This is a genomic window from Prosthecobacter fluviatilis (assembly GCF_042655725.1).
Taxonomy (GTDB): Bacteria; Verrucomicrobiota; Verrucomicrobiia; order Verrucomicrobiales; family Verrucomicrobiaceae; genus Prosthecobacter; species Prosthecobacter fluviatilis.
In genome coordinates, this window is the sequence record NZ_JBHSMQ010000002.1 from 401,729 (window position 1) to 517,071 (window position 115,343).

Annotated in this window: 90 protein-coding genes and 11 tRNA genes (2 of these 101 running past the window's edge); 55 read left to right on the forward strand and 46 right to left on the reverse strand. The window is 60.4% G+C overall.

Annotated features, from left to right (window positions below):
- The 3 genes from ACFQDI_RS06625 to ACFQDI_RS06635 form a co-directional block, all read right to left on the reverse strand.
- Positions 1-429 carry the 5' end (the start) of an aminotransferase class V-fold PLP-dependent enzyme gene (locus ACFQDI_RS06625; RefSeq protein WP_377164696.1) on the reverse strand. The gene continues 741 nt to the left of window position 1, outside the view, so 429 of the gene's 1,170 nt are visible here — the first part of the coding sequence; the start codon lies at positions 427-429; the stop codon falls past the left edge of the window.
- A 78-nt stretch (positions 430-507) separates the two neighbouring features.
- On the reverse strand, positions 508-879 hold the full coding sequence (locus ACFQDI_RS06630; RefSeq protein ID WP_377164698.1) for a type II toxin-antitoxin system RelE family toxin: 372 nt from the start codon (positions 877-879) through the stop codon (positions 508-510).
- Positions 876-1,886: a peptidylprolyl isomerase gene (locus ACFQDI_RS06635; protein WP_377164700.1), complete on the reverse strand. Its 1,011-nt coding sequence runs from the start codon at positions 1,884-1,886 to the stop codon at positions 876-878. The genes ACFQDI_RS06630 and ACFQDI_RS06635 overlap by 4 nt, the downstream gene beginning before the upstream one ends.
- Positions 1,887-2,031: 145 nt before the next feature.
- On the opposite strand from ACFQDI_RS06635, the gene acs reads away from it, so the two are divergent.
- The 8 genes from acs to ACFQDI_RS06675 all read left to right on the forward strand — a co-directional run bounded on the left by acs (position 2,032) and on the right by ACFQDI_RS06675 (position 12,539).
- Complete coding sequence (gene acs / locus ACFQDI_RS06640) at positions 2,032-4,044, forward strand: acetate--CoA ligase (RefSeq protein WP_377164702.1); 2,013 nt, start codon at positions 2,032-2,034, stop codon at positions 4,042-4,044.
- A gap of 113 nt (positions 4,045-4,157) precedes the next feature.
- Positions 4,158-6,026 (forward strand): HEAT repeat domain-containing protein, encoded by a 1,869-nt coding sequence (locus ACFQDI_RS06645; protein ID WP_377164704.1) that lies wholly within the window; start codon positions 4,158-4,160, stop codon positions 6,024-6,026.
- 38 nt (positions 6,027-6,064) lie between these two features.
- Complete coding sequence (locus ACFQDI_RS06650) at positions 6,065-7,306, forward strand: PQQ-binding-like beta-propeller repeat protein (protein WP_377164706.1); 1,242 nt, start codon at positions 6,065-6,067, stop codon at positions 7,304-7,306.
- Between the two features lie 92 nt (positions 7,307-7,398).
- Entirely contained in the window at positions 7,399-8,718 is a 1,320-nt protein-coding gene (locus tag ACFQDI_RS06655) for a bifunctional UDP-3-O-[3-hydroxymyristoyl] N-acetylglucosamine deacetylase/3-hydroxyacyl-ACP dehydratase (protein ID WP_377164708.1), read from the forward strand.
- Positions 8,719-8,734: 16 nt separating this feature from the next.
- On the forward strand, positions 8,735-9,538 hold the full coding sequence (lpxA, locus tag ACFQDI_RS06660) for an acyl-ACP--UDP-N-acetylglucosamine O-acyltransferase (protein WP_377164710.1): 804 nt from the start codon (positions 8,735-8,737) through the stop codon (positions 9,536-9,538).
- Between the two features lie 74 nt (positions 9,539-9,612).
- On the forward strand, positions 9,613-10,755 hold the full coding sequence (locus tag ACFQDI_RS06665) for a glycosyltransferase (RefSeq protein WP_377164712.1): 1,143 nt from the start codon (positions 9,613-9,615) through the stop codon (positions 10,753-10,755).
- Between the two features lie 39 nt (positions 10,756-10,794).
- Positions 10,795-11,505, forward strand: a complete 711-nt coding sequence (locus ACFQDI_RS06670) for a GDSL-type esterase/lipase family protein (protein WP_377164714.1) — start codon at positions 10,795-10,797, stop codon at positions 11,503-11,505.
- A complete protein-coding gene (locus ACFQDI_RS06675) occupies positions 11,502-12,539 on the forward strand; it encodes an acyltransferase family protein (protein ID WP_377164716.1) in 1,038 nt (345 codons plus the stop codon). Before ACFQDI_RS06670 ends, ACFQDI_RS06675 begins: the two co-directional genes overlap by 4 nt.
- 122 nt (positions 12,540-12,661) lie before the next feature.
- On the opposite strand, the gene asnB is transcribed toward ACFQDI_RS06675, so the two are convergent.
- From asnB to glgX, 5 genes are all read right to left on the reverse strand, one after another.
- Positions 12,662-14,614: an asparagine synthase (glutamine-hydrolyzing) gene (gene asnB / locus ACFQDI_RS06680; protein ID WP_377164717.1), complete on the reverse strand. Its 1,953-nt coding sequence runs from the start codon at positions 14,612-14,614 to the stop codon at positions 12,662-12,664.
- Positions 14,615-14,617: 3 nt separating this feature from the next.
- Positions 14,618-16,756: a glycosyltransferase gene (locus tag ACFQDI_RS06685; protein WP_377164718.1), complete on the reverse strand. Its 2,139-nt coding sequence runs from the start codon at positions 16,754-16,756 to the stop codon at positions 14,618-14,620.
- Positions 16,753-18,033 (reverse strand): O-antigen ligase family protein, encoded by a 1,281-nt coding sequence (locus ACFQDI_RS06690; protein ID WP_377164720.1) that lies wholly within the window; start codon positions 18,031-18,033, stop codon positions 16,753-16,755. The genes ACFQDI_RS06685 and ACFQDI_RS06690 overlap by 4 nt, the downstream gene beginning before the upstream one ends.
- The gene (gene murJ / locus ACFQDI_RS06695; RefSeq protein ID WP_377164722.1) at positions 18,030-19,409 is read right to left on the reverse strand and encodes a murein biosynthesis integral membrane protein MurJ; all 1,380 of its coding nucleotides are present in this window, start codon (positions 19,407-19,409) and stop codon (positions 18,030-18,032) included. Before murJ ends, ACFQDI_RS06690 begins: the two co-directional genes overlap by 4 nt.
- Positions 19,410-19,704: 295 nt before the next feature.
- Positions 19,705-21,927, reverse strand: a complete 2,223-nt coding sequence (gene glgX, locus ACFQDI_RS06700) for a glycogen debranching protein GlgX (protein WP_377164724.1) — start codon at positions 21,925-21,927, stop codon at positions 19,705-19,707.
- A 34-nt stretch (positions 21,928-21,961) separates the two neighbouring features.
- On the opposite strand from glgX, the gene ACFQDI_RS06705 reads away from it, so the two are divergent.
- A complete protein-coding gene (locus ACFQDI_RS06705; protein WP_377164726.1) occupies positions 21,962-23,185 on the forward strand; it encodes a GDSL-type esterase/lipase family protein in 1,224 nt (407 codons plus the stop codon).
- Between the two features lie 80 nt (positions 23,186-23,265).
- On the opposite strand, the gene ACFQDI_RS06710 is transcribed toward ACFQDI_RS06705, so the two are convergent.
- From ACFQDI_RS06710 to ACFQDI_RS06720, 3 genes are read right to left on the reverse strand one after another with little or no spacing between them, the layout of a single operon-like run.
- Complete coding sequence (locus ACFQDI_RS06710) at positions 23,266-23,910, reverse strand: response regulator (protein ID WP_377164728.1); 645 nt, start codon at positions 23,908-23,910, stop codon at positions 23,266-23,268.
- Positions 23,911-23,915: 5 nt separating this feature from the next.
- Positions 23,916-24,905: a DNA topoisomerase IV subunit B family protein gene (locus ACFQDI_RS06715; RefSeq protein ID WP_377164730.1), complete on the reverse strand. Its 990-nt coding sequence runs from the start codon at positions 24,903-24,905 to the stop codon at positions 23,916-23,918.
- A gap of 28 nt (positions 24,906-24,933) precedes the next feature.
- On the reverse strand, positions 24,934-26,904 hold the full coding sequence (locus ACFQDI_RS06720; RefSeq protein ID WP_377164732.1) for an ATP-binding protein: 1,971 nt from the start codon (positions 26,902-26,904) through the stop codon (positions 24,934-24,936).
- A gap of 120 nt (positions 26,905-27,024) precedes the next feature.
- On the opposite strand from ACFQDI_RS06720, the gene ACFQDI_RS06725 reads away from it, so the two are divergent.
- The 4 genes from ACFQDI_RS06725 to ACFQDI_RS06740 are packed head-to-tail and all read left to right on the forward strand — an operon-like array spanning position 27,025 to position 33,343.
- Positions 27,025-29,421, forward strand: coding sequence for a DUF1592 domain-containing protein (locus ACFQDI_RS06725; protein WP_377164734.1), 2,397 nt, complete (start codon positions 27,025-27,027; stop codon positions 29,419-29,421).
- 12 nt (positions 29,422-29,433) lie between these two features.
- Positions 29,434-30,831, forward strand: a complete 1,398-nt coding sequence (locus ACFQDI_RS06730) for a DUF1552 domain-containing protein (protein WP_377164736.1) — start codon at positions 29,434-29,436, stop codon at positions 30,829-30,831.
- A gap of 40 nt (positions 30,832-30,871) precedes the next feature.
- Positions 30,872-31,873, forward strand: coding sequence for a leucine-rich repeat domain-containing protein (locus tag ACFQDI_RS06735; protein WP_377164738.1), 1,002 nt, complete (start codon positions 30,872-30,874; stop codon positions 31,871-31,873).
- 21 nt (positions 31,874-31,894) lie between these two features.
- Positions 31,895-33,343, forward strand: coding sequence for a hypothetical protein (locus tag ACFQDI_RS06740; protein ID WP_377164740.1), 1,449 nt, complete (start codon positions 31,895-31,897; stop codon positions 33,341-33,343).
- A gap of 149 nt (positions 33,344-33,492) precedes the next feature.
- Here ACFQDI_RS06740 and ACFQDI_RS06745 read toward each other — a convergent pair whose 3' ends face one another.
- The 5 genes from ACFQDI_RS06745 to rnhC form a co-directional block, all read right to left on the reverse strand.
- Positions 33,493-34,257, reverse strand: a complete 765-nt coding sequence (locus tag ACFQDI_RS06745) for a 3-keto-disaccharide hydrolase (RefSeq protein WP_377164742.1) — start codon at positions 34,255-34,257, stop codon at positions 33,493-33,495.
- An 8-nt stretch (positions 34,258-34,265) separates the two neighbouring features.
- Positions 34,266-36,206 (reverse strand): DUF4261 domain-containing protein, encoded by a 1,941-nt coding sequence (locus ACFQDI_RS06750; protein WP_377164744.1) that lies wholly within the window; start codon positions 36,204-36,206, stop codon positions 34,266-34,268.
- 100 nt (positions 36,207-36,306) lie between these two features.
- Complete coding sequence (locus tag ACFQDI_RS06755; protein WP_377164746.1) at positions 36,307-39,417, reverse strand: c-type cytochrome; 3,111 nt, start codon at positions 39,415-39,417, stop codon at positions 36,307-36,309.
- Between the two features lie 96 nt (positions 39,418-39,513).
- The gene (locus tag ACFQDI_RS06760) at positions 39,514-39,888 is read right to left on the reverse strand and encodes an HU family DNA-binding protein (protein WP_377164748.1); all 375 of its coding nucleotides are present in this window, start codon (positions 39,886-39,888) and stop codon (positions 39,514-39,516) included.
- A 50-nt stretch (positions 39,889-39,938) separates the two neighbouring features.
- Positions 39,939-40,877: a ribonuclease HIII gene (gene rnhC / locus ACFQDI_RS06765; protein WP_377164750.1), complete on the reverse strand. Its 939-nt coding sequence runs from the start codon at positions 40,875-40,877 to the stop codon at positions 39,939-39,941.
- Positions 40,878-40,951: 74 nt separating this feature from the next.
- Here rnhC and ACFQDI_RS06770 point away from each other — a divergent pair, with 74 nt between their 5' ends.
- The 5 genes from ACFQDI_RS06770 (at position 40,952) to ACFQDI_RS06790 (ending at position 44,518) form a co-directional block, all read left to right on the forward strand.
- Positions 40,952-41,989, forward strand: coding sequence for an A/G-specific adenine glycosylase (locus ACFQDI_RS06770; protein ID WP_377164752.1), 1,038 nt, complete (start codon positions 40,952-40,954; stop codon positions 41,987-41,989).
- 52 nt (positions 41,990-42,041) lie between these two features.
- Positions 42,042-42,971, forward strand: coding sequence for a metal ABC transporter substrate-binding protein (locus tag ACFQDI_RS06775; protein ID WP_377164754.1), 930 nt, complete (start codon positions 42,042-42,044; stop codon positions 42,969-42,971).
- Positions 42,972-43,890: 919 nt separating this feature from the next.
- Positions 43,891-43,965: transfer RNA gene (locus ACFQDI_RS06780), tRNA-Trp, on the forward strand.
- Positions 43,966-44,355: 390 nt separating this feature from the next.
- A tRNA-Asp gene (locus ACFQDI_RS06785) sits at positions 44,356-44,433 on the forward strand.
- A 10-nt stretch (positions 44,434-44,443) separates the two neighbouring features.
- Positions 44,444-44,518: transfer RNA gene (locus ACFQDI_RS06790), tRNA-Ala, on the forward strand.
- A 274-nt stretch (positions 44,519-44,792) separates the two neighbouring features.
- Here the strand turns inward: ACFQDI_RS06790 and ACFQDI_RS06795 are convergent.
- Positions 44,793-45,977 carry an MFS transporter gene (locus tag ACFQDI_RS06795; RefSeq protein ID WP_377164756.1) on the reverse strand — a complete coding sequence of 395 codons (1,185 nt, stop codon included), beginning with the start codon at positions 45,975-45,977 and terminating at the stop codon, positions 44,793-44,795.
- A 332-nt stretch (positions 45,978-46,309) separates the two neighbouring features.
- On the opposite strand from ACFQDI_RS06795, the gene ACFQDI_RS06800 reads away from it, so the two are divergent.
- The 12 genes from ACFQDI_RS06800 to ACFQDI_RS06855 all read left to right on the forward strand — a co-directional run bounded on the left by ACFQDI_RS06800 (position 46,310) and on the right by ACFQDI_RS06855 (position 53,254).
- Positions 46,310-46,383 (forward strand) — tRNA-Gly (locus tag ACFQDI_RS06800).
- A 10-nt stretch (positions 46,384-46,393) separates the two neighbouring features.
- Positions 46,394-46,469: transfer RNA gene (locus ACFQDI_RS06805), tRNA-Thr, on the forward strand.
- A gap of 355 nt (positions 46,470-46,824) precedes the next feature.
- Positions 46,825-46,899: transfer RNA gene (locus tag ACFQDI_RS06810), tRNA-Ile, on the forward strand.
- A gap of 158 nt (positions 46,900-47,057) precedes the next feature.
- A tRNA-Leu gene (locus ACFQDI_RS06815) sits at positions 47,058-47,132 on the forward strand.
- An 11-nt stretch (positions 47,133-47,143) separates the two neighbouring features.
- Positions 47,144-47,210: transfer RNA gene (locus ACFQDI_RS06820), tRNA-Arg, on the forward strand.
- A gap of 73 nt (positions 47,211-47,283) precedes the next feature.
- Positions 47,284-47,359 (forward strand) — tRNA-Arg (locus tag ACFQDI_RS06825).
- A gap of 7 nt (positions 47,360-47,366) precedes the next feature.
- Positions 47,367-47,439: transfer RNA gene (locus ACFQDI_RS06830), tRNA-Leu, on the forward strand.
- A 1,102-nt stretch (positions 47,440-48,541) separates the two neighbouring features.
- Positions 48,542-48,617 (forward strand) — tRNA-Leu (locus ACFQDI_RS06835).
- An 867-nt stretch (positions 48,618-49,484) separates the two neighbouring features.
- Positions 49,485-50,912 carry a TROVE domain-containing protein gene (locus ACFQDI_RS06840; protein WP_377164758.1) on the forward strand — a complete coding sequence of 476 codons (1,428 nt, stop codon included), beginning with the start codon at positions 49,485-49,487 and terminating at the stop codon, positions 50,910-50,912.
- Between the two features lie 83 nt (positions 50,913-50,995).
- Positions 50,996-51,772, forward strand: a complete 777-nt coding sequence (locus tag ACFQDI_RS06845) for a nucleotidyltransferase domain-containing protein (RefSeq protein WP_377164760.1) — start codon at positions 50,996-50,998, stop codon at positions 51,770-51,772.
- Between the two features lie 118 nt (positions 51,773-51,890).
- Positions 51,891-52,475 (forward strand): HNH endonuclease, encoded by a 585-nt coding sequence (locus ACFQDI_RS06850; RefSeq protein WP_377164762.1) that lies wholly within the window; start codon positions 51,891-51,893, stop codon positions 52,473-52,475.
- 173 nt (positions 52,476-52,648) lie between these two features.
- Positions 52,649-53,254 carry an HNH endonuclease gene (locus ACFQDI_RS06855; RefSeq protein ID WP_377164764.1) on the forward strand — a complete coding sequence of 202 codons (606 nt, stop codon included), beginning with the start codon at positions 52,649-52,651 and terminating at the stop codon, positions 53,252-53,254.
- Between the two features lie 6 nt (positions 53,255-53,260).
- Here ACFQDI_RS06855 and ACFQDI_RS06860 read toward each other — a convergent pair whose 3' ends face one another.
- The gene (locus ACFQDI_RS06860) at positions 53,261-54,178 is read right to left on the reverse strand and encodes a sugar phosphate isomerase/epimerase family protein (protein WP_377164766.1); all 918 of its coding nucleotides are present in this window, start codon (positions 54,176-54,178) and stop codon (positions 53,261-53,263) included.
- 117 nt (positions 54,179-54,295) lie between these two features.
- Entirely contained in the window at positions 54,296-55,120 is an 825-nt protein-coding gene (locus ACFQDI_RS06865) for an amidohydrolase family protein (RefSeq protein ID WP_377164768.1), read from the reverse strand.
- A gap of 91 nt (positions 55,121-55,211) precedes the next feature.
- Between ACFQDI_RS06865 and ACFQDI_RS06870 the strand changes: the two genes are divergently transcribed.
- On the forward strand, positions 55,212-55,565 hold the full coding sequence (locus tag ACFQDI_RS06870; protein ID WP_377164771.1) for a DUF4339 domain-containing protein: 354 nt from the start codon (positions 55,212-55,214) through the stop codon (positions 55,563-55,565).
- 2 nt (positions 55,566-55,567) lie between these two features.
- Here ACFQDI_RS06870 and ACFQDI_RS06875 read toward each other — a convergent pair whose 3' ends face one another.
- Positions 55,568-56,353 (reverse strand): amidohydrolase family protein, encoded by a 786-nt coding sequence (locus ACFQDI_RS06875; protein ID WP_377164773.1) that lies wholly within the window; start codon positions 56,351-56,353, stop codon positions 55,568-55,570.
- Positions 56,354-56,513: 160 nt separating this feature from the next.
- Between ACFQDI_RS06875 and ACFQDI_RS06880 the strand changes: the two genes are divergently transcribed.
- The gene (locus ACFQDI_RS06880; protein ID WP_377164775.1) at positions 56,514-57,896 is read left to right on the forward strand and encodes an enolase C-terminal domain-like protein; all 1,383 of its coding nucleotides are present in this window, start codon (positions 56,514-56,516) and stop codon (positions 57,894-57,896) included.
- A 30-nt stretch (positions 57,897-57,926) separates the two neighbouring features.
- On the opposite strand, the gene ACFQDI_RS06885 is transcribed toward ACFQDI_RS06880, so the two are convergent.
- The 6 genes from ACFQDI_RS06885 to metX form a co-directional block, all read right to left on the reverse strand.
- Positions 57,927-58,706 (reverse strand): cyclic nucleotide-binding domain-containing protein, encoded by a 780-nt coding sequence (locus ACFQDI_RS06885; RefSeq protein WP_377164778.1) that lies wholly within the window; start codon positions 58,704-58,706, stop codon positions 57,927-57,929.
- A 56-nt stretch (positions 58,707-58,762) separates the two neighbouring features.
- Positions 58,763-59,206: a 3-keto-alpha-glucoside-1,2-lyase-like domain-containing protein gene (locus tag ACFQDI_RS06890; RefSeq protein WP_377164780.1), complete on the reverse strand. Its 444-nt coding sequence runs from the start codon at positions 59,204-59,206 to the stop codon at positions 58,763-58,765.
- Between the two features lie 203 nt (positions 59,207-59,409).
- The gene (locus ACFQDI_RS06895) at positions 59,410-60,825 is read right to left on the reverse strand and encodes an outer membrane protein assembly factor BamB family protein (RefSeq protein WP_377164782.1); all 1,416 of its coding nucleotides are present in this window, start codon (positions 60,823-60,825) and stop codon (positions 59,410-59,412) included.
- Positions 60,826-60,925: 100 nt separating this feature from the next.
- Positions 60,926-62,497, reverse strand: a complete 1,572-nt coding sequence (locus tag ACFQDI_RS06900; RefSeq protein ID WP_377164784.1) for a TIGR03790 family protein — start codon at positions 62,495-62,497, stop codon at positions 60,926-60,928.
- 80 nt (positions 62,498-62,577) lie between these two features.
- Complete coding sequence (locus ACFQDI_RS06905; RefSeq protein WP_377164786.1) at positions 62,578-63,354, reverse strand: MBL fold metallo-hydrolase; 777 nt, start codon at positions 63,352-63,354, stop codon at positions 62,578-62,580.
- An 11-nt stretch (positions 63,355-63,365) separates the two neighbouring features.
- Positions 63,366-64,571 (reverse strand): homoserine O-acetyltransferase MetX, encoded by a 1,206-nt coding sequence (metX, locus tag ACFQDI_RS06910; protein ID WP_377164788.1) that lies wholly within the window; start codon positions 64,569-64,571, stop codon positions 63,366-63,368.
- A gap of 160 nt (positions 64,572-64,731) precedes the next feature.
- Between metX and ACFQDI_RS06915 the strand changes: the two genes are divergently transcribed.
- Together ACFQDI_RS06915 and ACFQDI_RS06920 are read left to right on the forward strand one after the other, a co-directional pair.
- Positions 64,732-65,670 carry a polymer-forming cytoskeletal protein gene (locus ACFQDI_RS06915; protein WP_377164790.1) on the forward strand — a complete coding sequence of 313 codons (939 nt, stop codon included), beginning with the start codon at positions 64,732-64,734 and terminating at the stop codon, positions 65,668-65,670.
- 56 nt (positions 65,671-65,726) lie between these two features.
- Complete coding sequence (locus ACFQDI_RS06920; RefSeq protein ID WP_377164792.1) at positions 65,727-67,502, forward strand: hypothetical protein; 1,776 nt, start codon at positions 65,727-65,729, stop codon at positions 67,500-67,502.
- Between the two features lie 3 nt (positions 67,503-67,505).
- On the opposite strand, the gene ACFQDI_RS06925 is transcribed toward ACFQDI_RS06920, so the two are convergent.
- From ACFQDI_RS06925 to ACFQDI_RS06950, 6 genes are all read right to left on the reverse strand, one after another.
- Entirely contained in the window at positions 67,506-68,291 is a 786-nt protein-coding gene (locus ACFQDI_RS06925) for an alpha/beta hydrolase (RefSeq protein WP_377164794.1), read from the reverse strand.
- Between the two features lies 1 nt (position 68,292).
- Entirely contained in the window at positions 68,293-69,699 is a 1,407-nt protein-coding gene (locus ACFQDI_RS06930; protein WP_377164796.1) for a DUF1501 domain-containing protein, read from the reverse strand.
- 2 nt (positions 69,700-69,701) lie between these two features.
- Positions 69,702-72,248, reverse strand: coding sequence for a PVC-type heme-binding CxxCH protein (locus ACFQDI_RS06935; RefSeq protein WP_377164798.1), 2,547 nt, complete (start codon positions 72,246-72,248; stop codon positions 69,702-69,704).
- A 112-nt stretch (positions 72,249-72,360) separates the two neighbouring features.
- Entirely contained in the window at positions 72,361-73,299 is a 939-nt protein-coding gene (locus ACFQDI_RS06940) for a DUF6807 family protein (protein WP_377164800.1), read from the reverse strand.
- Positions 73,296-74,714 carry a DUF1501 domain-containing protein gene (locus ACFQDI_RS06945; protein WP_377164802.1) on the reverse strand — a complete coding sequence of 473 codons (1,419 nt, stop codon included), beginning with the start codon at positions 74,712-74,714 and terminating at the stop codon, positions 73,296-73,298. The genes ACFQDI_RS06940 and ACFQDI_RS06945 overlap by 4 nt, the downstream gene beginning before the upstream one ends.
- A 3-nt stretch (positions 74,715-74,717) precedes the next feature.
- Positions 74,718-77,768, reverse strand: coding sequence for a PSD1 and planctomycete cytochrome C domain-containing protein (locus ACFQDI_RS06950; RefSeq protein ID WP_377164804.1), 3,051 nt, complete (start codon positions 77,766-77,768; stop codon positions 74,718-74,720).
- 117 nt (positions 77,769-77,885) lie between these two features.
- Between ACFQDI_RS06950 and ACFQDI_RS06955 the strand changes: the two genes are divergently transcribed.
- On the forward strand, positions 77,886-78,449 hold the full coding sequence (locus ACFQDI_RS06955; RefSeq protein WP_377164807.1) for a sigma-70 family RNA polymerase sigma factor: 564 nt from the start codon (positions 77,886-77,888) through the stop codon (positions 78,447-78,449).
- Positions 78,442-80,031, forward strand: a complete 1,590-nt coding sequence (locus ACFQDI_RS06960) for a LamG-like jellyroll fold domain-containing protein (protein ID WP_377164809.1) — start codon at positions 78,442-78,444, stop codon at positions 80,029-80,031. The genes ACFQDI_RS06955 and ACFQDI_RS06960 overlap by 8 nt, the downstream gene beginning before the upstream one ends.
- Positions 80,032-80,035: 4 nt before the next feature.
- On the opposite strand, the gene ACFQDI_RS06965 is transcribed toward ACFQDI_RS06960, so the two are convergent.
- The 9 genes from ACFQDI_RS06965 to ACFQDI_RS07005 form a co-directional block, all read right to left on the reverse strand.
- Positions 80,036-81,127 carry a serine hydrolase domain-containing protein gene (locus ACFQDI_RS06965; protein ID WP_377164811.1) on the reverse strand — a complete coding sequence of 364 codons (1,092 nt, stop codon included), beginning with the start codon at positions 81,125-81,127 and terminating at the stop codon, positions 80,036-80,038.
- A gap of 24 nt (positions 81,128-81,151) precedes the next feature.
- On the reverse strand, positions 81,152-81,946 hold the full coding sequence (locus tag ACFQDI_RS06970; protein WP_377164813.1) for a 3-keto-disaccharide hydrolase: 795 nt from the start codon (positions 81,944-81,946) through the stop codon (positions 81,152-81,154).
- 130 nt (positions 81,947-82,076) lie between these two features.
- Positions 82,077-82,787 (reverse strand): SDR family oxidoreductase, encoded by a 711-nt coding sequence (locus ACFQDI_RS06975; protein ID WP_377164815.1) that lies wholly within the window; start codon positions 82,785-82,787, stop codon positions 82,077-82,079.
- On the reverse strand, positions 82,784-83,494 hold the full coding sequence (locus ACFQDI_RS06980) for a TrkA C-terminal domain-containing protein (RefSeq protein WP_377164817.1): 711 nt from the start codon (positions 83,492-83,494) through the stop codon (positions 82,784-82,786). The genes ACFQDI_RS06975 and ACFQDI_RS06980 overlap by 4 nt, the downstream gene beginning before the upstream one ends.
- A gap of 38 nt (positions 83,495-83,532) precedes the next feature.
- Complete coding sequence (locus ACFQDI_RS06985; RefSeq protein WP_377164819.1) at positions 83,533-83,916, reverse strand: toxin-antitoxin system YwqK family antitoxin; 384 nt, start codon at positions 83,914-83,916, stop codon at positions 83,533-83,535.
- Between the two features lie 48 nt (positions 83,917-83,964).
- Entirely contained in the window at positions 83,965-85,317 is a 1,353-nt protein-coding gene (locus ACFQDI_RS06990) for a hypothetical protein (protein WP_377164821.1), read from the reverse strand.
- Positions 85,318-85,336: 19 nt separating this feature from the next.
- Positions 85,337-85,777 (reverse strand): Rrf2 family transcriptional regulator, encoded by a 441-nt coding sequence (locus ACFQDI_RS06995; protein WP_377164823.1) that lies wholly within the window; start codon positions 85,775-85,777, stop codon positions 85,337-85,339.
- Between the two features lie 160 nt (positions 85,778-85,937).
- The gene (locus ACFQDI_RS07000; RefSeq protein ID WP_377164825.1) at positions 85,938-86,114 is read right to left on the reverse strand and encodes a hypothetical protein; all 177 of its coding nucleotides are present in this window, start codon (positions 86,112-86,114) and stop codon (positions 85,938-85,940) included.
- A 202-nt stretch (positions 86,115-86,316) separates the two neighbouring features.
- Positions 86,317-86,571: a hypothetical protein gene (locus ACFQDI_RS07005; RefSeq protein WP_377164827.1), complete on the reverse strand. Its 255-nt coding sequence runs from the start codon at positions 86,569-86,571 to the stop codon at positions 86,317-86,319.
- Between the two features lie 152 nt (positions 86,572-86,723).
- On the opposite strand from ACFQDI_RS07005, the gene ACFQDI_RS07010 reads away from it, so the two are divergent.
- The 9 genes from ACFQDI_RS07010 (at position 86,724) to ACFQDI_RS07050 (ending at position 103,200) form a co-directional block, all read left to right on the forward strand.
- Positions 86,724-87,464: a hypothetical protein gene (locus ACFQDI_RS07010; RefSeq protein ID WP_377164829.1), complete on the forward strand. Its 741-nt coding sequence runs from the start codon at positions 86,724-86,726 to the stop codon at positions 87,462-87,464.
- Between the two features lie 43 nt (positions 87,465-87,507).
- On the forward strand, positions 87,508-88,437 hold the full coding sequence (locus tag ACFQDI_RS07015) for a nucleotidyltransferase family protein (protein WP_377164831.1): 930 nt from the start codon (positions 87,508-87,510) through the stop codon (positions 88,435-88,437).
- A gap of 61 nt (positions 88,438-88,498) precedes the next feature.
- Entirely contained in the window at positions 88,499-89,488 is a 990-nt protein-coding gene (locus ACFQDI_RS07020; RefSeq protein ID WP_377164833.1) for an aminoglycoside phosphotransferase family protein, read from the forward strand.
- Between the two features lie 194 nt (positions 89,489-89,682).
- Positions 89,683-90,591: a phosphatidate cytidylyltransferase gene (locus ACFQDI_RS07025; protein ID WP_377164835.1), complete on the forward strand. Its 909-nt coding sequence runs from the start codon at positions 89,683-89,685 to the stop codon at positions 90,589-90,591.
- 19 nt (positions 90,592-90,610) lie between these two features.
- A complete protein-coding gene (locus ACFQDI_RS07030) occupies positions 90,611-91,753 on the forward strand; it encodes a 1-deoxy-D-xylulose-5-phosphate reductoisomerase (RefSeq protein ID WP_377164837.1) in 1,143 nt (380 codons plus the stop codon).
- A gap of 92 nt (positions 91,754-91,845) precedes the next feature.
- Entirely contained in the window at positions 91,846-97,812 is a 5,967-nt protein-coding gene (locus tag ACFQDI_RS07035; RefSeq protein WP_377164839.1) for an alpha-2-macroglobulin family protein, read from the forward strand.
- Between the two features lie 153 nt (positions 97,813-97,965).
- Positions 97,966-99,135: a hypothetical protein gene (locus tag ACFQDI_RS07040; protein WP_377164841.1), complete on the forward strand. Its 1,170-nt coding sequence runs from the start codon at positions 97,966-97,968 to the stop codon at positions 99,133-99,135.
- A 22-nt stretch (positions 99,136-99,157) separates the two neighbouring features.
- Positions 99,158-100,024 carry an alpha/beta hydrolase gene (locus ACFQDI_RS07045; RefSeq protein WP_377164843.1) on the forward strand — a complete coding sequence of 289 codons (867 nt, stop codon included), beginning with the start codon at positions 99,158-99,160 and terminating at the stop codon, positions 100,022-100,024.
- A gap of 59 nt (positions 100,025-100,083) precedes the next feature.
- Complete coding sequence (locus ACFQDI_RS07050; protein ID WP_377164845.1) at positions 100,084-103,200, forward strand: PAS domain S-box protein; 3,117 nt, start codon at positions 100,084-100,086, stop codon at positions 103,198-103,200.
- A 74-nt stretch (positions 103,201-103,274) separates the two neighbouring features.
- Here ACFQDI_RS07050 and ACFQDI_RS07055 read toward each other — a convergent pair whose 3' ends face one another.
- The gene (locus tag ACFQDI_RS07055; protein WP_377164847.1) at positions 103,275-104,078 is read right to left on the reverse strand and encodes an alpha/beta fold hydrolase; all 804 of its coding nucleotides are present in this window, start codon (positions 104,076-104,078) and stop codon (positions 103,275-103,277) included.
- Between the two features lie 138 nt (positions 104,079-104,216).
- Between ACFQDI_RS07055 and ACFQDI_RS07060 the strand changes: the two genes are divergently transcribed.
- On the forward strand, positions 104,217-105,491 hold the full coding sequence (locus ACFQDI_RS07060) for an efflux RND transporter periplasmic adaptor subunit (RefSeq protein ID WP_377164849.1): 1,275 nt from the start codon (positions 104,217-104,219) through the stop codon (positions 105,489-105,491).
- 48 nt (positions 105,492-105,539) lie between these two features.
- Here the strand turns inward: ACFQDI_RS07060 and ACFQDI_RS07065 are convergent, their stop codons facing one another.
- Positions 105,540-106,889 carry a Gfo/Idh/MocA family oxidoreductase gene (locus tag ACFQDI_RS07065; protein WP_377164851.1) on the reverse strand — a complete coding sequence of 450 codons (1,350 nt, stop codon included), beginning with the start codon at positions 106,887-106,889 and terminating at the stop codon, positions 105,540-105,542.
- Between the two features lie 90 nt (positions 106,890-106,979).
- Here ACFQDI_RS07065 and gmk point away from each other — a divergent pair, with 90 nt between their 5' ends.
- Complete coding sequence (gmk, locus tag ACFQDI_RS07070) at positions 106,980-107,582, forward strand: guanylate kinase (protein WP_377164853.1); 603 nt, start codon at positions 106,980-106,982, stop codon at positions 107,580-107,582.
- On the opposite strand, the gene ACFQDI_RS07075 is transcribed toward gmk, so the two are convergent.
- The 3 genes from ACFQDI_RS07075 to ACFQDI_RS07085 all read right to left on the reverse strand — a co-directional run bounded on the left by ACFQDI_RS07075 (position 107,583) and on the right by ACFQDI_RS07085 (position 109,944).
- Entirely contained in the window at positions 107,583-108,353 is a 771-nt protein-coding gene (locus ACFQDI_RS07075; RefSeq protein WP_377164855.1) for a carbon-nitrogen family hydrolase, read from the reverse strand.
- The gene (locus ACFQDI_RS07080) at positions 108,350-109,594 is read right to left on the reverse strand and encodes a hypothetical protein (protein ID WP_377164857.1); all 1,245 of its coding nucleotides are present in this window, start codon (positions 109,592-109,594) and stop codon (positions 108,350-108,352) included. The genes ACFQDI_RS07075 and ACFQDI_RS07080 overlap by 4 nt, the downstream gene beginning before the upstream one ends.
- 104 nt (positions 109,595-109,698) lie before the next feature.
- Positions 109,699-109,944 (reverse strand): hypothetical protein, encoded by a 246-nt coding sequence (locus ACFQDI_RS07085; protein WP_377164859.1) that lies wholly within the window; start codon positions 109,942-109,944, stop codon positions 109,699-109,701.
- A 425-nt stretch (positions 109,945-110,369) separates the two neighbouring features.
- On the opposite strand from ACFQDI_RS07085, the gene ACFQDI_RS07090 reads away from it, so the two are divergent.
- From ACFQDI_RS07090 to ACFQDI_RS07125, 8 genes are all read left to right on the forward strand, one after another.
- Positions 110,370-111,152 carry a hypothetical protein gene (locus ACFQDI_RS07090; protein ID WP_377164861.1) on the forward strand — a complete coding sequence of 261 codons (783 nt, stop codon included), beginning with the start codon at positions 110,370-110,372 and terminating at the stop codon, positions 111,150-111,152.
- A 47-nt stretch (positions 111,153-111,199) separates the two neighbouring features.
- Positions 111,200-111,769 carry a hypothetical protein gene (locus ACFQDI_RS07095; RefSeq protein ID WP_377164863.1) on the forward strand — a complete coding sequence of 190 codons (570 nt, stop codon included), beginning with the start codon at positions 111,200-111,202 and terminating at the stop codon, positions 111,767-111,769.
- Positions 111,770-111,780: 11 nt separating this feature from the next.
- Positions 111,781-112,515, forward strand: coding sequence for a TlyA family RNA methyltransferase (locus ACFQDI_RS07100; protein ID WP_377164865.1), 735 nt, complete (start codon positions 111,781-111,783; stop codon positions 112,513-112,515).
- Between the two features lie 135 nt (positions 112,516-112,650).
- Entirely contained in the window at positions 112,651-113,088 is a 438-nt protein-coding gene (locus ACFQDI_RS07105) for a type II secretion system protein (protein WP_377164867.1), read from the forward strand.
- 122 nt (positions 113,089-113,210) lie between these two features.
- The gene (locus tag ACFQDI_RS07110) at positions 113,211-113,618 is read left to right on the forward strand and encodes a hypothetical protein (protein ID WP_377164869.1); all 408 of its coding nucleotides are present in this window, start codon (positions 113,211-113,213) and stop codon (positions 113,616-113,618) included.
- 39 nt (positions 113,619-113,657) lie between these two features.
- Complete coding sequence (locus tag ACFQDI_RS07115) at positions 113,658-114,140, forward strand: LysM peptidoglycan-binding domain-containing protein (protein ID WP_377164871.1); 483 nt, start codon at positions 113,658-113,660, stop codon at positions 114,138-114,140.
- Positions 114,141-114,235: 95 nt separating this feature from the next.
- A complete protein-coding gene (locus ACFQDI_RS07120) occupies positions 114,236-114,751 on the forward strand; it encodes an N-acetylmuramoyl-L-alanine amidase family protein (protein ID WP_377164873.1) in 516 nt (171 codons plus the stop codon).
- Between the two features lie 107 nt (positions 114,752-114,858).
- Positions 114,859-115,343 carry the 5' end (the start) of a polyprenyl synthetase family protein gene (locus ACFQDI_RS07125; RefSeq protein WP_377164875.1) on the forward strand. 526 nt of this gene lie beyond the right edge of the window, so only the first 485 of its 1,011 coding nucleotides appear in the window; the start codon lies at positions 114,859-114,861; its stop codon lies off the right edge, out of view.

Sequence of the window (115,343 nt, forward strand, 5' to 3'; positions counted from 1 at the left end):
GGTGATCTCTCCGGGGGCGGAGGGTTTGAGGAGCTTGAGGACGACGCCGTGGCGCTCCAGGTCTGTCCAAGGATAGACGTTGGCGGGGTAGTCGTCGAGATAGCAGACGACTTCGTCTCCTGGCTGCCAGGGCAGGCCATTGGCGACGAGGCTGAGGCCGACGGAGGTGGGGCCGATGAGGGCGATCTCGCTGGCTTTGGCCCCGATGAGGCGGGCGGCGACGACGCGGGTCTCATTCACGGCGCGCCAGGCCTCTGGGTACTCCTGCATGCGCAGGCTGCACTGCTCCAGATAGTCCTGCATGGTGCGGGTGACGCGCCGTGGCAGGATGGTGACGCCGGCGTGGGCCAGGAAGAGGCTGTCTTTGATGACAGGAAACTCCTGCTGGCGCAGGGTTTCATCAGACAAGAGGGCGTCGAGCGTGAGCATGGCTGAAATAACGAACGGTCAGGGCGCGACGCGACGAAAAACCGTCTTCATCATTACGCATTCGTCACCCGGGCTGTCTCACGCGACTTTCAAGGTCTTGGCGCCTTCGTCGATGAGGTGCCAGAAGCTTTTGGACTGGCTGAGGGCCTCGTCTTCCCCGCCGCCGGGCAGATTGCTGCGGAAAAGGAAGTCTGTGAGGGTGTTCTTGTGAAGCACGCGGTGCACGCTGACGTTGCCATCGACGATGGCGAAATAGATGCGGTGGTCGCCCGCGCGGCAGCGGTAGAGCTTTTTGCTGCCGCGTTCGAGGACGCCGTAGCGCTTGGAGAGGATGGTCTCGTCGATGTCAGCGGGCTGAATGTTCAGGGCCTCCAGGAGATGAAACTGCACCTGGGTGGGCAGGTGGGAGAGCTCTGAGGCGCTGATGTCATTGAAAACGATCTGGATCATGGTGCTGAAGGAGTGGGGGGCAGCTGGGCGCGGGAGGTCTGGTAGCGCTTGATGACGTGCTTCTTGCGCACATTTTCCATCCACTTGTCGATGTTCGCCTTGGATTTTTCCTGGTTGATCATTTTTTCGATCTCCGGGCGCAGCTTTTCAATGTCCGGGGCGGCGCCGAGCTTCTTCGCGTCGCAGGAGACGATGATGAAGTTGGATTCGAGGTCGAGAACCGGGCTGACGCCGCCGGTTTTGAGCGACATGGCCGCGTCGGCGATGGCGGGCATCAGGTCGGTCTTGGACATCCAGTCCCAAGCACCGCCGTTTTCGGCATGGCTGTCTTGTGAATTTGCTTTGGCCACTTTGGCAAAGTCGGTGCCCTGAAGGATTCGGGTGCGCAGCTCCTGGGCGAATTTTTGCTGCTTTTCCGGGGTGGAGCCGGGCTCGCCGGTGAACTTGGGGATGGTGATGGTGGAGATCTTGATCTGATCGCCCTCGCGCCATTTATCCACGTTTTTGTCGTAGTAGTCCTGCACTTCGCGGGGGGTGGCGGGAGGGTGATCTCCGGCATTGCGTGCGCGCATGACGTTCATGATGACCATCTTTTCCCGCAGTTCGCGGAACTTTTTCACGGTCATGCCGCTGCGGGTCAGTTCATCCACAAAGGCATCGCGGTTCCCTTTGAAACTTTCTCTGATGATGCCGTTGATGTCGTCATCCACATACTGCGGCTTGATGACGCCGCCGATCTTGCGGAACTCGGCGAGCAGAATTTCACGGTCAATGAGCGTCTCGATGGCGCCCTGGCGCAGGATGGCGATTTCCTTTTTGATGCGATCAGGGTCGTTTCTGTAGGTGAACTGGATCACCTGCTCCTGTGCCTTGATGGTCTCCTCGACTTCAGAAGAGGCGATGGGAACGCCATCGACAACGGCGGCAATGCTGTTGGTGTAGCGCTGGGCGAAAACACTCGAGCAGGTAAAAATGAGGGCAAACAGGCTGATGCGCAGGGGAATCATGACAAATGTGGGATCTACCCTAGGGCTTGGGGCGGCTGTGGCAAGGCGAAGTTCACCTTCAGAATCGCGCGGATGCAGCTTCACCTTGCACGCGGGCGGCTCCGGTTTCTACTCTGCGTCTTCCAATCGCTGACACCAACCCGCCATGAGCAAGAAAGCCGCCGCCAAATCCTCCCCCAAAAAAGCTGCCAAACCCGCCGCCAAGGCCAGCAGCACCTCGAAACCCCTGCTGACTGAAAACCGGGTCTTCAAGCCCAGTGCCGAATTTTCCAAGAAGGCCCGCATCAGCTCGATGGCGCAGTACAAGAAGATGCATGAGGAGTCGATCAAGCAGCCTGAGAAGTTTTTTGGCCGTGAAGCCAAGGAACTGCTCTGGACCAAGCCTTTCACCAAGGTGCTCGACTGGAAGTGCCCGAATGCCAAGTGGTTCACCGGCGGCAAGCTGAACATCAGCGAAAACTGCCTGGACCGCCACCTCGAAGGGCCGCGCAAGACCAAAGCCGCACTGATCTGGGAAGGTGAGCCTGGAGAGAAGCGTGTGCTGACCTACCAGCAGCTGCACCGTGAAGTCTGCCGCTTTGCGAACGTGCTGAAGCGCCACAAGGTGAAGAAAGGCGACCGTGTCATCATTTACATGCCGATGATCCCCGAGGCTGCCGTGGCCATGCTGGCCTGCACACGCATCGGCGCGATGCACAGCGTGATCTTTGGCGGATTCAGCGCGGAGTCGATCAAGGACCGCGTGATGGACTGCGGGGCGAAGATCGTGATCACTGCTGACGGTGGCTACCGCCGCGGTGCGGTGGTGCCCCTGAAGAAGAACGTGGACGATGCGCTCAAGGCCAAAGACACGCCGGTGGAGACCGTGATCGTGTACAAGCGCACCGGCCAGGATATTCACATCGAAGAGGGCCGCGACGTGTGGTGGCACCGTGAGCTGGAATACGTGGACTCCCGCTGCGCCCCGGTGGCGATGGATTCGGAGTCGCCGATGTTCATCCTGTATACCAGCGGCAGCACTGGCAAGCCGAAGGGCATCCTGCACACGACGGGCGGCTACCTGCTGCATGCGCAGATGACCTGCAAATACGTCTTCGACCTGCGTGATGACGATGTGTACTGGTGCACGGCGGACATCGGCTGGGTGACGGGCCACACCTACATGGTGTATGGACCGCTGGCGCTGGGTGCGACCTCGCTGATGTTTGAAGGTGCGCCGAACTGGCCTGAGAACGACCGCTTCTGGAAGATCATCGAAGAGTATGCGGTGACTGTGTTTTACACGGCGCCGACGGCGATCCGCGCTTTCATGAAGTGGGGCGACGAGTGGCTGAAGAAGCATGACCTGAGCAGCCTGCGTCTGCTGGGTACGGTGGGTGAGCCGATCAATCCTGAAGCCTGGATGTGGTACCATACGAAGGTGGGCGGCGGCAAATGCCCGATCGTCGATACCTGGTGGCAGACTGAAACGGGGGGGCACATGATCACGCCGCTGCCTGGCGCGACACCGACGACGCCGGGAACGGCGACGCTGCCGTTCTTTGGCGTGGATGCGGCTATCGTGGATGACCTCGGCAAGGAAGTCGGAGTCAATGAGCAGGGCAAGCTGGTGATCCGCAAGCCGTGGCCGTCCATGCTGCGTGGCATCTGGGGCGACAAGAAGCGCTACCAGGATGCTTACTGGAGCGAGTTTAAGGGCTGGTACTTTGCCGGCGACGGAGCGCGCCGCGACAAGCAGGGCAACTTCTGGATCATCGGCCGTATCGACGACGTGCTCAACGTGGCGGGCCACCGCCTCGGCACCGCCGAAGTGGAGAGCGCGCTGGTTTCCCATGGAGCCGTGGCCGAGGCCGCGGTGGTGGGCCGTCCGGATGAGATGAAGGGCCAGGGCGTCGTGTGCTTTGTGACGGTGAAGGAAGGTGTGAAGTCCAGCCGCGAACTAGCTGAAGAGCTGAAGAAGCACGTGCGCAAGGTGATCGGCCCGGTGGCGACTCCGGACGAGGTACGCTTTGCTGCGGCGCTGCCGAAGACGCGCTCCGGCAAGATCATGCGCCGCCTTCTGAAGCAGATCGCCGCGGGCGAGCTGATCAAGGGCGACACGACGACGCTGGAGGACATCAACGTCATCGCGCAGCTGGCTGCGGGTGGGGAAGACTAATTCAAACTTACATCGGCTGGCTGCGGCATTTTCGGTTTTGAAAATGCCAGCAGCCGGACGTGTGCTGCGGCATTGACAGCCAGCCCGGCAGTCCGGCTATGATGAGGGTAATCATGAAAATGCCCCCCTTGCTGTCGTGGCTTTGTCTTGCCGTGCCTCTGTTTGCCGAGCAGGCACTGCCGCTGGAGGAGCACTGGCCGGCCAAAGAGCCGGTGCCGGCGGGGGTGAAGCTCACGCTGCGCATGCCGGAGACTGTGGTCATAGGACAGGAGATGCCGGCGGCACTGGTGGTGCGCAATGAGGGGGGGAAGCCTTTTGAGATCACCCCGGGCGGGGATTACCGCACCACCGGCTATCCGCAGCGGATGAAGGTGCGAGTGCATGATACCGAAGGGAAGATGCTGCCTGAACTGTCGAGGGAGGCGTATGGCTTTGGTGGCGGGGGCATCTCCGCACCACGCAGCATCGCTCCAGGAGCCAGTGATGAGGTGGAGTTTCCGCTGGACTGCTACGTCAGCTTTAAAATGCCGGGCATTTATACGGTGACGGCGGGGCATGATCTTGGCTGGAAGGTGGATCCGGTGGTGCCGCATCCGGAGGCGAAGAAGAGTGTGCAAGTGGTGCTGCCGAGCGAGAGGGAGGCGGAGGCATATGTGGAGGCTGTCTATGCGCGCCAGCCGCCGCCTGGGGATAACCCGGAGGCGCTACGCAGTCAGTGGGAGCTGGAGAAAACGCTCTCTGTGCTGCGGCACCCTGTGTACCTGCGTGTGCTAGTGAGGCATGCACGTGCGGGCTCCAAGGCGGCGGTGAAGGGCATCGGCCATATTGCGACGCCGGAGGCCACGGAGGCGCTGCTGGAACTGCTGGGGCATGCGTCTGCTGATGTGGTGGAAACGAGCTGTCAGCAGCTTTTGCGGCGGCTGCCGTCTCTTGAAGATGGCGGCAAACCTGTGGAGCGATTTTACTGGGGTTCGCCCTATCAGATCGAGCCGCTGCTGCCTGCTTCCTGGGAGGTGAGGTTTGAGCAGCCGCTGCTGAAGGCTGTGCTGAAGCTGCTGTGGCACAAGTCCGACGCTGTGGTGCAGTGCGCAGGGCTGCTCCTGCAGTCACGGGCGCAGCCTGAAAATGCCACGCAGGTGCTGGAGGTCTTGCAGCAGGTGCTGAGCGTCAGGCATGAACTGTGTGCGGGGCCGAAGGCGAACACGCTGGATCCTCCTATGCCGTTAGGTGTGTTGCTAGGAGTTCTGGATGGCATGCGCAAACGAGGATGGAGACTGGAAAATGGCAATGGACATATGGCGCATCAGGTGGCGTGGCTGAGGCAGCTTGCCGACAAGGAGGTGCCGAAACCAAAGGGTGAGGATTGGAAGGCTGGCATGCTGTCCTGGGTAGAGTACGGTTCGTCGCCTACGCTGAAAGTCTGCGCCTTGCAGGCCATTCCACAGCCGTTGAGCGATGACGCCGCCAAAGCTGTGTACCATGCGCTTGACGATCAGGACTGGAGAGTACAGCGGATTGCGTGCGAGGTCGCCGGTGCTTCAAAACGGGCAGAGTTTTGCCGGCCGCTGGCGCAGATCATCGAGCTTGAGCATGAAGACTTCCTGCAAAATGCGGCCCACAATGCGGCGCTGGCCTGTGGTGGCGGGTTGGAACTGTGGGAAGCCTGGGCCGGCGTGATCCCTGACCAGGACCGGATGTATGAAGCTGTTCGGGCCTTGATGATTGGCACCATCCAGATGGAAGTGGTGGGTAGTGGTGGCGGAAACAGCAATTTCACGCGTGAGCAGCGGTTTGCGATCCGTGATGCATGGCGGGCATTTTTGCGAAAGCATGAGAAGCAACTCGCCGAAGGCGGGAAGGTAGCGCCTCCTGGCGCTGCGACTGCTGCCGCGCTGACGGGCGGCAATTTTAATCCCAGTCAGCCTGTAACACGGTTTACCCTCAAAGATGGCAGCCAGTGGCCGCCGAGTGCCGGGAAATGACATGAAGGGCCCGCAGAACACGTATGAAGTCTCCAGCCATGAAACACACGCTACCGCTGATTTTTGCCCTAGGCTCTTTTGTCTCCCTGCATGCCGAGAACTGGCCGATGTGGCGAGGCGCCAATGGAGACGGCACCTGCGCGGAGGCGGGGCTGCCGGAAAAGTGGAGCCAGACGGAGAATGTGGTGTGGAAGGTGGAGCTGCCGGAGCGGGGGAATTCGACGCCGGTGGTGTGGGGGGACAAAGTTTTCGTGACGCAGGCCATCGAAAAGGAGGGGAAGAGGCTGCTGCTGTGCTTTGACAAAAAGACGGGCAGGCAGATGTGGGAGGCGGGAACGATCTACCGGGAGCCGGAGCTGACGCATGGGACCAATCCATACTGCTCGGCGTCTCCGGCGACGGACGGGGAAAGGGTAGTGGTGTTCTTTGCTTCGGCAGGGGTGTTTTGCTACGACATGAACGGCAAGGAGCTGTGGAAGCGAACAGACCTGGGCAAGCAGCACCACATCTGGGGCAACGGGACGTCCCCGGTGCTTGCGGGGGATCGTGTGTTTTTGAACTTTGGGCCCGGCGAAAACACGGTGCTGCACTGCTTTGACAAGAAAACCGGTAAGACCCTGTGGCAGCACAAGGAGCCGGGCGGGGCCTCGGGCGAAGGGGAGGCGAAGAAGTGGCTGGGCTCCTGGGGAGACCCGCTGCTGCGCAAGGTGGGCGGGCATGAAGAGCTCATGATGGGTTACCCCACGAGGGCGTGCGCCTTTGACCCGCAGTCGGGCAAGGAACTGTGGACCTGCGGCGGGCTGACGAATCTGGTCTATAACTCTCCTCTGTATGCGGATGGGGTGATGATAGCGATGAGCGGCTACAATGGCGCGGCGCTGGCGGTGAAGGCGGGCGGGAGCGGGGATGTGACGGAGAGCCACCGCGTGTGGCATCTGCCGAAGGTGAGCCAGCGGATCGGCAGCGGGGTGGTGCATGACGGCTACCACTACATCCTGAGCGACGGGGGGATCGCCGAATGCCGGGACCTGAAGACGGGGGCGATGGTGTTTCAGGAGAGGCTGAAGGGGAACAACTGGTCGTCCCTGGTGCTGAGCGCGGATGGCAAGTGCTATGCGGCCAATCAGATCGGGGACTGCTTTGTCTTCAAGGCGAGCCCGAAGTTTGAGCTGCTGGCGACGAACTCGCTGGGGGAGAAAATCATTGGCTCCATCGCGGTGAGCGACGGGCGGCTTTTCATCCGTGGATACAAGCACCTGTGGTGCATCGGGAGGAAATAGCGGCTGGACGGGGGGTAAAGGATGGGCGGGAGGGGGGATGCATTTCCCTTTGACCCTGCGGGGGCGCAACGCTAACGAGGGCGCTCCCGCCTATGGCCGCCTCTGACCGTCAGCATACACTCGCCAAGTCCGTCTCGATGACGGGCACCTCGCTGCATACCGGCGAACAAGTCACCCTCACCCTCCAGCCGGCACCTGAGAACTTCGGGTTCAAGTTCCGCCGCATCGACCTGGAGGACAAGCCCTTCATCCCGGCGCTGGTGGAGAAGGTGCAGAAAGTGGAGCGTGCCACGACCATCGCCGAGGGCGGGGTGAACGTGCACACGGTGGAGCATGTGATCTCGGCTCTGGCCGGCATGGGGGTGGACAATGCGATCATCGAGATGGACGCGAATGAGCCGCCGATCGCGGATGGCAGCGCCATGCCGTTTGTGGAGCTGATCAAGTCCGCCGGACTGCAGGAGCAGAATGAGGCGCGGAAGTATTTCGAAGTGCGCGAGCCCATCTACCAGGAGACGCGTGGCGGGACGATCCTGACCATCGTGCCGGACAAGAAGTTCCGCATCTCATGCACGAATGTGGGGCCGGAAGGGCGCTTCACGCAGTATTTCAGCACGGAGATCACCCCGGAGACCTACGAGAAGGAAATCGCGGCGGCACGCACCTTTGTGTACTATGAGGACATCGCGCCCCTGATGGAGAAGGGGCTGATCAAGGGCGGGACGCTGGAGGCAGCGGTGGTGATCCGAGGGGAGACGCTGCTGTCCAAGCAGCCGCTGCGGTTTGCGGATGAGTTTGTGAGGCACAAGATCCTGGACATCGTGGGAGACCTGATGCTGTCCGGGAAGCGCATCCTGGGGCATGTGATCGCCGTGCGTCCGGGGCATGGGCCGAACACGGAGCTGGCCCGTGCCATCGTGGCGCAATACAACCAGATGCGCAGCATGGTGCCTGCGACGGTGAACATCCCGACAGGCGAGGCGGTGCTGGACATCAACGAGGTGATGAACATCCTGCCGCACCGCTACCCCTTCCTGCTGGTGGACCGGATCATCGGCTTTGAGGGCGAATCCAAGTGCACGGGCATGAAGAATGTGACGATCAACGAGCCGTTCTTCCAGGGGCACTTCCCCGGCCACCCGATCATGCCGGGGGTGCTGCAGCTGGAGGCCATGGCGCAGGTGGCGAGCATCGTGCTGCTGCGCATGCCGGGCAACCAAGGCAAGATCGGCTACTTCATGAGCGCCCACAACGTGAAGTGGCGCAGGCCCGTGCTGCCTGGAGACACGCTGATCATTGAGACCGAAATCCTCAAAACGAAGCGCAGCATCGCCAGCGGCATCGGCCGCTGTAGTGTGAACGGCCAGGTGGTTTCCGAGGCCGAGCTGATGTTCAGCGTGGTGGACCGCTAACAGAGACAGACCGAGCATGCCATCCTCGATTCACCCGACCGCCATCATTGACCCGACCGCCACGATCGGTGCGGACGTGCACATCGGCCCCTATTGCATCATCGGAGCGGATGTGGAACTGGGAGACGGCTGCTGGCTGCAGCACCATGTGACGGTGATGGGGCCGTCGAAGATCGGGAAGAACAACAAATTTTACGCCTACGGCTCGATCGGGCAGCAGACGCAGGACCTGAAGTACCAGGCCGAGCCCACGTGGCTGGAGGTGGGGGATAACAACACCTTTCGCGAATTTTGCTCGGTGCACCGTGCGACCTCTGCCGGGGACAAGACGATCATCGGCAGCCACAATAATTTCCTCTCCTACGTGCACATCGCGCATGACTGTGTGGTGGGGAATCATGTGATCTTTTCCAACAACGGGACCCTGGCGGGCCATGTGGTGGTGGAGGATCATGTGATCATCGGCGGGCTGACGGCGGTGCATCAGTTTTGCCGGATCGGCACGCGTGCGATCATCGGCGGCTGTGCGAAGGTGGTGCAGGACATCCCACCCTACTGCACGGCAGACGGCAATCCGGCGCGTGCACGGGGCCTGAACATCGTGGGACTGCAGCGTGCCGGCTTTACCCGCGAGCAGATCCGCGCGCTGCGGAATGCCTTCCGCAAGGTGTACCGCAGCGGGCTGAACAACGCCCAGGCGGTGGAGGAACTGCGAGCCGGGGAGCTGACGCCGGAGGCGGCTATTTTCACGGACTTTGTGGCCTCGACCAAGCGAGGTATCATCTACGGCGGCAAGGCGGTGGAAGAGGATGCTGAGTAAGGTGGTAAAGTGATGGGACGGGTGCATCCGGCCTTTCGTTTCCTGGCGGTATTGTGGTAGGGTATGGTTTCCTGATGAGAATCCTTCTAGTCACCGAGCCCGGAGTGGATGGCGTGTTTCGGCACGTCGAGGCGCTGGCTTCGTATCTGCTGGAGCAGGGGCATGTGGTGCATCTGGCGTATTCGGATGTGCGGGGCTCTGACCGGCTGAACCGGCTGGTGGAGAGGGTGACTGAGGCTGGAGGAAAGACGACCAATCTGGCTGTGAGCAATGCGCCGGGGCCGGGTGATGTGGGCGCTCTTTTGCGGCTGCGGAAGCTGGTGAAGGATGCGAAACCGGAGGTGATCCATGCGCACAGCTCCAAGGCGGGGGCGCTGACGCGTGCGCTGGTGCTGCTGGGAGTGCGGAAGCCGATTTTTTACACGCCGCATGCCTACTACGGACTGTCTGGCAAGGGCGGTATGAAGGCGCGGTTTTTCAACGCCATCGAAACAGTGCTGGGACGTGTGGGCACCTCGATCAATCTTTCTGCGGGTGAGCTGGCCTTTGCGAGGGAGAGGCTGGGGATTCCACAGCGGAGACTGCGGGTGATTGCAAATCCGGTGGACTGCGCGCGCTTTCAACCTGCAACAGAGGCCCGGCGGAGGGAGATCCGTGACAGGCTGGGTGTGCCTGCGGGTGCGGTGCTGCTGGGCTCGGTGGGGAGGCTGGCGTTTCAGAAGGATCCGCTGACGCTGTATCGTGCCTTTGCGAAGGCTTGCCAGAGGCGGGCGGATCTGTGGCTTTATCATCTGGGGGATGGTGAACTGGCGGCGGAGTGTGCGGCGCTGGCGGATGAGCTGGGGATTCGCGGTCGCATTGTTCGGCAGAGTTATCTTTCGGAGCCGCTGTCGTTTTATCAGGCGCTGGATGGGATGATCCTGACCTCGCGGTATGAGGGGCTGTCGTTTGCGGTGCTGGAGGCGCTGGCGTGTGACCTGCCGGTGATCCTGAGCCAGGCACCGGGGAACAATGATTTTCTGGACATGGGGCTGTCGCATTGTTGGTCGGCGGGGAAGGAGGACGCGGATGGCTTTGCGCGGGTGATTGGGGAATGGGTGCAGGATTGTGGGAATAAGCGGCCGTCCAATCATCGGCAGGTGGCGGAGGAGAGGTTTAGCCAGAGGGCGTGCTTTGGGGCGGTGGTGAGGGAATATGAGCAGGCTGTTTCCGCGTGACTTGATCTCGCGAGAGCGGGCGCTTAGCTTTCTGTCTGCATGCTACTGCTCCGCCCCATTTGCGGCCTTTCTTGGCTGGCTGTTTTGATGCTTTCATGGGCTCAGGCGGCGGAGGTGCCGTGGGAGGCTGCGAAGCGGGATGAGACGGCGTACTGGGCCGGGGTGGTGAAGGAGCAAGCGGAGAGGATGAAGGAAGCGCAGGCTAAGATTGTTTTCATCGGGGACTCGCTGACGGAGAGCTGGGACAAGGGGCTGTGGGAGTCGCGAATGGCTCCGGCAAAGGCGGTGAATTTTGGTGTCGGCGGGGAAGGGCCGCAGCATGTGCTGTGGCGGCTGGAGCAGGGGATTCTGAACGGGCCTGCGCCGGAGACGGTGGTGCTCATGATCGGCATCAACAACTACTGGCGGCATTTCAGCGCGGCGGACACGGCGCGTGGCATCGAGACGATTGTGGGGCGGATTCATGCGCTGCAGCCGGGGGCGCGCATCGTGCTGCTGGGGCTGCTGCCGGTGTATGAGGCGGCATCGCCCATCCGAACCTGGATTGGGGAGATCAATGCGAGGATTCAAAAGCTGCACGGCAACCAGAAGGTGGAGTTTCATGATTTCTCGACGGCTTTTCTGGAGGCTGATGGGAACCAACGGCTGCAGCTCTACCAGAAGGATCATCTGCATCTGTCCAAGGCCGGGTATGTGGTGCTGACCCGTGAACTCACTCCTGTGCTGAAGCTGCCATCCGCCCTGCCATGAAGTCGATCAATCCCACTTTAAGAATTGCTGAACTGGACGCTCTGCGCGGCATTGCGGCGATGGCGGTGCTGCTGTTTCATTTTACCAGCGGGATCGCGAAGAACTGGAGCTTTCATCTGTATGATCCGCCGTTTGGATTTCCGTATGGTGGCATGGGGGTGGATCTGTTTTTCATGATCAGCGGTTTTGTGATCTTCATGACGCTGGATCGCGCCAAGTCTGCGGCGAGCTTTGTGGTGGGACGCTTTTCAAGGCTGTATCCCACGTTTTGGGCGTGTGCGCTGATCACGCTGGTGGTGACTTCACGATACGGTCTGCCGGGGATGGAGGTGAGCATGCGGGATGCGCTCTGGAACATTCCGCTGCTGCCGCGGTTTGTGCGGGCGCAGATGATCGATGGGGTGTACTGGTCGCTGGAGTTTGAGCTGCTTTTTTACGCGGCGATGCTCGTGCTGCATCAACTGGGGGCGTTCAAGAAGCTCACGGTGCCGGTGCTGCTGGTGTGGCTGGCTGCGGCTGCGGGGGCGCACTGGGTGCTGACGCATGGGCAGCCGGAGTCGCAGTTGTATCGGCTGACGGGAAAGATCAAGGCGGTGACGAGCCTGGACTGCATCCACCTCTTTGGGGTGGGGATGATTTTGTATGATGCGCACCGGCGGCGTGCGTGGAGCGCGGGACACACACTGGTGCTGCTGGTGTGCGGGGCGCTGGCATGGTGGAAGGCAGCCTTTGCGCTGCATTTCCCGCTGGTGGTGTGCTTTGCGCTGCTGCTGCATCTGGCCACGACGGGATGGCTGCCTTTTTTAAATGCGCGGCCGCTGGTGTTTCTGGGGGCGATCTCGTACCCGCTGTATTTGATTCATCAGAACATCGGGCTGGTGCTGCTGAATTCGCTGGGAGTGGTGACGCAGTCGGCGTGGCTGAGGCTGGGGATGACGACGGTGTCGATGGTGATGCTGGCGTGGGTGATTTCGGTGTGCATCGAGAGGCCGTCGATGAGGTGGGTGCGGGAGAGGTTGAGGAGGTTTACGTGAGGAATGCGCGAACGACGCTTGTCGAACTGCCCATGGGCTTTCACCTGCGCGGCACAGAGACCAGTGTGTTTGCAAGCTTCTAAGTGAGTTAACTTGCGCTGCGGCAAGCGACCTGCTGCGGACTAAAGTCCGCGCTCCTTTTGGGCCTGGAGCCAGGACTGGAACATGAGGATATCCCAGAGGTAGAAGTGCCAGTTGCGGGTGCCGCTGAGGTGTTCCTGCCATTTCTGGCGGATGGGGGCGGGGTGGAAGAAGCCTTCGCGTTGGAGGCGGGATTCGGAGAGGAGGTCTTCGGCCCATTCGCGCAGGGGGCCGCGGAGCCAGATTTCCAGCGGGATGCCGAAGCCCTGCTTGGGGCGGTCGATGAGGGCCTTGGGCACATGGCGGTAGAGGGTTTCGCGCATGAGCCATTTGCCTTTGCCGTCGCGGACTTTCATCGAATACGGAATGCGCCAGGCGAACTCGATGAGGTCGGTGTCGAGGAGGGGGATGCGACCTTCCAGACTGACGCCCATGGCGGCGCGGTCCACTTTGACGAGTATGTCTCCGGGGAGGTAGGTCTCCATGTCGAGGTACATCATGCGATGGGTGAAGTCGCTGACGCGAGGCCATGCCTTGGTGTTGCTGATGGCGGTAACGGGATCTTTGCCGTCGATGACGATGTCCGTGGGCTTTTTCCAGTAAGACATAATCGTGAGATAGAGCGACTCCATGCCTGGAGCTGCGACGACTTCTGCGAGCTTGTGCAGCTTGTCGCCGACGGGGATGTGGCGCTTGCTCTTGGGGAGAATTTTGGAGCCGAGGGTGTTGAGCGGACCGGGTGGGACTGCGGTGAGTGCGGCGGCGGTCAGCTTCTTCAGCGGAGTGGGCATCCAGGCGAATTTGTTCCAGAGGCTGCGGCCCATGGCGTAGCGTTCGTAGCCGCCGAAGAGTTCGTCTCCGGCATCGCCACTGAGGGCGACGGTGACATGCTGGCGGGCCATCTTGCAGACGAGGTGGGTGGGGATCTGCGAGTAGTCGGCGAAGGGTTCGTCGTAGAGCGCGGGGAGCTGGGGGATGACATTGAGCGCATCCTCGCCAGTGACGTACATTTCGGTGTGCTCGGTGCCGAGGTGCTGGGCAACGCTCTTGGCGATTTCGGCTTCGTTGTACTGCTTTTCGTGGAAGCCGATGGTGAAGGTGCGAACGGGGCGTGAGCTTTGCTTCTGCATCATTGCCACAATGAGCGAGGAGTCGATGCCTCCGCTGAGGAAGGCTCCAAGCGGTACATCGGAGACCATGCGCATGCCGACGGCTTTTTTGAGCATGGACTCGAAGGTGTCGATGGCCTCGGCTTCGGTACCTTTGAAGGGATTGTCGAGGCCGCGCTCTACGGCGTGAGGCAGGCTCCAGTAGTAGCCGGGCTGCGGATGCTCGGAGGGCGACTTGAGGATGAGCATCGAGGCAGGGGGGAGCTTTTTAAAGCCCTGGTAGATGCAGAGGGGATCGGGAATGTAATTGAAGCGCAGCAGCGAGGTGAGGGCTTCGCGATCTATGGCGGCATTGAAGCCGGGGAAGCGACGCAGGGCCTTGAGCTCGGAGGCGAAGACGAAGGTCGCGCCGATCCAGCCGTAGTAGAGCGGCTTTTCACCCATGCGGTCGCGGGCGAGGTGGAGGGTGCGCTCCTGCTTGTCCCAGACGGCGTAGGCAAACATGCCGTTGAAGCGCTGGGTGGCTGCGACGACGCCCCACTGGCGGAAGGCGGCGAGCATGATCTCGGTGTCTGAGTGGCCGCGCCAGGTGTGGCCGAGGGGTTCGAGTTCGGCGCGGAGGTCCTGGAAGTTGTAGATCTCGCCATTGAAGACGATGATGAAGCGGCCATCGGCGCTGGTCATGGGCTGATGGCCCAAAGGGGAGAGATCGAGAATGGAAAGGCGGCGATGGCCGAGTGCGATGCCGCTGGAGGAGTCCACCCAGGCGCCGGAGTCGTCGGGACCGCGCAGGATGATGGCATCCGTCATGGCGGTGACGATGGCGTTCATCTCGTGCGATGGGCACGAACCGGAAGGGGAGAAGAAGCCAGCGATGCCGCACATGGGTCAGGAATGGGGAAGGGGAGAGGCGAGAGTGGGCGTGAGACTCGGCTCGAGTGCAGGCAAGACCGCATGAGGTGAGTCGAGCAAGGCGGCGAATTTCTGCAGCACGCTCTCGATGGAGAAATGCTCGGCGATGCGCGCGCGGGAGTCGGGATCGTGAAGAATACCAGATTCAAGCACTTCGATGCAGGCCTGGGCGAGAGCTGCAGGATCGCCCGGCGGGACCATGCGTCCGGTATCGCCCATGACCCAGCGGGTGTCGCCGATGTCGGTGGCTACGACGGGGACGGAGCAGGCCATGGCCTCGCCGACGACATTGGGGAAGCCTTCGCCAAACGCGGAGGAGGAGACGGCGATGTTAAGAGAGGCGGTGAGTTCGGGGAGATCGTGGCGCTCGCCGAGGATCTGGATGCACGCAGGGACCTGAAGCTCCTCGGTGCCAGCGCCGACGATGATAAATTCGGTGCCGGTTTTTTTCTCGGCGACGATTTTAGCAGCGGCGATGAAGGTGGCGTAGTCCTTCATGGGTGCATTGCGTCCAAAGCGGCCGATGCGTCCGGGGGTGGGCGTGCCCGGCAGCCATTTGGCGAGATCGAAGCCATTAGGAATGAGCTGAGTCTTGGAGGCGCGGTAGCCCAGGGACTCGTGCTGGCGTGCGCCGGTCTGCGTGTTGTAAGTGATGCGCGCAGGCAGCCTGGAGAGCGAAGCAAGGGCGCGGATGACGAGTGCGGAGCCGCGCTTCTCGTGCTTGAGGTCGTAGAGACTTTGGCGAACGTTCCAGATGACGGGCACGCTTTTGAAACGCATGAAGCGCGCGAGCACGGCGGCAAAGCAGCCGTGGTACATCCAGCCCATGAGGACGTCGGCTTTGGTTTCGCGAACGATGCGGAAGAGGCGCCAGAGGGAGGCGAGTGTGGGTTTGCCTGCGGGCATGTCGAGGCTGTGGACCTCATAGCCGCCCTCGTGTAAAGCGGTGGCGTGCTTGCCGCCAGCGGTGAGGGAAATGACGCTGTGCTGAAAATGCGGCAGCCCACGGATGAGCTGGGCGAGCATCATCTCAGCACCGCCGCTGCCGAGGCCGGTGGTGAGCCAGAGAACTTTTTTGGCGAGCAGGCGGCTGGTGCGCTCGATGAGTTTGGCGACGCTGAATTCCTCCACGATGCGCGGGCGGGGATCGTGCGGCGTGAAGGAACGCATGCACTGCGCGAGGGCGGCGTGATCGCCCACGGGGAAGATGCGGGATTTGTCGCCGATGATCCAGGCGCTGTCGCCGACGTCGCTGGCGATGCAGGGGACGCCGCAGGCCATGGCCTCGCCGATGACATTAGAGAAGCCTTCACCAAAGGCGCTGGAGTTTACGAGGCAGTCAAACTTCGCATACACGGTAGGCATGTCCTTCTGTGCGGGCATCCAGGTAAGGCGGTCGTCCAGACCAAGGCTGGTGGCGAGGCTGCGCATCTGCTGCTCATAGGCGGCATCTCCAGAGCCGATGATGAGGAACTGCGCGTGAGGAACGAGGGCCGCCGCGCGCAGGAAGGTGGCGATGTCCTTCATCGGGTTCATGCGGCCTACGAGGCCGAAGGTGGAGACTGCTGATGGCGTGTGAGGCCGGGGCTGGAACTTCTCCGTATCGATGCCGTTGGGGACGACGTGCATCTTTTTCGGCGGGTAGCCGCGTGCGGCGTAGTAGTCGCGCCCGGCCTGGGAGTTGCAGATGATGACGTCAGCAAAGCGGGCGAGGAGGCAGTTGAGGCGGAAGCTGAGCCTGCCGAGCACGCCCCAGAGATGAGCGTCGGTCTGGGAGTCGCGCACGCCCCAGACGACGCGGGGAAAACCGCAGAGTGGCTTCAGAAACAGCGCCATCAGATTGGACTCGGCGAGATAGCCATGCAGCACAGCGGGGCGGATGCTGCGTGCTGCTTTTACGAGGCGGATGAAGAAGCCTGCGAGATCCCAGCGGCTGCGTTTGCCGATGCAGACGGTGCGTGCGCCTACGGATTCGAGTTCATCACGGAAAGGGCCGCCGTAGAAGTGAAGCACGCTGACCTCGTGACCCTGCTGCACCAGCCCACCCGCGAGCAGCACGAGCTGGCGCTGAGCGCCGCCGTGGCCGAGATCACGGATGATGAAGGCGATTTTCATGGCTGTGGCAGCGGGGCGTGCGGGGAGGCCTGAGGTTTGGCGGGGGGCTTGAGCACGAGGCGGAAGCGACCTGTGAAAACGAGATTGCTGCAGACGGCGGCGGCAAACCAGTAGTGGGGAGATTCGACGATGATCTGGCTGCAAGGAATGAAGAGCCACAGGGGCACCAGGCAGTAAAAGCCGCGCAGCCTGAGCGTGAAGCAGCGGAAGGTCAGCAGAAGGAGGCCGCTGAGGTAGAGCAGCACGCCGGGAATGCCAATGTCGATCCAGAGAGAGACGACCTGGTTGTGGGGCTTCCAGATGCTGGTGCCGGCGCCGGTGCCGTGGCCCCAGAGCGGCCTCTTGCCCACAGCCTCCCAGCCGTCCTGCAGGTCTTTGCCGCGTTCGGGAGATTTGATGCGCTCAAAGTCCAGCTCATAGATGGCCTGGAGGCGGTCCGTGGTGTCCTTGTTGGTCATGAGGCCGACCTTGGTGGAGGTCTGGGCCAGGATGGCGACGCCGCCGATGGCGAGGGGGATGCTGACAGCAGCGACGAGCAGCATGCCCATGAAGTGCTGGCGCAGGTTGCCCAGCACGTAGCAGAGCAGCAGACAGGAAAAGACCGCCATGCCGCTGCGGCTGAGGGTGAGGGCGATGGCGGGTCCTACAAACGCGATGAGTGCGACATTCCACCAGAAGCGCGGGTTCAGCGTGAAGATGACCGAGAGCATCAGCGTGATGATGATGGGAGGATCATTGGGATCATCCGGAAAGCCGGCCATGCGGCCGGGGATACGGGTAAAGGAGCGGAAGCCCAGCCACTCGTAATACACGCAGCCTGCGGAGAGTACGGCGGTGCAAACGGCGGCCCACATGGCGACGCGACGCCAGGGCTCCGTGGAAAGCAGCAGCACGGTGGTGAAGGTGACGAGGAAGTTCGAGAGCAGGGACATGACCACAACGCTGTGGTCGCCCAGGGCGGTGATGGTGAAGCGCTGAAGAAATGCGGCGTCGAGCACCCGCAGCAGAGGCACGATGAGCATCAAAAAAGCAGGCGGGCAGATGCTGGGCCTGTTGAGCAGCGACATCACTCCGGCGCCCGCCAGCGTGAGCAGGGTGTAGTCGCGCGGCTTGAAGGGGATGACCCCTGCACCGTCCGCCCAGTAGAGGGCCTTGGTCATGGCGGGCACGAGCAGGGCCAGAGCGGCGATGATGAGCAGCCGTGCCAAGCGCTCGCGGCGTCTGGCGGCGGCCAGCATGAAGGCTGGCGATAGAGCGGGCTGCGTGGCGGAGCTCATGCGGCCTCCTTTCGGCGGATGACGAGAAGGCAGGTGGCGCAGGTGGCAAAAGCGCACACGGCATGCACGATGGAGGTGGAAAGCGCGATGCCCGCAGCGCCCAGGCGGCTCATCAAAAGCCAGTTGAGCGAGGCATTGAGAAACAGTGCGCTGAAGGCGACGGTGAGCATGTAGCGCGAGGCCTGCAGCGATATGACGACGCGCGCCGCCACGGTGCCGAGAACGTAAAAGGGGATCTGAAAAGACGCATAGCGCAGCACCTCCGCCACGCGCTGGGTGTCCTGCGGGCCGAAGGCACCGCGCTGAAACAGCAGGCTGACGATCCAGGGGGCAAAGACGCACAGCACCACCGTCATGGGCAGCGCCGCGCTGACGATGATTCCAGCGCTGGTGAAAAGACGCCGGCGCAGCCCATTCCAGTCACGCCGGGCGACGAGTTCGGCGAAGTGCGGGAAGAGCACGTCCGAGGCGGGGCCGGCGGTGACGGCGAGCACAATGGCGCAGACTTTGTCCGAATAACCCAGCACGGCCACGGAGCCTGCGGTGAGCCAGGCGGCCATCGTTTGATCCACCACCACCGCACTGCCAAAGGCAACGCCGCCGATGAGGAAAGGCATGGCATTTTGCAGCACCACGCGCAGCCCCGGCTCCCGATGGCGCAGGGTGCAGCGCCACCAGCTCAGCCTGCGCGGCAGGCGGCGCATGACTGCCACCAGCAGCACCGCGAGATGCGCCACAGCGCCCCAGACCGTGCCGTGCACCAGCGTCCAGGCACTGACCTGTTTTCCAGCGATCAGCAGGGCGGTGACGATACCGAGGGGCACGAGCATGGGGGAGGAGGCTGCCAGCAAAAAGGTCTTCCCTGCACGCAGCCATGCGCCGAGGTGCTGGGCCAGGCCAAAGCAGAGCAGGAAGGGCAGCAGGCTGCGCAACAGGCTGACGGAGAGCGCCTGCTTGGCTGGATCAAAGCCTTTTGTCGCCCATGCAACCACCCACGGAGCGGCCAGAACCAGCAGGCCACCGCAGAGCAGCAATGCAGCGAAATGCGACGCGACGCTCTGAAGCCCGAGGCGGTAGGCGCGGCGCAGGCCACGGTGCTCGCGCAGCTCGGCGTAGGCGGGAACGAAGGATTCAGGGATGCCGCCACCCAGGACAGAGCCGACGAAGGTGTAAAAGCCAAAGACGAGCATGAAGGCGTCCAGTTCACTCGCCGTGCCCAGCTTGTTGGCAATGAGGGCGTCCTTGGCAAAGGCGACGATCTTGCCCACCATCGTGAGCACTGCCACCACCAGGAAGCCCGAGACCATGGCCGACCCGGCCCCGCGTGCGAACAAAGCACGAAGGGAGGCTGGCAGGGCGAGGCGGATTGCAGGCATTCCACTAAATTATAAACACCATAAAACGATTGAGCAAACTTGAGGTCGGGATATTTAGGGGGCGACCGGGGTGTTTCAGTGCCCCCTTGGAGGTTTGGGGTCAGTCTCAAAGACTCCGTTTTGAGCCTGATCCTTGTTCATCGCCGTAAGCTCCGGATCATAGCGCGTGACTGTGGGATGGGGACGGCAGCCCAGATGGAATGGGGCTCTTGGTCCCCGGTTGGCAGGAGTGGTGGGTGAACGCAGAGCGCTAAGGGATCAAGATGATCCCTCTCCTGCGGTGGCTTGGCTGGGCTCAGGGCTTTGGCTCCAGCGTTTCCCGGTCTCCGGCGGCCAACTTCAGGCACACGATTCCCTGGCCTAGCAGCGGGTAATTTTGGGCACCTGCCAGACCGGGGGGGGATTTGGCCGGGAAGGAGGGGCAGAGGGCGGTGTCGAACACGAGTGACCAGAGAGTGTTCCCGTCTCCGGGGAGAATGAAGGGCTGGGGCTCCGCGCTGTTGTTGAAGAGCAGCAGGAGCGTGCTGGATGAATCATTCACCGGGCCCATCAGTGCGCCAAAGCAGCGGCGGGTGTCCTGGTGCCATTCCTCATGGTGCAGCAGGGTGCCGTCGCTTTCGAGCCAGAGGACGTCGCGCAGGCCGGTGGCGGGATTGAGCTTGCCGTCGAAGTAGGTGCTGCGGCGGAAGACCTCGTGGCTGCGGCGGAAGGCGGCCATCTGCCGTGTGAAGGCGAGCATCTCCTCGTCGCACTCGTGCCAGTCGATCCAGCTGATGTCGTTGTCCTGACAGTAGGCGTTGTTGTTGCCCTTCTGGGTGCGGCCGCGTTCGTCGCCAGCGATGAGGAAGGGGACGCCGATGGAACACATCATGGTGGCGACGAGGCCACGGCGGAGGCGGGCGCGGGTCTGCAGCACGGCGGGGTCAGTGGTGGGGCCTTCCACGCCGCAGTTGCAGCTGTGGTTGTTGCTGTCTCCATCGCGGTTGTCCTCCTTGTTGGCTTCGTTGTGCTTGTCCGCATAGCTGACGAGGTCGAGCAGGGTGAATCCATCGTGCGAGGTGAGGAAATTGATGCTGGCGAGAGGGGTGCGCTGATTCCAGCCAAAGACGTCCTGGCTGCCACAGAGGCGCTTGGCGAATTCGGCTGTGGCACCGGCATCTCCCCGCCACCAGCTGCGCACGGTGTCGCGGTATTTGCCATTGAGCTCACGCCAGGGCTCGGGGAAATTCCCCACCTGGTAGCTGTCCATGCGTGAGATGTCCCAGGCCTCAGCGATGAGCTTGACCCGCGAGAGCACGGGGTCCTGTGCCACGGCGCTGAGGAAGGGGGACTGGCGGTTGAAGCCGTCTTTTTCATCGCGTGCCACAGTGACGGCGAGGTCAAAGCGGAAGCCGTCCACGTGCATTTCGGTGACCCAGTAGCGCAGGCTGTCGAGAATGAGGCGGAGGGCAGGCTGGCTGGCAGAGTCCACCGAATTGCCGCAGCCGGTGACGTTGACATAGTCTGCACCGTTTTCGCCGAAGTGATGGCGGTAGTAGCTGTGGTCATCCAGACCACGGAACATGAGGGACGGGCCGTACTCGTTGCCTTCGGCGGTGTGATTGTACACCACGTCCAGGATGACCTCGATGCCTGCGGCGTGCAGGGCTTTGACCATGGCCTTGAACTCGCGCACCTGCTCCTGCGGGTCCTTGGCTGCGGCGTAGGCATTGTGCGGGGCGAAGAAGCCGATGGTGTTGTAGCCCCAGTAATTGGTGAGGCCTCTGCCGAGGAGAAAGCCATCGTCCAGATGCTGGTGCACTGGGAGAAGCTGCACGCTGGTGATGCCGAGCTGGCGCAGGTAGGCGGTGACTGAGGGATGGGCGAGACCTGCGTAGGTGCCGCGCAGGGCAGCGGGGACGTCAGGGTGGGTCTGGGTGAAACCCTTCACATGCAGCTCGCAGATGACGGTGTCCTGCCAGGGGATGCGCGGTCTGGTATCGCCAGACCAGTCGAAGGATTCATCGACGACGACGCATTTCAGGGCGTGGGGGCCGTTGTCGATGCGGCCAAGGCTGTGTCGAGGGTCCGGCAGGGTGCGCATGTGCTCGGCCTCGTCCGGTGTGCCGTGGATGGCGCGGGCATAGGGGTCGAGCATGAGCTTTTTGGAATTGAAGCGCATGGCATTCTGAGGCAGCCAGGGACCATGGGCTCGGTAGCCGTAGAGGGTGCCGGCCCTGACGCCACGGACGGTGGCGTGCCAGAGATCGCACTCGGTGCGCTCCATGCGGATGCGGGCGGTCTCTCGGGTGGCGTCTTTGGGATCATAGAGGCATAGATCCATGGCGATGGCATGCCGGGAGTGGACGACGAAACGCGTGCTGTCTCCCAAAAGGGTGACACCAGGGGAAAGGGGCTCTCCATGGATCTCAAAGGAAACCGGCATGGAGGAGTCGCTCAGGGGCACGCGGCGGGTCTGAGCGGGGGCGGCTGGCTTGCGGGCAAATTTGCGTTTCAGGCTGGTCAGCAAAGGTTGCATGAGTCTCACAACGCACAACGTTTGCCATGCCGCCATGAATTATCGACATTTCGCCCTGCTTTTTCTGCTGCTGAGCTCCACCTGGGCTTTGGCCCTCAAACCGGCGGACCCGGCGCGCTTTGAAAAGGCCATCCAGGCTTTTGAGGCGGAGGACGCCACGAAAGCTCCGCCCAAGGATGTGACGGTGTTTGTGGGCGCATCTAACATCCGGCGCTGGCAGTCGCTGCCGGAGAGGTTCAAGAAAACGCCGCTGCTCAACCGGGGCTTTGGCGGGTCGCAGCTCAGCGACTTGGTGTTTTTTGCCGACCGCTGTGTCATCAAATACCGCCCGAAGCAGATCTACCTTAACGCCGGGGGTAACGACCTCCATGCCGGAAAGACGCCGGAGGAGGTGCTGGGGGCGTTTGATGCCTTTGTGACAAAGGTGCGCACGGCGCTGCCTCAGACAGCGATCTCTTTCATTTCCATTCCTCCCTCACCCGCACGCTGGAGCGAGGTGGAGCTGGTGAAGCAGGCGAATGAGCTCATCGCCGCGTCCTGCGCCAGGCAGGGGGTGGACTTCATCGACACCTTTACGCTGCTGCTCGGTGCTGACGGCATGCCCCGCCCCGAGCTTTATGTGGAGGACAAGCTTCACTTTAGCGAGGCCGGGTATGATGTCGTGACCTCCGCGATCCGCTGGCAGAAGGACATTCTGGCCTTTGCGAAGAAGGATGCGGAAAAGGCGCCGCCGGAGCATCCCATCGTCTTCACCGGCAGCTCCAGCATTGTGAAGTGGAAGACGCTGGCGGAGGATTTTCCCGGGCTGCCGGTGATGAACCGCGGCTTTGGCGGCTCGGAGGTGTTTGACTCCTTCAACTATGCGCACCTGACCGTGATCAAGTACAAGCCGAAGCTCGTCGTGATGTATGCGGGGGGCAATGACATCGCCGCAGGCAAGACACCGCAGCGGGTGTTTGCGGATTTCAAAGCCTTCGTGGCCAAGGTATGGGCGGCGCTGCCGGAGTGCCGCATCTGCTACATCTCCAACGCGCCGAATCCGAAGCGCTGGAGCATGATCGACAAGATGATCGAAGCAAGCCGCCTGGTGGAGGAGTACACGAAGACCGACAAGCGGCTGCAGTTCATCAATGTGTACCCGCACATGCTCGGGACCGATGGCAGGCCAAAGCCGGACATCTTTGTGGAGGACCAGCTGCACATGAATGCAAACGGGTATGTGATTTGGAAGGAAGTGGTGGGGCCGTATTTGAAGTGACGGAGGTGTGCTCAATCGTCAATGACGGGTGGCTTGGGCGTCCTTGAGCCGCAGGACTGACGATTGAAGAAGTTCCGGGCCTACACCAGCCCCTCCTTCACGGCTTTGGCGATGGCGCTGCCGCGGCTGCGGACCTGGAGCTTGACGTAAACGCTGCGGATGTACTCGTCTGCCGTGTAGTAGCCGATGCCGAGCTGGGCGGCGGCGTCCTTGATGGTGCTGCCGTCCACGAGCAGTTTGAGGATGTCCAGCTCACGTGGTGTGAGGCCGTAGTCCTTCTGCGGCACGTTGGCTTTTGAGAACATCTCAAGTACGCGGCGGGCGATGCGGGGATTGATGGGCGAGCCGCCGGAGGCTGCACTGCGGATGGCGGAGGCGATGTCCTCTGTGCCGGCGGTCTTGAGCAGATAGCCGGAGGCTCCGGCACAGATGGCGCGGAAGATTTTGTCGTCGTCCTCAAAGACGGTGAGGATGATGATGGAGGCCTGGGGTGCGAGCTCGCGGAGGCGTGCGATGCCCTCGATGCCACTGACGCCGGGCAGCTCCACATCAAGCAGGAAGACATCGGGCTTTTGCGCAACTGTGGTGAGTGCTGCGAATGCGTCCTCGCATGCGGTGAAGCGCTGGGTGCACTGCATGCCGTCGAGGCGGTTGAGGGCGCGCATGAGGCGCTCGCCGTAGGTTTTATGGTCTTCGATGAGCCAGATGTGGATGGGGGCGGGCATGGACGTCAGGCCGGTCTGTTCTTTGTCAATTGATCGCGTATGGCGTTGCGGACCACCTTTTGCACGTGCTTGGTGGCTAAAGATGATTTGGTGGGGGCGTTGAATGCGGGCTGCTTCATCAAGACGTGAATCATGGCTGCCGCAGGAGTCCAAGCGACAGAGCGGAGGGCATCTTTGAAGCCTGCGACATGAGTGCCATGTTGAGAGGTGGACAGGCCATTGCACCAGGAGAGCCATTGGCATGTTTTGGCGGTGCCATATGCGGCTGCATTGATGTGGATACCATCCATCTCAAAATCGACTTGTAGCGATGGCTGATCCGCTGTGGAGAGCAAGGTGTCGTCTTTGCACGAGAAAAATTTTACGAGATCGAGAAGGCCACCTTGTGCATGGAAAGTTTCCCGCTGGAGTCCCAAGATAACACCGGGGAAGAGATGAGCGGTTTCGAAGAACTTGCGTCGTATCAGGGGCCACGATGGCGTGTTTGCGGACAGCACAGTCTCATCCGGTGCAAAAGTGATGCTTGTCCCGCGATCAGAGGAAACGGTCTTTCGTGGACTGGATACAGCGCAGCCATTTTCGAAACGCTGCTGCCAACGAAATCCGGCACGATGTGAAACAACCTCGACCTTGCTGGATAAAGCAGTCATGACAATCAAGCCGACTCCGCCTGGATTGAGATGGACGTGCGGGCTATGCCCATCTGCTGTCGGTGTGTCATGTAGCTCGGTGAAGAAGGTTTCCGCCAGCGTTTTTTCCTCCGTGCCTGGGACATCGTAAGGCAGCCCTGCACCGTCATCAGAAACACAGATAGATGAACCTCGATGGGTGATGTCGATTCTGCTGGCCTGTCCTGCAAGGTATTGGTCCAGCCCATTGGCCACCAGTTCATTCACTAGATGAGCTATGCCGCGTGGGCCTGTGTCCCCAATGTACATGCCAGGTCGAAGGCGGATGGCAGCGATGGTTGGGGAGGGCTGGAGCGGCGGACTCATGAGGCAAGAGGGGGCAGGCTAATTTAGTTTATCCAATCAGCGGCAAAGTCAGGGTCAGAGTGGTGCCTTGGGGGGAGGAGTGGATTTCGGTGGAGCCGCCGTGTTTGGTGGCGCGGCGCTTCATGTTTGAGAGGCCCATGCCTGCGGTGACGGTGGCGGGGTCGAAGCCCTGGCCGTTGTCCTGGATGGCGAGGACGAGGTTGTTTTGAGTCTGAGTGAGTGAGATGTGAACCTCGGTGGCTCTGGCATGGCGGGTGATGTTGTGCAGGGCCTCCTTGAACATCAGCATGAGATCGCGCTGGCGGTCGATGGGGAGGCGGCGTGTCTCCGCTTGGGCGTCAATGCGGATGGTGTGCCTGTGGCTGCGCAGCATGCGGTCAGCGGTTTCGCGCATCAGAACGGTCAGGTCATCGGTGCCGTAGCGCTCGCTCTGCATGAGGCGGGTGATGTCGCGCATGGCGTCCACGGTTTCGTCGGCGATGTCTTTGATCTCGGCCAGATCTGAGCGTGCGTGGGGAGTGTCCGGGGAGGTGGTGAGAAGGTCCTGGGCGATGAGGGCGATACTACCGAGGCTGCTGCCGATCTCGTCGTGCAGATCCTGGGCGATGCGTATGCGCAGGCGCTCGATTTCCTGACGCCTGGCGAGCCGCTGATGACGAAGCCATAGCAGAAAAGTGATGCCACCGGCCACGATGAGCCCGATGAAGATCACCAGCGCGATGCGCTGCCAGTGCTGATGGATGGCCAGGCTTTTTTGCGCGATCAAGCCGAGCTGATGCTGCAGCTCGCGCCGCTGAGACAGGGCGGTCAGCCAGCCGGGCCAGTCAGCGATGTCTGCGCTGCTGGCATAGCCGTCCACGAGGGCTTTGCGGGACCAGCCGTCACGCTCGGTGGAGTCGGGGGAAGTGACATCGCAGCCAAGGGCAATGTTTTTTCCTGCGGACCAAACCTGCATCTCCGCCATGGCGAGGACGACGGAGCCATTGCTCACATGCGGAGCGAGCACCTGGAGGCGAACGAAGCGTGCGCGGTGGGCACCGACGATGGTGACGACGTTGTCTCCGGGCAGGGCATCGTAACTGCCGGACTGAGGTGCGGGAAGGATGCGAGGCTCGTCATTTTCGTCTTCGCGCAGCTCGATCTGGTAACGGACAGGAAAGCCGTAGCCGTGGCTGTGGGCGAACTGTGGCGGGTGTGCAGGGAAGAAGCAAATCTCGTCGATGGGCTGCACGGTGCCGAGATCCACCTCCACCCAGGGATTTGAGTATGGGCGGCCCTCGCTGGTTGGAATGCTGCGGAAGCCGAGCGTAGGGCTGGAGCGTGTGCCCACGGGCGGGCCGAGGACGGTGTGGCCGTCCACGAGATTGATGCGGCCCCAGTCCGGCCGTGTGCCCTGGCTGCTGCTGGCACGAACGGCGGCCGGGCCGATGGCCTCCAGCCTTGCGCCGAGATTCTGACCATCCTGCAGGAGCATGACCTCACCCAGAGCAAAGAAACAGCGGCTGCCTGTGGTGTAGAGCCGCGTGGCGGTGATGCGCACCTTTTGTGCCATGCGTCCGCCTGCGGGGATGACCACTGGAAGGAGGCCGGGATTGGGGAAATCGGCACCGGTGTGGTCCGCGATGATGGTGCGCTCATTGTCCTCTCCCTCTTCAAGTAGCTCGACGTAGAAGCGCCGAGGAAAGCCGTAGCCTTGGCCCACGGATGCGCCATTGGGCGGAGGGGCGATGAGAACGACGGAGTCGATTTTTTGCGCCTGGCCGAGATTGAGCTCCACCCACTCGGCGGTGTCCGGAGAGGATGAGTAGTCGCTGTGCCAGCCGAGACGCTGGGTGAGCTGGACCTCGGGGGCAGGAGGCATGGAAGCGAGCTTTTCCTGCAAGGTGTGCTGCTCTGTGGCCAGGGCGCGCATGCCGGGAATCCATGCCGGGACATCCGCGCAAGCCAGCCCGCTCCAGAGCAGGAGAAAAGCCAGGCATGGATGGAGATGAGGCCACATGGTGTGCAAGCCTAGCGGGGGCTGCGGGGTGCTGCCAGTTTGTTCTGCCAAAGCCGCGGCCCCCGAAGATTCGGGGAGGGCGCATAAAACGGAAGCGGCTAGCGTTTGAACAAAACATCAATGACCCGCTTTCTGCTCCCTGCACTGACTGCCTCCACCCTGATGGCCGCCCACGCCACCGTGGGTGCTGAATCGCGTGACCTCGCCGGTCTGGTGAGACCTTTTTTTGAGCAGCACTGCAACCGCTGCCATGATGCGAAAAAGCAGAAGGGCGACCTGCGGGTGGACAACCTGATCGTGGATCTACAGTCGCCGAAGATCATGGGGCACTGGGAGGAGATCATGAGCCGCATCAACTCTGGCGACATGCCGCCGGAGGATGAGGCGAGGCCGAAGCCGGAGCAGATTTCTGCTGTGTCCGACTGGATCCTGCAGCAGCTTCGTGAGGCGGAAACAGTGCGCCAGTCGTCGGCGGGTGAGCGTGTGGCCTTTCGCAAGCTGACGCGTGATGAGTATGCCAACACGATCCGCGATCTGCTGGGTGTGAACTTTGATGTGAAAGCGCCGAGTGGACTGCCGGAAGATCCGGACTGGAAGGGATTTGAGCGCATTGGCTCGGTGCTGACGCTCTCGCCGGCGCATGTGGAGAAATATCTGAGCGCAGCGGATGCCATCCTGGACGAGGCGCTCTCCATCCGGCCGGAGCCAAAGCGTGAGGTGATCCGCTGGGAGGCCTTTGACATGCGGTGGAAGGGCTTCAAAGAGGAGTACGAGGCGCGCGGAATTGCGGACAAAGTGCGCATCGAGATCGTGCCGCGTAACTACACGACGGACTCGTGGAATATCGAGATTAAGACCACGGGCGACTACATCCTGCGGCTGAAGCTGAGCGGTCTGCGGCCTGAGGGCGGGCGGGCGCCGCGCCTGAAGGTGTATCTGTCGAGCATCAACACCACACTGATCGAACAGGATGTGGATGCGCCGGAGGACAAGCCCATCACGGTGGAGGCACGAGTGCATCTGGTGGCGGGCAAGTATCCGGTGCGGATCATCAACTCGGTGCCGGGGCCGAATCCGGAGGGGCGGCGCTCGCGCCACAGCGGCACGCCGAATGCTTTTACCACGACGCGCAGCCGTGTGCCGTGGCAGCTCAAGCTGACGGACGATGATTTCAAACCGATCCAGCCGACGCTGATCATTGACAAGGTGGAGTGGGACGGGCCGATCGTGGATTCATGGCCGACAAAGGCGCACCAGAAGATTTTTGTGAGCAAGGATGCGCGCGAGATTTTGACGCAGTTTGCCACACGTGCGTGGAGGCGGCCGGTGCAGGCGAGGGAGATCGAGCGGCTGATGCAGCCGGTGCAGAAGTCGCTGGAGCTGGGAGATCCTTTTGAGGTGGCGGTGAAGAACGGCCTGATCGCCGTGCTGTGTGCGAAGAGCTTTCTGTATCTGGAAGAAGGAGATGCAGCGAAGGCAGCGCCCAAGCTGAGCGACTATGAGATGGCGTCCCGCCTTTCGTATTTTTTGTGGAGTTCAGCGCCGGACCAGCGCCTGCTGGATCTGGCGGCGAAAGGAAGCCTGCGCGATGCGAAGACGCTGCGTGCCGAAGCGAAGCGCATGCTGGCCGATGGCAAGGCGGAGGCGTTTGCGGAAAGCTTTCCACGGCAGTGGCTGCAGCTGCGCAAGGTGGGCATGTTTCCGCCGGACAAGGAGCTGTATCCTGACTACGATGAGAACCTGGAGCAGAGCATGGTGGCCGAGACGCTGGGCTTCTTTGGCGAGGTGCTGAAGCGCAACGGCAGCCTGCGTGATTTTCTGGACTCTGACTGGACGATGATGAACGAGCGCCTAGCCATGCACTACGGCATCGAGGGCGTGCGCGGGGATCAACTGCAGCGCATTGCGCTCAAGCCGGAGCATCACCGTGGCGGGCTTCTGACGCAGGCTTCAGTGCTGAGCCTGACCTCTGACGGTACGAGGCACCGGCCGGTGCATCGCGGAGTGTGGATGCTGGAGTCGATCATCGGCAGGCCGCCGCCACCGCCGCCTGCCAACGTGCCCGCGCTGAGCACGCCGGATGCAAAGGCCAAAAAAACGACCGTGCGCGAGAAGCTGGAGCTGCACCGCTCCGACCCGAACTGCACCGCCTGCCACAACAAGATCGACCCGCTGGGCATCGCCTTTGACAACTACGACGCGATTGGCCGCTGGCGGACGGTGGAGACAATCAAGGACGGAGTGGGGGACAATCCCGCGCTGGACCCGAGCGGGGTGCTGCCCGATGGGCGTACGTTTGCCGACTCGGTGGCCCTGAAACATCTGCTGCTGGATGATCTTGACAAATTTGCCGCCGCCGTGACCGAAAAACTGGCGACCTATGCGCTGCGCCGGGGCATGACCTTCTCAGACCGCGATGAACTGAAGCGCATCGTGGAGGAATTGAAAGCGGGCGATTACAAGCTCGCGTCCCTGATTGAAACACTTGTCTCCAGTCCGCTGTTTTTGAAACGCTAAACCGACACCGCCATGAGCAACATCCAATCCCAACGCTGGCTCCTTAACCGCCGTCATTTCCTGCGCGGCCTCGGCACCACCATGGCGCTGCCTTTGCTGGATGCGATGGTGCCTCTACGCGCCAGCGCAGCGGCGACCGCAAAGCCGCGGCGCAGTGTGTTTGTGTACATCCCGAACGGGGTGAACGGAATGACATGGCAGTGTACGAAGTCAGGGCGCGGCTATGAGCTTTCGCCTTCGCTGAAGCCGCTGGCGAAGCATCAGGAGGACTTCACGGTGTTCAGCGGGCTGCATCATCCGAACGGCCTAGGGCAGGCACATGTGTGTGCCGATACGTGGCTCACGGGGGCGAAGATCGATGCGCAGGGCGGGCGCAAATACGAGAATACGATCTCGTGCGACCAGATGATGGCGGAGGTGGTAGGACAGCAGACGCGATTCAACTCGCTGGAGCTTTCCATTTCCACGGGCACGGGCCAGCCGTTTAACTCGAACACGCTGGCGTTCTCGCGAGATGGCGTGCCGCTGCCGGCGGATGACAATCCGAAGATCATTTTCAACCGCCTGTTTGGCGAGGAGCCCGGAGGCGTCGGTGCGCAGCGCGCACGCCTGACCAAGCGGCGCAGCGTGCTGGATGCGGTGCTGGATGATGCGAAGTCGCTGCGGCTGGCGCTGGGCACGGATGACCGCACCAAGCTGGATGAATACATGCACGCTGTGCGCGATGTGGAGCAGCGCGCCGAGCGGCTGGATGCGTGGCTGGACATTCCAAAGCCGGTGGTGGAGAAGAATCTGGCGGCACCATTTCAGCGCGATGTGCCCAAGGCCCAGGCCGGGGAATACTGGCGGACGATGTTTGACATCATCGTGCTGGTGCTGCGAACGGACATGACTCGCGTGGTGACCTACATGAACGGCAGCGAAGGCAACGGGCTGGCGATTCCTGAAATCCAGATCACTCAGGCGCGGCACAATCTCTCCCATCACAACGGCGACCCAGTGGTGCTGGACCGGCTGGCAAAGAGCGATGCCTTCATCATGCAGCAGTTTGCGCATTTCCTGGATGAGCTGCGTGCTGTGAAGGACGGCGACGAGGCGCTGCTTGACCGCACGATGGTGCTTTTTGGCAGCGGCATGAGCTACGGCCACAGCCACTGCAACAGCAACCTGCCCATTCTGCTGGCAGGCGGCAAGGGACTCGGGCTCAAGCACGGCCAGCACATCGACTACAACCGGCCGCACCTCAAAGAAGACTACACTCTGAGCTACGACGAGTGGCGCAGCCTGTGCGGCAAGCCCAAGGACGGCAAGGCCCGCCTGAGCAACGTGATGCTGACCATGCTGCATAAGATGGAGGTCAACGCGGAGACCTTCGTGGACAGTCTCGGGCCCGTCAGTGAAATCGTGTGATTCTGTGCCGCTGCTTCATTCCTTTCGACCAATCTTTTTTATGAAACCAACCCTGTCATTGATCACTCTCCTCTCGTTTGCCATCGGCACGTCCGCCTTGGCAATGGACCCGCATGCCGAAGCCGTTGCCAAAATTGTGGAAGGGGCGAAAGGCAAGGTCGAAAAGACCGAAGACGGCCAGAGTCTGAAGCTGGTGGATCTGGCGGTGCCAAACACCGGGCCGCATGACCACCGCAAGGAGGACCCGTATGACGCGGCCTTCTTTGAGCATCTGGGGCATATCAGCACCCTGGAGTCGCTGAATATCATTGCCACGAAGTTCAATGATGAGTGGATGCCACACATTGCGAAGCTGACGAATCTCAAGGTGTTGCGCTTTACCAACAATGGCTCGCTGACAGATGCGGGGATGGTGCAGCTCGCGGGGTTGAAGAATCTTGAATCGTTTTCGTTTGTGGGCACCAAAATCACCGGGCGTGCCTATGCGAAGTTTGAGGGCTTTACCAAACTCGTTAAAGTGAGCCACCGTGGCAGCAGCATTGATGACGAGGGGCTGAAGGAGCTGTGCGATCATCTGCCGAATCTGGAAAGCATCAGCCTGGCGCATGCGAAGTTTACGGATGCAGGGGCTCCGAATCTGGCGAAGCTGACGAAGCTCAAGGGGCTTGAGCTGGGCGCGCATGCCACTCCTGCGGCGCTGAAGAACATCACGGCCCTGCCGCTTGATTACCTACAACTGGGCGAAGGGTTCGATAAATCGGAGTCGCTGCCGATCATCAAGGAGATCAAGACGCTGAAGCGGCTGACGCTGACGAATTGCAAGACCACCACTGATGATGATCTCAAGGTGCTGGCGACGATGACACAGCTCGAATCCCTTGAGCTTGGCAGTCCGGCCATGCCTGATGAGCGTCTGCCGCTGCTGCAGGGTTTTGCCTTTCTCAAGGAGCTCAAGATTATCGACCGTCAGAAGGGCTACCCGGAAGAGACGCAGGCCAAGATCAAGGCGCTGCTGCCGAAGGTGGATGTGAAATTTAAGTGACCCTGCTTTAACCGACACCTCATGCGAATCCTCTGCGCCTTTTTTCTTGCCTCCGCCCTGTCTATGGCTGCTGCTGATGTGGCGGGCTTCCCCTCACTCAAGGATGCCAGACGCATTCACGGCGAGCTTGTCAGCCTGGATTTCATCCGTCGCAGCGGGGAGTTTCGCGCCGATGATGGCAAGCTGATGAGCTTCAGCATGCCGCCATATGCGATCATGAAGTATCACGGTGCCGAGGCTGATCTGCGCGAGGTGCCGCTGGGGACTAAGCTGACCTTTGTGATGCTGCCGGATGCGGAAGGAAAGATGACGAGGCTGGTCACTACTGATGACGGCCAGGCTGCGGATGCGGCACAGCTGAAGAAATTTCGCGAGTTTACCGAGAAGCGTGGCGTGGCGGGTTGGATCGACAAGACAGAGGGGAACATCGTCACGGTGACTTTCTTCAGCGGTGATCCGGCTGCTTTTCAGGCCGCCTATGGCGAACTGCTGGCTGTGGGAAAAGGCGGCAAGCTCTGCGTGGCAAATGACGAGTTGCGCACTTGGAATCCGGGTGTGGACGGCGAAGGCTGCTCCATCACGGAAGTGAACAAGGTGCCCACCGAATACTTTGGCAGCAGCGGAGTGCAGGTCACGGTGAAGGTGAGCAACATGCTGGAGGGCTTTCGCCGCGGGCGTGTGGTACGCGTTTTCCTGACGGGATGGAAAGTGCAGGATCAGTTTTATGGCGAGAGCCTGATGGGTTACGGCTTTGGGCACATGCTGAACCAGGAGCTGGTCGAGAACGTGGCAAAGGAGTATCCAGAGCAGTTTCCCTTCCGGACAGAATTCAGCAATGCGCATCTGCCGTGGTATCAGCTCAAGGATGATGTGAAGCCGCCGCCTTTTTCCGAGCACGTGGTGTTTGGCGAACTGGTGCAGGCTGATGCAAAGACCGGCAGCGGTAAATTCATGGCTGAGCTGACGGGCGAGGCGGTGAACTTCACGCTCATCAAGAACCACACTCTCAAATACCTGGGGGCTGATCCACAGTTTGCCCAGCTGCCCACCGGGCAGCGCTACCGCTTCCACCTGTATCAGGATGCGACGGGGGCTTTTAACCGCGTGAGCTTCATCAGCGATGACTTCAGTCATGCCAGTGCGAACGCCATCACCGCGCGCGTCACCGCCATTCACGGCAACCGCATCCACGTCGCTTGGCAGCTTCCGCTGGTGAAGGACTACAACGGCGACATGCAGCGCCCGCAGGACATCGGAAGCCGCATCCTCATGGTGAATGACGCCACCCGCGTGTGGAAGGCGGACCAGCAGGTGAAGCTGGCCGATTTGAAAGAAGGAGACGTCCTGCTCTTCAACCGCACCGCTGAACTGCCTGGCAAGGCTTCAGTTTGCACCGACCTTTGGATCGGCGAGGAAACTCACAAGCTGGCAACGGAGAAGATGCGCAAGCCTGCGGTGGCGAAGAAGTAGGCGGGGGGCTGCAGAGAGTTGATCAGCGCGTCAGCGTTTTGGAGTGCTCCAACCCTCTGGAGCTTTTCGCAGGCTTTGAGACGCTCAAAAGCACCGGAGGACCGGCGCACTCCAGGACGCTGTCGCGCCGATTCATACTCCAGTCTTGGTTACTTCGCGTTCTCATCATAGCGGTGCAGGGGACGCACCCAGATGTTGCGGTAGCGGGTCGGATTGTGGTGATCCTGCAGGGCGAAGACGACCTCCTGCATCTTGGTTTCCAGCGGTGCGGCGTGCTGAACGATGATGCCGTTTTGCAGCACGGTGATGCGGGCGGGCTGGAGCACGGCACCTTTGTCATCGAGTTTTGCGCATTCGCAGATGATGTCATAGCTCTGCCATTCGCCGGGCTTGCGGCAGGCATTCACCAGCGGTGGATACTTATGGTAGATGGCCCCGGCCTGGCCGTCGGGGTAGGTGTCGTTTTCGTATGAGTCGAGCACCTGCACCTCTCCCCAGCCGTGGAGGAGCACGCCGCTATTGCCACGGCCCTGGCTCTTGCCCACGACTTCGGCGGGTGTGGCCCATTCGAGGTGGATCTGGCAGGAGCCGAATTTGTCGCGGATTTCGATGTCACCGCCCTTGGGTTTGATTTCCGCGTAGCCGTTTTCGATTTTCCAATTGGGGACATCGCTCTGATCCGGGTCGCCATTGCGTGGCTTGCGGATGAACTTGGAGAGGTCTGTGCCGTCAAAGAGCACCACGGCGTCGCTGGGTGCGGTGGTCGCTGCGGGCGGTGTGATCACGGTGGGGCGTGGGCGTTGCATGTCGCCTTCGCGGTAGATGCCGCCGGGGGTGAAGGGCTTTTCTTTGGCAGGCTCCGCAGCTGTGATCAGGAAGGGAAACAGGGAGAGAAGGGCGGGGATACGATGCATAGCAGGGCTCACTTGGGACTGGAGTATACGGCTGGCGGCGTCTTCTTTTGTGGTTCAGATGCTTTTTTAGAGCCGGAGAGCTTTTCAAAAATGTTCACTATCAAAGCGGAAAGGATGCTCAGCAGAAACACCGCGAGACAAATGTAATAGATGATCGTCCAGCACTTGCGCAGGAGCCCGCCACAGCCTTGGTTTTTCTTCCGCTCCTCTTCCAGCATTTGATCTGCCATCCGGTCAAATGCGGCAATCTCCGCAAAACGCCCCGGCTCCACCGAACCTGGAAGCGGTGGCGTTCCAGCGGCGATATGCCACGGGATCTGCACCACGGCCCCATGAGGCCCGGGTATCGCGAGGAGGGGAATGAAAGGTACGTCCTCTGGCGGCATCCACGATTTGCGCAAGAGCAGGCAGAGCAGGATGAATTGGCTGCCTTGGGTTTCACTCAGGGGAAAGGCTTCCCGGTAAAACAGGCGGTAGCTGTCGTCAGACATGATGCGCGCCGTACCTGGAAATTTTTTAGCATCACCCTCTCCCGTGTAGAGGTCGTAGGCCACCATGCCAAAGATCCCGGCCCGCAGGATGTCCGAGCTGGTTTGTTCGGTGGCCACAATGACGCCGCAGGGCAGCAGGGCATGACTTTCTGTCTTGAAGGCTGGGTTTGTCATGAGCGGCACGGCAAACCAGACTTGGCCGCGGGTGGCCAGCTGCTGATACTGCTCCCAGAGTTCCGGAGTCTGCTGCCCCAGGTATTGAAGCTTCTCCCATGTTTCCAGGGCCATCTTTCGGGACATCTCCTTTTCCAGCGCCACCTTCATCGCAAAGGGCACATGGGCATCATCATAGTACACGGTGCGAAAAGCCGGAGAAAGCAGCCAGTTCACGGCGCGTGCACGGATGCTTTCCTTCATCGGCTGCCATGCCTCTATCTTGGACAGCGCGGCATTGAACTCCGGCGTTATCTCATTTTCAGATGGGCGGTTGGATGTTTCAGCAGGTGCCTTCGTTGCAAGTACATCGGGCTCTGCTGCCGCTCCTTCCACGGTCCAGTGCAGCACCTTGCGGTCTGGTTCCATGCAGGAGTTTTCGCGTTCCTCCGCACGCCACAGCCTTTCATGCGGTCCGTCCGTGGTATGCCTGTTTTTGAACTCCACGGCATTGTCTGCCTGGTAGTGCAACAGGTCCACCAGGAAGTGGATCTGCTCAGTGCGGGTGTTTGCGGGGTCATCCCATGCAAACTCGTGGTCGCAGAGCCCAAGCTGTGCCATGCCGATGGAATCCACAAACGACCAACTTTCTTCGACCGGGCATCCCCGCAGGCGCACGATGGCCTCCACTGGGCAAGTCTTGTGCTCCAAGGCGTTGCTTACAAGCTCACTCAGCCCTTCCATTGGCAGAAGCAGTTCGCAGTTCGGGTTGAAGTAGGCCACCGCCTCCTGCAGTTCGGAGAGCGCAGCGGCGGCACGCACCAGAAACGCAAGCTCCTGCACGGGTTGAGCATTATCAGGCTGCGCTTGTCGGGGCTCTTCGGCATCAGCCCCTGCAGCGGTGTTGAAAAAGTGGCTCACCCGAAAGCGCACAAAAGCCCGATGCTCATGCGCCATCATGGCTCCGGCTCTGTAGCCGGGGGCCTGGAGCGCGCGTGCAAATGCGCCGGGCTGAACGAATGGGCCAAAGGCGCCCAAAGCGTGGGCAGAAGCCAGCAGTGTCGGCTTTTCACCGGCACCCATGTCATCTGGCCAGGTGAAGTTGCAGATGTCCACCGAAACGGACGCCTTGCTTTCAAGGCCGGCTTTTAGCGTGAAGCCGGCACCTTGCATCTCCGGCCATTCGGTGGCGTCTTCATCCGTCGCAATGCCGAAGCCCTGTAGCTCAAAAAGATGGCGCAGCGAGCCCAGTTCCGGAGCCTGTGAACATAGGACAGCAATGCTTTGCGTGAAAAAGATCTGCATATGCAGGTCCTCCTACCAGCGTTGTTTTGGCTTGAACAGAGGAAAAAAGAAGGCCGGCAAAGCGCCGGCCTTCCGTGGATCCAGTTGCGGCACAATTGGACTACTTCTGAAACGCCTTGTCCTTCGCATTCCCGCCGCTCATGAGGTAGGCGATGAGGTTGAGGAGTTCGTCCTGGTTGAGGGTGTTGATGAGGCCGGGGGGCATCATGCTGACTTTGCGGGTGCCTTTTTTGGCGATGTCGCTTTCATTGATGGCCATGTGGTCGTTGGGGGCGAAGGGGTTGGTCATAATGAAGACTTTGCCGTTTTCTTCGACGACGATGCGGCCGACGATGACGGTGCCGTCCTTCTTGGTGATCTCGTGGCTGTCGTACTGGTCGGAGATGACCTTGCTGGGGTCGACGATGTTTTCCATGAGGTCGCGCATGGTGTAGCGGTTGCCCGCGCCGGTGAGGTCGGGGCCGATGCTGCCGCCGTCTCCATTGAAGCGGTGGCAGGTCGCGCACATGATGCTGCGGTACATGGCCTCGCCGTTGGCGAAGTCGCGCCCTTTGAGGCCGCCTGCGGTGAGGGTGGCGACTTCATCGACGGTCCAGTTTTTGCCGGGGCCTTTGGGGGCCACGTAGTTGGGGATGGAGGTGCTGGCCTCGACCTTGCTGCTGAGGGCTTCGAGAGAGGCGACCTCCTCCTTGGGCACAAAGGTGGCCATGGCGTCCTTGCGGATGTTTTCGATGAAGCCCTTGAAGCTGTTGCCGCCCTTCCAGGTGCGGGCGTGTGGGAACCAGGAGAAGAAGGTCTGGCGGTGCTCGGGTGTCCAGCCTGCGGTGGCGTTGCGCAGCGCGACCATGTAGCTGATCTGCTGGGCATTGGGGCGGCTGCCAGCGGCGGCACGGGCGGCATTGGCGTAGCCGTCATTGCGGCTGAGGACGGCGTCTGTGGTGACCTCCTGGAAGTCGTCCTTGGTGGTGGCCATGATGGCGAGGGTCTTGGAGACGACGGTGGGGGAGTCGATGGCGACGAGGATCTGGCAGAGCTCGCGGTTGATGTAGGGATCCTCCGCCGGATAAAGGGCATCGAGCGCCAGGGCGATCTTGGAGCAGACGTCGGCGTCGGGTTTGCCAAGGCGGATGAGGATGAGCTCCAGGGCGCGCAATGCGGCGAGCTGCTGGTCGAGCGGGAGCTGGGCACCGGCGAGCTTGCCGAGAGAAAGGAGCATGAGGCCTTCGAGCTCGGCGTTTTCAGAGGAGACGTAGCCGATGGGCTCGGAGGAGGTGCCGGTAGGCTTGGCAGCGGGCCTGCCGCCTTCGTTGGAGGTCTTGGCTCCGGTGACACGTGCGAGGGCGATGAGGCCTTCGATCAAGGCGGTGGGGTTTGTTTCAGAGAGGACTTTCTGCTTCCAGAGCTCCACGGGCAGTTTTTCGATGGCGACGCGGGCGGCATAGCGAATGTGGCGGTCGCTGTGGCTGAGGTTTTTCCAGGCGTCCTGCAGCGCGGCTGCGGCATCCACCTTGCCGGTGTGGTAGGCCTCCAGAGAGGCACGAAGTGTGAACTCCGCCCCAAGAGGCTGAGCCTTGGCGGGAGCGGTGGACTCCTCGCCGACATAGGTCACGCGATAGACGCCGGACTGGGACTTGCGGCCGCCGACGGCGAAGTACATGGCTCCGTCCTGCGGGTGGATGACGACGTCTGTGAGAGGCAGGGGTTTGCCGAAGACGAACTCCTCCTTAGTGGCGGCGTAGCTGGCGCCTTTGGGCTGCAGGTGGATGGCCCACATGGTGCCGTAGGTCCAGTCATTGATGAAGATGGCGTGCTGGTACTTGGCGGGGAATTTGGCACCTGTGCCAGCCACGACACCGGTGGGGCTGCCGGGGCCGATGTCGAGCGTGGTGGGGAGGGAGTCGGGATAGTAGTTGGGCCATTTGCCGCTGCCGCTGCGCCAGCCGTAGTCAGCACCGCTGACGCAGTGGTTCACGCGGGTGGGGCGATACCAGGGGGAGCCGATGTCCCACTCCATGTCCGCATCGTAAGTGAAGAGCTGGCCCTGGTCATTGAAGCAGATGTCGAACTCATTGCGGAAGCCGTAGCAGAAGAGCTCGAGGCCGCTGCCGTCGGGATTCATGCTGCAGATGTAGCCGCCGGGGGCGTGGATGCCGCGGGCGTGGCCATTGGCGTCCCAGAAGCGGGGCAGGATGTGGTCTTCTCCCCAGATCTTGGCGGGGCGGCTGTCCTGAAGGCCTTCGGGCAGCTTGGTGTGGTTGCCGCAGTTGAAGAAGATGCGCTTGCCATCGGGGCTGACGGTCATGCTATGCAGGCCGTGCTCGCCGCCGCCAGCCATGGTGTGGAGCTTGGTGATCTTGTCGTACTGGTCGTCGCCGTCGGAGTCCTGCACGCGGTAGAGGCCGTTGTTTTTGCCGTCTTCGTTGACCATGACGTAGAGGCTGTCGAAGGCGGCGAGGAGGCCGTGGGCTTTGCCAAGCTGGACGGAGAGCTTTTCGGGCTTGAGGTTTTCAGTCTTGCCGATGGCGGGGACGCTCATGCGGTAGATGGAGCCATACTGGTCGCAGGCGATGAGGCGGCCTTTGGGGTCCACGGTGAGGGCCACCCAGGAGCCTTCCTGGTCCTTGGGCACATTGTAGAGCTTCTCCACCTTGAAGCCTTTTGGCACAGTGACTTCGGAGGCGGCAATGCTCTCGGCGGGGCCGCTGTTTCCACCTCTGGATTTGCCATCGAGCGCGAGTCCCCAAGGGCCTTTGCCGTAGTCGTTGATCACCAAGGCGGGCTGCCAGGCTTCTGTGCCGGTCTTGGCGGCCTCCCACTTGTCGTTCGTTTCGACGAGCACTTTCTCCTGGTTGTTGGGCAGCTTGATGGTGAGGCGTGCGATGAGGGCGGCGAGGCCACCTTTGTTGCGGGCATTGACGATGATTTCGTTCTGCTCGCCGCGCTTGATGTCCTTGCTGATGTCCGCTTTGGTGGGCTCCTGCCAGTCGGGATTGGTAAGAACTTTTTTACCATTGAGGATGGCGTCTGCGCCGTTGTCGCAGGTCAGCTCCAAGGTGGCGAAGTGCGCGTTGTGCGGCACCTCAAAGCGGTAACGGAAGGTGACCTGGGGATCTTTATCGCCATTCTTGGACAGCCAGATCCACTGAGGCGCGGCGCTGGCGGTGTTGAGCAAAAAGGCAAAGGCGAGCGTGGATAAAATGCGGGGCAACATGGTGGGCGGAAAGTACGCACCAAATTGCCTCACGTTGCACGGTAATCGCAAGCTTTGGCAAATGGACATCCTGCGGATGCCGCGGAAACGGCCAAGCTAGACGTGGTTGCCGTTCAAAGCCTGTGCACCATTGACTTTCTGGACCGACAGAGCTGCGACACGGGACTTGAGCTCCTTGCTGGGCTTGAAACGCACGACGCAGCGGTCGGGAATCATCACCTCAGAGTTTGGCTGTTTGGGATTGCGGCCGATTTTGCCACGTGCCACACGGAGGTCAAAGGTTCCGAAAGTGCGCAGTGTCACCTCGTTTCCTTCAGCCAGATTCTTCGAAACCAGCTCCATGAAGGCTTCCACCATGGCCAGTGTGTCGGCATGCTTGATTCCTGTTGCGTTGCTTAGTTCCGCAACCAAATCTTTTTTGGTGATCGTGGTCATAGTTAGGTGACTAGCGAGACGTTTAACGGGGCGCAACTAAATTCTGTGTCGAATTATCATCCCTACCTACGATTTAGTCAGTGTATTTATTTGGAATAATCTGAGGCTGTCCGCGAAAGAACCTCGTTGAAAGTCCGGAAGTGCGTTTTGCAAAGCGTCGGCAAAACCTCGCTGCCGTGCTGTCCTACGAGCGTGCCCGCAGCTTGTTTCACCCCTTCTGAAACCCCTTTTGGGATTTCCATCGCGTATTTCCGCGCCTGCGACTTCAGCCAGCCAACAAAAGCTTCGCGTGCGAGAATGGATGCAGCGGCTACCGCGGGGTCGCTTTCCGCCTTGGTGCGCTGAATGAGCTCGATCTCTCTGCCGCGGGTCTTCATGGCGCGCTGAAGCACGGCGGGATTGGCAAACTGGTCCGAGATGGCCCGCTGGCAGCCGGGAATGCGTTCTAGCAGATTTTCGATGACCCGTGCGTGCCCCCAGGCCAGCAGCCGGTTTAGATTCCCAAACTGGGCGTAGAGCTCGTTGTAGCGTGCGGGATGGATGGAGATGACCTCCCAGGCAAGGGTGGGTATGGTGCGAATATCCGCGGCAATTTTAAAGATGCGCTCGTCGCTGCTGATGCGCTTGCTGTCCACCGCGCCGATGTCCCGCAGGCGGCGTACCGCATCGCCATCGACATACACGCCTGCGACCACCAGCGGTCCAAAGAAGTCGCCCTTGCCGCTTTCATCCACACCGATGTGGGGCTGAAACATCTCCGGATGGTGAACTTCTTCGTAGCCCAGCTTTGCCTCGCCCAGCACTTCGGGCTCAAGAATATGAGTGATGAAATCCTCGGTCTCCTTTCCCTGCACAACGATCTTGGGGCCTTTTTCATAGACACACACATTCACTTTGGAGCTGGCGGCGGCGTAAAGGCAGTAGGGTTTGGTTTGAAAATCAAACCCGCGCTGATCCAGAAGAGTGCGCAGTTTCTCAGCTTGAGCGGTGGTGATGGCATGAGTGTAGCTGGTCAGTGGCGGCATGGGCGGCGATTTTAATCGCTGGAGTGACGAAAGACTCATGAAAAATACGCCGGATCGTTCATTATTAGGGCACGATGCCAACTCAAACAGCCAGGCCGAACCCCCAAGCCATCGCCGCAGAGCTTGTGAACTGGTTTGGGCAAAACGCACGTGACTATCCCTGGCGCCGCACGCGGGATCCTTACGCGATCCTGGTGGCTGAAGTCATGCTGCAGCAAACACAGATTTCCACGGTGCTGGACCGCGGCTTTTACGCGCGCTGGCTGGAGCGGTTTCCTGATTTCGAGACGCTGGCGTCTGCCCGAGAGGATGAGGTGCTCAAAACCTGGGAGGGCCTGGGCTACTACAGGCGGGCGCGCAATCTCCAGCGGCTGGCCAGGGAAGTGATGGAGCAGCATGGCGGGGTGTTTCCAAGCGATCACGCCTCCATACTTGGGCTGCCCGGTGTCGGTCCCTACACGGCCGGGGCTGTGGCGAGTTTCGCGTTTGGCCTCGCAGAGCCCATCGTGGACGGCAACATCTCCCGTGTGCTGTCGCGCATCTACAATGATGCCACGCCGGTGGATTCCACCGCAGGTGCAAAGCTGCTGTGGGAGCGCTCGGCACTCCTTGTGAAAGCAACGGATGACCCGAGGGCTCTGAACTCGGCGCTCATGGAACTCGGGCAGACACACTGCACCCCAACCAAGCCTGCCTGTGATCTCTGCCCGGTTCGCGCCCACTGCAGGGCGCTCGATCCGGAAACGCTGCCAGTGAAGCAGGCGCGACAGCAAATTTCCGCCGTTACCGAGCATGTCATTTTTCTGCGGACCAGCAGTGGGGTGCTGCTGGAGCTGGAAACCGGCAGGCGCCGAACAGGCCTGTGGAAACTGCCCGAACTGCCGCCTGAGCATGTAAGTGAGCCGCCTCCGGTGCTCCTGCGAATGCACTATGGCATCACGCGTTACAAGGTTACGCTATGGGTGCATGAGCCGCATGCAGAGGAGTATGCGTGGCCGGAAACACACCGACTGGTGCCATTTGCCGAACTTGAATCCACTCCCATGCCGGCGCCGTATCGCAAGGCGCTGCGCGAATTGCTTGGCCGGGGGGAGTTCCGGCTGAGTGCCTGAATTGTCAGTTTGCGATTGACTTCCCATGTCCTACCAGATGCCATCAACCACTATGAAAAAGCGCACTCTTCTACTCACCTGCATCACCATTGTCCTCGCAGGCTGCAAACCCTCGGCGGAAGCCCCGGCGGCAAAGTCGGCAGAGCCCGCCGCGAAGACCGGTAAGCCGCAGGTGCTGGTGGCCAACTACCCGCTGCAGTACTTTGCGCAGCGAATCGCCGGGGATGCCGTTGAGGTGAGGTTCCTGGCGCCCAAGGATGAAGATCCTGCCTTCTGGCAGCCGGACGAGGTTGCCATCGCAGCCTTTCAGAAGGCAGACCTCATACTCATGAACGGAGCGGGCTACTCAAAGTGGGCGGACAAAGTCACTCTGCCAGAGTCGAAGGTGGTCGATACCTCCGCGGCATTTGCCAGCAGCTTTATCGAAGTGCGTGATGCCACCATGCACAGCCATGGTCCCGCCGGCGCGCACAGCCACAGTGGCACGGCTTTCACCACCTGGATTGATTTCAAGCAGGCCGCCATGCAGGCGCAGGCGGTGGGGGATGCGCTGTCCGCACTGGTGCCGGCAGCCAAGGAGGCCATCAGCAAAAACACAGAAGCCCTGAAGGAAGAGCTGGAAGCTCTTGATGGCCGCATGAGCGCCATCAGCCGTCGTCTGGTGCAGTATCCGCTGGTGGCGTCGCATCCAGTGTACCATTACCTCGCACGCCGCTATGGTCTGGATTTGAAGTCGGTTCTTTGGGAGCCAGACACCAAGCTGGATGACGCTGCGCTCAATGACCTCAAGGCCATTCTTGCCGGACACCGTGCCCGCTGGATGATCTGGGAGGGGGAGCCAAGCAAGGACAGCGTGGAGAAACTTGCTGCGATCGGCCTTCAAAGTGTCGTTTTTGCCCCATGCGCCAACGTACCTGAGAGCGGCGACTTCATGACCGTGATGAAAGCAAATGTGGAAGCGATGGAGAAGGCCTTTCAGTGATGTGCAGGAGTTTTAGGGATGAAAACAGCCCTGAAACTTGAGTGCATAAGAAAAATATAGAATTGATGTTGACGGCCCAATAAGGCCGTGCCAATATCCGTTACCTTCAACACAAGCCATGAACACCACCCGGACACATCTTAACTCACCCGCGCTGATTGAGCGTCACGGAGAGTCCGTATGTGCCAGATTGGCCAAAGGCTTTATGCCGGCTTATGCAGCGCAAGATTGGAGTCTCCAGATAAAAGCACACAACGAGCAGGGCGCTTTGACGCCCCATTAGGCCCCGAAGGCCAAGTTTCCGAAGGAAGCCCTGCTCGCCCACTCCAAGGCGGCAGGGCTTTTTCTTTGCCCGCGAAGTGAACCCACCCTCTCTTTTTCATCATTCATTGATTCAACCTGCGGTCGCCTGACCGCTTCCCCCCATCGCATAAAAAAACCCCGGCATCCGCGCTAACGGATACCGGGGCAAGGCCAGCCAAGCTGACTCCGGGAGGAGTCGTTTAGACACGCAGAGCAAGACCTGAGAACAGGTTTGCACCCTCCTAACGAATGTCAACAAAAGCAGTCTTAAAATACGCAATATTCCTACGCCGAGGCGAGGAATGCGGGGATTTCTTGTCCCTTTTTGACATCACGAAACGGCTTCCCCGGGAGGTGTGCCATAAACACCGAAACATCCGCCGTGAAATACCTGCGGGTGCGACGCCAGCGATCGAGTGATCCACACTCCATCCCGTGCGTGGCAGCGGTGTTCGTTCTTTATAGATGGCAGATCACCTCAATACGAGGCTGATCTGCCATTCAAAGGCACGGAGCACGGTAGCAAGTGATGTAACCTTGGGAGAGTGTATACAGTGGCAAGGCCGCCTCCGTGTCTTTGAATGGCAGAACGGAAGATTTTCCAATTCGATACGATACGGCGGTGGCAGACAAGCAATGCACGGGCCTCCAAAACCCGCAGATGTGGGCGCGATACCCACCCGCCGTGCCATTTCATTTCAAATCAAGAACGCGGCGGTAGATCGTTAAAGAGGCGACCTGGACTGTAAATTCAGTGCTCATTGAGCCCTCCACGGAGCATTACCGTGACGCCGCACCACTCATTCATTTATGCTCACGAAACACGGGGCGCACGGCAGCAACTTCATACGCCGTTACAGGCCCACCGTGGCAGTCCCCGTGTTTTTCGTGGGTAGTTTCATTGCTTTTTACAAATGCAGGGAGAGCCAGAGCTCCGTTCGGTCTCATAAGCCGGGTTTGGCGGGTGCAACTCCCGTCCCTGCGTCCAATTTCATGGGCCTGTGGTGTAAAAGACCGCACGGCTGGGTGGCACCCAGCAGGAGACGGAGCGTTACCGTCCTCGTCCACCATCTTTAAAGAAGGTCCGTTAGCTTAGTCAGTTCAGAGCACCCGCCTGTCGAGCGGAAGGTCGCGGGAGCAAAGCCCGCACGGACCGCCAAAATTTCCATGGGACCGTAGTGTAGAAGACAGCACGGCTGGTTTGCACCCAGCAAGAGACGGAGCGTTACCGTCCGGCTCCACCATTTTTAGAATCCCCCGTGAGGTAAAGTAGCCTGTCGGCCTGTTACGCTGATCGTCGTGGTGCGAGTCCACGCCGGGGAGCCAATTATTCAAAGCCCGCAAGGTGTAAGAGACATTGCATACGCCGCTTCTAACGGCCGTGGTTCCAGGTGCAAATCCTGGTGTGGGCACCACTTTAATGGAGCACGTCCGGCACAGACGAGGAAACGGTCTTGAAAACCGCTGCGCCCTTATCAAGGCGTCCAGAGTGCGATTCTCTGGTGCTCCGCCATTTCGTTAACCTCTGCGATCAAACCGCAGCAAGGATTCGTGTATGACCAGAAGTCCGCTCGCCATGGCCACTGTGGCCAACGTTACTGCCTCAAGATCCCGTGATTGCGCCAGCCACCCGCAGAAGCTGGGCAGCAGTGCCGCTCCTACCATGGCTGCGCTGACTTGAAAGCCGATGGCGTGGGCGGCGCGTGCTTTGCCGAGCCGCTGCGGCGTTCGTGTCATTAAACACGGATAAATGGAAGCCAGTCCAAGACCGACGAGTGCCAGCGCTCCTGCTGAGAAAGGCGTGTTTGCGGCAAACAGCGCGGTGCCGAGGACTGCTCCCAGCATGCTCAGGCGCAGCAGCAGGTCGATCCCGAGCCGCTCAATGACAAAGCCAAATCCCACTCGACCGATGGCGATGCTGGCCCAGTAAATCGTCACCCACATGCCGGCAGTCTCTTTGCTCATGCTACGTGCTTCGTTCATCACTGTGAAACTCCACTGGCCCACAGTCACCTCGAGACCGGTGTAGATGAAAAAGAGCACCACATGCCCCCAGACACCGCCATGTTTCAAGGCATCGAGCATGCTCACCGAGGCCTCGGGTTCAGAAGTCGCGTTCGTCGTTTCGCCCGGAGTGTCCCAAAGTTTTCGGGTGTAAAAGAACAGTCCTGTTAGCAGGAGAAGCAGCGCGCCCACGGTCGCATAACCCGCCCGCCATTCTCCCAGTGAGACCAGCATGGAGGTCATGATCAGAGGCCCCAGGGTGGCGCCGATGCCATAGCAGGCATGCAGCCAGTTCATGTGACGTGGCGAGAAATGATTCGCCACATAATGATTCAGCCCTGCATCGATCGCCCCGGAGCCAAGCCCGTGCAGCAGCGCGCAGGTCGCAAACAAAGCCCATGCCGGCGCGACCGCATAGCCCAGGGCGCTCGCGGCCACCAGCAGGCTGCTCCCTGCCAGCAATGCCCCGATGCCCAATGACTTGAGCAGTTTTCCCGTGAGTAAACCTGAAACGAAGTAGCTCGCTCCCGCCCCAAAGAAGATCCATGCGATCTCGCTCTGCTGTCGGCCAAAAAAATCCCGCACTGAGGGCCAGGCCACACCGATGAGCGTGTCTGGCAGCCCCAGACTGATGAAGCCGAGATAGGCGGTCACCAGCAAGAGGCGGCGGGAAAAAGGTGGAGTGTCGTCGGATGGCATTTGTTAGCGGGGTAGTCTGATTGCAGAAGCTTCGTTTGTCGTTGCTGCCTTGAGTCCAGCTTTTGTTTCATACGTTTTTCATTCCTCTGTAGCTCAACAGCAGAGCAGCCGGTCGATAACTGGCAGAACGTGGAGCGTCACCACGCAGAGGGACCATTTTTCAAAGAACGCTGGATGGCTTAGACAGATGAGCGGCGGGTTGAAGTTCCGCACAGGTTGGCGCACTACCAACTCCAGCGACCATTTTCAATGCGGCATTGATGTAACAGCAACATGCGGGTCTTCCAAACCCATCACGTCGGGGCAGCACCGACATGCCGCACCAATTCATTGTGGTCATCGTCCAGCAGCAGGACGCAGCTATGCCAAGGCTGAGACGCCGGTGCGAGTCCGGCTGACCGCACCATTTGTCAAACTCCTCCGTGGCCGACGTAGAAAGGCACCCGTTTCGTAAACAGGACCATGTGGGCGCGAACCCCACCGGAGGATCCATTTCATGCAACACACCCTTCATAGTGTAACAGCAGCATTCCTTGTTGTGAACGAGGCGGTGCCGGGGCAGAACCGGCTGAGGGAACCATTTCTTTATATCGGATACGAGAGAGCCTGCAGCGCTCGCTTGCCTTGGAAGCAAGAGTAGCCCGGGGCAGCACCGGGGTATCCGACCACTTTCATTCGTGCGCAAGACAAAGAGCCGAGTCAGCGGTCCGCAAAACCGCATTACCCAGTGCGAGCCTGGGGTGCACGTCCATCCTTTTCATTCGGATACGAGAGAGCCAGCGAACTCGCTTGGTTTGGGACCAAGACAGGCCCGGGGCAGCACCGGGGTATCCGACCATTTCATTATTGGTCTGTAGCTTAAGAGTAGAGCGTCGGGCTCATAACCCGCAGGGTGCTGGTGCAAGTCCAGCCAGACCGACCATTTCAAGCATGGGGTAGTGAGCATGACAGGCGCGGATTCATTCCGTGCTGCTGTCTCCACGCCCATGCCAACCTAGCCTTGTAGCTCAATCAGCAGAGCATCCGCCTTTGAAGCGGAGAGTTGGTGGTGCGAATCCACCCGATGCCGCCATCCTTTATGCCCATGTAGTCCAATGCAGAGACAACCGCCTCAGAAGCGGTCCAGTGCGGGTGCGAGTCCTGCCATGGGCACCATTTTATGTCTCCGTAGCTCAGCAGACAGAGTGGCTGATTACGAATCAGCAGGCCGCAGGTGCGATTGGCTGCTGTGCAGCCTACGCAACCAGGCTTCGCATTTAATAGTGCGCTGCCGCGCATGGCGTTCCTGCCGGAGACACTTTTCGAGACTCCTGTAGCTCAATCGACAGAGCACCGCGCTTCGAACGCGGAGGTTGCGGGTGCAAGTCCTGCCAGGAGTGCCAGTCACAAGCCCATGTAGTCCAACAGCAGAGACAGCCGTTTCAAAAGCGGCCGAGTGCAGGTGCGAATCCTGCCATGGGCACTCATTCATCATGGAACGCCAACCGGACCAGCGTGCCGGGACTCGGTGCTAACGAGATCGTGCCGCCTTCGTGTGGTATGAGGAGCATGTCCTCGGCGTTCCGCATTTTTCAATGCCCACGAATGCAAAGTCGTCGCGCGACAGGTCCTTCAAATCTGTCTTAGCGGGTGCGAGTCCCGCTGTGGGTGCCAATTTACTTTTATCAACGGGGCGTCGGTGCCGGGAGGAAACTCAGAAACCGATGGGGGCATGGCCCCGACAGCCGGCGTGAGCCGGTCAGAGGCGAAGGTGCCTGAAAACCTTCGCGCCGTGAGGGATCACGGACAGTCCATGCAAGCCCAGGCTTCCCGCGAAAGCGGGCGATCATGGCCCCGAAGGCCGTGGTCGTTTTGGGAAAGCAGTGCGTCGTGGAACGAACGGCGGTTTAGATGCCCGGAAACGGGGAACATCAGCCGCCGGAGAGCAGCGGGTGGTGCCGGCCTCACGACCGACCAGACTGCGATCCATAAAGCCAAGGGTAGTGCCAGAAAACATCCGAGCCTTGTCGGCAAGGGTGATGGCGCAGAGCGAGAGGTGGCGGACGTGTGCAAGCACGGACGTTGTCTTGAGACTCCGTTGAGTAGCCGACAGGTGAAAGGCAGACGATGTGTGGCATTTCGCAGCCCAAAAGGCGGCGACAACCGCAGGACATCCGCATCGTCGCAGGTATGACTCGTAATCAGAAAAACGCAAAGAGGTGTCCGGCGTGACGAGTGAAATAGCTCAATCCTCCAGCCCCACGGGGCAATGGAGGCATCCGAGGGCCGCAAGCCCGGAGATGTCGGTGTGAATCCGCACATAAGGGGTAGCTCCCCTGCACGGCCGAAAGGTCGGTGGTAGGTGCAGCGCCGACAGTCGTCACGCGACAAGTGATAAGCCACACTTTAAAAAAGGCAGCTATGCTGTTCGACCCTGCAAGGCAGGGTGGATACGAGCCGAACCAGGGGCCGCAAACCCTTGGATAATGGCTCCAACGGAGCAGCACGCGAGGTGTAATCTCAGCCCTCGCTTTCTATTTTTTACACTCGCAGTCTGCATGACGGGACTGCACCAAGTTTCAAAAGCTCATGTAGCCCAACAGCAGAGGAACGACGTCGAGAGCGTCGCCAGTGCGGGTGCGAGTCCCGCTGTGAGCACCATTTTCGGTCCAAAGCTTAGACAGCGAAGCAGCCGGCTTTTAACCGGCATAGCAGGGTGCATGTCCCTGTGGACCGACCACCATTTCTACGCCTGCTGGCGAAACAGCATCACTTCTGGCGTACATCCAGAAATCGAGGGGGCAGCACCTTCACGGGCGACCATGCTTTTGCGGCAGTGAGAACGTAGTTCCTTCGTAGCAAGCAGTACAGCACTGGGTACGAGCCCAGACATGCGGGTGCGAATCCCGCCGAGATGCCGGTCCGCCGGTTTAACAACACTTCGTTCGTCTTCCTCCGCAATCATTTTTCCATTCAAGACTCTGAGGCAGTGAGGCCGGGGATACTCCGGAAATCGTGGGTTCAAATCCCATCATCCTCATGCAGGGTGAAGCCCTGGCCAATTTCCTCCTCAGATTCCGTTGATCCAATTTCGCGGCAGTGAAGACAGGATTTCTTCGCTCCAACACCAAACTGAAGTGCGATTGCCCATGAGTTGGGGTTCGGTGAAAGCCGGCCCCGGGTTCGATTCCCGGCCTTCTCAGTTAGAGCCTGTCTGCTTTTCTCCGCGATCCTTTTTTTGGGGCAGTGAGACTGGAGTTACTTCGACTCATAATCGGCTGGTTGCAGGTTCGAGCCTTGCCGGGTGCCCACAGGCATTTGTAGCTCAATGGTAGAGCAGCTGGGTGCCAACGCATCCGTTCTCCGGTCGCCTTTCTCCCCAAATCCTTTTCCGAAAATCAGGCAAATCATGCGGCAGTGATGCCAGGGGTACTTCGGGAGCCGGTCCGCTCGCAAGAGCGCCGGCGGCTTATCACGGGCCGTTTCCCTGGCAAACTTTCTCCGCATTCCACCCAGAAAATCAATATCATGAAATTCAACTTTCTCAAGAAACGCCCGCGTGCCGATACGCTCAACCTCGCGGGTGGCGAGGCATTTACCGAGACGCCCAAGCTGGAACTCGCGTCCCTCATGCTCACCTCCATGCTCAAGGATGAGTTCTACCGCAGCGGCGATGCCACCGCACAGCGCCTGCGAGAGCTCATCTCTGCCCAGAGCGACAAATGCTTCGTGGCCAAGGCTGCTCTGTATGCCCGCAAATCCGCCGGCATGCGCAGCGTGAGCCACCTCGCAGCGGCAGAGCTGGCCAGAAGTGTGAAGGGCCAGTCGTGGACGGCGCGGTTTTATGACCGTGTCGTGCATCGCCCGGATGACGCCATCGAGATCCTTGCCTGCTACCGCGGCTCGCATGGGAAGGTGATTCCAAATTCGCTCAAGAAAGGACTTGGCCGTGCCCTGGCGCGCTTTGACGAGTATCAGCTCGCGAAGTACCGCAAGGACAATGCCGACCTTTCGCTGGTCGATGTCGTGAATCTCGTTCACCCGCCTGCCACGGAGGCGCTGGGCAAGCTCGTCAAAGGTTCTCTGGCCGCAGCCGAAACCTGGGAAACCAAGCTCACGCAGGCCGGTGCTGCTGCGCAGAGTGACGACGATCTCGCCTCGCTGAAACGTGAGGCGTGGTCAGAGCTCATTCGCACGCGGAAACTGGGCTACTTTGCCCTGCTGCGAAACCTGCGCAATGTGCTCGAGTCGGCTCCTGAAGCTGTGAACGAGGCGCTGACGATGCTGCGCGATGAAAAACTCATCCGCAAATCTCTCGTTCTGCCGTTTCGCTTTCAGACTGCGCTCGACGCCGTGCAGGTCAGCCATCTGCCGCGTGCGGCTGATGCCCTGGCCGCTCTCAGCGACGCCGTGGACATCTCGCTCGCCAACGTGCCATCCTTTCCGGGGCGCACGCTTGTCGCACTGGATGGCTCCGGTTCCATGGCGGGCCGCCCGCTGCAGATCGGTTCGATCTTTGCAGCCACGCTGCTCAAGGCGAATGATGCCGACATCATTCTTTTCAGCGACGGCGCCAAATACGTCACGCTGAACAAGCGAGACAGCACGCTCTCGTTGGCCAAATGGCTGCAAGGCCAGGCGCAGTCGGCGGGTACCGACTTCCATTCCATCTTCCAGTGTGCGGACCGGGCGTATGACCGTGTCATCATCCTTTCTGACATGCAGGGATGGGCGGGGTACTACGCTCCCGTGGAGACATTTCGCCGCTGGAAGGAGCGCCACCGCTGCGATCCGAAAGTGTTCAGCTTTGACCTGAACGGTTACGGTTCGCTGCAGTTCCCAGAGCGCCAGGTTTGCTGCCTGGCAGGTTTCAGCGACAAAACGCTGGAGACTCTGAAGCTGCTGGACTCCGATCCAGGCGCACTGATCCGCATGATCGAAGCCGTGGAGCTTTGAGAAGCTGCCCGTCACTCAAGTGCGCCGCTCTTCATGGGCGGCGCACTTTTTTATTTCAATTCATTCCCCCCATCAAAAAAACCATGAAATCCAACAATGTCTCCGAACGCGTTCGAAGCGAGCTCTCCCGTCTCGAAACTGAGCAGGATGTCCGCGTGCTTTATGCCTGTGAAAGCGGCAGCCGTGCCTGGGGCTTTGCGTCCCATGACAGCGACTATGACGTGCGCTTTCTCTACGTGCACCGCCGCGAATGGTATCTCTCCATCGAGAGCCGGCGCGATGTGATCGAAGAGCCGCTCAGCGATGAGCTTGACGTGAGCGGCTGGGAGCTGCGCAAGGCGCTGCGCCTGCTGCGAAAAAGCAACCCGCCGCTTCTTGAGTGGATGAAGTCGCCGGTCGTGTATCATCACGATCCAGACTTTACCCGCGAGTTTGAAGAGCTGGCCGGGATGTTCTATTCGCCCCGGCGCTGTTTTGCGCACTATCTGCACATGGCCTCCGGAAACTGGAAAGCTTATCTGGAGGGCAGGGATCAGGTCAGTCTGAAAAAGTACCTCTACGTTTTCAGGCCGCTGCTGGCCTGCCGCTGGATCGAGCGCTCACTCGGCCAGGTGCCCATGCCCTTTCAGGAGCTGGTGGACGCCGTGCTCGATGAGCGCGAGGTCCGACTGGCGCTGGAGGCTCTCGTTGTCCGCAAACGTGCCGGCGATGAACTCAGCATGTCCGTGCCCGATGCCGTGCTTTCGCACTTTGTTGTCGCGGAACTGCAGAGACTCAAGGCGCTGAACGATCCCGAGGAATCCATGGGAGACCTGGATGAACTCGACCTCTTCTTCCGGCGTTACGCGCTGAGGAACTAGCAGGCGCTTCAAGCCCACCGGCAGCCTGGAAGGATTCCTTGTCTTTCCAGGCTGCCATTCATCCAAGAACGAACACCGCTGCCGGGAGGACCGTGCCCGCATTTTATCCATCCATGCCATGAAAGAACTCCTCACCAAATCCACCGTTCTGGTGCTCAACCGCAACTGGCAGGCCATAGCCGTGAAAACGCCGCAGGAGGCGTTCGGCATGATCGCGACCAGCGCGGCGACAGCGCTCGACATCGAAACGGACGGGAACATTCGCCCAGTGACATGGAAGGAGTGGCTGACACTGCCGGTGCGCGATGGGGACAACTCCATCGGCACCGTGAACGGTCCTGTGCGCGTGCCTTCCGTGCTGGTGCTGGCCCGCTATGACAGAGTGCCTAAAAAACGGCCCAAGTTTGGCGTGCGTGGCATCTGGGAGCGTGACGGCGGCGTGTGCCAGTACACGGGGCGCAAGCTGCGTCCTCACGAGGGGAACATCGACCACGTGGTGCCGCTCTCTCGTGGCGGACCCACCTCTTGGGACAACTGCGTCCTGGCAGACAAGCGAGTGAACAGCCGCAAGGGCAGCAAGCTGCCTGAGGAGGCCGGGCTAAAGCTGCTGCGACGCCCCGCCGTGCCCCGGGAACTGCCTGTGACTCAGCTGATCCGCAACACGCACCAGGTGCCGGATTGGGAGATGTTTCTGGCCAGGTGAAACGTGCTGCCGGGGGGAGGAGCCCTTTTCCGGCGGCATACGTCATTCCAGGAAGGAAACGATCTTGCCACTTGGCAAAAGGCAAACTCTCGCCAGCGTAACGGTCCAACATCAAGGAGCGGTCATACAAACGCCGCTTCTTCGTGCCGAAATTCCCAACTCAGGAGCTGTGCATGAATGAAACGTTGACCAAAACAACCGTACTGGTGCTGAATCGGCACTGGCAGGCCATCGACTCTAAAACGCCCGTGGAGTCCTTCAGCATGATGGCAGCGGGCAACGCAACCGCGCTGGACATCCACGCAGCCGGAGACATGAGACCCGTCACATGGGAGGAGTGGCTGAAACTTGAAGTCAGGGAGGGGGACAACAGCATCGGCACTGTGCACGGTCCCGTGCGTGTGCCCTCGGTGCTGGTGCTGGCCCGCTTTGACAAGGTGCCCAAGCGCCGCCCCAAATTCTGCGCCAAGGCGATCTGGGAACGTGACGGCGGCATGTGCCAGTACACGGGCCGCAAGCTGCGCCCGCATGAGGGCAACATCGATCACATCATCCCCGTCTCCCGCGGCGGCCTGAGCAACTGGGAGAACTGCGTGCTGGCGGACCGCCGCGTCAACAGCCGCAAGGGCAACAAGCTGCCCGAGGAGGCTGGTCTGAAACTGCTGCGCCGCCCGGCGGTGCCACGAGAGGTCCCCGTGACGCATCTTATCAAAAACCACCACCGCGTGCGCGACTGGGAGATGTTTCTCGCAGGCGGCACGGGAGTTTTTGAGGTGTAGTTTTGCTCAGCCCAGCTTGGCGCCCAGCTTTTTCAGCATGGCCTCAAGCATGCGGCCGTACTTGATGTAGCTGTCATACTGCTCCTTGGCCTTCTGCTCAGGGGAGAGCGTGTCTGCAGCACCTGCACCGTGGAAGACCACGGCGACGTGGGGCTCGATGCTGATGTAGCCGTTGTAGCCCGTTTCGACGAGGTCTTTCATGATGCGCTCGGTCTGGCCTTCGCCTTCGCCGGGGAAGGTGTAGACGGCGTCGTTCTTGGTCTTGTCCCAGATGCCATCTTTGACATGGACGTGGGCCATGAAGGGCTTCACGGCCTGGTACATCTCCCAGGAGTCTTGTTTGGAACCGGGCTTGTCGCGGTCGTCGATGAAGACCGGGTTGCCGGTGTCAAAAACCCACTTCATGCCAGGCACGGCCTCGGCCATGCGCTTCACGTAGGTGGGGCTCATGCCGCCCCAGTTCATGCAGTTTTCATGCACGACGGTGAGTCCGGCGTCTGCGAAGCGCTTGTTCACCTCGTTCATGCGCTTGATGCGCTCCGGGGCAAACTGCTCCTCCAAATCTTTGCCGGACTCGTCTTTGCAGACGGCGTAGCTCATCACGCGGATCAGCTTGGCACCGAGGCGCTGCATGCGAGGGATGGCGCGGCCGATTTCGGCCTCGGTGATGCTGAAGTCGTCGGTGATTTTCTTGGCCCAGTTGCCGATGAGGGAGCCGAAGCCGCTGACCTTCATGTTTTTCTCTGCCAGACGAGCGACGACCTTGTCGAAGACGGCATCTGGGATCTCGTGCAGATTTCCTTTCACGCCTTCGAACTCAACGACACGTGACTCAATGCTGTCCCAGCCGAGTTCCTGGTGGGCCTGGATTTGCACATCCAGGGATGCGCCTGCTTCATCTGCGATGCCGGTGAGTTTGATCATGGTCTGGGTGGGGTATTCGGGTGGGTAGGATTGATGGATGCAGAGAGCGGGAGCGCAAGGTCTGGCTTTGACAAAACGCGCTTCAGCCGGGCATCCCTGCGGTGCAGAGTGAAAATCTCAGGCCAGCAGACCGGCTGCGCTCTGCCAGTGCACCGCTGCGGCCTGCGCAGGGCTGAGCGCAGACTCCTGCATTTTGAGGCGTGCGGACTCCCAGTAAAACACAGGTGCGAAAGATCCAAAAACGAGGCGCTCCTGTGGCCAGGTTTTGAGCAGGTTTTCCACGCCGCCCACGCCCTCGATCATTGCGAAGTCGAGCCACACATTGGTGCAGTTTTGCAAATGACGCAGCAGCATGGCGGCATTTGCATTGAGGAGCATGATGCGCATGTCCTTCATCTCCTGCAGCATGGTGGAGAGCGGTGTGAGATCGACAGGGGACACGCGGACCCGCGGGTGCTGTGTGCGCTCATCTTCCATCTGCACCACCAGCTGAATCAGGAGCCGGTGCTTCAGAGCAAGGGGGAGCAGTTCTCGAAAGGCAGGGGCCTGCAAATCATAGCCGTGGTAGTTCGGATGCAGGCGAAGCACACGCATGCCGTGATCTTCCGCGCAGCGCTGCACATCATCCTGCCAGTCTGGCAGGGAGAGGTTTATAGTGCCGCAGGGACGCAGCATGGTACCCTGGCAGGCCTGGGCGAGATCACGGTTCACGACGGCCACGTCACGCCGGAGGAGTCCCTCAAAGGCACCGGCCCAAGCCTCCGTCACTCCGCGGGCGGCCAGGCTTTGAACAAACGAGGCTGTATTTTCGGCACCCAGCTGGCGAAACGGATTTTCCCCAAGGTAAACGTGGCAGTCGGTCAGTTTCAGATCTTCGGCTGAGTGCAGGGATGATGCGGCCAAGGCAGCGCTGGCGCGAAGCATGAAGTTCCGGCGGTTCATGCCGGTAGTTTGGGCTGTTCGGCGGCGGTGAAAAGCATTTCCTCCTGCCTTGCGCAGTTTTTGTGAGTGCGTAGTCTATCTGCATAATCCGATGAACTGGTACTATGACAACGCGGGTGCAGCCGAGGGGCCGATGGATGACCAGGCCATGACCGAACTGGCGCGTGCCAAAAAACTGGCCTCGGATTCACTTGTCTGGCATGCAGGACTGGAGGCCTGGCAGACGGTGGCTGCACTGGCGCCGACGTGGTGGGCTGCGTCGCTCCCGACTCCTGCCGGCATACCTGCTGCTAATGTGGCGGCCAGGAAGCTAGGCAATGATGCTTCAGACGCAGGCGCGCGCCGGCTGGCTGGGCCCAACGCGCCAAACACGACGGCCACCGAGCCCAAGGCGGCAGGAGGCTTCCTGCGGCGTCTCTTCGGCTTCGGCAAAAAGAAAGACTGAGATCAGGCCTGGATGCCTTTGGCCTGCAGGATAGGCCGCATGAGGCTGCGCAAGTTGTCGCAAAAGATCTTCTGTTTGTCGGCGTCGCTGATCTGTGCACCATGGACTTTCGCCAGCTGGCTGGCAAAGCTCCGCCCGCCGCAGTCGCTGCCATATATGACCCGCCCGGCGCCAAGCTCACGCACCGCCATTTCTGTAAAGCCTGCTGTGGGGTCTGAGCCGGCGAGGTCGGCATACAGGTTGGCCTGGGCCCGGATGGCTCGAATGCCCAGCTCCCAGGTGCCGCCCGTGTGGCCGCAGATGATGGGCACATCGGGGAAACGTTTTGCCAGCGCGACGAGGTCATCCGGTGTCGATTCACCGGGATAGTTGGCGGTGGTCTTGAACCAGGTGTGCTGGAAAATGACGGCTTTCAGCTCAGCGGCGCGGCGGATGATCGAGTCGATGGCGGCCACGTTGCATCTTTCTGCCACCCACAGTTTGACTCCCACCATCGGACCATTGGCCACGCAGCGCTCCAGTTCCGCCAGGCTTGCCTCGGGATGCTTGGCGCTGAGGTACACGAAGCCAAAAGCGCGGTCAGGATATTTGGCAATGGCGCGCAGCACTTCGCTGTTTTGCTGAACCAGATCGGCCGGCGTGGGGTCCTGCGACCACTTCAGGCCCATGTAAACGCACAGTCTTTCGATGCCCATGCGGTCGGCGTAGACGAGCAGCGCCTTGAGGCGTTCCTCGGGCGTGAGGCCGGGTACGCCGGACATGTGACAGTGCAGATCCCAGATGCGCATGCGGATGATGGTTGCGGCTCAACGGCGCAAGGCATGGTTTGTGCCGTGGCAGGGGAGGCCGTAAAATAAACGCCGATCTGCAGCCATGCATTGCAGAAGAAATGGGCGCCAGGGCACAGCTTTTCTTTGCGGGTGTGTGGCTGCGCTTCATTCTGCCCGCATGTCCACCACCAAGCCTACCGACGTCCGCGTCACAGCCGCCGAAGTTTATTTCCTGCCCATCACTATGCGTGTGCCGCTGAAGTTTGGCCCCGAAACCGTGACCAATGCGGTGTGCCTGCGGGTGCGTGTGACGGTGGCTGACCGCAGCGGCAAAACTGCGCAGGGCTGGGGCGAGACGCCGCTGAGCGTATCCTGGGTGTGGCCCAGCAGCCTGAGCGTGGCGGTGCGTGCGCAGCGCATGCAGGACTTTTCCACGCTGCTGGCCACAAGGCTGGTTGAGAGCGGATTTGCCGGCCATCCGATGGAGATTGGCGCGGACTTCATGCATGGTCCGCTGGCGGCCACCTTGAAAGAGGCCAATGCGGCGGCAGGCGGTGATGAGATGCCTTACCTGGGCTCTCTGGTGGCGTTCAGCGCTTTCGACATCGCCGTGCATGACGCCTATGGGGTGCTGCACAACCGTGACATCTATTCGACCTACAATGCGGAGTTCATGAGCCGTGATCTTTCCGCCTACATCACGCCGGAGGAGGACAGCGGGATCGATTTTAAAGGACGTTACCCGCAGGACTATCTGGTGATGGACGCGCCGAAACAGCTCCCGGTGTGGCATCTCGTGGGCGGTGTGGATGCGCTGGAGGCGGCAGATCTGACCGGTGCAGAGCCCAAGGACTTACACCCGCTGCTGCTGGCGGACTGGATCAAGCGCGATGGCTTGAAGTGCCTCAAGGTCAAGCTGCGGGGGACGGATGCGGCCTGGGATTATGAGCGCATGCAGCGCATTGGCCGCATCGGTTTTGCCGGCGGCGTGAAATGGCTGAGCGCCGACTTTAACTGCACGGTGAAGGAGCCGGGATATGTGAATGACATTCTCGACAAGCTGCTGCGTGACGAGCCGGAGATCTACGCCCGCACCTTGTATGTGGAGCAGCCGTTTCCGTACGATCTTGAAAAGCATCAGATCGATGTCCGCAGCGTGTCAGCGCGCAAGCCGCTGTTTCTGGACGAAAGCGCGCACGACTGGGAGTTTGTACGTCTGGGTCGCCGGCTAGGCTGGTCCGGTGTGGCGCTGAAGACCTGCAAGACGCAGACCGGCGCGCTGCTGAGCCTCTGCTGGGCCAAGGCGCATGGAATGCCGCTGATGGTGCAGGACCTGACGAATCCGATGCTGGCCATGATCCCGCACGTCCGCCTTGCCGCACATGCGGGCACGATCCAGGGGGTGGAGTGCAATGCCATGCAGTTCTACCCCGATGCCTCGCTGCCCGAGCAGGAGATTCACCCCGGCCTGTTCCAGCGGCGCAATGGCATCGTGGACTTGAGCACGCTCAGCGGCCCGGGATTTGGCTATCGAGCGGATGAAGTGAAGCGCAGCCTGTAAGCAGACTCTGCATCTCCGGTTTTATTCAGCTCACTCCAGCTGCTCGATGGTGATCGTGTAGCGGTGTGGGCTGTCGGCGTTGCCGAAGATGACTTTGTTTTCGCCGGTTCTCAGCAGGCAGGTGATGCAGCCGGCATCGACACTGACGTGTTCGCCGTTCACCCAGGAGCCAAGCTTGCTGCCGCGGTCCCGCAGAACGAAATGGCCGTGCTCGAAATCGACCTCGCAATGATTGCGCGAGAGCTGGTAAGGATGCGGTTCCTCAATGGAAAGATCGTTGCGGGCGAGTGACGATACTGCGGTGTCGAAGTAGGTGCGTCCGATACGGAAGGGCAGCTTGGTGATCGTTTTTTCCACAGCCGGATGATTGAAGCCTGTTTCTTCGTAGTGTGAACGGATCTTCACTCGGAAAACAGGCTCGGCGGCAGGCTTGGGTTTTGCCACCAGCGGCACGGTGGCATTGGTGGTGGTGGTCAGCAGCAGGTCAGTCCTGCGGATGCGCTCGAACAGAGTGGCCAGGTACACATGCAGGCGGTCGGGGCGCTGGATGATCTGCTGCTCAAACTCCGCCTCAGCGATGGTTTCCAAGGTGGTGTTTTCCAGCGCGGTGGCGGTGGCGGATCGCGGGCGGTCCATGATCATACCCATTTCTCCAAAGATTTCCCCCGGGCCGATCTTGGCGAGTGACTGGATGCCGTGGGCGGTGTTGATGGAGATCTCGACCAACCCGCTGACAATGAAGTAAGCCTCCTGGGACTTGTCGTTTTCACGGAAAATGACCTGACCTCGTTGAAAATGCTCGGTTGCCATGAGTTCGGAGGATATGGGGTGGTCCCGGGAGGTCAAGCCCTCACGTCGCGTACTTTTTAGAGGCGGCGTATCAAGACATGGCGGATGCGTGACTGCGTGGCATAACTGGCAAATCCGAAGGGTGCACACTTTTCGATGTCACCTGTGCGGAGGCCGAGCCTGCGGCCTTTGATGCTGGTATTGACGAACAGCTTGCCATTGATCCAGGCCAGCAGGTCCTCATCGCGCACTTCGATGCGGACCTTGTGCCAACGGTTGTTTTCAAAGTAGGCGTTTCCCCGGGTGGTGTTTTCGCTGGCGTCCAAGTCATCGATGCTGGAGATGCCCACAAGAGTGCCACCCCAACCGCCAACGATGAAAGAAGCGTGGGACTCAGCCACTGGAAAAGTCACGGTGCCAAAGAAGTCATTTCCCTCCACTCGCATGGCTTCGTATTCGATGGAGTAGCGGGTGGCCGGCAGTCCGGCGTTCTTCCATGAATGGAAGCATGCGCCAGTCATGGGCTGACCTGCAGATAGCGTGATCTCAGCCTCCCGGATGGTCACGGTGCCTTCCCCGGAAATTCCGGCGGCATTCCAGGCGTGTGAGAATTCGTCAGCGAGCAGCTTCCACTCTGCGCGTGGAGCAGGACCGCAGTGAGTGAGCACAAAAAAGAGGCAGAGCCAGACGGCCCTGCCTCCGAAAGAATGGATAGCCCAGCGCATCAGCCTTTCACGTCGTAGCAGGAGATGAACTCCTGATCTCGCAGGTAGAGCTTGCCGTTGCTGATCACGGGGTGGGTCCAGATTTTACCCTTGGGATTGCGCTGTGATGAGGTGGCCTGAAGCTTGAAACTGCTGACCTGCTGCCAGCCCTTCTTGGATGCCTCGACCAAGGCGACCGTGCCGTCATTTTCAGCGAGGCAGTAGAGCATGCCGTCTGCACTGGTCACTGCGCCTTTGCCGATGCCTTTGTCCTGCCAGACGACTTCGCCGGTTTTGAAATCCTGGCAGGTCCAGCCGCCTTTGTCGGAGTGGCCATAGAGCAGGCCGTCGATGAGGATCACGCCACCATGATGGTTGACCATGTTGGTGTTGGAGTACAATTCCGTGACAGTGCCACCGTCGATCTTCACCGACTTGCAGCCGACGCCATAGCCCGCAGCCACATACACCTGACCCTCGCTGAAAATGGGGGTTGGGATCACGGCGGTCTTGCCCGGGAATTCAGTTTTCCACAGCACTTTGCCCGCTTTGGAGACGCCCAGGATGCTGTTCATGAGAAGCTGCACATACTCGCGTTCGCCCCCTTGGGTGATGGGGATCACGGAAGAATACTGTGCATTTTCAGTCACGTCGCTAGTCTGCCATGCGACTTTGCCTGTCTTGGCTTCCAGCGCGGCGACGGCCCCCTGGGCGCCGCCCGGTGTCACAATGACAAGATCGCCATCCACCAGCGGGGATTCGGTGTATCCCCAGCCCTGAATCTTGCCGCCCAAGTCCTTGGTCAGGCTCTTTTTCCAGACTTCCTTGCCCGTTGCCGCATTCGCGCAGATGATCTCGCCTGTGCCGCTGGTGGCATAGACCATGCCGTTGGCTACAGTGGGGGTGGCGCGAGGGCCGTCTCCCCAGCCGTTTTTCAGGATGGGGCCCACAGGGGTTTCCCAAAGCTTTTTGCCGGTGGCGGTGTCGATGCAGATGAGCTTCTCCTCAGCATCATAGAGGCCCATGGTGTAGAGCTTGCCTCCCACAACGGCGAAGCCCGAATATCCAAGCCCGGCCTCCTCATTGACCCAAAGACGCTTCGGACCTTCTGAGGGCCACTTTTTGAGAAGTCCGGTTTCTTTGGAGATATCATCCCGGCCAGGGCCACGCCACTGCGGCCAGTCTCCAGGTGCGGCACTGCTGCCGCCGGCGGAAGCACCAGCACCAAGAAATGCCTGGTCTGCCTTGCTGAGAGCGGAGACATCCAGAGTGAGCAGTGCGCCATTGTCACGCTTCAGAGTGACTTTGCCTCCAGCCACCCTGACGAGCTCAGCTTTGATTTCATGGACGCCTGAAGCGTCCTTCCAAGTGCGGATTTCAGCGCTGGCCCCGAGGGTCAGGCAAAGAGACAACAAAACAGTGGTGGTGATCTTCATGGATGGGTGGGAATAAGCGGCTATGACCAAACGAGCGACAAGCCCTGGGTTTTAGCACGGACTGCCATTTTCGCCTCATTCTCTGCAAGGTCTGGAAGGTTCATCCTCCCATGTCCTGGAGCAGGGACTCGGCTGCAGTCGCAGCTCCTTGCTCCTTGAAGCGGGCATCTTTCAGTGTCTCGCGCAGCAGCTGGCGTGCAGCGTCTGCCTTTTCTGCCCGGCGGAGCATTTCAGCCCGGTAAAGCCTCAATCGCAGCAGTTCAGCGGCATCCTTGGTGGTGGATTCGGCATGCTCGAGCAAGTCGATGGCCTGCGGAAGCTTGGACTGAAGGGCAGAGAGCAATGCGGTGAGCTCAAGCAGCCGAGGCCTCTGGCGTTTCTCGGCGAACTCGGTGAGTGCGGTCTTGATGTGGCCGTCGGGTTCGCCAGCCAGGCGCAGCGCCATCCCCTGGTAGAGCGCATAGTCGCGGTCGGTGCCCTCGCCAAGTTTGCCCCCGATGCCCTTGCCGTAGGGGCGGTACAAGGGATCGCCCAGAACGACGTTCATCCATGAAAGCGCCGGAGTGGCATTCCATGCGGCCTCGCCGACGGTGAAACCTTCAAGGAGCCGCTTGTTGAAGATGTCAAAATGCAGCGTGAGCGCGAGGTAGGGCTCAAAGACATTGCCAAAGGTGACGGCGGCTCCGCGTGAGAGCAGCGGGCCAGCCCAGGCCTTGTCATGAGAACGGATGGTGCTGGCACTGAAAGAGTGCAGATGACAGGCGATGGCACCCCGCTTGAAGTGGAAGTCGGGGGAGGCCAGCGCTCCGACGATATGATCGGTGTACCAGCCAAAGTAGAGAATCGTGTCAGGCAGAGGCCAGCCAGCGCGCAGCAAGTCAGCGGAGCGGTCAACAAAGACGGGGATGCCGGCGTGGCGGTAAGATTCGGCGCTGTTTTTGAGCCAGTCTTCACCTTCCTGATAGGCCCCGGTTTTCTGCGCGAGATCAATGACGGCACGGCCGAGCAGCCCGGTCTGCTCGGCATAGATGGCATCGTCGATCATGCGTCTAACCGTGGTGTCGTCGGGGCCGTCCAGCCGGCCGACGATCAGAAGGCCAGATGTGTGCTGGGCGCGGGGAAAGCGTGTCTGCTGGTCAAAGTAGGGGTTGCGAAGGCCGCCTTTTACCGGCGGGTTGTTAAGGCCAAGCACCGCCAGTTCGGAATCGACGCTGGCCTCATCCTCTTCCGACTGCCGGGGTTTCTGCGCAGAACGGCGTATTTGGAAAGGCACACCGCGCATGAGAACCAGTACGCGCACCTTGCCGGAAGCTGCGGCGGGAGTGGGGGCGCCGTCTCCGGTGAGCGGTTTGCCAGGCTGTGGCGGCTCGGCATTCCACCAGTGCCCTTTCTCAAAAACCTGCAGCAGCGGGCCACGCAGCTGGGACTCAAACTCGCCACGTGAGATCGAGTCCTCCTGCGAGCAGCGCAGGCCGATGACGTGCTCTTTCGGGATGTGGCGCTTTTCGGCATAGAACATCGCGAGCTCCCTTGAGCCGGGAAAATCAAGGTTGAAAACCACGGCTGTTTCCGCTGCGGCATCCCAGTCGGCTACGAGTTGGGCGCGGGCTGGGAACGCAAGCAGCAGCAGGAGGAAACAATGGCGAATGGCATGAGTGAAGGGCCCGGCCATGCGGCAGGCTCCGCGCCAGCATGGCTGCGCAGGGGGAATGAACTGTGGGTTATTCGTCATTCCTGTGCGCAAGATGCATTTCAAGTCCACTCAAGCTTGAGTCCGTCATAGGCAATGTTTACGCCGGGAGGCAGCCTGGGATCTTCCACAGCATGCATGATCTCGCACTGGATGTGGGTAAACCAGGTCTGTCGGGGGCGGAGTTCGCGCTGCACAGCCAGGCTCTCCTCAAAACTCATGTGGGTGGGGTGCGGCGTGTGGCGCAGGGCATCGATGATGAGGGTGTCCACGCCATGCAGCAGCTCGATGGAGTGGGGCAGCAGCGTCTTGCAGTCCGGGATGTAAGCGCAGAGCTTCTTGCCAGCACGGGTGAAGAGGTAGCCGATGGTGTCCACTTTTCCATGCTGGACAGGCAGGGGGGTGATTGTCGTTTCACCCAGGTGAAACGGGCCGTGAATGGGTTTTGGGAAGGGCTTGAGATAGCCTCGATAGCGGTTTTCACCATTGAAGGCATAAATGAACATGCGTTCCAGCACGGCGAGGCATTCCGGAGTGCCATAGATCGGCAGAAAATGATCCGCCTCGGTGGTGAACCGGCGCAGGTCATCGAAGCCGGTGAGGTGGTCCATGTGCGGATGCGTGAAGATGGCGGCATCCAGGCTGCGGATGTTTTCACGTAGGCACTGCATGCGGAAATCCGGCCCGGTGTCCACCACCCATGCGGCCTCCGGCGTGCGGATGTAAACGGAACTGCGCAGCCGCTTGTCCCTAGGGTCAGGGCTGCGGCATACCGCGCAGTCACAGCCGATCACGGGAATGCCGACAGAGGTGCCGGTGCCGAGGAAGGTGAGCTGCATGGTCATGGAGGCTATTCAACTTCCTGCACCGGGCGGTCCACCGAGCCTTTGTTCCAGCGGCCATCAAGGGTAAATGAGAGATGCGGGGTGTAGAGCTGGGGTTCGAGGAGGAAGGAGTCGTGACCTTTGTCTGAGTGTACGGTGATGTGCATGCTGGAAACCTCGGCTTTTTCGAGGTGGCTCACCAGCTCTGCCTGCTCCTCAGGGTAGAAGCAGAAGTCGCTGTCGATGCTGAAGACGAGGTAGTGCTGGCCGGCGGCGGCGCTGCGGGCGAAGAGCTCGCCGTAGGTCTGCACTCCGGCGTCCCGCAGCGGATCGTAGCGCAGCCACATGTCGGCAATGCGCAGGTAGGTGTTTGCATCGAAGCGTTTCACAAACTTTTTGCCCTGATGCAGCATGTAGCTCTCCACATTGTGCTGCACGCGGTACCAGGAGAGGGTGTCTCCGCCATTTTTCACATCCTGCCGGGCACGGCGCTCGATGGCGTCGAGATGGACAAAGGTCTTGTGGCTGATCATGCGCGCCAGCGCCAGGCCGTATTCGGGAGCTGCACCGTCGTAGAAATTGCCGCCGCGGAAGTGTGGGTCGTTTTCGATGGCCAGGACCTGCTCAAAGAGTGTCAGGCGGGTGAGCACGGTGGTGCGGCAGCCGCTGGCGATGGGAACCACGAGCCTGACGCGCTCCGGGTAGAGGGTGGCGAGGTTGATGGCCAGCAGGCCGCCAACGGAGGCCCCGATGACGGCATGGAGCTGCTGGATGCCCAGCGAGTCCAGCAGCGCCAGCTGGGATCTGACGACGTCGCTGGTGCGCACTTCCGGGAAGGCGCTGCCATAAGGGCTGCCGGTGGCGGGGTTGACGGATGCCGGGCCGCTGCTGCCGTAGCAGCCGCCGAGGTAATTGGCGCAGATGATGAAGTAGCGCTTGGTGTCCAGCGCCTTGTCCGGCCCGATGAAAAGATCCCACCAGCCGTTGTGGCAGTCTTCGGTCCAGCGCTGATCGGTTCCCGGCACCTCGGTGGTGACGCCCGCCGCGTGCTGGCTGCCGGAAAGGGCATGAAAAAGCAGGATGGCGTTGGATTTGGCGGCGTTGAGCTTGCCGTAGGTTTCGTAGGCGACCGTGATTTCTGGCAGCTGGGCGCCGGAGGCAAAGGTGAATGGTGCACTGGCGCTACCGGTGTGGAAAAACTTGGTTTCTGCTGTTTTGACGGCCTTTGACATGAGGCGTGGAAGAAACAGGATTTTGGAGACGCGGCAAGGCTGATTGCTCTTCGCCTGTGGCTGAATGTCAGGATCAGAGGTTGGCCGGTGCCCGCCTTGAATGTGCATGAGTCCCGCTCTTTAGTGCCGGAACTCCGGCTGCCAGCTCCAAACATCATCCATGCTTGATCCGTTTGCCACTCTCGAAGAAGCAGGTTTTTCGCTGCGGAGCTGCGGCGGCGTGGACCGGCTGGCGGGCTGGTCGGCAGAGCTGATCTCATGCCTGGACTGGACGCGGGTTTCAGATCTGGCGCGTGCGATAGCTGCCGAAGCCGGCTGCGAGCTGGCGGGATCACGGATCATGCCGGATGCGGCAGTTCTGTTTGGCATGATTGAGGAGCCCCGCTCTGCCAAGGCACGACGCGCGATGGTGAAGACCGCGCCATGGAACGAATGGGGGGCCACACCCGAGACGGTGCATCGTTTCGCGCAGGAGGTGCGCACCGCGCGCGACACCCGTGGCATTTTGATCGCGCCGGCAGGCTTCAGCCCTGCGGCGCTCAGTGCGGCGCAAGAACTGCGCATCGAAGCAGTGGATGCCGTGGCACTGGATGCCGCAGTGCGGGCGCTGCCCGGTGAGAAAAGTGACTTTCTCTTCGTCGTCACCACGGCGGGAGACTTTGCCACGCCTTCCTGCCCGATCTGCATGAAAAAGCTCAAGCGTGTTGAGCAGGCCGTTCTGGAACTGCCATCCCGCACGATAGATACTGACGGGCTCTATGCTGACAGCATCGTTTGTGACCGACTCGAAGTGACGGCCGGTTGTGAGGTCACTTTTCTGCAGGAGGTGCGTGCCCGGTCGATCAGCGTCTCAGGATACGTTTCGGGTGATTTTGTTTGTGAGGGGCCGGTGATTTTGGAAAAGGGCGGGACTCTGTCGGGGAAGGTGGCTGCCCGCTCGCTGGAGGTGCGTGATGGCGGTGCGCTGCTGGGGCAGTTCCGCATTCTGGAGGGCAAGCTGGGATCTTTTGTAAAGCCCGCGGTGCGCTGGCACTGGCGCTGCACGGGTGCGGATGGCCAGCACCAGTGTGCAAGGGTGGTTTTCGAGCCGCACCAGTAACGCCGGGTGCGAGATCGTTCTTGGCACGCAGGGCACTGCTGTGGCATGTAACGGGCATGTCTTCCACCTCATCCGGCCCCGGCGCTCTGCTTCGACTGGTGTTCTACGCCGCCGCCATCGTCATGGCGCTGCTGCATGTGTTTGTGACCTTTCGCGGTCTGAGCAGCGCCGAAGGCATGAATCAGGCTCAGCTCGCACGGCAGATCGCCCGTACGGGATCGTATCAAACCCACGTGATCGAACCCTATGCCTGGTCGCAGATGGAGGCTGCGCAGAAGCCGCCCTCCCCGCTGGCGATGCCGGAAACCGTTCAACCACCGCTCCAGCCTTTGCTGTGGTCGGTGGCCTTTCGTTTCATGAAGCGCTGGGAAGTTTATGACCCTGCCACCGGCGGGGCGATTTTTCTGCTGGACCGTGTGATCGCGTGCTTTGGAGTGACGTGGTATTTGCTCACGATCTTTTTCACGCATGGCGCAGCTCGGAAGCTGTTTGACGAACAAGTCGCCTCCATCTCGGCGATTGCGCTGCTGGTATGCGAGCCGGCCTGGGAGCTGATGGTCAGTGGTGCGCCGAGGGCTTTGCTGGTGCTGCTGTTTGCACTGGCGTTCCGGCTTTATGCATCAGCAGCCGGGCGTGCGCTGGACAACCGGGGCATGTTTGTGCCGCTCACGCTGCTGGGGATCGTCTGTTCGCTGATGCTGCTCACGCACTGGATGGCCCTGTGGATTGTGGTGGGGATCGTTGTCGGTCTGGCGGTTTTTCTTCCGCGTGGCAGGGCTGGAGCGCTCGTGGTGGCCTTGCCGCCGGTGCTGACACTCGCCGCCTGGGGGTGGTGGAACCTGCAGCTCTGCGGTGATCCGTTGGGGGGTATCAAGGCCTTGTTTCAAGCGCAGTCCTCAGCTGTGGCGCATGATCTGCTGCTGCGAGACTTCTCCCCCAGTGTGCCTCTGCTGCAGGTGGATGACCTGCTGCGGCGCGTCGGTCTCGGCTGGCAGGATCAGCTGGGGCTGATCATGGCACATCTGGGCTATGCGGTGCCTGCACTGCTCTTTTTTCTTGCTCTCATGCACCGCTTTCGCAAGGCGGATGCGGTCTCCGCGCGCTGGACGCTGGCCGTTATTTTTGCCTGCGTAACCATCGGCATGGGACTCCTGGGCCTTGCTGAAAAGGAGAAGGACGACAATGCGCTCTACATTGTGCTCATGCCTGCGATGTGCACCTTTGGTGCGGCGATGCTTGTGGTGCTGTGGTCGCGCTTTCAAATGTCCGGTGACTTCATGTCACGCTGGGGGGCGCCGCTGGTGGCTTTGCTGATCACTGCGCTCCCCATGGCCGTGAATCTGCCCGTTCTGATGAAGTTTGGCCTTACCATGGGCGGCAAGATCCCGCCGCACTGGCCGCCATTTTTGCCGGAGCGCGTTTCCATTTTGCGCCAGATCATGGACAAGCATGAGTTCGCCATTTCTGATGCGCCTGCCTTTATCGCCTGGTACGGAGATGTGCCCTGTGTGGATCTTTGCACCCAGCGCGGGGACTACGAGACCATGAAATCAAAAGCTGAGGCGCAGGGTGCCAAGCTGGCCGGTTTTATCATGACGCCCGTCTCTGCCAAGGTCGAGCGTATCACTGACATCTACACCGGCCCGTATGCCGAATGGCGTGATCTGATTGTGCGTGGGCCCATGCTTGCCTTTGACCGTGATTTTTCCCCAAGCCCCGAGTTTCCTTTCAAAAATCTCATCCCCCTTGTCGGCCAGACAGTGGGTGACAAGGAGCACCTGAGCCTGCCGATGGTGTTCTATACAGACAAGTCGAGGTCTGTGAAGAAGTAGCGGCTAGAGGGAGAGGCAGGCTTTGAAAAAACGCAGTGTGTCTGCCAAATGCTCATGCCAGTAGTCCCAGGTGTGGCCGCCGAAAAACTCCTCGTAAACATGAGGAATGCCGGCCGCCTGCAGGTCGCGGTGCAGGGTGCGATTGTGCTCGATAAGTACGTCTTCTGAGCCGCAGTCGAAGCGCAGGTGCGGCAGACGCGCGGTGAGCTTGGCGCAGTCGATGACCGCCAGGGGATCAGTGCCAGTGAGATCAAATTCGGCCAGGGACTCCTCCACGAAGCCCTGCATCTGCGTGACGTGGGTGATGCTGCTGTGCGCGCTGATGGCGACGAACTTTTTGGGATGCAGCAGGCCCAGACGCAGCGCGCCGTAGCCGCCCATGGAGAGGCCGCTGATGAAGCGGGGTGCGTCCTTGCAGCGGGGATCAATTTCCGCCGCGGCTTCGGGCACCTCATTCACAATCCAGGCGGCGTAGTCGGCATCGCTGTGTGGGGCATAGCCGGAGCCGTCTCCCCAGAGGCCGTCGGAGGGCATGGCCAGCATCATGGGCGGCAGGTTTTCCTCTTGGATGAGCCGGTCCAGCACCTCATGCGCGCGGCCTTTGTACAACCAGGCCCAGTGACTGCCGTAGACGCCGTGCAGGAGGATGACGAGCGGGAGTTTCTCCGACGTGACACCTGATGGCACATAAAAGCTGATGTCTGCGCGGCGGTGAAGGGCGGCGGATTTGACCGTGGCATGATGAATGCCGCCGCCAATGTGGGCTGACTCAAAGGTGCGGAAACTCATTTCACGCGAGGATGTCTTTGATGACCTTGGCTCCCTCCACGCCGCTGAGGCGTGCGTCCAGCCCCTGGAACTTGAAGCTGAAGGCATCGTGCTGAATGCCGAGCTGATGCAGCATGGTGGCGTGGAGATCGTGAACGGTGGTGACTTTGTCGATGGCGGCGTAGCCGAGATCGTCTGTGGAGCCGTGAACGATGCCGCCCTGGATGCCTGCGCCTGCAAGCCAGACGGACATGGCTTTGTTGTGGTGGTCGCGGCCGCTGCCGCCCTGGGACATCGGAGTACGGCCAAACTCGCCGGCCCAGACGATGAGGGTCTCCTCCAGCATGCCGCGCTGCTTGAGATCGGTGATGAGCGCCATGCAGGCGCGGTCGATCTCCTGCGCCTTGAGGGCCACGCCTTCTTTGACACCGCCGTGGTGGTCCCAGTCTTTGTGATAGAGCTGGATGAAGCGGGTGCCGCGCTCTGCCAGACGGCGTGCGAGGAGGCAGTTGGAGGCAAAGGTGCCATCGCCGGGCTGGCAGCCGTAGAGCTCCAGCGTTTTTGCGCCTTCAGCACTGACATCCATGAGGTCAGGCACGCTGGCCTGCATCTGGAAGGCCATTTCGTACTGGGCGATGCGGGTGGCGATTTCGGGATCGTCCACCATGGAGCTGCGCTGCTTGTTGAGCGCATTGATGGCGGCGACATCGCGGCCCTGCTGATCGCGAGAGATGCCGCCGGGATTGGTGAGATACAAAACGGGGTCGCCCTGAGCGCGAAGCTGCACGCCCTGGTATTTGGAGGGAAGGAAGCCGCTACTCCACTGGCGGGCGGCAATGGGCTGATTCTGCCCGCCTTTGCCGAGCGAGGTGAGGACGACGAACCCTGGAAGATCTGAGGCTTCGGTGCCCAGGCCGTAGGTGATCCACGAGCCCATGCTGGGGCGTCCGGCAATCTGTGAGCCGGTATTCATGAACATGTGCGCCGGATCGTGATTGATGGCGTCCGTCGTCATGGAACGGATGAGGCAGATGTCGTCGATCACACTGCCGATCTGCGGGAAGAGAGAGCAGATCTCGATCTGGTTTTTGCCAAATTTGGCAAAGGGATGCTGCGGGCCGAAGCAGTTGAGGGGCTTGCCCTGGAGCTGCGCAAGCTGCTGGCCCTTGGTGAAGGACTCAGGCATGGGCTTGCCGTCCATTTCAGCCAGCTTGGGCTTGGGGTCAAAGGTCTCCAGATGCGAGGGGCCACCCGCCATCGTCAGCCAGATGACGCGCTTGGCCTTCTGTGGCAGGGGCAGGGCACGCAGGACACCCCGTGTGGGAGCGGCCTGGGTATGCTCCAGGAGTGAGGCAAGCGCCACCGCTCCAAGACCCTGGGAGGTTCTGCCGAGGAAGGCGCGACGGTGGAGCGGGGATGGCGTTTGCATGATTACTTTGAACTCGGTTTCTTGCCCAAATTTTTCAATTCTTGTTCCGTCCACATGGCCGTGCGGCCCTTGGTCTGAGTACGGATGGCGGTGACCGCCTTGGTGTCCACCGGAGAAGCGTTGTGCTCCCACTCGCGGCGGATGTAGGTGAGAACACCGGCGACGTCTTCATCAGTAAGCTGGGGCAGGGGAGGCATGGCGAGATTGAAGCTGCGGCCACCGACTTTCACAGGGCCGGCGAGTCCGTGCATGATGATGCGCGCGGGGAGCTCCGGCTTGCCGAGGACCCACTCGCTGTCCACCAGCGGCGGGGCCAGACCATCCAGACCAAAGCCGTGCGGTTGATGGCAGGCGGCGCAGAGGGTGGCGTAGATGGTTTTGCCTTTTTCATAGAGGGCGGTTTGAGCTTCGTTTAGAGGCACGATTTTCGGAGGTGGTGGCGCGCCTGGTTTGCCGGGCCATGCGAGGCGGGCCTCCACGCTGGTGAAGAGCTTTGCAGAGGTCTTGTCCGTCATGGCGGCTTTCAGTGTCTTGAGCGTCGCGGGTTCGGCATCGAGCCAGAGCAGTTTGGGCGGGGTTTTGGACTTTGGATCCGTGCCGCTGGTGGCGAGGCCCTTGATGGCGGCGATTTGAACTGCGCCGCCCTGTGGCTGGGCGGCGGCGAGCTCGAGCATGTCTTCGAAAGGACCGGCCTTGTTGGCGGATGCGAGGAGGGTGCCGAGGGCTTCGATCACGGGAGTAATGCTGGCGCTGTTGGATTTGGAAAGCTGGGCGGCCAGCAGCTTGGCAAAGGCGGCTTCTCTACCGCGCAGGCCGGTCAGGGCACCTTCGCGGACGAGGGTGTTTTTGCCGTGGCTGGCGAGCAGCTTGGCCACGGCGGTGTCGGCATCCGGGAGATTGAAGGAGGTGAGCTTGATGGCGAGATGCGCGAGCACGAGGGCGTCTTTTTCGGAGGTAAGCGCGATCAGGTCAGGGGCGAGATCGCGACCGGAAATGCGCACGGCGGCGGCGCGGACCTGGGCGTCTTTGTCTGTGAGCGCGGTGCGGAGCAGATCTGGTGTGGCGGCGGAGAGGCCGTCGAGCGTCCACAGGGCGTGCAGACGTGTGAGGGGAGAGCCGCTGGCGAGCAGCTCCTTCAGCGCGGGAATGGCGGAGGCATCGCTGGATTCCACGATGAGGCGCTGGGCAGTGTCGCGCACCCAGCCATTGGCGTGCGTGAGCATTTTGGCGTCCTTGTTTACCTTCACGGGCTGCGGGCGGTCCTGGGTGTCCGGCACGATGCGCCAGATGCGGCCCTGATTGAAGGGAGTCTCCAGCTTGCGGTCCTTGATGTTGGCGATGAGGTAGTGTGTGAGGAAGCTCTGGTGCTGGATGATGCCGCGATACATGTCCACGATGTAGAGTGCTCCATCGGGACCGTCGGCGGCGTTTACTGGACGGAAGCGCTCATCCGTGGAGGTGAGGAATTCGGTGGTCTTGGCGGTATTCGTTGCCGTGACGATGCCGTCCTTCTCGCTCATGGTGAAGCGTTTCACCAGATTGGCACAGGGCTCGGGTATGAAGGCATTGCCACGGTAGGCAGCAGGGAAGGCATCGCCACGATAGATCAGAGCGCCGCAGGTGCCGGTGGGCTTGCTCAGTGTGCCGTCTGCGCGGAGGGATTTGGGATCGTAGCCACGGTTTACTCCCGGAGTGGGATGGGAGGGGTAGAGAGTCTGATCCGCGGCCACCTTGGCATTGACGCTGGTGGCGTTGCGCAGGAGCGGATTGCGGGTGAAGGCCTCCGTGGGCAGGAGGTCTGCACGCAGCATGTCGGAGTTGTAGTTGAAGTAGAGCCTGCCGTAGTTGTCCTGGCAGAGGCCCCACTGGCCGCGGCCGAGCCCGCTGTCCTTCTGCCACACGCCGCCGCGCAGCTTGAAGCGGGTGGAGTAGCCGGCGCTCCAGATGGCGTTGTCCATGGCCCAGACCGGAGTGTTGGCCATGTGCTCAGGCTGGCCACCGAGGGTGCCGTAGTCACTGGTCACGACCTCCTTCACATCGGCCTTGCCATCGCCGTCGGTGTCTTTGCAGAAGAAGAGATTGGGCGGCTCGGCAACGAGGACGCCGCCGTTCACGGCCATGACTGCGCGGGGCATGACGAGCTTGTCGAGAAACGGAGTGACCTTGTCCATGCGGCCGTCGCCATCGGTGTCTTCCAGCAGGGAGATGCGGCCGGTGGGCTCGGTTTCGCCAGCGCCGGCGAGGTCGTGCATGTAGCCACGCATTTCCACCACGTAAAGGCGGCCCTGGTCGTCAAAGCTCATCGCTATGGGGGACTCGATCATCGGCTCGCTGGCCACGAGCTCGATGCGGAAGCCTTTTTCGATCTTGAAGGTCTTCATCTCCTCTTCCCAAGAAAGAGGAGCTGGAGGTGGCAGCTTGAACTTCAGCTCGACCTTTTCCGGGCCGGCGTTCTTTTCATTAATGGCCAGAGCCGGAGGTAGAACGGATGCCGCCAGCAGAAGCAGCGACGTGCGTGTGATGAGGGTGGTGAACCTGGGGGAAGGCATGGGGGTGCGTTTTTTTAATGCGAGCGGGGTAAGGGGGAACCAACCAGAATTCCGGTCGAATCCTAGTCGCTCAATAACCAATTTTGATATTTCTGGCGTCGCTGAGGCCGCCTCATTTTTCCTTCTTTGGCTTCGGCTGCTCCGAGACTTTGATCGTCAGCGAGGGGACAGGATCGTTCTTTCCTGCAAAAGCGTTCCAGGCTAGCTGAAATGCGGCAGCATCGCGCACTTCGCCCTCGGCCACGAGCCACTGATAGTGCAGCTTGAAGGGGGCTTCGGCTGTGGCTTTGCCTTTGGGGAACATGCCAAAGCGGCCGTAGTCGCGGTAGGCGGAGGTGGCGGTGTCTTTCGGATTGTCGGGATGATTGAGGATCACGACGGTGAAGGTCTTGCCTTCAACCGTGAAGATCTCGGCGGCCCAAGGCAGGTCTTTGACCTTGTGGGCATCGATGTTTTCGCCGGGGAAGATGTAGGTCGTGGTTTTGGTATCGACTTTTTCCGAAGGGCGGAACTGAGCGCCCGCGTGCTCGGGGTCTCCGCCCATCTCGGCCGCGCCACTGGCGGGCTTGATGGCGCTGGTCATGTCGATGCCGAGATAGAACGGCTTCGCCGGAGTGGAGAAGGTGAAGCGGCGTTCCTCTGTGAGGAAGGCGTCTTTGCTGTCTCCCTGCCAGTCGATGGAGGCGGTGAAGCTGGAAGCTTCGGGAGCGACTTTGGTGACGACCTGATCGCCGCCTTTCATGTGCCAGCGGTCGTAGGATTTGCCGCCGTAGGTGATCTTGCTGAAGCCGAGGAAGATGCCGCGGTGATGGGTGAAGTTGAAGCCGTGTCCCTTGGTCAGACGGATGGAACCGCTGGCGTCGAAGACATGAAGGTAGGGCTTGTAGGTTTCGTGGTGCTTCTCCGGCGTGCTCGGGTCATTCGCCATCATGAGGCGGGCCACGACCTTGCCGTTATCAGCGACATCGACATGGTCTTTGTCTGCGACGGTGATGTCGAAGGCGGAAGCGTTGAGAGCGAGGGCGAGGAAAAGGAATGGGGCGAATTTCATGCGAGGATCTTTTTGATGACCTTGGCACCTTCAACGCCGGAGAGCTTTGCGTCCAGCCCTTGGAATTTGAAGCTGAAGGCGTCGTGCTGGATGCCGAACTGGTGGAGCATGGTGGCGTGGAGGTCGTGCACGGTGGTGACGTTTTCCTGGGCGGCGTAGCCGAGGTCGTCGGTGCTGCCGAAGGTGATGCCGCGCTGGACGCCTGCACCGGCGAGCCACATGGACATGGCCTTGTTGTGGTGGTCGCGGCCAATGGGGCCTTTGTTTCCCTGCGCCATGGGGGTGCGGCCAAACTCGCCGCTGAAGACGATGAGGGTGTCGTCAAACATGCCGCGCTGCTTGAGGTCTTTGATGAGCGCCGCGCAGGCGCGGTCCACTTCTTTGGCGCGCAGAGGCAGTTCCTCGCGCAGCAGGCTGTGGTGGTCCCAGTCGCGGTGATAGAGCTGGATGAAGCGGGTGCCGCGTTCTGCGAGGCGGCGGGCGAGGAGGCAGTTCGAGGCGAAGGAGCCGTCGCCAGGCTGGCAGCCGTAGAGATCGAGTGTTTTGGCGCCTTCGCCTCTGATGTCCATTAGCTCAGGCACGCTGGCCTGCATCTGGAAGGCCATCTCGTACTGGGCGATGCGGGTGGCAATTTCGGGGTCGTCGCAAATGGCGGCGTGCTGTTTGTTGAGCGAGTTGATGGCGGCAAAGTCGCGGCCCTGACGCTCGCGCGTGACGCCATTCGGACTGGTGAGGTAGAGCACAGGATCGCCCAAAGAGCGGAGCTGGACGCCTTGAAATTTGGAGGGCAGGAAGCCGCTGCTCCACTGACGTGCAGCAATGGGCTGAGGATTGCGCCCCTTGCCGGTGGACATCATGACCACAAAGCCAGGGAGGTCGTCGGCCTCGCTGCCGAGACCGTAGGTCACCCATGAGCCCATGCTGGGGCGTCCGGCGATCTGAGAGCCAGTGTTCATGAACATGTGGGCGGGGTCGTGATTGATCGCGTCCGTCGTCATTGAGCGCACGAGGCAGATGTCATCCGCCACGTTGCCGATGTGCGGCAGCAACTCCGAAAGCTCCATCTGGCAGCGGCCATATTTCTGGAAGCTGAACATGGGGCCTTTGCACACGAGCTTCTGGCCCTGAAGCTGGGCAAGCTGCTGGCCCTTGGTGAAGGATTCCGGCATGGGCTTGCCATCCATCTCCGCGAGCTTTGGCTTGTAGTCGAAAAGCTCGAGCTGTGAAGGGCCGCCCGCCATGGTGAGCCAGATGACGCGTTTGGCTTTCTGAGGCAGCGGCAGACGACCCAGCACTCCCTGAGACGCTGCGCGCAAAAGCTGCGGCTGAAGAAGCGAAGCCAGGGCCACGCCGCCGAGGCCTTGGGCGGTGCGGCCGAGGATGGCGCGGCGTGTGAGTGGAGAAAAGGTGCTCATGGTTCAGCTCCGGGTGATCGTTTCGTGCAGATTGAGCAGCACACGAGTGACATGCGTCCAGGCTGCGAGCTCGCTCTTGTTAAGGCTGGCAGGGACTGCGGCTGCTCCGGTTTTCAGCAGGGCTTCGGCAGAGGCTGCATCTTTTTGATAATCGGCGAACTGCTTGTCGTAGAGCGATGACAGCGTCTTCAGTTCCTCGGCAGACGGTTTGCGCTGCAAGGCCTGCTCAAAGGCCCAGGTGATGCGCTGGGCGGTGTCGCCGGTGCACTCAGAGAGGACGCGGGCGGCAAAGGTGCGCGCGGCTTCGACATAGGTGGGGTCATTCAGCAGCACGAGAGCCTGCTGCGGGATGTTGGAGCGGTTGCGCTCGGCCACGCATTCCTCGCGACTTGGTGCGTCAAAGGCGAGCAGCGAAGGATGCGTGAAAGTGCGCTGCCACCAAGTGTAAAGACCGCGGCGATACAGTCCCTCGCCGCTGTCGTTCTGCCATTCGCGGGTGGGGAAGTTCAGGTTCTCCCAGTACTTGGCGGGCTGATAGGGCTTCACACTGGGGCCGCCGATTTTTGGAACGAGCAGGCCGGAGATGGTGAGTGTATTGTCACGTACGAGTTCTGCATCGAGGCGGAAGGGGCTCTGGCGGGCGCATTCGCGATTGTAGGGATCGGCTGCGGTGAGCTCCTTGGTGGAGGTGGAAACCTGCTGATAAGTAGCGCTATCGACAATGATGCGGATCATGTGCTGCATGTCCCAGCCGCTGTCCATGAACTCGCAGGCCAGCCAGTCGAGCAGTGCGGGGTTCACCGGTGGCTCGCCCTGGGCGCCGAGATCGTCGAGCACCTTGCTCAAGCCGATGCCGAAGAACTGCTTCCACAGGCGGTTCATGACGGTGCGTGCGGTGAGAGGATTGTCCTTGGAGACGAGCCACTGCGCCAAATCGAGACGGGTGAGGTCGCGGCCTTCGATCTTGGGCTTGGGCAGGTAGCCGGGCAGGGAGGCCTTCACCACCTCGCCGCTTTCATCCATCCAGTTGCCACGTGGCAGGATGCGCACGGTGCGCTTGTTGGTGTCGCTGACAGAGACGATGCACTTGGGCGCGCTGTTTTCGAAATCCGCCTTCTCTTTTTCCACGGTGGCGATCTTGGAACGGAGATCTCGCAGCTCGGGGGCGATCTGTTTGTAGGCGGAGGCGAGCTGGTTCTTTTGTGCAGCGGTGCGCTTGTCGGGCGCGGTCTTCAGGATGGCGGCAATCTCGGCGGACGGAAGAGCGGTGCCAGGAGCACGGATGGGCTTGGCCGCGCTGGTGGTGCTCAGGCGCAGGTTGGCGATCTCGTGATTGTCTCCCCAGCCAAAGGTGAGGGTGAAAGTGACTAAGGAGTCGGCTTCAGCGAGAGGCTCCGCCAGTTCAAGGTAGAGCGCCTGATCGGTTCCAGTGCCGCCCAGCACACCCCAGCCGTTGTTCTTTTGATCGGCAATGCCGTCGATGGCAGCTGATGCTGGAAAGGTCTTCTGCTCATAGGTGGCGCTGGCATGGGAGACGGCGATCTTGCCTGACTGCTTTTTGCCACCGCTGGTGAGGGCGATCTCGCTCAGCACAAAGTTGCCATTGGAGGCGAGGCCGATGCCGCGCAGCTTTTCCTTCAGAGCCTCGATGCGGATTCCGGTGGCGCCTGCGGGCAGCTTGGCGGTGATCGTGTAGGTGTCAGTGCCGTCGTTCTGCTTCCGTTCATTGCGCTTGGCATCGATGGTGCCGCGGACCACGCCTTCCTTGTCGGCTTTGAGGGCGACGTTCTTCTTGGCTGAGGCTGCAGTGACCTGCTTAAGCGGCTGCCAAAGGCTGCTGGAGTTGACGGCTTCCAGCGCCTGCTTCTCCCAGGCTGCCTGACCTGCGGCGAGCTCCGGGCGTGTTTTGGCAAATTCTGTCTGCAGCGCGGCCAGGCGCTGGGCGATGTCCGCCTGCTGCTTCTGCCCTTCTTCATCCAGCACCATCATGCCGGGTTCGCGGCGGCCAAGGATTGGCTCCTTGATGTCGGCAAAGAATGCGCCCAGGGAATAAAAATCGCGCTGGGTCCAGGGGTCGAACTTGTGATCATGGCACTGGCTGCAGCCCGTGGTCTGACCCAGCCAGGCATTTCCCACAGCACGCACGCGGTCGGTCAGCATGCGCTGCTCGTAGTCCTTGGCCTGGGCGCCGCCCTCCTCAGTCGTCAGCAGCAGGCGGTTGAAGGCGGAGGCCACGCGCGTCTCCTGGCTGGCGTCTGGCAGCAGATCGCCGGCGATTTGCTCGATGGTGAAGCGGTCGAAGCGCTTGTTGTTGTTGAAGGCGTGGATGACGTAGTCGCGGTAAGGCCAGACATTGTGCGGGTTGTCGCTGTGGTAGCCGATGGTGTCGGCAAAGCGCACCACATCCAGCCAGCCAATGGCCATGCGCTCGCCGAAGTGGGGATTTTTGAGCAGGCTGTCGACGGCCATTGCGTAAGCGGCAGGGGAGTGGTCGCGCTCAAAAGCGGCCACCTCCTCCGGCTTGGGCGGCAGCCCGATCAGGTCCAGGTAGAGCCTGCGGATGAGCGTGCGGGGATCGGCCTGCGGCGAGGGCTTGAGTCCGACCTCGGCCAGGCGCTTCTGCACCAGCACATCCACGCCATTTTTGCCTGCGGGAACCGGGGCTTTCACCGGCTTTTCATAAGCCCAGTGCTGCTGGTAGGCCGCGCCCTGGTCGATCCATTTTTTCAGGATCTCCTTCTGCTGCGGCGTGAGCTTTTTGTGGGAGTCCGGCGGCGGCATGAGGTCATCCTCATCGGTGGTGAGGATGCGCGAGACCAGCTCGCTCTCCGCACCCTTGCCGGGGATGAAGGCCTTGGCGCTCAGGGCCTCCTCGCGGATGTCCAGCCGCAGGTCGGCCTCGCGGTGCTTGGGGTCGTTGCCGTGGCAGTAGAAGCAATTGTCTGAGAGAATGGGCCGCACATCGCGATTGAACTCGATCTTTGCCGGCACGGGAGATTCGGCGGCGTGGAGGCCGAGGGCGGAAAGCAGAAGGAGGCTGGTGGGCTTGGTCATGGTGGAAATAACGTGCCAGAAGAACGTGATATTTGATGACTGATTTGCCGCCAGGGCGGGGATCTCACAAAAAATGTTTTTGTGTGAGGTCCGCGAGTCTGCGGCAAACTGTGGCTGATGACAGATCCCTCCCAGATGGATGCCGTGCTGGACGCCGTGGCACGCGGAGACTCCGCCGCCTTTATGCAGGTGGTGCAGGCGCACGGCCTGATGCTGCGCAGCTACATTGGTGCGCAGGTTTTCAACACCGGGGATGTGGATGATCTGGCACAGGAGACCTTCATCGCGGCGTATCGCTCGCTGCACAGCTTTAAGCGAGGCGATGACATGGGCGCGTGGTTGCGGGGCATCGCGCGTAACAAGGTGCTCATGCACTTTCGCAGCAGCCAGCGGAGGTCGAGCGCGCTGGACCGCTTTCGCGCCGAGGTGGCGGAGATCGTGGTGGACGAGCTGGATGTAGCGGCCGCGCATGAAAAGCCTGAACACATTGAGGCCCTGCTGCGCTGCATCACCAAGCTGCCGGACAAGCTGCGGCGTGTGGTGCATGCGGGGCTGGAGGGGATGAAGGTGCAGGCGCTGGCTGAAGCGCTGCAAACCTCTACGGGGGCGATCTATCAACTTCACTATCGTGCCAACCAGCTCCTGCGGGAGTGTGTCGTGAAGGAGGTGCAAAATGTCTGAGGAGCTGCATGAGATCATCGCTGCGTGGTTTGGCGAAGAGATGACAGAGGCTCGGCGTGCGGAGCTGCTGAAGCGGCTGCGTGAAGATGCTGTGCTGAGAAAAGAGCTGGTGACGGAGCTGCGCACCTTGGGAAACCTGCAGGCCGTGCAGGCGCCTGAGCCGCGCTGGCTGGAACTGCAGGATGAACTGGGGCTGGCGGCGGTGAGAGAAAGTTTTGCCGAAGATCAAATCTGGGCGGCGCTGCGCAGGCAGCCTCGCCCGTTTGTGGCCTCCTGGTGGCGGCCGGTAGCGGCGCTGGCCGCCTGTCTGGCGGGGGTGTTTGCAGTGCTGCTCATCCTGCAGTCGCCGCAGCAGGCAGACACGGCCTCCGCAGGTCGTGAAAATCTTGCGCTGGTGGTGCGGATGGATGAGGTGAAATGGTATGCTGATCAGAAGAATGCACCCAAGGCTGGAGGACTGGTGGGCGCGGGAAACCTGCGTTTTGACAGCGGGCGGCTCACGCTCGCTTTCCTGAGCGGGGTCAGTGTCCACATCGAAGGTCCGGCCGACATCACGCTGCAAGACTCTGAACGCATCACGTGCAGGCGTGGCAATGTGCGTGCGCATGTGAATCCAGGAGCGGAGGGCTTCACCATTGAGACGCCGGGTGGTGCGGTGGTGGATCTGGGGACGGAGTTTGGCGTGAACGTGGAAGGCGAGGGCAAGACCCAGGTGGTGGTCTATCAGGGGCAGGCGGAGCTGGCGATGCTCTCCAAGGATGGCAGCCCGCTGCGGACACGGCTGCTCAGTGCGCAGCAGTCTTCGGAGCTGGATCCGCAGGCCAAAACGCTGCGCGGCATTGATGCGCGGGAGATGCTCAGCGCACCTGATCTGCGCATTCCTCCGCTGGCACTGAGAGCGGATTATGCGCAGCGCATTCTCAAGTCCAAACCGCTGCACTACTGGCGTGGTCAGGCGGCTGGAGAGGGTAGCATTGCAGATGCGGGCTCTGGCGGCAAAGCCTTGCGGATTCAAGGCGGCATCGTGCCTCAGGCTGATGGCAGCCTGGCGTTTTCTGCTGAGAATGAACCGCAGTATCTGCGTGCTGATGGCGAGTGGACGCCGCCCGAAGAGTTTGCGGTGGAGCTTTGGTTTGCCAGCGATGCGTTTCATAGCAGCGTGCTGGCCGTGCTGCATCCGCTGGATGATGAGAATGACACTCTCTCCATGCTGCAACTGACGCGGCGTGATGCACGCAATGCCCTGCGGCCCGGCCGGGTGCGCTTTCTCTTCCGGTGGCCGCCCGGCAGCAGGGACGGCATGAATGTCTACAGCGCCCCGCTTTACATGCCCTACCGCTGGCAGCACCTCGTCTGCCAGCGCCGTGGCAGCACGCTGGAAATGTACCTGGACGGCAGGCTGGTGGGTGACACCGCGCTGCTGGGGACGGAAAAGACCACCGCCTGTGCGCTGCGCTTTGGCCGCCTGTTTGAGGCTGCGGGAAACAAGGATGCACGCCAGTTTGTCGGACGCATGGCTGAAATGGCCGTCTATGAACACGCGCTCAGCGAGCAGGAAATCCGCGAGCATGCGGCGCGTTGAAATTTCAGCGCGACCTGGCCACCACGTCTGACACGGGATGGAGTATCGTGTCTGCGGAGATGCGAGACGGCAGGGAGGTGAGGATGACGCAGGTGGTGTCTGTGGCCGGGTCCGCCCAGGCCAGAGTGCCGGTGGATCCCGAGTGGCCAAAGCTCCTGTCTGAGCAGCCTTTGCCAAAGCCCTCGGGACCCAGGGCAAAGCCGATGCCGCGCCGTGCACCGAGGCTCTCGCTGTGGTTTTGCAGCATCAGGCGCACAGTTTCCGGACGCAGCACTTTGCCGGAGAAATGCAGGAAGGAATCAAGGAAGCGAGCGACGTCGCCTGCTGAGCCGTGGGCACCGCCCCAGGGTGCGGCGAGATTGCGCCAGTAGGGGCTGTTCCAATCCCAAGAGGCGGCTTTGGGATCGCCAGCGCCGGATTCGGGGGCAGCGTGTTCGGTCTGGCAGCGGACGATGTCTGCGATTTTGAAGCGGCCCAGTCCGAGGGCGCTGTGCGTCATTTCCAGCGGAGTGAAGACCTCTCTGGCAAGAAAGTCTGGCAGCGGAGTTTTGGTGATGCGCTCCACGATTTCCGCCGCCAGCAGGATGCCCATGCTCTGGTAGTGGTACTTCGTGCCGGGGGCAAACAGCAGCGGTGTGAGGATGGCTCCCTGCACAAACTCTGCCAGCGGTGCATGGCGTGCGCGCAACGCGGCATTGTCTTCCAGCTGATCCGGAAGGCCGGAGGTGTGTGCGAGCAGGTGCTCGATGGTGACTGCCTTCCGCGCACCTTCATTGAACTCGGGAACGAACTTCATCGCGGGATCGGTGATCCGCAACTCGCCGCGTTCAGCGAGCACCATCACCGCCGTGGCGGTCATGGTCTTGGTGATCGAGGCGAGGAGGAAAATGGCATCCGCATTCGCAGCTTTGCCAAAGGCCTGCTGAAAAGTGTCCTGCTTCCGGCGCACATGCAGCACGGCGGATTCGAGGGTGCCGTCTTTGATCTGCTGCTGGATGATCTCAAATGCGTCGTTCATGGGAGAAGCGGTGAGGCCGTGACCGGTGGTGGCTGCAAGTCCGGCGAGAGTGTTCAGAAAGGTGCGGCGATTGGTCATGGACAGAGGGACTTGGCGAGCAGGCTAGTGATCCAGTTCTTTGATGAAGATGCGGCGGAACTCCACGCCATCCTTGTGGTTTTGGAGGGTGATGGGGCCTTCGGCGGGAATCTGTTTCACGCGTGCGTCCTGGATGATGTCCGCTCCGTTGAGCGTCACATCCACGCGGTCCCCGCGCAGGGTGATGCTGAAGCGGTTCCACTCACCGGGGCCTTTGTCGGCACGGACGCTGGGCATGGTCTTCATGCGCTCTTCTTTCGTTGCCTCGGTGTCCTTAAACTTTGTGCCCACTTCTCCGCTGCCGCAGGGCTGGCACCAGATATTGACCTGCGCGGCACGTGCACCACGCACATAGATGCCGCTGTCTCCCCAGGTCAGATTGTCTTTCATGATCACCTTGCCGGCGGCATCGGTGTGAAACTGGCCGTCGTCCATGAGCCACTGATGCGGTTTCACCACAGGTTTGCCAGTGAGACGCCAGTCGATGAGCAGCGCAAAGTCTTTGTCCTTCTTCGCGGTGGAGAGGTTGTAGTCCTTGCCTGCGATGCGCGGCGGCTCGTCGGTGCGCAGGCGAATGACGCCATCGGCGATTTCCCAGACGCCATCGAGATGGGCTTCGTGCTGCCAGTTGGCCCAGGTGTGGCCATCGAAGAGAGGGATGAATCCGGCTGGTGGGGGATCTATTCCCAGGCTGTCTGGGGCCGCAGCCGCCTGGCTGCACAGGAGGGTGTTTGATGAACCCGCCGCAGCCAAAGCACTCCAAGATGCTGCTTTGATAAAGTCACGCCGGGAAGCCTTCGAGAAAGTCAGTTTGCTCATGTTTGAGTGCCCAAGATTCAGAACCTGATGCTGCCTGGAGCCACAACGCCGACTGCGGTGTCAGAAGCTGGAAGGCAGCATTTGCAGTGCAGAATACGTGAATGAAGTGGGAATCGTGCGGCAGGGATGATTATGCAGGCTTCACGGTGAAGTCGCTATCATCCAGAGAGCGCAGCACCAGCTCGCGCGGGACGCAGAAGTCATCCATTTCCAGGCAGCGGACGATGCCGTCGGCGATGTGCTCGGGCTTGAGGAAAAGCTGTTTGGGGGCCTGGCGCTGGGAGGCGTCGTCCCAGAAGGCGGTATCCACGCCGCCGGGCAGGATGGCAGTGACGCGGATGCGATGCGGGGCTGCCTCCTCAGCCAGCCCCTGCGTGAAGCCGCGCACGCCCCACTTGGCGGCGCAGTACACGGTTTCGCTCGGGATGCCGCGCAGGCTGGCGGTGGAGATGACATTAATGATGTGGCCGCGTTGGTGCGGGATCATGGACTTCAAGGCCGCCTGGGAGCCGAGGATCGTGCCCTTGAGATTCACCGCCAGCATGAGGTCAATCTCCGCCTCCGTGTAGTCGGGGATCCAGCGATGGCGTGCGAGTCCGGCGTTGTTGACCCAGACGGAGATGGGGCCGAGTTGCTCGGTGATCTGATCCGCAGCGGACTGCACGGCGGCAGCATTGGAGACATCGCAACGGATGGACAGGGCGTTCGGATGATCGAGTGCCACGTTTTCGAGATCGAGCAATGCCACACGTGCGCCGCGTGCGAGCAGGGCCTGGGCGGTGGCTAGGCCGATGCCCTTGGCACCGCCGGTGATGACGCAGACTTGATGGGAGAGATTCATGATTTGGGCGAGCTGCGGGAAGGCTGGTCAGAGGGTTGTGTCATGGCGAGGAGATTGTTTTCCTTGCCATAGGCGGTGAGAATGTCGCCGGCCTTGATGAGGTCATCCCGGGCTGGAATGCCAGAGTGGGTGTGGCCGTCACGTGTGATGGCGAGAATGACGACCCCCTGGTCCCAGGGGCGCGATTCGCGCAGGGTGCGGCCTGCGAGAAAGGTGCCGGGCAGCACTTCGATCTCAGAAACCACATAGCCGTGCTGGATGCGCAGCAGCAATTCGTAGTCCAGCGCACGCACCATGCCGGTGCGCTCCAGCGTGCGCTGGATGACGTGGTCGAGCACCTTTTGAAACCACGTGAGGCGGGAGATGAGCAGCATCACTGCAAGGCCACCTGCCAGCCAGCCGAGCATCAGCATGGTGTCGCCGCCGGAGCTGCTCTGCAGCAGAGTGACGATGAGGGTGGCGAGCGCGGAGGTGAGACCCACATTTCCGGCCAGGATGAGATCGCGGATGATGCGGCGGCGCACGGGGTGGTTCACCACCAGCTCTGCCTCCTTGGTGGTGAAGCCCACGCCGAAAAATGCCGAGTAGGCCTGAAAGCTGGCGGTGTCCCAGCTGATGCCGGTCATCATCAGTGCCGTGGCACCCACTCGCACCACCAGCAATGAAACCAGTGCGATGATGAGCAGCGCGATGACGGGGGCGGCCACGAACTTGAGTTTAAAGTTTCAGGTTTAAAGTTCCAAGCTCAGAGGTGCTTTTCGCTGATGGACTTGTCGTGGTCGTAGATCTGCTCCTTGGTCTGGCGGCCTTTCATGTCCCAGTAGCGGTTCAGGCCATGACGCTGCCCGTTGTCAAAATTCGTTTCTGCGGATTGCTGGCCGTTTTCCCACCATTCCTTCATCACTCCGTGCATCTTTCCGCCGATGTAGGGGTACTCGCCGGCGGTCTTGCCATTGGAGTGCTTGTTACGCACGAGCCCGGTGTACGGCTGGCCTTTGTACCTGGCCTCCTTGCCTTCGTTGACCTGCTCGATGTCCTTGTCGGAAAAATCCACCACTGGAGGCTGTTTTTCGCCGCAGGAGGTGAGGCATAAAGTGCAGAGAAGGAGAAGGACGTGGAGCTGATTCATGGGCGCAAGGGTGGAGATAACGCGCACATTTTCAACTCGCAGCACGGCTCACTTTGCCGCCACCGCTTTCCTCCATGTCTCGGGGGCGCCGGGGAGCGTCTCGGCCAGAATGCGGCGAATATGGGTGCGTTCCTTTTCGGAAAGATAGGCAAAGTTGCCAGTGGTGTCCTTGCCGTCCAGGATCGTCCAGAGGCGGGTTAGCACGGTCTGCTTCAGCGGCGCGGTGAGGTGCTGAAAGGTGAGGGAATAGACCATGTAGCTGCAGCGGTATTTGAAAAGGCGGTGCAGGAGCTGGAAGTCCTTGAGGCTGCGGCCGTCGCTGCTCTGCGGGGCATTTTTGGTGAAGGCGGTCTGGAAGGCGGGATCTCCCTCGATGCCGCCTTCGGGCAGGGCGGCCTCATCTTTAAAGAGCAGCGCCTCCACCACGTCCTCGGCGCTGTGGTCGATGATGCGGCGTGCACTTCCAGTAGGCTCTGCGGTGACGGTCTCTCCCAGTTCCTTCTGCAGGCTGGTCTGCATGTACATGGCGCGCAGGGATGTGTGGTTGGCCTTGGTCAGGATATTCTGCACGCTGGTCTGATGCTCCAACACCATGAGGGCCACGATGTCGCTCTGCTTGCGCTTGTAGGGGCTTGTGTCGAAAAACTTGCCGAGGTTGGAGATGTTGGCGCCGGATTTGAAATTGATGTCGATGCTCTGGTCGTTCTTCTCGGTGGCGGTGACGTTGCCACGATGAAGAATACTGCCGTGCCTGCCGGTGACATACCAGCCACCCCAGCGGTCGCTGAAAGGGGTGGTGGTGTCCACCACGGTGCTGCCCTGGCTCATGATGGGGTGTCCTTCCGGGCCAGGATACACGGAGCGGACGATGACACCGGGCACACCGGGGGAGAAGGGGCCGCCGTGGCAGCTTAGGCAGCTGTTGTCGCGCTGAAACTGCAGGGGCTTGGCGGGTTCTTCTTCAGGGTCGAGCAGATAAAACACGGGGCCGAGCTTGGGGTCCACGGTGGCCACCTCGATGCTCCCGCCGAGGCAGTAGCCGACGTAGGCGTTGTCGCCGAAGTACACCACGCGCGGCGTCTGCGGGCTGATGCGGTCATTCTGCTTGCTGGTCTTGGAGAAGACCATGACCTGGGATTCCTGAGGGATGTCGAACTGCTTCATCACATCGCGCAGCACGGTCCAGGCGTCGGTGCGGTCGATCTTGACCTTGCCAGCGGCCATCAGGCGTTCGAGGCGCTGGGTCGCGTCATTGGGCTCGGTCTCGGAGTAGCGGATGGGGGCGTTTTCGTACTCGTCTTCGGCGTGGAGCTGCGGGAGGAAAGCGGAAAGCAAAATGGCCAGGCTCGTGCCCAGCAGGCTGGAGCGCTGAGTCGAAGCGGGGGATGGTGCGGTGCTCATGGCTGGGATATGGGGTGAGTCATTCCTGAGGCAGCAGCTGTTTTTTCATGCCAGTGCCGGCGGCACCGGCCACGAGGTCGCGCAGCGTATGGCGGTCGAGGCTTTCGTAGAAGGCATTGACCGCCTGGGCCAGCGCGCCTTTGAGGCGGCAGGAGCCATTGATTGGGCAGGTATTGTGCTGCGCGTCGAAGCACTCGACGATGATCGGCGAGTCCTCTGTGCGGCGCACCACCATGCCGATGTGGATTTCCTCAGGCGGCATGCCCAGGGAAATGCCACCGCCTCTTCCGCGCCGGGTTTCCAAGTAACCGAGCTTGGCCAGGTAGTTCACCACCTTCACGAGGTGATGGCGCGAGATGCTGTAGGCCTCTGCCACCTCGCTGAGAGAAAAGGTCTCCCCCTTCAGCGCCGCAAACATGAGCACGCGCAGGGAGTAGTCTGAGAAAAGGCTGAGTCGCATGACTCGATTTACGATAGCCGTTGGCTAAACTTGCACTTTGCGTGCATCTTTAACCAAGTGGGGCCAAAAGAGGCGTAATGGCGGGCAAGATCGGCATGGTCAGACACAAAAAAAGCCCGGAGGACACTCCTCCGGGCTTTGAGAGCTGGTTTGCCAGAGACTACTTCTTCTTGGCAGGGGTGGCGCAGCAGGCGTGGCCCGTGGTCTTCTTGGCGGCAGGGGCGCTGCAGCAGGAGGAGCAGTTTTCCTTCTTTTTGGCGAAAACGCAGTGGCCGTTCGAGCAGCTGCTCAGCAGCAGGCTGGTGGAGACAAAGGCGAGAGTGAGAAGTGATTTCATAGTGTGTGTGGTATTGATGGCTAGTGGCTGACAATGGCTTTATAGCCGTTGCACAGCATTAAGAGTCCGTATGGAACAATTTATTTCATGCAATCTCAAGAATAATTGCACATTCGTCGGCTGTCCGGTTTGCAGACAGGCATGAAAAAGCCCGGAAGGGTTGCTTCCGGGCTTGAGGGAGAATGAATCACCTCACTGCAAATCAGCCTTCCTTGAGGGTCTCGACCTTCTTGTGGGAGCTGGTGGCGGTAACCTTCTTGCCGACAAGCTTGTCAGCGTCTTTGACGGCAGCGGTCAGGGTAAGCTTAACTTCCTTGCCGTCAGCCTCGATGACGATGGACTTGGAGTCAGCGTCAACGGACTTGAGCTTGCCAGTGGTGGTGTCGATTTTGCCGCAGCCAGCGAAAGCGGACACGGAAAGGCCGAGGACGGCGAGGGTGGTAAGGATGGATTTCATGTTGAGTTTGAGTGTGGTTAGCTTTCCGTCAGGAAGTGACCGAGCGGATTTGCACCTATTCAAAACGAAAGCCGCCACCTCAGACAATCAAAAAATGTGGGGTTTTTGAAAAAAGCTCGTCACACGGCCTCAGCCTGTGCCACGCTGGTCCGATGAAGAATACAGTTTTCACCCTTGGCGTGGCCGTTTTTTGGGCTTTTGCAGCCACCTGTCCGGCGCATCCTTTGCCGGATGTGGCCGTGAGGGCTCATTTTGAACAGAATGGTGACTGGACGCTTCAGGTGGAAATTGACCCGCGCAGTTTCCAGCCAGACCCCAATGTGGCCCCTTACCTGACCAATGCTGACTTGGGCGTCACACCGGCGGAACAGCAGGAGAAACTCAAGACGCAAGCCAGGGAGTATGCACAAAAGGTGGTCGAAGTCGTTCTCGACCCTGCTGTCGAAGTGAAGCCTGAGCTGACCTGGGAGTTTACCGCTGCCGAAAATGCGCCTTTGAAGCTGCCGGAGGATCCGGTCATGCTCACCGGCACCTGGCGTACGAAGCTTCCTGCCGGCAGCAAGGGCTACTCCATCAAGGCCCTGCCAGCCGGAACCTTGAGTGTGCTGTACCATAACACTGCGCTGGGGAAGAAGGTGGAGCGCTACCAAATCCTCTTTCCTGGAGAAACCAGCTATGTGCTGGATTTGCAGACTTTCACGCCGCGCACCAAGGCTCCGCTCCCCATCACGGAGGAGTCCGTGAAGGACCCTGGTGCGGCCTCTGGCAGTCTTGAAGGCATGTGCGAAATGTGCGGAACCTGCTCCACGGGCGGGTACATGCTGCCGACGCTGATTGCTGTGGCGGGGCTGGTGATGGTCGTTGCATGGCTCCGCCGCAAGCCTAAGGCGTGAAGAGCGGGCAACTTCCGTTTGCACCGCTACCGTGCTCGCGTAAATGCCGCGCGTGAAACAGGCATTTGTATTGGGCGCAGGCATTGGCGAGAGACTGAGACCTCTGACGGAGCAGCTTCCTAAGCCGCTCGTGCCAGTGTTCCACCGTCCTCTCATCACCTATGCCTTTGATCACCTGATAGCGGCGGGGGTATCCCGCCTGGTGGTCAATACGCACCATATTCCCGAGGCCTATGCGCGGGCCTTTCCAGAGCAGAGCTACCGAGGTGTGCCGATCCAGTTCCGCAACGAGAGCCCCGTGCGGCTGGAAACCGCAGGCGGTATTGCCAATGTGCGCGATCTGCTCGGCGGCGAGCCCTTCCTGGTCTACAACGGAGACATCCTGACCGACCTGCCCCTGCAGCCCCTCATCCATGAACATCAAACCAAGGGCAATCTCGTCACCCTCGTCTTGCGCAGCCATGGGCCCTCCCTGCACATCGCCTATGACTCGCAGACGGGGCTGGTCACCGACATCCGCAACAAGCTTGGCACTGGCGACGAGGGGAAATACCTCTTCACCGGCATCTATGCCTGTGATCCGGCCATCCATGACTGGATCACTCCCGGCAAAGTAGAGTCCGTCATCCCCATCTTCCTCAACATGATCCGCGCCGGGGCAAAGCTCGGGGCTGTGGTGATCGACGAGGGCAGTTGGTGGGATTTGGGCAGTCGAACGGCCTACCTTTCTGCTCATTCGTCTCTGAACGGCATGTATGCTCCGGCAGTTGACCCGTTGGCGCAGATCGAGGCCGGGGCAGTGCTGCGGGGAATCAATGTCGTGGGGGCCGGGGCTGTGATAGAAGCCGGAGCACAGCTGGAGGACACCATCGTCTGGCCAGGCGGCCGGGTGCAGGGCGGCGCAGATTTGAGGCGCTGCATCGTCCGCAGTGGTGTCACGGCGGCGGGAAATGCGGAAGACGTTGATTTTTAAGCCACTCCCGGCTTTGGATTGGACATCCGGCGTTCCGCATTCGTCATTCTTCACATCTATCATGCTCCCCGAACACGAGGCCTTGCTCTTCTTCACCCGCCAACAGTTCCCTGAACTGAACAGCACGCCATGTGAGGTGGAGGTCATCCTCAAGGGGGCTTCCGACCGCCATTTCTATCGGCTCAACTGGCAGGCTGACCGTGCCCCAATGATTTTGATGGTTTACACCTTGGCGCGTCGCGACAACCCCAAATTCGTTCCCGCCACCTTGAGGCTGAGGAAAATCGGAGCGAACGTGCCGCAGGTTTACGCTTTTGATGAGCAGCGCCTCTGTGTCTGGCTTGAGGATCTGGGGCGCATCGATCTGCAGTCTTTCAATGAGCGCCCATGGGACCTGCGCATGCCGCTCTATCAAGCCACCTTGCGTGAAGCGGCGAAGTTCCATGAAGTGACTGAAAGCACCCTCACGCCAGCGGATATTGACGAACTCGAGCCCGGCTTTGACGAGGCGCTCTATGAATGGGAGCAGGGATACTTCCTCGAGCATTTTGTGGTTGGTTACCTGGGGCGAGAGCATGACACGCCCGAGTTTGAGGCCGCCCACGAGTCGCTCAGGCAGCTCCGCCGCCACCTTTCCCGTCTCCAGCGCTGCCTGGTTCATCGGGATTTCCAGAGTCAGAATGTTCTGATCCGCGCTGGGGAAGCCTGGCTGGTGGACTACCAAGGCCTGCGCCTCGGTCTGGCCGAATACGATCTCGCCTCGCTGCTCTACGATCCGTACGTGAATCTCACGAAGTCGGAGCGCGGCAGCCTTTTGCGCTACTATGCGGAGCATCGCGGCCTCTCGCTCAGTGATGTGAGCCACGTGTTTTATCTCTGCGCCGCCCAGAGGCTTATGCAGGCGCTGGGGGCCTACGCCAATCTCAGCCGCAATCTCGGCAAGCCACATTATGAGCAGCACATCCCCGCTGCCGTATCGAACCTGGCCGAAGTCTGCGCCGAAGGGCAGGGGCTGCAGGAACTGCGCATGTTTTTTGCCGGCGGACTCTGATCCACCGGCCCCACCCCCGATGATGCGTGGATTGTCCCCCGGGAGGGGCGCTCTAGCGTTGATCGGGAGGCGGTTGTTGGGGGCGGCTGGGCCTGATTCGCCGAATTAACGGCACATGAAGCAAGGCCAAATGCGAAATCGCATTGCTCTCGCCTTCGGGATAGGCTCTAAATGGCGCATCCCCACCCTGCCGCATGCCTGAAACCGCCGCCGCCACGCCGACCTCCGCGCCCAGCAAGAGTCGTGTCTTTGCGTCCCGTTTGTTCAGCACCCTGCTGCTTTGGTCTCTGCTCACCGTGGCATTCCTGCAATGGCAGAACACCTGGCTGATCATAGCCATCACGGGTTTTTTCGGTGTGTCGGGTGCTGTGGAGTATTTCCGGCTGCTGCGTAATGACCCGCATGCGCGCTCTTTCAATGCGCTCGGCTTTGTCATCTGCATCGTGTACTGGGGCGTGGTGCTGTGGTACACCACCTCCCGCCACAAGGCGCCGCCCATGGAGTTTGACCTGGCCGCGCTGACCGCCAGTGTGCACGGCTCTTTTATCCTATGCTACCGCCACCAGCTTGAAGGCACGCTGACACTGCAGCGCATCTTCAACACCGTCTTTGGCACCGTTTACACGGTCATCTTCTTTGGTTTCATGGTGCGTCTGATGTATTTCCACGCCGACGGCAAAGGCATCACCGACATCTTTCTGGTGCTTTTCCTCATCATGGTCACGAAATTCAGTGACATGGGGGCTTATGTGGTCGGCGTGTTGTTTGGGAAGCACAAAATGATTCCGCACATCAGCCCGGCAAAGTCCTGGGAGGGATTTGTCGGCGCCTTCATCGGTTCGTTTACCGCTGCTGCGGTGCTGCTGGCAACGATTCCCGAAAAAATCGCCCCCATCACCTGGATGCATGGCATGCTCCTTGCCCCGGTCCTTTGCGCTACTGCGGTCACAGGAGATCTTGCTGAGTCCGTGCTCAAGCGCTGTGTCGCCATCAAGGACAGCGGCCACACGCTGCCCGGCATCGGCGGCATCCTTGATCTCACGGACAGTCTGCTGTTCACCGCCCCGGTGTTTTATTTTTACTTGTCCGCCATCGCACGATAAGCCAAAGCAAGCATTCGTGATGCGCAAAGTTCTCCTCCTCGGCTCCACCGGCTCCATCGGCACCAGCGCCCTCAAAGTCGCATGTGACATCCCTGAGCGCATGCAGATCGTCGGCCTGGCCGCGAACAGCAGCGTCGAGTCGCTTGTGGCGCAGGTGCACGAGACCGGTGTCAGGCAGGTGGCCCTGACCGATGCCGCTGCTGCGGCAAAAGCCCGTGCGCTGCTGCCTGCGGATGTCGTACTGCACACAGGCGCGCAGGGACTGGTCGATCTCGTGAACGAATCCGACGCCGACATGGTGCTCGTCGCCATTGTGGGCACCGCCGGGTTAGCTCCGGCGCTAGCCGCCATCGAGCGCGGCATGCACCTGGCGGTGGCCAGCAAGGAAATCCTCGTCATGGCCGGCGAAGCCGTCACCGAGGCCGCCAAGCGCAAAGGCGTGAACATCCTGCCCGTGGACAGCGAGCACAACGCCATCTTTCAGTGCCTTGAAGGCCACCGGCACAGCAGTGTACAGCGCATTCTTCTCACTGCCAGCGGCGGCCCCTTTCGCACCCTGCCTGCGGATCAGCTTCCTGCTGTCACCGTCGCCCAGGCCCTGAAGCATCCCACCTGGACCATGGGCCGCAAGATCACCATCGACAGCGCCACCCTCTTCAACAAGGGGCTGGAAATGATCGAGGCCAAGTGGCTCTTTGACGTGCCCATGGACAAGATCGAGGTCGTCGTGCATCCCCAGAGCATCGTGCACAGCATGGTCGAATTTGCTGACAACAGCGTCATCGCGCAGCTCAGCCACAGCGACATGTGCTTTCCCATCCAGTATGCCGTGACCTGGCCTGACCGCGTGCCGAACAATCTGAAGCCGCTCGATTTCGCCAAAGTCGGCGCTTTGTCTTTCGAAGCCCCCCGCGTGGACGACTTTCCTGCCATCAATCTGGCCCGCCATGCCGGCACCGTTGGCGGCACCCTCCCGGCCGTCCTCAACGCCGCCAACGAGGTTGCTGTAGATGCCTTTATCAACGGTAAAATCTCATTTCCAGGCATCTGGCAGACAGTCGAGAGCGTCATGACAGCCCATCAGACGGTCGAGCATCCGAATCTTGATGCACTCATTGAGGCAGATGCCTGGGCTCGGAGCAAAGCTGCCGAACTGATCTGAGTCAGCGGGAGTCCCAGGCTTCCAAAAACTTCCCAAAAATATCCTCGCCCCAGCGGGGGGCGTGCTAATCTCCGGCGAACCCACTGTTCGCCATGAAAACTACTTTCAGCCTCGCGCTGCTGCCAGCCATGACGCTGGCATTTGTTTCTGCCATTCAGCTCTGCCATGCGGCTCCGCCAAAAGGCCGTGCAGATACGAAAACGCCGCCTTCTCAGGAACTGCACGCGAGCATCACCATCAATCCGGAGGAGCTGGCTCCTGACTCCACCATCGAAGTCGTGTTTCCCACGGCCATGGTGGCCAAAGACCAAATCGGCAAAAGCGCAGCCACTTCACCGCTGGTTCTGATTCCGGAACTGACCGGCACTTTCGAGTGGACGAGCACTCGCAGCGGGCATTTTCACCTCACGCAAGCTCCGAAATTTGCCGCCAGCTATGAGTTCAAGCTGCGCGCGGGTCTGACAGATCTTGCCGGCAAACCCCTTGCGGCTGAAAAGCTCGACTCTGTGGAAAGCGCACGCTTCCGCATCATCGATCAGCATCCTCGCTGGTTTGATGATGATGCTCAGAATCGCAGCCCGCGTTTTCTCTTCGAGTTCAACGACAGCGTTACGCCTGCAGAGGTGGTCAAGCACATCAAGTTCGTGTCTGAATCCTCACCACAGCCTGTGGGTGCCAAGGTTCGTCATGCCACCGGCAAGGACTTCACCCGTATGGGCGCCGAGCCCCAGGCAACGTGGGCGGAAGAAATATCCAAGGTGAAGCCCTCGGTAGGCGATGATGCGGCGCGCCTGAGCGCTATCATCGTCGAGCCGGAAACACAGCTTTCGGTAGGCAAGTGGAGCCTGGCGATTGCTGAAACGCTCAGCAACACCTCAGGAGTCAACCAAATCGCCACGGGTGACGACATCCAGCTCGGTGAGATCAAACCGTTTGAGGTGCGTGAGGTCGAGGCGCATACACCGTTCGACAGCGACTACTACATTGATGTCGATTTCAACAAGCGCCTCCTGCCGCCGACGAATGATGAAATGACGCCGGAGATGGTGGCGGCCTTTGCGCAAAAGCTCGCCCCCTTTGTCACCATCCGCCGCGCCTCTCTGGGGCAGAAGCTGGCGTCCGTGGTCAACAAGGACGAAGGGCCCGTCACGGGGCTTAAGGCTGAAATTTTGGGGCAAACGCTTCGCTTCACCGGCCCGTTTGAAGTGAACAAAAAGTACACCGTCACTGTGGACATGGCCATGACGTCCGGGGACAACCTTCCCCTGCAGGCCAATTATAAAAACGAGGTCACATTCATCCCCAATCCTCCCTATCTCGCCGCCCCCACTTTCATCAACGCCCAGCTTGCCAAGGGGGATGGAAACTATGAGTTCAGCGCTGCCAACGTGAAGCAGGTGCGCGTGCGAGCCAAGCGCCTCAACGGGCCGGAACTGCTCAAGGCGCTGGATCAATACCGTGCCTACCAGTCCGCCTACTACGGCAACGAAAAACAAAAGGCAGCCTACAGGATGCAGTCCATCGACGCCTACCCTGGCACTCAGGTGTTTGACCGCAGCTTCCCGGTGAACAAGCCGCTAGACCACAGCGAGATCCTAAAGCTGAACTGGCGTGAAGTGCTGGGAGACTTTCCTGCGGCGCCGCTTTTTATCGAGCTTGAGGGGACAGCCGCCGCAGGCATCGAACAAAAGGGTGTCATGACCCAGACCCTTGTGCAGTTTACCGATCTCGGGATCATGCAGAAGAGCAACGGCCGTGAGACGATGGTCTTTGTGACATCGCTGGAAACAGGCAAGCCAGTGTCCGGTGTGCGTCTGACGCTGGTGGACAACGATTTGAAGCTCATCGGCTACGGAGACACAGATGCCAGTGGCATTGCCACCGCGCCGGGGGCGTCTCCTGCGTTTGTGCTGGCGGAAAAAAATGGAGACTGTGCCGTCATTGAGTGCAGCGGCAGCAGCATTCGCATTCCCTACGACATCTCGCAGGCCTATGAGAATGTCTGGCAGCCTCAGCGGCGCACCTTTGTGTTCTCCGACCGCCCGCTCTACAAGCCCGGAGACACCGCACACTTCAAAGCTCATACCCGTCTGCTCATTGGCGATGATCTGAGCCTTGATCAAGCACCGGCCGAAGGGCGGCTGGTAATCCGCGATCCTCGTTACCGCGTCGTAGTTGACAAGCCGGTCACTTTCACCGCCAGCGGTGCCTGGGCAGATGATCTGGTGCTGCCAACGGGGCCTGCCGGATGGTATGACCTTTCAATCAACCTCAAGTCTCCCAATGCCAACAGCCAGAGCAACGACGGTGGCGGCATGAGCTTCCGCATCGACGACTACAAGCCTAACACCTTTGAGGTGAAGCTGGACACGAAGGCCGTCAAATTTCAGCCTGACCGCATTCACCTGCCTCTCACCGCGAACTACTACATGGGCAAGGCGCTCTCCGTCGCCAAGGTGCAATGGAGCGCGAACTCGCAGCGCGACTACGAGGCTCCGGCCGCCTACAGCCGCTATCATTTCGGAGAGGCGCCTTCATGGTCTCATTATGCCCAGGATCGTGACGCCGATGGCGACTACTCAGGGCATGGCGATGATGAGGAGGAAAACGAGTGGTTTGTGAACGGCAATCTCTTCCTGGCTGAAGACGGCACCGCCACACTCGAAATGCCGCAGCCGCCACCAGACCGTGCGGCGCTGCCGCAGCGGGTGCGGGTGAATGCCGAAGTCACCGACATCAACGAGCAGACCATCAGCTCCAGCACTGAGTTTGAAGTGCCTGGCGCGAATTTCCTGCTGGGGCTCAAAGGCCCGGAGTATTTCGGCACCGCAGGCAAACCGCTGCAGCTTGAAGTGGTGGCGATTGATTCCAGAGGAGCTCCCGCCGCAGGTGATGTGCGTGTCGAATTCAAAGTCGAGCGTCAGGAATACCACACGCTCAAGATCGCCACAGCCGGAGGTGGATCGACGACCAAGGACCAGGTCATCCTGCGTGAGGAAATGAAGCAGAGTGTCGATTTGAAAACCCCGACCGCCGGTTCGGCGCCCTCTGCCAGCATCCCATTCACGCCTGCAGTAGGCGGCGTCTATTTCGTCACCGCAGAGGCCGTGGACACCAAGGGCACCAAAGTGCTCTCCCGCATGCCGTTCTACGCCGTCGGTGGCAGCCAGTTTCCATGGGCGATGGAGGATGGAAACCGCATGAACCTCCAGCCGGAAAAAAACACTCTCAAGCCAGGAGAGGACGCTGTTATCGTGGTCAAGACTCCCATCGCTGGCACTGCGCTGGTGACCGTTGAGCGCAACAAGCTGCATCGTCAGTTTGTCACAGAGCTCACGCTCGAAAATCCGATCATCCGCGTGCCGCTGGGTGAGGATGATTTTCCAAATGCTTACGTGTCCGTCACTGTCATCCGTGGTTCTGCGGCCAGCACCAAACAGCACCAGATGCCCGAGTATCGAGTCGGCTACTGTGCGCTGACTGTGGAATCTGATGCAAAGGATCTGAAGCTCACAGTCAAGCCTGATCGGGATGAAGTGCGTCCTGCGGAGGAAGTGAAAATCACCGCAAAGGTCACGGATGCCAAAGGCGCTGCGGTTGCCGGTGCGGATGTGACGCTCTATGCCGTGGACGAAGGCGTGCTCAGCCTCATGAAGCATGAGACGCCTGATCCTTCCGCCTTTTTCCACGCCGAGTTTCCCCTGGCTGTGGACAGCTTCACGTCCTTCGACAGCCTGCTGTCTGAGGAAGCTGCCGCAAGAGACCGGGGCAACAAGGGCTTCGTCGTCGGCGGCGGGGATGGCGAAGGCGCCGGGCCGGATGCGAATATTCGAAAAAATTTCGTCGTTACCCCTCTATGGCTCGCTTCGGGCACCACGGATGCCCAGGGTGGTCTGACCGCCAGCGTCAAAGCGCCGGACAATCTCACTCGCTATCGCATCATGGCCGTGGCCGCTCATGGCGTGGATCGCTTTGGCAGCGCCGAATCAGCCTTCAAGATCAACAAGCCGCTGATGGTCGATCCTGCGGTGCCTCGGTTTGCCCGTCTGGGCGATGAATTTTTGGTGAAAGCCATCGTCCACAACACCACGCCAAATGCCGGTGCCGTGGAAGTGACCCTTGAGCTGGATTCCACTGCGGATTTCATTCAGGAAAAGCGGGATTTCGTTCCTGCTGCGCTGAAGTCCGTCAACGCCGCAAATGCGAAGCAGCAGAAGGTCATTCTGCAGATCAAAGCCGGCGAGACTGCTGCCACCGCCTTCCCGGTGCAGTTCGTGCAGCTTGGCACCGCGACATGGAAGTGGACTGCACGAGGCGTGGACTGGCCCGCTGCTGCGAGCGACAGCACTGTGTCGACATTTGAAGTGAACCATCCTGTGCCTGAGCTGCGCTATGTCAGCTACACACGTCTCAAAGCCGATGAACCCAATGAGAACCTCATCAAGGATGTAAACCCCGCCTTGCTCGAGGGTGACGGCGCACTTTCTCTCGGCATCAGCAACAGCCGGCTGTTTGAGGCACGCGATGCCATCGGCTACGTGCTGCATTATCCTTACGGCTGTGTGGAGCAGACCACTTCGGCCACGATGCCCTGGCTTGCGCTCGGCAAATATGAACCGCTCTTTCCCGATCTCCTAGGCGGTGGCAAGGCAAAACAGGCTGTGCAGGCGGGTGTGGACAAACTGCTGCAAATGACCACAGATGAGGGCGGGCTGGCCTATTGGCCGGGTGGCACCGAGCCAAGCCTCTGGGGCAGCGCTTACGGTGGCATGCTGCTGCTCCGGGCACGGGAGCAAGGTGCGGACGTTCCTGCGGACGCGATCAACAAGCTGGTCGAATTTCTTTCCAAAAAATTGCGCGGGCTGGATGAGGAAAAAGACCTCTACAACATCACAGACTCAGCGCTGGCGCTCTATACCCTTGCCAAGGCAGGCAAACCGGAGCCTGCGTATCAAAACCTGCTTTTTGGCCGGCGTGAGAGTCTGCCTGAAATCGCACGGCTTTACCTGGCTCTCTCCATGTGCCTGAGCAACGCGCCTGAACAGCAGATCAAGGATGCGCTCGGCTGGAAGCCTGCGGCACGTGCTGCTTCCCCTGCGAAGGCAGATGGCAAAAGCAAGGCGGCTAAATCCGAAGCGAAGGCTAAATCAGTGCCGCCAACTCGCCCGGTCACCTGGAGCCACTGGGCTGGCAACGGTGCCAACAAGGCACTGCGCTTGATCTGCTACACGCATCTGGGACTGACCGAAGAGGCGGAGGAGCTTGCGGTGGCGATCCTGCAGGCGCGCAACGGTCGTGGCGAATGGGGCAACACCTTCACCAATGCGTGGACACTCACTGCTCTGGCTGCCTACGAGCGCAGCCTTAAAAAGGCAGGTGAACCGCTTGCTGCAACGGGCCGCTGGGACACCCAGTCTGTGCCGCTGCAACTCAACGCCGGATTCTCCAGCACCCATGTGAACTTTGCTCTTAATCAGGCCCTGAGTGCCAAGCCGCTCAGCGTCGAACTTCCTACTGGACGTGAGATCTACGGACGCGTCGAAGCACACAGCTTCCCGCCTCAGCGCGCCTTCGCCGGTGAAAACAAGGGCTACGCCATCGAGCGCAGCTATGAAGAGCTGAACATGGACGGCTCCACCTCCGGCACCGAGGACCTTCGTGTCGGTGACATGGTCGTGGTCACCCTCAAGATCGAAATCGGCGGTGGAGACCGCTACCTCGCCATCGACGATGCGCTTCCTGCCGTTTTTGAAGCCATCAATCCTGAGTTCGGCACCCAGAGCGAACGTGAAGCTGATCAACTGCCCGACGGCATCCAGGCCTGGTTCTGCGACCATCGCGAAATCCGCACAGACCGCGCCCTGTTCTTCACCGATTTCGCTCCTGCCAAAGGAAAGTTCAGCCTCCAGTATCTCGCCCGCGTCATCGCCGAAGGGGATACTACGGCACCTCCCGCACGCATCGAAGCCATGTATCAGCCCGAAAAATATGGACTCAGTCCGACACAGCGCGTACGCACCCTCCCCTCTGCTGGCGCAAAGGTGGCGGAAGTGAAGTGAGACAGATGCATTTGTCCGTCGTAATCGTTCGCAATGCCTGAATCTGCGTTTGAATCCATCTCCCAAATCCGCGCCTCCTTTCCGAAGCAGGGGTTCTTTGCTGAAAAAGAATGGGTGCTTTCGCCAGAGGCATTCGCTTTAGATGCCAGGACGGTGGCTTTGATTCGCGGTTTGGGGCCTGCGCTGCGTGGTTTTCAGCGCGCATGCAATCGGCTGTATTTTGACGAGTCGTACCCGTGGGTCGCAAAGCTCCTGGATCAGGGCAAACCGCGGCGCGTGCTCGATCTGGGTCGCAATCCACGCTGGCATGAAGACCTGCCCCGCGTTCTGCGCCCAGATCTGGTGCTCACAGAAACCGGTGTGACCATCTCCGAACTGGACTCACTGCCCGGCGGCATCGGTTTGACCGCATGGCTGAATGAAACCTATGCCGCGCTGGGTCAAAACGTGATCGGCGGAGCCATGGGAATGGTCGAAGCGTTTGCTGCCGCGTTTCCGAGCGAGGACATCCTGATCTCGCGTGAGTCCGGCGACTACCTCCCGGAGATGAACTGGCTTGCAGAAAAGCTCGGCCGCCGTGTGCTGCGCCCCTGGGAGGTGCAGCCCTATGAGCTCAACGGCGCGTCCATATACCGCTTCTTTGAACTCTTTGACCTCGCCAATGTCGAGAACGTTGATGTCATGCTGCGCATGGCGGAGCGCGGCGAGCTGAGTTTTACGCCACCCATCAAAGCCTTTCTCGAAGAGAAACTCTGGCTCGCTCTGTTCTGGTCTCCCACGCTGGCGGACTACTGGCGGTCAGCACTCAGTGCTGAGCATCTGGCGCTGCTGCAGCAATGCATCCCGATGGGCTGGGTCGTCGATCCAGTGCCTCTGCCTCCCTTCGCCATCTGGCCAAAGCTCGACATCCAGAGCTGGCACGAAATGAAATCCTTCGGGGGTAAACTGCGGCAGTTGGTGTTGAAAATCAGTGGGTTCTCCGAGCGCGGCTGGGGTTCGCGCGGTGTGTTCATCGGCCACGATTTGTCACAGGAGCAGTGGGCTTCCGCCATTGATGAAGCACTGGCCAGTTTCCCCACCAATCCTTTTGTGCTGCAGGAATTCCACCGCGCCAGAGTGGTTGCCCATCCTGCATGGGACGAGCCAAGCCAATCCACGCGCGCGATGCAAAGCCGGGTGAGGCTGTGCCCCTACTATTTTGCCGTTTCGGAGGAGGATGACGATCCGGCACTCGGCGGGGTACTGGCCACGGTTTGCCCGGCCGACAAAAAAATCCTCCATGGCATGCGTGATGCGATGATGCTGCCTTGCGTTGCGCAGTGATTTCCGCTCCATTAGCGGCACCATGAAGCTTCTTCCAGCCCTTCTGTTTGTCTCGACGTCACTCTGCGCCGCTGACCCCATCGTTGTGAAACTCTGGCCAGGTGGTGCGCCGGAGCAGCCCGGCGTGAAGATTGAGGCTGAGAAAGAGATCCCGAAGAAGTCGGCAGATGATGTGCTGCGCATCACCAACGTGACGGACCCTATGATCACCGTCTTCAAACCGGAAAAACCAAACGGCACCGCCGTCATGGTGTGTCCCGGAGGTGGCTACGGCATTCTCGCCTATGAGCATGAAGGCTCCCAGGTCTGTGAGTTTCTCAATCAGCACGGTGTGACCGGCATCCTGCTCAAATATCGCGTACCAAAGCGCGACCCCAAAGATCCGGGGCGCGAGGCCCTGCAGGACGCGCAGCGTGCCATGGGCATCATTCGGCACCACGCAGCAGAGTGGGGCCTCAAGGCGGACCGCATCGGCGTTCTCGGTTTTTCCGCCGGGGGCCATCTGACGGTGATGACGGCGCTGCATGCAAATGCACGCACCTACACCACCGACCCTGCGCTGGATGTCGAGGACGCGACTCCAAACTTCGCCATTCCGGTTTACCCGGCCTACCTCGTCAGCAAGGAGGACATCTCGCACCTGTTGCCTGGTTTTGAAGTCACCGCCAAATCTCCGCCGATGTGCTTCGTTCACGCAAATGACGATCCTTGGCCGGCCAGCGCGAGCGCGCTGCTCTATCTTGAGTACAAGAAGCTCGGCATCCCTTGTGAACTGCACATTTACGCCAAAGGAGGACACGGTTTTGGCATGCGCAAGAGCGGCGGGCCGGTGAATGACTGGCCCAACCGCGTGGCGGAGTGGATGAAGTCGATGGGATACATTCCGTGACCCCCTCATCTGCGTGGTGGCTTGTGCCTTGAACCTGACTATGGTGAAGCTGCGCCTGCATGAAGACACGCAACGCCCGCACCCAAGCGCCTCCGGCTGCAGTCAATGAACTGCAGGCTCAAGATTCCTACCGCACGGTGGTGGAGGATCTGACGGAAATCATCTGCCGCTTTCTTCCGGATGGAACCATCACCTACGCGAACGAAGTTTACTGCCGTTTTTTTAACAGGAAACGTGAGGAGTTGCTCGGCCAGCGCTGGCAGCCTAACGCGGTGGTCGAGGACTTGCCGCTGATCGAGGAGCGCCTGAGGCTGCTTTCTCCCAAGACTCCGGTCGTCGTCATCGAGAATCGTGTTTATGACGGCAAAGGGCGCGTGCGTTGGATGGAGTTTGTGAACCGCGCTTTCTTCGATGAGCTCGGGCAGCTGAAAGAGATGCAGTCGGTGGGCAGAGACATCACTGTGCGCGTTCTGGCAGAGCAGCGCCTTCAGGAGGGGGAGCAGCGCTGGAAGTTTGCTTTGGAAAGCTCCGGATTTGGGGTCTGGGACTGGGATGTTTCGCGCAATACGATTTTCCGTTCGAGCCAGTTCAAGATCATGCTCGGCTACGGTCCTGACGAATGGATCGAAGGCTCGGAGCTTGGCTGGCAGCCGCTGGTACATCCCGAGGACCTGCCCGGCACGGAGCTGGCAGTGAATGAGCATATGGCAGGACATTCGGACGACTTTGTCCGGGAGTTCCGCATGCGGTGCAAAGACGGCTCTTGGAAGTGGGTCATGGGGCGCGGCAAGGTCATCCGCCGCGATGAGCGGCAGCGCGCCCTGCGCATGACGGGGACGCTGGAGGATATCTCCCTGCGCAAAGCCGCCGAGGAGCGCGCGGCACACAATCTGCAGCTCATCGTTGAGGGGGCTCCCTATGCCGCTGTGCTGGAGGCCGTCGTGCGCAGCGCGGAGGCAGGCCATCCAGGCATGCGCTGCAGTGTCATGCTGGCAGATGAAACGGGTTCCCGGCTGCATTTGCTTGCGGCTCCCAGCCTGCCTGAATATGTCAGAAAGGCGCTGGATGGGACTCCCATCTCTCCTGATGTCGGCATTTGCGGAGTGGCCACCTTCAGCGGCAAGCGCGTGATCTGCCCGGATGTGCTGGCTGACTCACGTCTGGAGTCTTTTCATAAGCTGGCGGAAAAAGCCAGATTGCTGGCATGCTGGTCTGAGCCAGTGGTGAGCGGTGCAGGGCAGGTGCTGGGCGCCTTTGCGTGCTACCGCCGTGAGGTGCATACGCCTGACCCGCAGGAAATTCAGGCCATAACGGCCGCCGCGCGTCTTGCCGCGCTCACCATTGAACGTGAGGAGCGAAAGCAGGCGCTGCTGGTGAGTGAGGAGCGCTATGCACGTGCCATGCGCGCCACCACGGACGGCTTGTGGGAGTGGAACATCGTGACCGGTGAAACCTATCTTTCCCCACGCTGGAAGCAGATGCTTGGATTTACAGAGGCCGATCACCTGGGCAAGGACCAGGAGTCGTTCATGTCCCGGCTGCACCCGGAGGATTGGCCCAGGGTCCAAGCCGCGAGAAAAGCACACTTCGAGCAGCGGGTGCCCTATCAGGTCGAGCTCCGCCTGTGCATGAAAAACGGTGAGTATCGATGGTTTCTCACCCGTGGTGAGGCCGACTGGAACGAGCAGGGGGAGGCCGTGCGCATGACGGGCACCATTTCAGACATCTCAGACCGCAAGCAGGCCGAGCAGGCGCTGCTGGACAGCGAGCAGCGGTTTCGGGCGGTGTTTGAGCAGGCTGCGGTAGGCGTGGCTGTGATGGACACAGTCACCGGACGCTTTCTCAGTGTGAATCAGCGCATTTGCGAGATTAACCGCAGGACGCGTGATGAGATGATGCAGCTGACTTTTCAGGATGTGACCTGCAAGGAAGACCTTGCCAAGTCGATCACCAGCATGAACGACCTGAAGGCCGGCCGCCTGCGCAGCTATAATCTGGAGAAGCGCAATGTTCTGCCTGATGGCTCCCTGTCTTGGGTGAATCTCACAGTTTCTCCTTTGTGGCAGCCCGGAGAGCCCCCCCTGCGGCATGTCACCGTGGTGGAAGACATCAATGAGCGCAAACAGGCGGAACTGAACTACCGCCGCGAGCTGGCGTATAACCAGGCCCTGGTCAGCCACACATCCGCTTTCATCGTCGTGCTCGACCTCGAGGGGCGCTTTGTTCATGCAAACAGCTCCTTTTTCACCACCATGGGCTACAAAGAAGAAATGGTGATGGGAAAGACCCCCTGGGAAATCGGGCTCATGGATGCCGAGGAGACGGCGCGGTCCAAAGAGCGTTTTGCCCGCCTGCTCTGCGGGGAGGACAATCTGCCGGTGGACTCCCGCCTCCGCACAAAGGATGGCGAATGGCGCACGGTCGAGCTGCGCAGCACCTCCACCCGCAAACCTGACGGCAGTCTGGACCGCATCGTGGTCACGGGCACAGACATGACCGAGCGCAACCGTCTTCAGCAGGAAGTGCTGCGTGTTGTGGAGCAGGAGCAGGCTCGTGTCGGCCACGACTTGCATGACGGCGTGGGCCAGACCATGACCGGCATTGTCTCATTGCTGGAGGCATTGGAGGCAGATCTACAGGGGGACGCCAGGCAGCAGGCGCAGCGTATCCATGAGCTGCTGCGTCAGTCCATTTCCGAAGTGCGCCGCATGTCTCACGGCCTCTCTCCCACCAGCGTGAAAAACCGGGGGCTCGTTGGTGCACTCCAGCTGCTGGCCGAGACTGTCCGCACCAATTTCCGCACTCCTTGTACCTGTGAGGTGGACGTCCAGATGGCCATTCGCAACAATGACAAGGAAACGCATCTCTTCCGCATCGCACAGGAGGCGGTGAACAACGCCCTTCGCCACGGCAAGCCCTCCAAGGTCAGCATCGTGCTCCAGCATGTGAGTCCCACCGAATGTGAGCTGCGGATCGAAGATGACGGTGCGGGGTTGAAAAAATCCAAGGCCAAGGAAAGCGGCGGCATCGGGGTCCGAGTGATGGACTACCGCGCTAATCTCATCGGTGCGCGTCTGACGATCAAACCCAAACCCCGGCGCGGAGTGGTCGTGACCTGCCGCTTTCAATGTGATCCGGGCAAAAAGGAAATGGGCAAGAAGGCTCGGAAGAGCTGAAGGAGTAAACAAAACAGGCACGCTGCCTGTTGGCTGCGTGCCTGCCATGTGATGTGCTCAGAGGCGCGGGAGGATCAGTGCTTCAGCAGCCACTCCGTCGTGCGCGGATTGAAATCACTGAGGCATTCCCAGTGGAAGGCATGTCCGGCGTTGTCATAGAGGTGCAGATCGGCGCCGGGGATGGCTGCGGCGACTTCCTTGCCCATCCATTGAGGGGTGAAGGTGTCGTCCTTGCCGCCGATGACGAGCGTGGGGCACTTGACGTTTTTGAGTTCGTTGAGGGTGTTGTGCGTCATGGCGGCGGCGCTTTGCGCCTCAGTGGCGTGCACCGGCTGTGGCGCAGGGTTGACGGCGGCATCCTTGAGCCCCTGCTGCATGTTGTTCCAGCAGTCGTCGTTGTCGAACCAGGGCTTGGTGAAGATGAGCATCTGGATCCACTGCATGAAGTCCTCCGGACGCATGCAGGCCTTGGCTTTGATGAGGTGCTGCCAGGTGTAAAGGCCAAAGCGGTCCTGCCTCGCCCAGGTGCACATGAGGATCATGCTTTTCACCTTCTCAGGATGGCGCAGGGCGAGCTGCTGGGCGATGACGGAGCCCAGGGAGCAGCCCACGACACGGGCCTGCTTGATGCCGAGCTTGTCCATGAGCCCGGCGTAGTCGTCGGCCATCATGGCTGAGGTGTATGGGCCGGCTGGCTTGTCAGTCTCTCCCACGCCACGGTTGTCTCCGAGGATGCAGCGGAAGTGCTTCTCCCAGGCCTGGGCATGCGCATCCCATACACCGCCCGGGGCGGTGACCCCCATGATGCAGACGAGCGGTTCACCGCTGCCGCGTTCTTGGTAAAACATCTTGATTCCGTTGGTTTCGACGTGGGGCATAAGAGAGGAGTTGTCGGTTGGATGGTTCGCTGTTCGCAGTTCAAGCGGCGAACGGCAAACTGTGAACAGAGATCGCTGAAAGCAACAAGCAAAAAACACCTGCCGCCGGGCGATCTTCGCGCATAATGCGCGCACGCCATGCCTGATGCCCCACTCGAAACTCCAAAAACGAACGTTCCACCCTGGGAAGCGAAAGCGCCGATCACGCGCCGCAGTTTGTCGCGCAAGCTGATATTCTGGTCCTTGGCAGGAGCTTTGGTGCTGGCGGTTTTGTATGCTTTGCAGCCGCGCGCGGTGGAAGTCGAGACCGGCACGGTGCACCAGGGAGCCCTGACCGTTTATGTGTCTGAAGAGGGGAAGACGCGCATCCGCAACCGCCACATCGTTGCCGCTCCGGTGGCGGGCAGCATGCAGCGCGTGACCTTGAAACCGGGAGATGCCGTCAAGGCTGGGGAGACTGTGCTCACCCGGATCGAGCCGGCGCTCTCACCGCTGCTGGATGCCCGGGCTCGCACCCAGGCCCAGGCACGTGTGGACGCAGCCATGGCCACCCGGAGCCGGGCAAATGAGGACATCGAAATGTCGCGGACCTCCTTGAAGTATGCGCAGGCAAACTGGGACCGGGTCAAGAACAACACGGACAAAGGGACCATCAGCGATACTGACCGTGACACCTTTGAGCGTGAGGCCGAGATGAAGATACGCGAGGTGCGTTCGGCAGAGTTTGCGCTCAAGGTGGCCGACTTTGAACTGGCTCAGGCGCGCGCCGCCCTGGAGCAGATTGACAAGCCTGGAGCCGGTGGCGCTTTCATCGAAGTCCAGGCTCCCGTCAGCGGTGTCGTTCTGCGGGTGCAGCAGGAAAGCGCCACCATTGTCACGCCTGGCATGCCCATTGTGGAGATTGGCGATCCCACGGATTTGGAGATTGAGGCGGAAATCCTCTCGCGCGATGCGGTGACGATCAAGCCCGGAGCTCTTGTGACAGTGGAGCAATGGGGGGGCGATGAGCCGGCAAAGGCTCGGGTCCGGCGTGTGGAGCCTGCGGCCTTCACCAAAGTCTCCGCCCTGGGGGTGGAGGAGCAGCGTGTGCTGGTGCTCAGCGATTTCACGGAGCAGACTCCTGCTTTGAAAGCACTCGGAGATCGTTACCGTGTGGAAGTGCGCGTGGCCGTATGGCACAGCGATGACACTCTGCTGGTGCCTGCCGGAGCGTTGTTCCGTGAAGGCAGCGAGTGGAAAACGTTTGTCTTTGATGCAGGCCATGCCAGGGCCGTGGTGGTCAAGGCAGGGCGTACGGACGGAAAGCTCACCCAGGTGCTGGGCGGACTCAAGAAGGGGGATGAAGTGCTCATGCACCCGCCAGACACCGTACGTGATGGCACGAGTGTGGTGAAGCGCGCAGAGGTAAAATAAAAAAGGCGGCCCCCTTTTGGAGGCCGCCTCGTGAGAGATCAGGCAGATTTAAACCTCCCAGCCAGCGCGGTACTCGCGGGTCAGCCATTTGGCGTCGCCTCCGCTGGTGTATTCGTGCTTCTCAGGATTCCACTTCATGGAGCCGCCGTGGTAATACGCCTGGCTCATCAGGTGGCAGGAGATCGCCGTGCTTGCGCCGATGGCGACATCGCAGATCGGCTTCTCACGTGTCTTGATGGAGTTGAGCCAGTCTTCGTGATGGTTTTTCGAAGTGTAGAGCTTCACCTTCGCATCTGCCAGGTATTCACGCTCGGTGAGGATCACTTCACGATCCAGGGAGGTTCCCTTGTCCGCTTCCTTGTCCCAGAATTTGTGAATGGTTTTGCCGCCGAGAACCAGCTCAAACTTGCCGCGGTTCACGTGCACCTCGCCGTTTGCACCATAGAAGGAGACTCCCCGGCCTTTGCCGTTGTGAAGCAGAGGGATGCCGCTGGCGTAGATCAGCTTGGCGCCGTCGTTGGCGTCGGCATAGTTTGCCGGAGCGATGATTTCGACCGGGCCATGTTCGTCCTCACCGAGCCCCCACTGGGCGATGTCGATGTGATGCGCGCCCCAGTCGGTGATCATGCCGCCGCCGAATTCGCGGGTCATGCGCCAGGCTGGGAAGTGGTTGTGAACACCGCGCGGGCTGAGAACGCTGCTGTAAGGCACCAGCGGCGCCGGGCCGCACCACATGTCCCAGTCGAGGCCGGGCTCCATGGGTTCTTCAGGATTGGCATTGGGCTTGGCAGGAGCACCAAAGGCGGTTTCAACATGGTCGATCTTGCCAATGATGCCGTTGCGGACCAGCTCGCAGGCCACGCGGAACTCCTTGCTGGAACGCTGCTGGGAGCCTGTCTGGAGAATGCGCTTGTTGCTGCGCACTGCATCGATCAGCGTGAGCGCTTCATGGATGTTGTGAGTGAGCGGCTTTTCGCAATAAACGTCCTTGCCGGCGTTCAGTGCGGCGATGGCGATGAAGGCATGCCAGTGGTCAGGAGTGGCGATGACAACGGCGTCGATGTCCTTGCGCTCCAGAAGCTTGCGGAAATCTGCATAGGCCTCGCAGCCTTTGAAGCCTGCGTCCTTGTCCTTGGCATAGCGCTCTTCGACGGTCTTCTTGGCGTTTTCACGACGGGTGGTGTCCACATCGCACACCGCCACGATCTGGACTTCCTTGCGGCCCAGAAAGCTGCCGAGGTGGCCGCTGTTCATCTTGCCCATGCCGATGAAGCCCAGCGTGAGACGCTCGCTGGGCGCGGTCTCAGCGCTCCAGACGTGTGAAGGGAGGATGAAGGGAGCTGCCACTGAGGCGGCGGCGACTTTGACGAACTGGCGGCGTGAAGATGCGGTTTGCATGGTTGATTTTTAAATGCGTTGCAAGGGTGTAACAAAACAGCCGGTTTGCCAAGTCTCTTGCACTCGGTGTTAGCGTGGGTATTCGGCAGGATGGATTTTTCAAAACAGCGTCTGGGCCAGTTGATCATCGTTTCCGGGCCTTCGGGCACCGGCAAGACGACACTGGCACGGAAGGTATGTGATCGTGGTGAGGCGGTCTTCTCCGTCTCCTGCACCACCCGGGCGCCACGGCCCGGAGAGGTGGACGGGAAAGACTATTTTTTCCTGACTGAGGAAGACTTTCTTGCCCGGGTGGAGCGCGGTGAGCTCTTTGAATATGCTCGCGTCCATGGCCGCCTTTACGGCACGTTGAAAAGCTACGTTTACGTGAATCTCAGACGCGGGGTGGACGTCATCATGGACATCGACGTGCAGGGGGCCATGCAGGTGCGCTCATGCGAGGACGAACTGGTAAAGCGCTGCCTGCTGGAAATTTTCGTGATGCCGCCCAGCCTGGAGGAACTGCGCCATCGGCTCTCTGGTCGTGCGACGGAGGATGCCGCCGCCTTTGAGCTGCGCATGCAAAACGCGGCTGCAGAGATGGAGCACTGGAGGAAGTATGGCTATGTGCTCGTCAGTGGTACGCGTGAGGATGATGCACGTCGTTTTGATGCCATTCTCGAAGCCGGACGGATGCGGACGAGCCTGTGGTAATCATCCCCGGATGCCCGCGTCGCGGAGGGCAGGGAAATGAGCACGCCACTCATGAAGGACTGCGGGGTCGATCCGGGTGTTCAGGGTGCGCTCCTGCTCTGCGGCGTCTGCGATGACGAGGCCATGCGGGTCCACCACGAGGCTGCGGCCAGGGTACGTGAACTCGGGGTCTGAACCACAGCGGTTGACCCCGATGACATAGGCGAGGTTCTCGATGGCCCGGGCCTGCAGCAGCGTGATCCAGTGCTGGACACGTTTGACAGGCCATGCAGCGATGAAGATGAGCACCTCTGCCCCTGCCCGGACGGCGCTGCGGGCGAGTTCTGGAAAGCGCAGGTCGTAGCAGATCAGCGGTGCGATTCGCAGCCCCTGCCATTCAAAATGGGAGACGCCAGTGCCTGCAACGTGCGCTTTGTCCTCGCCCCCCAGGCTGAAGGGGTAGTTTTTCGTGTAGCGTGCGAGCAGAGTCCCGTCTGGAGCGATGGCGAGCGCCTGGTTCATACCGCGGTCATCGCTGGCAGATGTCACCACTCCACCCAAGACGCAGCTTTGATATTCAGCCGCCAATTCGCGCATGAACTGCTCCGTGGGACCATGCTCAGGCTCTGCGGTGATGGCGAGATTCATGCTGAAGCCGGTGGCGAAAGTCTCTGGCAGGATGATGAGCGAGCCGGGCTGAGGGCTGGCGTCGGAGATCAGCTTGCGAGCTCTGGCGTGATTGGCTGCACGATCCTCCCAGACGGGACTGATTTGGACAAGATGTACATTCATAGGCGTTCTTTGCGGGCTCCCGGGCGGAGACGGTCTGTAGATTCAGAATTGCTGCGGGCACGGACCCCGATGAATCCGCTGGCGGAGAGGATGGTGACGCCGCAGACGATGGCGAAGGTGTCGAACGACATGACCTTGATCATGGCAAATGCCAGGGAAGGCGCCACCAGGCCGCGCACACCGGTCAGGAAGGTGTGCACGCTCATGTATTCCGCCACGGCATGTTTGTCTGCGAGTTTGGTGACCCAGAGCGCCCAGGTGACGTTGCCACCCGCATTGGCCATGCCCCACAAGGCCATGCCAAAAGTCCACCAGAAGAGGCTGTGGCCAAGGAAGAAACACAGGATTCCGGCGGCGAAAAAGACATTGAGCACCGCACGCACGGTGAACAGATGAAAGCGGTCATACACCAGCCCCCATGGGTAGGAGAACACCACACGCGCGAGCACGGGAACCACACCGGTGATCCAGGCTACGTTGAATTCGCTCAGGTTGATGCCGTGGCTGGGATTGGCCAGGTATTCGACAAAGAGACATGCCGCAGCCAGATTGCCGATGCCCATCATCATCCAAGAAATGAGCAGCGTGCGGAAATCACGATCTTCGCGCACCCAGCGCATGGAGTTCCAGAGGCTGGTGCTGGAATTTGCAGGTGCCTCCCACGCGATGACCGGCAGCCCGTAGGTCCAGAAGCCTGAGACGATGCCGCTAGCTGCAAAGGCCCACAGCAGCCAGACATAATTTCCGATGTTCCAGCCCAGCAGTTTGCCCCCGGCAAAGCCAAAGCACACGGCCGCCGCCGCCCGCGTAACACCTGTGATGGCATACAGTTTGCCACGCTTTTCAGCAGGGTAGTTGATGCGATAAATCTGCGTCATCAGCGGGATCTGCATGGTGAAGCAGAACAGCCCCAGGCTAAGCCCTCCAATGTAGAGAAGCGGACTGCTCGGAAATGCGGCTGACACCGCCATGCACAGCCCTCCCAGGAGCTGCACCTTTGCCGCAGTGCGTGCGACGGTGCTTTGGGCCCGTAGGAGCAGAGGAACGACGAACAGGCTGGCCACCATGCCGCCGCTGGTGGCGCTCAGAAAGACGGACTTCGCCACATCTCCCATGTGAAACACCCGCACAGCGATGAGCATGCCGAAGGTGGCGGTCAGCGTGTCGATGACGCCCGAAGGGATCGAGCGCCACAATTCGTTGCGCAAGGTCTTGGCGGTGGTGGCAGCTGCTTCGTTCACGCCTGCTAATTCGCATGAACGACGGTGCGCGTCCAGCGCGGAGGCTGGGCGCGCAGCACACTCAAAAGGCACTGAAAAAACGAGGCCGGGAGCCTCCTGCCTTTTCAGGCGGCCTTCTTGGATTTCTTGGGCGCCGCTGTCTTGGCGGCCGGAGCTTTCTTGACCAGCTTGGGCGCAGGCATGGGGACGACGGTCAGCCACTCCTGGTAGTGAACCCAGTTTTCACTGCCTTCGTCACGGAGGTAGTCAGTTTCAGAGAGCAGGCCGCGCTTTTGGAAATCGAGGATTTCCTTTTTGGCAAAAGGGCCAAATTCAACGAAGGCGCGACTGAGATAAACGAGGTCTTTCATGGGTTTTTTGTGGGTGTATGGGTTTCGGGGGATGAGGGCAGTATCATCACATGAGTTGTGGAACAAGCAGCAATCTTGCCACAGTTCCACAATAAGTGAGGCGGGTCAGCAGAGGGGTAATTTTTGCTTTATAAGAGCCATGTCCGCTTGCGGCGTACCTCCGAGGCCTCTAGTTTGTATGACAGTTAATGATTATTTGCCTCGAATCATCAATCCTCGGTGGGTACCTTTCCAATGAAGTGCCCGGCTTGGTTACAGGTGTGTTGCATCTCGCAGGTCAAAATCAGCCCGTACGAGTGGAGTTGGTGGGTAATTTTTTGCGCGACATCGCCGGTTGCAGGGTGGATTTCCATAATCCTCTGCCAAACGCCAACGAAGACCATGTGGAGGCCATCTCGGCCATGCAGCATGGCTACAGTGGGCTGATGACAGCTTCCTCCCGTGTGGTGAAACTTCCGCGCCGGAAATCGCAGTCAGGTGCGGTGTGCACTTTGCCAGAGCCTCCAGGACTGAAAAACCTGCTGTTTTTTGAATGGTTCAACCAGGATCACCAGCGCATCCTGATTCAGTCCTGGCATCTGCAATTGCGGGTTTCTTCCCCACGCTGGCAGCTGACAAATGAGGAAGAAGCTGCGCTGCTTCGGCAGAACCGTGCCCGCAGGAAGCATTTTCTGCTAGGAACCAGTCGCAACGCGAAATCGGCGGATGCCCTGCACAGTCCCGGTTTTGACGATCCTTTTCAGCCTGCCAAGCCGGGGGGGGATCCATTCGGCACCGTCAAACGTGATCCCGCTCCCGAGCCGCCACGCTCCGTGCCAGCCAAAGCACCGGGCAGCTCCGACCTGAACCCTGTGGCGCGCTCTGCGGCCCTGGCCAAGGAACTGCGGCGCTTTCAGAGCCTGTTGGTTTTCAATGAGGAGGTGCGCACCCGGCCCGCAGTACTCCGGCTGCTTTCCACCGTGGCGGATCTGGCGGCGCATCTGATCCATGTGCTGCGTCAGTTCGCCCAGGCAGAGAAGGATCAGTGGCAGTTTTTGGTGGTCGATCTCGAACAGAGCCTGCCCCTGTTTGCAGCGGCCTTGAATGCCACGGACAAGCTCGTGCAGCAGCACCCGCAGGGGGCCGACATGGAATGGCTGGCCGGCGTGCAGGCCAGCCTGCTCAATATCGAACTGCGTATGCGTGAGCTGCTGGGACTGCTGCGCTGAAGTTGAGACGGGGTTGATCCGCGCTGCGCTTGCGTCTAGCATGCGGCATGCGTCTTTCACACTATGCCCTAGCTCTAACGATCATTCTGCTCGCCATCACTGGTTACCTTGCATGGGAGGCACAGGAGGAGGCCAAAGGTGCCCGCAAAGAGCTCGAACTCGTGCGCAAGCAGCAGGCTGCCCATGAGATGGCCATGCCTGCAAAGCCTGAAGTGGTGGCCAATCTGCCGCCGCCGCCGGAGGTCCCCCGGGCCTCTTTGCCGCCTTTGGCTGGCAGTGACCTCATGCCGGGCACGCCTGCCGCCTATCCTTCGTCGGCTCCGGCTGCTGCTCCTTTGACTGACCTGCAAAAGCAACTTTTGGGGGCGGCGACGTACGCCAAGGTCATAGAAGTTCACAACGAGCAGGGCTTTGCTGTGATCAATGCTGGAAAGAACAAACAGCTGACCAGCGGGATGAAATTTGACGTGCGGCGCGGCAACGGCTTGGTCGGTCGTGTGATTGTAGGCGAAACCATTGAAGCGGCGGAAGCCGTGGTGGACATCGACGGCACGGTCACTCTTCCGGGGGTCCGCATCGAAGCCGGAGACGAACTGATACTTCCTATCAAGAAATAACGTTCGTTCTGATGCCTCGCGAACGTCTTGACCTCGCCTTGCTGAAGCTCGGCATCGTGCCTTCCCGTGAGCAGGCCAAACGGCTCATCATGGCGGGAGAGGTCAGTGTGCTCGGCAGGCGCATCACCCAGCCGGGCTGGCTTGTGAGCGATCTGCAGCAGATCGTCGTCCGTGAGCGGCCCAGATTTGTCAGCAGGGGCGGCCTCAAGCTCGAAGGTGCACTGGTCCATTTTGGCATAGATGTGACCGGAATGACCGCGCTGGACGTGGGGGCATCCACCGGTGGATTCACAGATTGCCTCCTGCAACGGGGGGCGGTGAAAATTTTCGCGTTTGATGTTGGTACCAATCAGCTCGCCTGGAAACTGCGCAGTGACCCAAGAGTGATTTCCCGTGAGCAGTTTAACCTCCGCCATATGCGCCAGGAGGATATAGGCCAGGAAGTGGACATTCTGGTGGCCGATCTCTCCTTCATTTCGCTGACACTCGTCCTGCCAGCTGTGCTCCAGGCCCTGCGCTCTGGTGGGCAGGCACTGGTTTTGATCAAGCCTCAGTTTGAGCTTTCACGTGAGGAGGTAGGCAAAGGGGGAATCGTGCGTGAACCGGAACTGCATGCCAAGGCTTGTGCCCGAATTGAAGACTTCGTGCGCTCGCGTCCAGAACTGGAATGGCGGGGGCTGACAGAGTCCTCCATTCAAGGCACGGATGGAAACCGTGAGTTTCTTGCCTGGTTCGGCAAGCGATGAACCGAGAGAAGAAACTGAAAGTGAGTGGTTTTGAACTCTTATTATCAATTTCGAGACTCCAATTTGACCATTTTGCATAAATTTGATAATTTATGGTTGCATCGATGCAATAATTATCACAATTTACCATTGTAAATGCAAACGGCCATGAAAAATCACGTGCATACAGCCACAAAACGCCGAGCCCTTTCTGCGTTCAGCCTTTTTGAGGTCTTGCTGTTTACCGCCATCTTAGGCGTGATGGTTGGGATGGTTATTCCTATGATCGGTCAGAATGATGCTGCCTACGCTGCCCGCGATCGCCGCAATGCGCAGGAGCTTTGCTCGACTTGCATGATGGCGCAGGCTGCCGAGCTGAATTTTGTGCAGGGAGACAGTGTGATCGAAACGGTGCGTGCCATTGTCCGTGGCGGCATGTCTGTGCGCGGAGCGATGCGCGGGCGGATCTTTGTGGTGCCAGGCCTGAGTGACGAAGACATCCAAGGGGCCGCCAAGTTTCTCAAGCTGCAGGACGGGCAGCTGCTGTACACGACCTCGGTCACCACATCCCCACCGGGAGATCAGCGTCTCTAGCAGGCTGCCGCAGCAGGCGCGCGCACCCCGGATTTCCCACGGCACGCTGGGCATGCCGCGACCTTGAATTGCTGTTTCTTTTACCTTGCCTGCGGCCATCCTTTCCACCAGCATGCATCTTCATGAATTCTGCGTTCATCAAAAAGAACTGGTACTTTTTCACACCTGCGGTCATCATCATTATTCCGGCTTTGATGGTGGTGTTTTGCACAGTTAACTACGGATACTCCATTCCTGACTCAATCAACGCTGTCTTCCACGTCGGCTCCACGGGCACCCGCTATTCCATAGGTTTTTCGGAACGGCAGTTTAGAATGGTTCGCCCCGGCATGGATGGCAGAGCGGTTTACAACACGATCAGAAACCCCATGGAAGGGGTTGATCTTGCGGCGGATGAGGCCAGATGGCGTTACAGCCTTCCCACCAGCGGGGCCGGCTATTATCACGAGCGCACCATCGTGATGGCGAAGGACAAAAATGGCGTCCAGCGGGTCAAGCAGCGCATCAGTCGTTTTCATGCGGCGAATTGATTCATGCCCCAACCCGGTGAAACTGAAGCATCTTCCCGAATGAATCATCAGACACCCTTGCTGAGAGCCTGCCTGGCCCTGCCGCTGCTTGTGCTGGCGGCGTGTGAAAATTCCTCCCACATCAAAGGGCTTCCCAAGGACCTGCCGGTCATCAATCTGCATGGCTCGCCAAGCACTCCGCCTCATGCCATGGGGCACGCAGATTATCCTTTTGCTGACAACGGGGATTACAAGACGGACTGGGCGGCGGAAGGCGGCCAGGGGGCAGGCATGGACTATTCCTCGTGGCGTTCCTCCCATGGAGGTTCCTCCTCCCGTAGCTCCTCAAAGAAAAAGACCTCTGCGAAGTCTAAATCAGGCAGCAAAAGCACCTCCCGCAAAGGTGGCTCATACACAATCAAAAGCGGTGACAACCTGGGCTCAATCGCCCGTAGAAACGGCACCACTGTGGCGAAACTCAAAGCGGCCAACGGGCTGTCGTCAGACATGATCCGTGCAGGAAGAACGCTCAAAATCCCCTAGAGTCCGTGCATCTGGTCTCCCCACGCATCCTGGCTTGCTGCCTGGCTCTGATCGTGGGCGGGGCGGGTGCTGTGGAAACAGTTCGCTTCTCCACGGTGGTCATAGACGCCGGGCATGGCGGCAAGGACGGCGGCTCCGCCTGGAATGGATTGGTCGAAAAAAAGCTCTGCCTTGATGTCGCGAAACGAGTCGAAGCAGCTCTGAAAGCCAAGGGGCTGAAAACCATCATGACACGCCGCTCCGACACTTTTGTGGAGCTTGATCAAAGGGCGCGCACTGCCAACTGTGTTCCCGCCTCAATTTTTGTCAGCATCCATTTCAATGGCAGCCGGAAAACCATCATCTCCGGGGGGGAGGTCTACTACCGCAGCTCGCACGGCAGATTGCTTGCATCGGCCATCAGTCGTTCGCTCAAAAGCCGGGTCCCCGGCGGCGCACGCGGCATTTTTCATGGTAATTACAAGGTGCTGCGTGCCACCAGGATGCCTGCAGTCCTCGTAGAATGCGGGTACATAAGCAACAAGCGCGAGGCTTTGCGGTGTGCAGATCCTGCCCACCGTCAGAAACTGGCAGACGCAATTGTCCGCGGACTTTTGGCCGTTAGGAAGTAGGAATGCTTCGCAGCTTTCATTTCTTTTGAAAATTCACATGTGCGAGCCACTTGCGCGGCATTTGACGAATCCCCTGCCGTGGTGGATTGGGTAGGGCAGATCATTCCATGTCAGCCCCAGCCCTCAGCGCCAGCAATCCTGTTTTCCCATTCCATCTCGTGCGGGCGGATTTGGAGCATGTGGAAACAGCCATTCTCGAGCAGGCACGTGCGTTTGATCCCGGGGTTGAAGGCTACGTGAGCTACGTCTGCAAAACATCAGGCAAGCGCATCCGGCCCGCTCTGGCAGTTCTCGCGGGCGGTGCCACCGGTGGCACGCATGCAGGGCATACACGCCTCTCCGTCATTCTCGAACTCGTCCACATCGCCTCACTGGTGCATGATGACATCATGGACGGTGCGGACATCCGCCGCGCCCAGCCAACGGCCGTCGCCAAATGGGGCAGCAGCCTCAGCGTCCTGCTCGGAGACAGCCTCTTTGCCTACGCATTGGAGCTCGCCACGGAGTTTGACGACACCCACGTCTGCCGCACCATCGCCCGTGCCTCCCGGGATGTCTGCACCGGAGAAATCCTTCAGACCCAGCGCCGCTT

Coding starts and splice junctions, on each gene's coding strand:
- ACFQDI_RS06905 (WP_377164786.1), bottom strand. CDS start 63,354: ATGCAGCTCACCTTCCTCGGCACCGGCACCTCTGTCGGCATTCCCGTG.
- ACFQDI_RS07015 (WP_377164831.1), top strand. CDS start 87,508: ATGCCGCGCGTGAAACAGGCATTTGTATTGGGCGCAGGCATTGGCGAG.
- asnB (WP_377164717.1), bottom strand. CDS start 14,614: ATGTGCGGCATCGCTGGCTTCTTCTCCCCTTCCGGTTCGTGCCCATCG.
- ACFQDI_RS07115 (WP_377164871.1), top strand. CDS start 113,658: ATGAATCATCAGACACCCTTGCTGAGAGCCTGCCTGGCCCTGCCGCTG.
- ACFQDI_RS06870 (WP_377164771.1), top strand. CDS start 55,212: ATGAACTGGTACTATGACAACGCGGGTGCAGCCGAGGGGCCGATGGAT.
- ACFQDI_RS06895 (WP_377164782.1), bottom strand. CDS start 60,825: ATGAAGATCACCACCACTGTTTTGTTGTCTCTTTGCCTGACCCTCGGG.
- ACFQDI_RS06690 (WP_377164720.1), bottom strand. CDS start 18,033: ATGAGCTCCGCCACGCAGCCCGCTCTATCGCCAGCCTTCATGCTGGCC.
- ACFQDI_RS07000 (WP_377164825.1), bottom strand. CDS start 86,114: ATGAAATCACTTCTCACTCTCGCCTTTGTCTCCACCAGCCTGCTGCTG.
- ACFQDI_RS07075 (WP_377164855.1), bottom strand. CDS start 108,353: ATGAATGTACATCTTGTCCAAATCAGTCCCGTCTGGGAGGATCGTGCA.
- ACFQDI_RS07030 (WP_377164837.1), top strand. CDS start 90,611: ATGCGCAAAGTTCTCCTCCTCGGCTCCACCGGCTCCATCGGCACCAGC.
- ACFQDI_RS07050 (WP_377164845.1), top strand. CDS start 100,084: ATGAAGACACGCAACGCCCGCACCCAAGCGCCTCCGGCTGCAGTCAAT.
- ACFQDI_RS06720 (WP_377164732.1), bottom strand. CDS start 26,904: ATGTGGCCTCATCTCCATCCATGCCTGGCTTTTCTCCTGCTCTGGAGC.
- ACFQDI_RS07010 (WP_377164829.1), top strand. CDS start 86,724: ATGAAGAATACAGTTTTCACCCTTGGCGTGGCCGTTTTTTGGGCTTTT.
- ACFQDI_RS06975 (WP_377164815.1), bottom strand. CDS start 82,787: ATGAATCTCTCCCATCAAGTCTGCGTCATCACCGGCGGTGCCAAGGGC.
- ACFQDI_RS07095 (WP_377164863.1), top strand. CDS start 111,200: ATGCGTCTTTCACACTATGCCCTAGCTCTAACGATCATTCTGCTCGCC.
- ACFQDI_RS07110 (WP_377164869.1), top strand. CDS start 113,211: ATGAATTCTGCGTTCATCAAAAAGAACTGGTACTTTTTCACACCTGCG.
- ACFQDI_RS06670 (WP_377164714.1), top strand. CDS start 10,795: ATGCTACTGCTCCGCCCCATTTGCGGCCTTTCTTGGCTGGCTGTTTTG.
- ACFQDI_RS07105 (WP_377164867.1), top strand. CDS start 112,651: ATGCAAACGGCCATGAAAAATCACGTGCATACAGCCACAAAACGCCGA.
- lpxA (WP_377164710.1), top strand. CDS start 8,735: ATGCCATCCTCGATTCACCCGACCGCCATCATTGACCCGACCGCCACG.
- ACFQDI_RS06860 (WP_377164766.1), bottom strand. CDS start 54,178: ATGATCAAACTCACCGGCATCGCAGATGAAGCAGGCGCATCCCTGGAT.
- ACFQDI_RS06755 (WP_377164746.1), bottom strand. CDS start 39,417: ATGTTGCCCCGCATTTTATCCACGCTCGCCTTTGCCTTTTTGCTCAAC.
- ACFQDI_RS06685 (WP_377164718.1), bottom strand. CDS start 16,756: ATGAAAATCGCCTTCATCATCCGTGATCTCGGCCACGGCGGCGCTCAG.
- ACFQDI_RS06735 (WP_377164738.1), top strand. CDS start 30,872: ATGAAACCAACCCTGTCATTGATCACTCTCCTCTCGTTTGCCATCGGC.
- ACFQDI_RS06715 (WP_377164730.1), bottom strand. CDS start 24,905: ATGAGTCCGCCGCTCCAGCCCTCCCCAACCATCGCTGCCATCCGCCTT.
- metX (WP_377164788.1), bottom strand. CDS start 64,571: ATGTCAAAGGCCGTCAAAACAGCAGAAACCAAGTTTTTCCACACCGGT.
- ACFQDI_RS06920 (WP_377164792.1), top strand. CDS start 65,727: ATGTCTTCCACCTCATCCGGCCCCGGCGCTCTGCTTCGACTGGTGTTC.
- ACFQDI_RS06985 (WP_377164819.1), bottom strand. CDS start 83,916: ATGAATCAGCTCCACGTCCTTCTCCTTCTCTGCACTTTATGCCTCACC.
- ACFQDI_RS06875 (WP_377164773.1), bottom strand. CDS start 56,353: ATGCGCATCTGGGATCTGCACTGTCACATGTCCGGCGTACCCGGCCTC.
- rnhC (WP_377164750.1), bottom strand. CDS start 40,877: ATGCCGCCACTGACCAGCTACACTCATGCCATCACCACCGCTCAAGCT.
- ACFQDI_RS07065 (WP_377164851.1), bottom strand. CDS start 106,889: ATGCAAACCGCATCTTCACGCCGCCAGTTCGTCAAAGTCGCCGCCGCC.
- ACFQDI_RS07035 (WP_377164839.1), top strand. CDS start 91,846: ATGAAAACTACTTTCAGCCTCGCGCTGCTGCCAGCCATGACGCTGGCA.
- ACFQDI_RS06925 (WP_377164794.1), bottom strand. CDS start 68,291: ATGAGTTTCCGCACCTTTGAGTCAGCCCACATTGGCGGCGGCATTCAT.
- ACFQDI_RS06675 (WP_377164716.1), top strand. CDS start 11,502: ATGAAGTCGATCAATCCCACTTTAAGAATTGCTGAACTGGACGCTCTG.
- ACFQDI_RS06955 (WP_377164807.1), top strand. CDS start 77,886: ATGACAGATCCCTCCCAGATGGATGCCGTGCTGGACGCCGTGGCACGC.
- ACFQDI_RS06710 (WP_377164728.1), bottom strand. CDS start 23,910: ATGCCCGCCCCCATCCACATCTGGCTCATCGAAGACCATAAAACCTAC.
- gmk (WP_377164853.1), top strand. CDS start 106,980: ATGGATTTTTCAAAACAGCGTCTGGGCCAGTTGATCATCGTTTCCGGG.
- ACFQDI_RS07085 (WP_377164859.1), bottom strand. CDS start 109,944: ATGAAAGACCTCGTTTATCTCAGTCGCGCCTTCGTTGAATTTGGCCCT.
- ACFQDI_RS06885 (WP_377164778.1), bottom strand. CDS start 58,706: ATGGCAACCGAGCATTTTCAACGAGGTCAGGTCATTTTCCGTGAAAAC.
- acs (WP_377164702.1), top strand. CDS start 2,032: ATGAGCAAGAAAGCCGCCGCCAAATCCTCCCCCAAAAAAGCTGCCAAA.
- ACFQDI_RS06995 (WP_377164823.1), bottom strand. CDS start 85,777: ATGCGACTCAGCCTTTTCTCAGACTACTCCCTGCGCGTGCTCATGTTT.
- ACFQDI_RS07025 (WP_377164835.1), top strand. CDS start 89,683: ATGCCTGAAACCGCCGCCGCCACGCCGACCTCCGCGCCCAGCAAGAGT.
- ACFQDI_RS06770 (WP_377164752.1), top strand. CDS start 40,952: ATGCCAACTCAAACAGCCAGGCCGAACCCCCAAGCCATCGCCGCAGAG.
- ACFQDI_RS06965 (WP_377164811.1), bottom strand. CDS start 81,127: ATGACCAATCGCCGCACCTTTCTGAACACTCTCGCCGGACTTGCAGCC.
- ACFQDI_RS06665 (WP_377164712.1), top strand. CDS start 9,613: ATGAGAATCCTTCTAGTCACCGAGCCCGGAGTGGATGGCGTGTTTCGG.
- ACFQDI_RS06880 (WP_377164775.1), top strand. CDS start 56,514: ATGTCCACCACCAAGCCTACCGACGTCCGCGTCACAGCCGCCGAAGTT.
- ACFQDI_RS07100 (WP_377164865.1), top strand. CDS start 111,781: ATGCCTCGCGAACGTCTTGACCTCGCCTTGCTGAAGCTCGGCATCGTG.
- ACFQDI_RS07005 (WP_377164827.1), bottom strand. CDS start 86,571: ATGAAATCCATCCTTACCACCCTCGCCGTCCTCGGCCTTTCCGTGTCC.
- ACFQDI_RS07045 (WP_377164843.1), top strand. CDS start 99,158: ATGAAGCTTCTTCCAGCCCTTCTGTTTGTCTCGACGTCACTCTGCGCC.
- ACFQDI_RS06730 (WP_377164736.1), top strand. CDS start 29,434: ATGAGCAACATCCAATCCCAACGCTGGCTCCTTAACCGCCGTCATTTC.
- ACFQDI_RS06915 (WP_377164790.1), top strand. CDS start 64,732: ATGCTTGATCCGTTTGCCACTCTCGAAGAAGCAGGTTTTTCGCTGCGG.
- ACFQDI_RS07055 (WP_377164847.1), bottom strand. CDS start 104,078: ATGCCCCACGTCGAAACCAACGGAATCAAGATGTTTTACCAAGAACGC.
- ACFQDI_RS06855 (WP_377164764.1), top strand. CDS start 52,649: ATGAATGAAACGTTGACCAAAACAACCGTACTGGTGCTGAATCGGCAC.
- ACFQDI_RS06970 (WP_377164813.1), bottom strand. CDS start 81,946: ATGAGCAAACTGACTTTCTCGAAGGCTTCCCGGCGTGACTTTATCAAA.
- ACFQDI_RS06845 (WP_377164760.1), top strand. CDS start 50,996: ATGAAATCCAACAATGTCTCCGAACGCGTTCGAAGCGAGCTCTCCCGT.
- ACFQDI_RS06705 (WP_377164726.1), top strand. CDS start 21,962: ATGAATTATCGACATTTCGCCCTGCTTTTTCTGCTGCTGAGCTCCACC.
- ACFQDI_RS06950 (WP_377164804.1), bottom strand. CDS start 77,768: ATGACCAAGCCCACCAGCCTCCTTCTGCTTTCCGCCCTCGGCCTCCAC.
- ACFQDI_RS07020 (WP_377164833.1), top strand. CDS start 88,499: ATGCTCCCCGAACACGAGGCCTTGCTCTTCTTCACCCGCCAACAGTTC.
- ACFQDI_RS06645 (WP_377164704.1), top strand. CDS start 4,158: ATGAAAATGCCCCCCTTGCTGTCGTGGCTTTGTCTTGCCGTGCCTCTG.
- ACFQDI_RS06940 (WP_377164800.1), bottom strand. CDS start 73,299: ATGAAATTCGCCCCATTCCTTTTCCTCGCCCTCGCTCTCAACGCTTCC.
- ACFQDI_RS06775 (WP_377164754.1), top strand. CDS start 42,042: ATGAAAAAGCGCACTCTTCTACTCACCTGCATCACCATTGTCCTCGCA.
- ACFQDI_RS06840 (WP_377164758.1), top strand. CDS start 49,485: ATGAAATTCAACTTTCTCAAGAAACGCCCGCGTGCCGATACGCTCAAC.
- ACFQDI_RS06635 (WP_377164700.1), bottom strand. CDS start 1,886: ATGATTCCCCTGCGCATCAGCCTGTTTGCCCTCATTTTTACCTGCTCG.
- ACFQDI_RS06890 (WP_377164780.1), bottom strand. CDS start 59,206: ATGACTGGCGCATGCTTCCATTCATGGAAGAACGCCGGACTGCCGGCC.
- ACFQDI_RS06930 (WP_377164796.1), bottom strand. CDS start 69,699: ATGCAAACGCCATCCCCGCTCCACCGTCGCGCCTTCCTCGGCAGAACC.
- ACFQDI_RS06745 (WP_377164742.1), bottom strand. CDS start 34,257: ATGCATCGTATCCCCGCCCTTCTCTCCCTGTTTCCCTTCCTGATCACA.
- ACFQDI_RS07060 (WP_377164849.1), top strand. CDS start 104,217: ATGCCTGATGCCCCACTCGAAACTCCAAAAACGAACGTTCCACCCTGG.
- ACFQDI_RS07090 (WP_377164861.1), top strand. CDS start 110,370: ATGACAGCTTCCTCCCGTGTGGTGAAACTTCCGCGCCGGAAATCGCAG.
- ACFQDI_RS06750 (WP_377164744.1), bottom strand. CDS start 36,206: ATGCAGATCTTTTTCACGCAAAGCATTGCTGTCCTATGTTCACAGGCT.
- ACFQDI_RS06960 (WP_377164809.1), top strand. CDS start 78,442: ATGTCTGAGGAGCTGCATGAGATCATCGCTGCGTGGTTTGGCGAAGAG.
- ACFQDI_RS06990 (WP_377164821.1), bottom strand. CDS start 85,317: ATGAGCACCGCACCATCCCCCGCTTCGACTCAGCGCTCCAGCCTGCTG.
- ACFQDI_RS06650 (WP_377164706.1), top strand. CDS start 6,065: ATGAAACACACGCTACCGCTGATTTTTGCCCTAGGCTCTTTTGTCTCC.
- ACFQDI_RS06740 (WP_377164740.1), top strand. CDS start 31,895: ATGCGAATCCTCTGCGCCTTTTTTCTTGCCTCCGCCCTGTCTATGGCT.
- ACFQDI_RS06900 (WP_377164784.1), bottom strand. CDS start 62,497: ATGGCCGGGCCCTTCACTCATGCCATTCGCCATTGTTTCCTCCTGCTG.
- ACFQDI_RS06655 (WP_377164708.1), top strand. CDS start 7,399: ATGGCCGCCTCTGACCGTCAGCATACACTCGCCAAGTCCGTCTCGATG.
- ACFQDI_RS06935 (WP_377164798.1), bottom strand. CDS start 72,248: ATGCCTTCCCCCAGGTTCACCACCCTCATCACACGCACGTCGCTGCTT.
- ACFQDI_RS06945 (WP_377164802.1), bottom strand. CDS start 74,714: ATGAGCACCTTTTCTCCACTCACACGCCGCGCCATCCTCGGCCGCACC.
- ACFQDI_RS06630 (WP_377164698.1), bottom strand. CDS start 879: ATGATCCAGATCGTTTTCAATGACATCAGCGCCTCAGAGCTCTCCCAC.
- ACFQDI_RS06795 (WP_377164756.1), bottom strand. CDS start 45,977: ATGCCATCCGACGACACTCCACCTTTTTCCCGCCGCCTCTTGCTGGTG.
- glgX (WP_377164724.1), bottom strand. CDS start 21,927: ATGCAACCTTTGCTGACCAGCCTGAAACGCAAATTTGCCCGCAAGCCA.
- murJ (WP_377164722.1), bottom strand. CDS start 19,409: ATGCCTGCAATCCGCCTCGCCCTGCCAGCCTCCCTTCGTGCTTTGTTC.
- ACFQDI_RS06725 (WP_377164734.1), top strand. CDS start 27,025: ATGACCCGCTTTCTGCTCCCTGCACTGACTGCCTCCACCCTGATGGCC.
- ACFQDI_RS06850 (WP_377164762.1), top strand. CDS start 51,891: ATGAAAGAACTCCTCACCAAATCCACCGTTCTGGTGCTCAACCGCAAC.
- ACFQDI_RS06865 (WP_377164768.1), bottom strand. CDS start 55,120: ATGAACCGCCGGAACTTCATGCTTCGCGCCAGCGCTGCCTTGGCCGCA.